The organism is Gemmatimonas sp., assembly GCF_027531815.1.
Taxonomy (GTDB): Bacteria; Gemmatimonadota; Gemmatimonadetes; order Gemmatimonadales; family Gemmatimonadaceae; genus Gemmatimonas.
In genome coordinates this window covers 56,776-172,118 of the sequence record NZ_JAPZSK010000005.1, presented here as the reverse complement: position 1 = coordinate 172,118, position 115,343 = coordinate 56,776, and the positions used below count along the sequence as shown (strand labels likewise).

Below are 115,343 nucleotides of genomic sequence, written 5' to 3'. Positions count from 1 at the left end.
CTGCCTTCGCTTCGCGCTCGAGTTCGCGCGCGTTCTGCGAGTAGCGCGCCGAGATATGGGTGAGCGCGAGCCGCCGCGCTCCCGCGGCCTTGGCCACTTCGGCCGCTTCGCGCGCCGTGCAGTGCCCCGTTTCCACCGCGCGCGCCGCTTCGTCGTCGGCGAAGGTGGCCTCGTGCACGAGCAGGTCGGCGTCGCGCGCCGCCTCGATGGTGGCGGCGCAGGGGCGCGTATCTCCGGTAATGACCACGCGCCGACCACGTCGCCGCTCGCCCACGAGCATCGCCGAATCAATCACGCGCCCGTCGTCGAGGGTGATCTGTTCGCCCCGGTGAATGCGCCCCCACAGCGGCCCCTCGGGGATGCCCAGCGCCCGGGCCAGGTCGGGGTTGAAGCGGCCCTTCCGTTCCTCCTCCACCAGCGCGTAGCCGAGGGAGGTGGAGGGGCCGTGATCCACGGCGAAGGTGTCGATGCGATACTCACCGCGGGCGAGCGAGGCGCCGGCGTCCAGTTCCGTAATGTCCACCGGAAACGTGGTACGCTCGCCACCAAGACTGATGCATTGACGCAACGTTTTCCCCGCGCCACGGGGGGCCCAAAGTCGTAGCCGTTCGGTGCGCCCCTGCAGCGCCATCGTACGGATGAGTCCGGTAATCCCCAGAATGTGGTCGGAGTGCGTGTGCGTGAAGAACAGGTCTTCGAGCGAGAAGGACACGCCGTAGCGCATCATCTGGCGCTGCGTGCCTTCGCCGCAGTCGAACAGCAGGGTTTGCCCATCGCGAATGAGCGCGAGCGATGGCACCCCCCGTTCCGCGGTGGGGCGGGAAGCGGCGGTTCCGAGAAAACGGACGAGCAGCGGCATGGGTCGAATATAGACCGGTGCCCCGCGAATTCCGGCAGGATGCCGGTGGCGTGACAGTGTCCCTGCGGCCCCGGGTTTGCGTAACCTGACCGTGCCGGCCTCTGGGTGTGACTACGGCCCGGGGTTTGCAGTACAGGCTGGCTGTGTTCACGGGGGAGTGCTGGCCGTGTGACGGCGCCCGATTCGGGGTGGCCGGTGCGGCCCCCTTCCACCACTGACATTCACTTCCGGAGGCCGGGGGGCATATGACCGGGAAGAGCCGACGCGGGTTTGCGTCAATGGATCCCGCGCGTCAGCGCGAGATCGCCAGCAAGGGTGGGCGAGCGGCCCACGAAAAGGGGACGGCGCACGAGTGGTCGTCCGACGAAGCGCGGAAGGCCGGGCGCAAGGGCGGCGTGACCGTCAGTCGCGACCGGGTCCACATGGCAACCATCGGCCGTGAGGGTGGCGAATCCCGCAGTGCGGCGGCGCGTCAGGCGCGCGTCGCGCGGGCAGGAGATCGCGAAATGCCGTTGCAGGTGGCGCGAGAAGGCGGGGCGCCGCGTCCGGCGTCCGACCGTCCGCGCACCAGCATCACCCACGTCGACGAGTCGACGGCGCGCTGACGCCTCGTCGCGGGGCATGACCCTCGCGCTCCCTCCACTCGCGAGACAGGGCCGGGTCACCGCACGGTGGGCCCGGCCCGTCGTACATCCGGGGGCAGCTCCGCCGAGTGGCTACCCCGGGTAGCGCGTGGTGAGTGCTTCGAGGCGGGACGGGTCGATGTTGCGACCGCTCACCACCGCCACCAGCGGGCCGGCGGGCGCGGTCAGGTACCCGTGACGGAGGGCGGCCACGGTGACGGCACCGGCCCCTTCGACGGCCATGCCGGTGGTGTGGTGCAGCCACGCGATCGTTTCTCCCAACTGCTCCTCGGTCACGAGCAGGAGATCGTCGGCGCACGCCTGACCAATGTGCAAGGCCTCGTCATCGATCTGCCCCGCGAGCCCATCGGCCAGCGTGGGGGTGACAGGGGTGTCCACCACCCGTCCGGCGCGCACACTGCGTGTCATGGCGGCGGTCTCCTCACTCTGCACGCCAATCACGCGCACGTGCGGCGCGAGCTGTCGCAGCACGCCACCCATGCCGCCCAGCAGGCCACCACCCCCGGTGCAAATCAGCACCGTCTGCATGGCGGGCAGCTGCTCCAGCAGCTCGAGTGCCACCGTGCCCTGCCCGGCGAGCAGGTCGAGCCCCAGGCACGGGTTGATGAAGCGGATGCCTTCGCGCGCGGCGTACGCCTTGGCCATCACCATGGCCACGTCGTAATCGGCGGCCTCGTCGTTCACCGTGGTGCCGAGCGCCCTGATGCCGTCCTTCTTGACCTGCGGCGCGTTGACCGGCACGTACAGCATGGCCGGCGTGCCGAAAGCGTGCGCGGCATACGCCACGCCCAGTCCGTGGTTGCCGGCGCTCGAGGCCACCACACCCTTGGCGCGCTCCTCCGCCGACAGGCCGGCCAGCACGTTGTACGCGCCACGCACCTTGAACGAGCCGGTGGGATTCTCCAGCTCGAGCTTGAACCAGACGTCGACGCCGAGCGTCTGTGACAGCCCGTCGTGCCGCACGAGCCGGCTGGGTGGCAGAAACGAGCGCAGCCGTTCGGCGGCGGAGCGCACCGCCGAGACTGCGGGAACGATGGTCGGATCGAGTGGGAGCATGCAGGAATTGTAACGGTGCCCGCCACGCGATGCGTCCACTTACAGCAACCGTGTCCCCTGCACGCGGGCGATGTACCCCTCCACATCGAACTTCATCTTCGCACGGTGCGTGACCATGGGACGCAGCCCGCCCCACACCGGCTTGTTCCCCCAGGGGCGATCCCAGAGTCCGAGGCACCACATGATGCCGCCCACACTGTTGGGATCTCGCCCGTCCAGCGCGTACTTGTCGTTGAGGTGAAACATCCAGGCGCGCGCCTGCTCGTAGCTCTCGGTCCAGAGCAGGATGGTCTTGCCCCACAGCATGCGCGGGTAGTTGTGGATGATCCCCTGCGTCACGAGTTCGTGCTGCGCGGCGTTCCACAGGCGATCGCCGCTGTGTGCCCCCTCGAGCGTCTCGAGGTCGTACTGCTGCGGCCGCGGGTCGTTGGCATGTTCCGCCATGGTGCGTTGCACCCAGTCGGGGAGCGCGGTGAGCTGGTCGAAGTGGCGCGTGCGTACGCACCAGTTGTAGCTCAACTCGCGCCAGGTGGTGACCTGCTGCACGAATGCCTCCAGGTCAGCAGCGGTCGCGCCCACCTCGGCGCGGGCGGCGCGCGCCTCACGAATCACGCGCGCCGACGCGATGTGGCCGTAGTGCAGGTAGGGCGAGAGCCGCGAGGTGCCCTCGCTGTTGCCGGCCTCGTTGCGCTGGGTGTCGTAGTGCGTGAGGCCGCGCTGCAGGAACTGCGCAAAACGCGCCTGCGCCGCTACGCTGCCCCCCGGCTGCGTGACTGCGGCCACCGTGTGGTCGATCTCGCACGCGGCCACGGCGCGCGCGATGTCGTCGTCGGTCATGGTGGCCAGCGGGAGCACCGTGAGCCCGCCTCCCGCGGCCACCGTGTCGCGCAACGAGGCCCGCAACGACTCGCTCACGGGCACCTGCGGCATCCCCTCCGCCACCGGTTCGAGCATCTGGTCGAGCAGCTTCGCAATCTTGGGCCGAATGGTGCGTGCGGCAAACTCCGGTTTGGTGAAGGTGCCGCTGGGTACCGTGCACACGCTGTCGATGGCCAGCACCCGGCAGTTCACCCGCTCGCCGAAGCGCTCGGTGCGTTCGCGCACGCCAGCCGTGGGGTAGAGGTCGGTGATCACGGCATACGCACGCGCCGCGAGCCGATCCAGCACGCGGCGGTCGTCGTCGCGCCGCGCCCGCAGCACGAACTGGTAGTACAGCCCCAGCTGCTCCGCGTGACGCGCCGTGTCGCGCGCGCCCTGCAGGATGAAGGTGTGGTGGCGGTCGCTGGCGTGCGGATAGGTGGGGTCGAGTCCCTGATGAATGACCAGCGGCCGCTGGACGCGATTGGCGGTGCGGATGGCCGCCCGCAGCGCCCAGTTTTCATCGAGGCGGTGCGTGGACTGCATCCAGTACAGCACGTACTCCCCGTCGGGGTGATACGTCTTGCCGTTCACATCGAGGGTGCGCGGTACCAGCTGGTCGCGCACGTACTCCGACTCGAGGGCGTGCGCGCCCGCAGCGTTCGCCCCGTAGGGCAAGGAAGGATGGGCGCGGTTCATGGTGCCGGTGAACGCCCCCAGCGCTCCGGGAGTTGCCACCAGCGGCCTCGGCTTGTGCCGTTCCGCTTGACTTCCCCCTGCCACGCGCTACCTTCCCCTCCGTTACCCGATGGGCCCCGCGCCACAGGAGCGGGGCCTTTGTTGTCCGGGTCACTTGGGGCTGTAGCTCAGCTGGGAGAGCGCTGCATTCGCATTGCAGAGGTCAGGGGTTCGAGCCCCCTCAGCTCCACTTGCCGGAACCTTTCCAGCATTCTGATTTACGGAAAGGAGACCGGGTCGTGACGGATCCGGCACTTGTGTGACGCTGGATCACCCTGCATCGTCCAGTGTATACAAGACAAGCCCGCCGCCGTTCGGTAGGACGGAGAGTTCCAATGACGGCGCGCGTGGCAGTTTTTGAACCCCGACAGCTCAGCTGTGCGGGGTTCTTTGCTTTCCGACGTGGGGGAGTCGGAGTGGTCCGAGGTCGGATTGGTCGGATGGTCGGATGGTCGGACGAATGCCGGAATTCGGAGGCGCGAAACGGCGGTCGGAAATCGGAGGTCGGATTTACCTGCCCGGACGCCGGAGGTCGGGGGGATGCCGGACGCATCCACTCCGACCTCGGACATCCGACCGCCGTATCCGGCCTCCGACATCCGGCATGCATCCGATGTCCGACATCCGATCATCCGACCGTCCGGACCGTCCGGCCATCCGAACCATCCCGAAAATTCGGACCATCCAGACGGTCACCGAGTGAGGGCGGCCATATCTCCCCGCATCGCCCGGAACAGTTCCACCAGGAACCGGTTCTCCTCCTCCTCCACGCTGCCGGCGAAGTCGCTCATGGCGGTAAAGCCCAGGTTCCCCAGCCAGCGCATGATGGCGCTCTCCTTGACCGCCACATCCACAATGCGTTCGCTGATCGTCTGGCCGGCGGGGCCGGTGCGCAGCCCCAGCTTGAAGTAGACGCCGTTCCCCTCGAACGGGTGGCGGACGGCGCTGCTCAACAGGCGTTCGGCAATGAGCGGCAAGTGCCACTTGGGCTCGCGGGTGAAGCGCAGTTGCCACGCACGCTCGCGCGGTGTGTCCACGTGCACGAACTCGCCCACGAGATTCGACACCCCCACCGAGAAGAGCCCCAGCTTGGCCATGGCGTCCACGGTGAGCACGAGGGTGTCGGGCATGGGGCGCGCCGCCCCCGCAATGGGTTGCAGCGCGCCGTTGCGCGTGCGGAAGCGCATGGTAAGCACGCGGTTCACCGTCTGCGCATCGAAGTAGTCGCCCCCAAGCCGATCGCTGAGCCGGTACCGGTAGCGTGCGGGCTCCACGTACTTCTGCAGGTAACGCGCGAAGCTGGGAAAGCTGGGGGCGATGTCGCGCGCGTCGATGCGGATCTGCATGGCCACCAGCGTGGAGCCGTCGAGCTGCGAGGTGGCAAAGATGCTGTCGATGGTGAGCAGTCGGCCGAGCGCCCCCACGGTGCGCGGAAACGCGTCGCGATAGTCGACGCGCATGGCGCTGCCGGGGCGTTCGGCGCTCGCGAAAAACGCGCGCGCCACCTCGTTCAGGCGGCGCGGCGGCATGGTACCCACGTGGTGCTCCACCACGGTGTGCCAGATCCAGTCGTTCTCCCGACGTTGCGTCACCGCAATGTGGTGACGCTGCTCTCCCAGCCGCGTGGGTAGCGGTGTTTCGTGGCGCGCCACGAACCGGAACTGGTTGTTCACCAGACTCCCCTGCCACTCGGCGGCGCGGTCGGCTCCCGTACGCGTCGTGCGCATGGCCGTCCAGATCGCGGTGTCCTCGGCCAGCTTCGACGGCGCGAAGGCATAGCGCGCGATGCGCATGCGCCCGTGCTGCACCTTGGGCTGCCGTGTCACATTGGTGAAGCGCGACTCGAATGCCCCCACCAGGCCGTCGAAATGCCGTTGCGCGCCGCGTGCGTCACCGTCGTGCGCCAGCGCGGGCGCCCGGCACCCGGCAAACAGCGGCAGGGTGAAGGCGGTGACGAGCAGGACGGATGCGGCGCGGCGGGGCATGGGGGGCGGACGGGGTGGTGGGCAGGAGGCGGGGGGCGGGGAGCAGGAGGCAGGGTGCAGGGTGCAGGGTGCAGGGAGCAGGGAGCAGGAGAACAGATAGTAGGGAGACCGCCGATGTATACCGGCGAGGATTAGATTGACGGGTCCTCCTTACCCGTACATACGTGTCCGATTCTCCGATCTCCGACAACTCCTCGGCTCCGCGCCGTGACTTCATCCGCGAAATGGTGGCGGACGATGTTGCGACCGGCCGTTTTGGTCGTGCCCCCGCCACCCGCTTCCCGCCGGAGCCCAACGGCTTCCTGCACATGGGGCACGCCAAGAGCATCTGCCTCAACTTCGGCATTGCCCAGGAGTTCGGCGGCACCTGCAACCTGCGCTTCGACGACACCAATCCGGCCACGGAAGACATCAAGTACGTGGAGGCCATTCAGCGCGACGTGCAGTGGCTGGGGTTCCAGTGGGACGGGCTCTACTACGCGTCCGACTACTTCGAGCAGCTGTACGACATCGCCGAGATGCTCGTGCAGAACGGCAAGGCGTATGTGGACGACCAGAACGAGGAGCAGATCCGCACCAACCGCGGCACGGTGACGAGTGCGGGCACCCCCAGCCCGTGGCGTGATCGCAGTGTGCAAGAGAATCTCGACCTGCTGCGTCGCATGAAGGCCGGTGAGTTTCCCGACGGGGCAAAGGTGCTGCGCGCGAAGATCGACATGGCGCACCCCAACATGATCATGCGCGACCCGCTGCTGCTGCGCATTCGTCATGCGCACCACTATCGGCGCGGCAACGACTGGTGCATCTACCCGCTCTACGACTTCGCGCACGGGTTGAGCGACGCCATCGAGGGGATCACGCGCTCGCTGTGTACGCTCGAGTTCAAGGATGCGCGCGAGATCTACGACTGGCTCGTGCGGGAGGCGGGATTCGAGCAGCCGCCCACGCAGATCGAATTCGCGCGGCTCGAGCTGGACTACACGGTGCTCAGTAAGCGCAAGCTGCTGCGTCTCGTGAACGAAGGGCACGTGAACGGGTGGGACGATCCCCGCATGCCCACGATCGCGGGGCTGCGCCGTCGTGGTGTGCGCCCCGAGGCCATTCGCGCCTTTGCCGACGTGATTGGCGTGGCGCGCAAGGATGCGCGGGTGGAGATCGCCACCTTCGAGCACGCGGTGCGCAACGATCTCAACATGGAAGTGCCGCGCCGATTGTGCGTGCTGAACCCGCTCAAGGTGGTGCTCACCAACTACCCCGAGGGGCAAGTCGAGCAGCTCGAGGCGCAGGATTATCCGCACGACGTACCCAAGACGGGCAGTCGCACCGTTCCGTTCTCGCGCGAGCTGTACGTGGACCGCGACGACTTCATGGAAGACCCGCCGAAGAAGTTCTATCGGCTGGCGCCGGGTCGTGAGGTGCGCCTGCGCTTCGGCTATCTCATCACCTGCCAGGAGGTCGTGAAGAACGACGCCGGCGAAATCGTGGAGCTGCGCTGCACCTACGATCCCGCCACCCGCAGCGGCAGCGCGCCCGACGGGCGCAAGGTGCAGGGTACCATTCACTGGGTGAGTGCGCCGCACGCGGCCGACGTGGAGGTGCGCCTCTACGACCGTCTCTTCGCGCAGCCCGACCCGGACGACGTACCCGAGGGGCAGGATTTCCTGAGTGCGCTCAACCCGCAGTCGCTGGTGATCATCGAGCACGCCAAGGCCGAGCCGGGTGTGCTCGATGACCCGCTGGGGTCGCGGTATCAGTTCGAGCGGGTGGGCTATTTCTACGCCGAGCCCGAGGGGAGCACGCCGGAGAAGCGGGTGTTCAACCGCATCGTGGGGCTGCGCGACAGCTGGGCGAAGGAAGTGAAGAAGGCATAGCGCACGTTTGGCGTTCGCGTGATACGACTCGCGTAATCGGGGTGACGGCGTGCCGTCACCCCGGTTGCATGTTGGTGCATGGGTGCGCCGAGTTGCGAAGAACGCCGAGGAAAGAGCAGACTATGGGTATGCCGATCGCGAACGAGCGTCGCTGGTCTGTGGATGACGTGTGGGCGTTGCCGGACGACGGCAATCGCTACGAGACCGTGGACGGGGAACTGCTGGTGAGCCCCACGCCGCGGTTCGTGCATCAGCGAGCGGTCGCCCGCAGTGGCGTTCTGCTGAGCGGGTACGTCACGGCTGAGCGTCTGGGCGAAGTCTTGTGGTCGCCGTATGACGTCGTGCTCGATCCGTTCACCCTCGTGCAGCCCGATATCCTGGTGATCGCCCCGGTCGGCCCCGACGTGGTTCGTGGCGATGTCCGTCCTCCGGTGCCGTTTCTGGCCATCGAGGTCTTGTCGCCCTCCACGGCACGTGCCGATCGGTTGCGCAAGCGGCCGCGCTACCAGCAGGCGGGGATTGAGTGCTGGCTGGTGGACCTCGATTCCGAGCTGATCGAACGGTGGACAGTCGATGCGGAGCGACCGGAGGTGTGTGGCGAGCAGCTCGTGTGGTCTCCTCCTGGCGCCCGGTCGCCGTTCGTACTCGAGGTGGCGGCATTCATGCGGCAGGTACTCGGGCCCGTGCGCGACGCGGGGGCGTAGCCATCATCCGACTCGCGTGAAACGGGTAACGGGAGTTCGTCACCCGTGTGCCATCGTGGGGCACGATCCCGCCGAGTTGCGAAACCCGCCGAACGGAGAGCACACTACGGGCATGTCCGCAACGTCGCCGCGCCTGTGGTCGGTCGAGGAAGCGCACGCGCTTCAGGAGCAGGACCCTTCTCGCCGATATGAGGTGGTCGACGGCGAACTGCTCGTGAGCCCGTCCCCTCGGCGTTCGCACCAGCGTGCGGTGGTTCACCTGCTTCGACTTCTCGGTGACTTCGTAGTCTCGTGTGGCGTTGGCGAAGTGTTGGCATCGCCGGCCGACCTGTTCGTCGAAGGGCGTACTTCGGTTCAGCCGGATGTCTTCGTCATTCCGTTTGTGAACGGCAGGCCGGCCGCTGACGCGGTAGACATCGATCCGATACTCGTGGTCGAGGTGTTGTCACCAGCGACCGCTCGGCACGACCGTCTGGTCAAGCGGGCGCTGTACCAGCGGAAAGCGGTGGAGTATTGGATCGTAGACCTGGATGCCCAGCTTCTGGAGCGCTGGCTTCCGGGTGCCGACCGCCCGGAGGTCTGGGCCGAGGAGTTCCTGTGGGTCCCGGAGGGGCTGACGACGCCCCTGTCCATCGACCTTCCCGGCTTCTTCGGGCGGGTACTCGGCCCGGACTGACGGGGGCACTACCATCCGGTGCCGGGCGGCGTATATTTGACGCCTTACCGGTCCACCGGGCCGGGAAAGCCAGCTGCCCCTTAGCTCAACTGGCAGAGCGTCTGACTCTGGATCAGAAGGTTCCTGGTTCGATCCCAGGAGGGGCAATCGCAAACGCCGCAGTCACTTACGTGACGGCGGCGTTTGTGTTTTTCCGCCAGTCGGACGGGATTCCTCGTTCACGACCGACCTGAATGCAAATCTCCTCCTGGGTGCCCGTTGACACCGTGCGCTGGCGTGTCCAGCGTTCATGAACACTGGACACGGAGCCAATGGTGCCGCTCAAGCCCGCTGATGTGGCCGTCGCCCTCCAGCTGTCGCTCACACCCGACGTACCCTACCGGGAGTTGGCGGCGGCCGTGGGCATCTCACACGGGGAGGCGCACAACGCCGTGCGGCGCCTGCAGGCCGCACGGCTGCTTCGCGCGGGCTCACGTGTCGTGAAGACGGAGGCGCTCCTCGAGTTCCTGATCGGCGGTGTCCCGTACGCGTATGCGGCGACTCCCGGGGCCGAGGTGCGTGGTGTGCCCACCGCGCACGCCGCGCCACCGCTGGCCGCCGACTTTACCGCCGCTAACGCCTATGTCTGGCCGTCAGCAGAGGGGCTCGTTCGCGGTGAATCGATCGAGCCCTTGTATGCGGGAGCCGTGCACACCGCGACGACCAATCCGGCGCTGTACGAGCTGCTCGCCTTGGTAGACGCACTGCGCGCCGGGCGCGCGCGCGAAAGACAGCGGGCCCGTGAACATCTTCGGCAACGGCTCGCTGAGGCGGCATGATCGTTCACCTCGATCATCCCAACACGCAGCAGGTCCGGCGCGCCGCCATCGCACTCGGGGACCTTCTCGACGAGGTCGTATTCGTTGGTGGCCTGATGATCCCGTTCTTCATCTCCGACCGTGGCCTGCATCGCATGCGTCCAACGGACGATGTCGATGTCGTCGTCGGGTGCCGTACGCGCAGCGCCTATAACGCGTTCGGCGTGCGGCTGCATGAACGCGGGTTCCGGTTGGACCAATCACCGCGCGCACCGGTCTGCCGCTATCGTACGGACGATGGTCTGGTGCTCGACGCCATGCCGCTCGACGGGGATATCCTTGGGTTCAGCAACCGGTGGTATCATGATCCGCGCCGCGCATCCTGTGGCGCTGCTCGCAACGAAGTGGGAGGCGTACCTCGGCCGTGGCGCTGACGATCCCTTCGGCAGTCACGACCTCGAAGATCTGCTCATGCTGATCGCCGGTCGCCCCGAACTCGCCGATGAGTTGGATAGGCAGTCGCCAGACGTACGCACGTTTGTCGCCGACTCCGTGAGAATGCTGCAGGCGGCACCGTGGTTCGACGACGTACTCGAAGGGACATTCCCGGATGCGCAGCGGCTGCCGAACGTGCTCGTGGGAATTCGTGAGAGGATCTCGAGGCTTGTCCCGTAAACCTCGTTGGCAACGGCGAACAGTCGATGCGTGGCGCGCTCCTTCGCGCGCGCTGCAGTCAGAAATCCGTTCGCGCTGAGCGCCGATCAGCCCGAATCGACAAGCGACTTGGTAGAAATCGCAGCTCGGTATTCTCGTCCGCCTTCCCGGAGCGACTCGAGAACAGAAGGATCCTGGTTCGATCCCAGGAGGGGCAATCGCAAGCGCCGCCGTAACTTACGAGTGAGGGCGGCGTTTGTGTTCTGGGGAAGACTGGAGGGGATTCCCAGTTCCATAATGTCAGAGACTCCCGAGTTACGTACCCGCCGCGGGGCCGGCCGTTGCCCTCGATACCAGAGGGAAATCCGCTGGCCGTCGGACTGAGCGGACGGAGAGGTCCACGTCGAGAAGCGGCCAGTACAGGTGATCCGGACTCGGCCATTCGACGCGCGTAAGCGCATCAATGGTCGCATGTCGGAACCACGGGAAGTCCTCGAAGCGCACGAGCAGCTCTTCGTCACCCAGCAGCAGCCAGAAGCCGTGCCGGGAGATGTTTGTGACCTCAGGCGCCGAACTGGCGAATCCAGGCATCACGGATCTCCCCTGTGTGACGTTCGACAATGTCCTGTGCCTCAGCGAGTTGCCGAGCGGTGAGACCGACCGCGTCAGCGAGTGCCACATCCGGCGTCAGCCAGAATTTTGCTTCGCCATCCGGATGGGACACACGAACGTACACTCGGGGTTCCTCACGCGAAAAGAAGAACAGGCGGAAGGGGCCCTCGCGCAGGACGGTCGGCGATATACTGAGAGTATACCCGCAGCTCTGAGGCGGAGGGACGGTCGCCGAGGGACTACTCAACTGGGGGCCGCAGACCACTCATGTCGCGCCTCGCCGACGTCCCTCGGATCGACTGTGGATCAGCAGGTTCCTGGTTCGACCACAGGACGGGCAATCGCAAGCGCCGCCGTCACTTCCGTGATGGCGGCGTTGGTGGTTCTCCGGGGGCCCACGGGCGCAAGGTTTTTCCCACCGTGTCTGGGCGTTCATCGCCGGGCTTTGGTGGTACATTCCCCGCGTGCCCCGAACTTTCTGGTCCCGTTGGACCGTCCTCATCCTCGCGCTGGTCGCCAGCCTCACGTCGCCCGTACTTGCCGTCGCGCATGGAGTCGCGCACGCACATGGCGCCGAGGAGCATGCAGGGGATGACCATGGCAGAAGGGCCACGCACGACCACGACCACCACCACGAGCACGAGCACGAGCACGAGCCCGTCCACGGACACGAGCACGCGTCGGCCCCCTCGCACGATGAGCACGGTGCGACCCTGCGTGACCAGCACCACGGGCATCGGCACGACCATGAGCGGGTGGAGCTGGGGGCGACGGGCAAGCCAGACGTGCGCAGCGTATTCGAGGTACCGGTCACCGCCACGGTGGCCCCGCCAATGCTTGCCCAGGCGACGCACGAGCGCTCTCCCGTGTCCCGCTGGGATATCGTGACCCTCGCGCGCCCCGCGCCCGACACGGGGCCTCCCCCCGCTCTCCGAGCTCCTCCGGTTCGCTGACTCCACCGTCCCGCGACGCGCGCCATGCGCTCAGTCGTGTGACGCGTAGTCGGTCACGCCCCGCGTGACCGTCCCCGTGGGAGACGACGCGAGCACAAGGCCAGCGTCGGGATCCCCTCGGGAACGTCAGCCCATCGCTCCCGTGGTCTCGTCGTTCTTTCAACGCCGACAGCTTCTTGTCGGTGCGCTGCTCCTTGTGGGCGTGAGCGCGCCTCCCGTCTCAGCGCAGGACGGCCTCCCCAGTGGGGCACGTCCGGAGCTCCTGTTGCTGAGGGAGGCCTACGCGGCTGCCCTCAGGATCGATCCCGCGGTTCGCGCCGCCAAAGAGGCTGCGGCTGCGGCGTCTGCTCGTGAACGGCAGGCGGCCGCCTTGCCGAATCCCAGCCTCGCGTACGGCCGTGAGCAAACGTCGCGGCCCGGGCAGTCCAACGCACAGGACATCGCGCAGGTCGAGTGGCCGCTCGACGTGGCGGGGCAGCGCTCTGCGCGCATTGCGGCGGCGCGGTTCCGACGCGAAGCCGCAGAGGCGCGCGTGGCCACGGCAGTGCAGGCGCTGGAGGGAGACGTCGTGCAGGCGTACGTCGAGGCGATGACCGCCACGCAGCGGGCCTCCCTCGCCGACGCGGCGTTTCGTACCACCAGCGAAGCCCAGCGCGTGAGCGACGAACGGGTGCGGGCAGGGGACGCGGCCATGTATGTGGGTCGTCGGCTGCGACTGGAGGCCGGGCGCTACGCGGCGCGTCGTGCCGAGGCCGCTGCCCTGGCGCGTGCGGCGCGCGAACGGCTCGCCCTGCTCACGGGACTCCCCGCCGAACGCATCACGGTGCCAGCAGTGTCGGCCGGCGATTCGTCCGGCACCGCCTTCTCGGCACTGCTTTCAACCGTTGTTAGTGAGTCCATGGTCGCGGTCATGGCATCCGACGTGTCGGGCGACTCGCTCGTCGCGCGGGCGCATGCGGAGCGCGCGGATGTGCGCACGGCGCAGCGTGAAGCGCAGGCGGCGCTCGCGGACGCACGGCTCGCCTCACGCGAGCGCGTGCCCATGCCCGCACTATCGGCCGGCTACAAGGGGGAGCAGATCCAATCGGGCATCAATGCACGTGGCGTGTCGCTCGCCGGCTTCGTGGCCGGCTTCTCACTGCCGCTGCCACTACTCGACCGACGCGCGGCATCGACAGCGGCGGCACGTGCGACCGCACGCCAGAGTGACGCCGAAGTCGAGGGGGCGAAACGCCGAGTGGCGCGCGAAGTGCTCGAGGCGCTGAACGCCGTGCGCGGTGCCGAAGCGGAGCGCGCACTGCTGCAGCCGTTCGTCGGCGATGAGTCGCGCCTCGCGTTGCGCGCGGTGCAGGCAGCGTTCGCCGAAGGCGAGATCACGCTCACGGAGTGGCTCGAGGCGGTGCGTGCCTGGCAGGAGACCGAAGTAACGCTGCTCACTCTTACCACCAGCATCGCGCTGCGCCGCGTCGAACTCGCGCGCGCGGTCGGACTTTCGCTCTTTCCCCTCACCGAATCGTCCCGATGACCGGCCGTTCTCTTCTCCTGACATTCGCCGTGATCGGTGCGGCCGCGTGCAGTGGATCGACTCCTGACAACGCCTCCACGGAGCCAGCGACCGATGAGCCAGCGGGTGGCGCGATCACGCAGTGGACCGACAGCACGGAATTGTTCATGGAGCATCCCGCGCTGATCGTGGGCGCGCCGGACAAGTTCGCCGTGCACCTTACCGATCTCACGGACTTCGCACCGCTGCGTTCAGGTCGCATCACCCTCACGTTCATCCCGCGCGGTGGCGGTACGCCGCTGGTCGTGGTGCAGGACGCGCCGCGCTCACCCGGCATCTACGGGCCGAGCCCAACATTTACGAAGGCTGGCGTCTACGACCTCGTCATCCGCGTGGAAAGTCCGCAGGCCCTCGATAGTCTCTTTGTGCCGGGACTTACGGTGTTTGCCAACGCGGCGACCGCACCGCGTGACTCCGGCGGCGGCGAGAGTGGCATTTCGTTCCTCAAGGAGCAGGCGTGGAAGACGCCCGGCTATCGCAGTGCGTTCGCCACGGACGGTGCCCTCGCCGGCACGTTCGACGCACCTGGACGCATCGAGCCGGCGGCGGGGCACTTTGCGCACGTGAGCGCCCCGATCGCCGGGTTCATCGACGCGTCGAGTGTCGCGAATGGTCTCGCGCCTGGCGTGCGCGTGGCACGCGGGCAGACGCTGGCGCTGCTTGCGCCCTCCATTGGGGAGGCCGGGAGTGCGGCCTACGCCGAGGCCCGTGCACGGCTGCGCGAGGCCGAAGACGAGCACGCACGCGCCGTGCGGCTGTATGCCGTAGAGGCGGTGCCCCAACGCCGGGTACACGAGGCTGAGATCCGTCTTGCCGCAGCGCGTGAAGCGTTGGCCGGCTACGGTGGCGGCGAACTGGCCGCCGGTGGGCGCGTGGCAGTGCGCGCGCCCGTGTCCGGCGTCATCGCCGACCGACGTGTCACTCCCGGCAGTCGCGTGGATGCCGGCGCCCTGCTGTTCACCATCGTCGATCCCTCCGTGGTGTGGCTGCGGGTCAACGTGCCGGCCGCCCAGGCGGCAAGCGTATCCCGTACGTCGGGCGTGGAGTTCCGGGTGGAAGGATCGGAGCAGGTTTACGCGGCGCGTCGCGTGATCGCCCTGGGCAGCATGATCGACAGTGTGACGCGTTCCGTACCGCTGCTGCTCGAGGTGAGCAATGCCGATGGCACGCTCAAGGTCGGTGCGGCCGCGCGCGTATCGGTGCGCACCGGACAGCGGGAGGCCGGCGTGCTCGTGCCCAGCACGGCAGTCCTCGACGAAGACGGGCGCCCCATCGCGTACGTGCAGGTCGAAGGCGAGCGGTTCGAGAAGCGCGCGCTCACGCTGGGGCCGAGCGAAGGCGGACGTGTCCTGGTGCGGAGCGGCATCCGCGCCGGCGAGCGCGTGGTGACCGGAGCCGCATACCAGGTACGCCTCGCGTCGCTGTCCACGGCCGTGCCCGCGCACGGTCACGAGCATTGAGGCGCGCATGCTGAATCGCTTGATCGGATGGGCGCTGGCCAACCGTGTCATCGTGCTGGCGACATCGGTGGTGCTGCTGTTGGGGGGGGCGTGGACCGCCTGGCGCATGCCGGTGGACGTGTTCCCCGACCTCACGGCCCCGACGGTGACGGTACTCACCGAAGCCCACGGCATGGCCCCCGAGGAGGTGGAGGCGCTCGTGTCCTTCCCCATCGAGACCTCGGTGAATGGCGCCACCGGTGTGCGTCGCGTGCGGTCTTCCACGGCCCAAGGCATCTCCGTCGTGTGGGTGGAGTTCGACTGGGGCACCGACATCTTCCGCGCCCGTCAGATTGTCGCCGAGAAGTTGCAGACCGTCGCGGCGGCACTGCCCGTAGGCATCTCGGCGCCGGTGCTCGCCCCCGTGTCGAGCGTGATGGGGGAGATCCTGATGATCGGCCTCACGGGGACCCAGTCGCCCACGGAACTGCGCACGCTGGCCGATTGGACCATTCGCCGTCGCCTGCTCGCGGTGCCGGGAGTCGCGCAGGTGATTCCCATTGGCGGCGCCGTGAAGCAGTACCAGGTGCTCGCCGATCCGGCGCGCATGATGCAGGCAGGTGTGTCGCTCGAGCAGGTGGTACGGGCGGCGCGCGGCTCGAACGCCAACGCGTCCGGCGGCGTGTACATGGACCGTGGTCAGGAGTACGTGATCCGCGGTATTGGGCGGGTACAGTCGGTAGCCGACATTGCCAGTACGGTGGTGGCGGTGCGCGGCGGGACGCCGATTACGCTGGGACAGGTGGCCGACGTCACGGTGGGCACGGCCCCCAGATTCGGTGACGGTAGTGTGAACGCAGAGCCGGGGGTGGTACTGGCCGTGCAGAAACAGCCGGGCGCCAATACGCTCGAGCTCACCGCGCGCATCGAGCGCGAACTCGCCGCACTTCAGCCAACGCTGCCCGTCGGCATGAAGGTGCACACGGAGCTCTTTCGGCAGGCGAGCTTCATTCGCGTGGCCGTGGACAATGTGCTCAAGGCGCTCCGTGACGGAGCGGTGCTCGTGGTGATCGTGCTCTTCCTGTTCCTCTGGAATCTCCGCGCGACGGCCATCTCCGTCATCGCCATCCCGCTGTCGCTCGTGGTGGCCATCTTCGCCATGAAGCTGCTGGGTATCAGCATCAATACCATGACCCTGGGTGGCATGGCCATCGCCATTGGCGCGCTGGTGGACGACGCGATCATCGATGTGGAGAACGTCTTCCGCCGCCTCAGGGAGAACCACCACCGGCCGCCGGCCGAGCAGCGTTCGGCGCTGCGTGTGGTGTACGACGCGTCGAAAGAGATTCGGGCGAGCATCGTGAATGCCACACTCATCATCATCGTGGTGTTCCTCCCGCTCTTCTTCCTCGGCGGGGTCGAAGGGCGTCTGCTGCGTCCCCTGGGCTTCGCCTACGTGGTGTCCATTCTTGCCTCGCTTCTGGTGGCGGTGACGGTCACACCGGTGCTGTGTGCGTATCTGCTCCCCAACTCGAAGGCAGTGCAGCGTGAGGAGGAGAGCGGCGTGGTGACGTGGCTCAAGGGGCGTTACGCCAACGTGCTGTCAGCCGTGCTGTCGCACCCGAAGCGCGTGCTCGCCGGGGCCGTTCTCGCATTCGCGTTGAGCATCGGGGCGATACCCATGCTGGGATCGGCGTTTCTGCCGGAGTTCAACGAAGGCGCGCTCACCGTGTCGGTCGTGACGGTGCCCGGGACCTCGCTCGATGAGTCAAACGCCATCGGACTGCGGGTGGAGCAGATCCTCAGGACGAAACCGGCGGTCATCAACACGGACCGTCGGCAGGGGCGCGCCGAACTCGATGAGCATGCGCAGGGCGTCAATGCCGCCGAGATCGACGTGACGCTCCGCGATGACGCCGACAAGGAGCGGCTGTTCGAGGAGCTGCGCAATGAGTTCACGGCCATCCCTGGCACGAACGTCACCATCGGTCAACCCATCGGCCACCGTATCGACCATATGTTGTCCGGCACGCGCGCCAATATCGCGGTGAAGCTGTTCGGAACCGATCTCCATCAGCTGCGGCAGACTGGTACCCAGATTCGCGACGTGATGGCGGGCGTGCCCGGGGTGGCCGATCTGCAGCTCGAACAGCAGTCGGACGTACCGCAGCTCCGCATCAGGGCCGACCGTGCGGCACTCGGGCGCTACGGCATGAGTGTGGGGCAGCTTGCCGAGGCCATCGATGTGGCGCTCAACGGGGAGACGGTGTCGCAGGTGCTCGAGGAAGGACGCAGTGTGGACCTCGTGGTACGTTATCCGGAAGCGTACCGCCTCAATGCCGAGGCCATTGCTGCCGTATCGTTCGATACGCCCACCGGCCAGCACGTTCCGCTGTCGCAGCTCGCGGCGGTGACCGTGGATCGCGGTCCCAACACCATTTCGCGCGAGAATGTGCAGCGGAAGATCGTTGTACAGGCGAACGTGGCGGGACGTGACCTGGGGAGCACCGTTGCCGACATCGAGCGTGCCGTGCGTGAGAAGGTCACGCTGCCACCCGGATACTTCGTGGAGTACGGTGGCCAGTTCGAGGCACAGGCCGAAGCGACGCGTACGCTGGCGGTGCTGTCGCTGCTCTCCGTTGCCGCCATCTTCCTGCTGCTCTTCGGTGAGTTCGGCTCGGCGCGCACCGCCAGCCTGGTCATGGCCAACCTGCCGCTCGCCCTCATCGGGGGGGTGGTCGCGGTGATGCTCACAGGACGTGTGGTAAGCATTGCCTCACTCGTCGGCTTCGTCACGCTCTTCGGGATCGCCACGCGCAACGGCATCCTGCTCGTGGCCCACTACCAGCAGTTGCTCGCGGAGGGGGTGCCGTTCGCGGAAGCGATCACGCGCGGGTCACTCGAGCGGCTTTCGCCGATTCTCATGACGGCGCTCACGGCGGGGCTCGCGCTCATTCCGCTGGCGTTCGGCGGGGGGGAGCCGGGCAACGAACTGCAGACCCCCATGGCCATCGTGATTCTGGGCGGGCTGCTGTCTGCAACGGTGCTCAACATGATCGTGCTCCCCGCGCTGTACTGGCTCTACGGTTCGCGTGAGGTACGGGCGGCGGAGGTGGTCGCGTGATCTCACGATGGCCGAGGCCATGGGCGCCATTCCTGGCGCTCGCACTGATGGGGGCGTTGCCGAGTGTGCTGCTGGCGCACGGCGTCTCGGTGGGCGACAAGGGCTACATCCAGGAAACCTTTGGCGTGCGTCTGGTGCCCTTCCTCTATCTGGGCGCCAAGCACATGGTCACCGGATACGATCACATCCTGTTCTTGTGCGGGGTGATCTTCTACCTGTATCGCGTGCGCGACATCGCCACGTACGTCACGCTCTTCGCGGTGGGCCATTCGAGTACGCTCATCCTTGGGGTGCTCACAAAGATCAGCGCCAGTCCCTTTCTGATCGACGCGATCATCGGCTTTTCCGTGGCGTACAAGGCGCTCGACAACGTCGGCGCGTTTCAGAGGTGGTTCGGCGTGCAGCCGAATCCTCGCGCCGCAACGCTGGTGTTCGGCCTGTTCCACGGGTTTGGCCTGGCCACCAAGCTGCTTGACTTCGAGATGGATCCCGAGGGGCTCGTGCAGAACCTGCTCGCGTTCAACGTGGGTGTCGAAGTCGGGCAGTTGCTTGCGCTCTCGCTCGTGCTCATTGCGATGAGTTATTGGCGTCGCTCGCCGTCATTCCTTCGCGGCGGTTTCGCGGCCAACATGCTGTTGCTGGTGGCCGGTCTTCTGCTTGTGGGCTATCAGCTCACGGGCTACTTCACCACCCAAACCTAGGGACTCGCCGTGTTCGCATTTCTCTCCCAGTTGCTCGTCGTTTCCGCGTCACTCGCCACTACCACGGCCACCTGCGCGCCGCCGTCGACGCCCCCGATGATCGAGGTGAGCAGGACCGCGGCGGTGCAGGTGAGGCGCGACTCCATGACGGTGACCATCGAGCCGGCCAAGCGCGTGGAGGTGAAGCTCGTCATGAAGAAGGGGCAGAAGGCCGCCTTCGAGTGGGCCACGAACGGTGCCGAGGTGGGCTTCAATCTGCACGGTGAAGTGCCAGCCGATCCGAGTGTGAAGGCGCACATCTACAAGCGGGGCTCGTCGCGCGCCGAGAAGGGCGCCATCGAGGCCGTATTCGACGGGGTGCACGGATGGGCGTTTCGCAATACCGCGGAGAAGCCGGTCACCGTGACAGTGAAGGCGTCCGGTCAGTTCTCCGCACTGAAGAAGATGTGATGACCACTCCGTCCTCAGTGCCCGAAGGTCCGTCGCCGGCGGTGCTTCGTCGTGCGTCCGTCGTGGCCGCGATCCTCGCTGTTGCGATCGCGGTGATGGTGGTGTTGCCGGCGGAGTACGGGATCGATCCCACCGGCATCGGCCGTCGCATCGGGCTCACGCAGATGGGCCGTCTGAAGCAGGAACTCGCCAAGGAGGCCATCGAGGACGCGCGAGCAGACTCGATGGCCGCTGCGGCGACACGGTCGAAGTAGTTAGTCCTCGAGCACGAGATCGCCGCACGCCACGCGACGCGAGTCGCGTGGTGATGCGGCCACGGCTACATGAAATCCACCAGTGTCGGGGAGGGCGAGCCGCAGCGTTACCGTGCCGACCCCCTTACCGTCCCCGCCGATTCGAATGACGGGGTAGGCGGCGGCGTCGCCGAACGCCGTCCCGGGCTTCGCGCACGTGCCGTGTCGCACCCGCCAGGTGCGCACGGCGCCCGGGGCGTCGTTGCGCTGCGCCAGCTCCACGAACGTCGTGTTGGCCGCCTTGCCGGCGAACATCTCGAGGTCGCCGCGCATGGCACTGCCGTTTACGGCGATGGCGGTGCCGATCCACACATCATGCGGTACGGGGCGGGCGGCGGTGAGTGGCGCTGTAATGAGCGCCAGGAGCACTATGCGGAATGAACGTAACCGGGGCATGCCCCGAAGGTGCACTCTGAAGGGGTGACCTCGCAAACGCGCTCACCAAAGTCCCCCGACGGATCGACTCTGGAACAGCAGGTTCCTGGTTCAGCACCAAGAGGGGTAGTCGCTGAAGTCGTGAGGGAGCACGCACTCAGCCCGGAGGAGCACCATAGGGCGGTCCGGCTTAGCGATGTCAGCGCGGGGCGCGCGGCGATGCGCGTGCGCGCGCCACCCGGGGGCATGCGCCAGATCTCGGTCTGTTCGGGCACACGCGCGAACCAGGTGGTGCCGTCGTTGGACACATCCACCAGCGAGTGCGACATCGCGTCGAGCGGCACCGCTCTGGACCAGGTGAACGTCTCGGTGTTGAACATCGCGGTCGTGCTTGAGATCGTGCGCGAGATACACGGTGGCCATGCCCCCCGCGTCGAGCTCGCGTTCCACGCGATACCGGTCGGCCAGCGCTGACGCCAGGCGGTTCATGGTGCTGCTCGGGATGGGCATGTCAGTCGGGGGCGAGTGTCCGTCGCGCGATGCAGCTGTAGATGTACAGCGTGCACCACCGGGCACCACCAAGGGTCCGACTCACGCCGCTACACCGACGCGCCGAACACCCGACCCACCAACGCGGTCATGCCGAGCGCGAGGGCGCTCCAGAAGGTCACGCGGGCGGCGCCGCGCCACCGTCCCGCACCACCGGCGCTGGCGGCCACCGCGCCCAGCGCGGCCAGAGACAGGAGCGAACTCGCGGTTACCGCGCCGATCACCAACCCCGACGGCGACAGCAGCGCGACCACCAGCGGCAGCGCGGCGCCCACGGCGAACGTTGCCGCCGAGGCGAGCGCCGCCTGTACCGGGCGGGCCGACAGCACCGCACTGATCCCCAGTTCATCGCGTGCATGCGCCGACAGGGCATCGTGCGCGGTGAGCTGCTCGGCGACGCGACGTGCCAGCTCGGCGTCGAGACCACGCGCTTCGTAGATCCCCGTGAGCTCCCGCAGCTCGCCCTCGGGATCCTGCGCCAGCTCGCCCCGTTCACGCGCCATGTCGGCGCGCTCGGTGTCGGCCTGGGAGCTCACCGAGATGTACTCGCCGGCAGCCATGGACATCGCGCCGGCCACCAACCCCGCCAGCCCCGCGACCAGCAGCGCATCGCGCGCCGTACCCGCCGCGGCCACCCCGACCAGGAGCGCCGCCGTCGACACGATGCCGTCGTTGGCGCCCAGCACGGCCGCGCGCAGCCACCCGATGCGTTCGGTGAAGTGACGTTCCGGATGCACGGTGCGCGGCATGTGGTGGTCCCTGGGCGTGGGTGATGGCAACGCGGTCCTCGTGAGATCATGCGCCCCACCGAGCCCACGCGCCACCGACGGCCACGGCCGTATGCGCATGTGCACGAGAGCGGCGCGTTCCGCCAACGACCTGCGACCCGCCCCCTGCGTCCTGCCCCCTGCGTCCTGCCCCCTGCGTCCTGCCCCCTGCGTCCTGCCCCCTGCGTCCTGCGACCTGCGTCCTGCGATAGGCACCCGGCACGTTGCTACATTCGGGGCATGCCTCAACGCCACGCCAACGCCCGCCAATGCGCCGCGCTCGCCGCCGCGCTTACACTGGTGGGCGGTGCCATGTACGCACCGCGCCCGCTCGCGGCGCAAAACGCGGTGCCCATGGCCTCGCGGACCGTCGATGCACGCGATTCCCTGGCCACGCTGCGCCTCACGGTGCGTCACGACGACGACCCGGTGCCCGGCGCCGCGATCCGTTCGCTCGACGCAACCGATGCCGCCGGGCGCGCGGTGGGTGCGCAGACCGATGCGGGAGGTGGCGCCGTGGTGCGTCTGCCGGCGGGGGACCGGCGGCTGGTGATCTCGCGGGTGGGGTACCGCGCCGACACGCTCGCGGTGACGCTGCGCGCGGCGCAGGACACGAGTGTGGTGGTGCGGCTCGAATCGCTCGCCGAGGTGGTGGAGACGTTTGTGGTGAGTGCCACGCGCGCGGAGCGGCGAGTGGAAGACACGCCGCTGCGGGTGGAAGTGGTAGACGAGGAGGAGGTGGGGGAAAAGCTCGCCATGCGCCCCGCGTCCATTCAGATGCTGCTCGCCGAAACGGGTGGGCTGCGCGTGCAGACCACCAGTCCCTCCATTGGGAACGCCAACGTGCGCGTGCAGGGGCTCCGCGGGCGCTACGCGCTGCTGCTGACCGATGGCTTGCCGCTGGCCGGTGACGGCGGCGGCTTCTCACTGCTGCAGACCCCCATCGACCTCGGGCGCGTGGAGGTGCTCAAGGGCGCGACCGGGCTCTACTCGGGGGGCGCGGGCGGCGTGATCAACCTGGTGAGCCGCCGCCCAGGCAAGGAGAGCGAACACACGGCGCTGCTCAACCAGACGTCGCGTGGGGGCAGCGATGCGCTCGCATTCTTCACGGGGCCGCTGGGCGACCGCTGGGGGTATACGCTGCTCACCGGCGTGCACCGGCAGCAGCGCAACGATCTCGATGCCGACGGCTGGACCGACATGCCCGGATACGACCGGGTGGCGGTGCGTCCTCGGCTCTTCTACGACGACGGGGCAGGGCGCACGGCCTTCGTGACGGCCGGATTCACCACCGAGGATCGCACGGGCGGCACCATGCGCGCCGGCGTGCTCCCCGGCGGCGCCAGCTTTGCGGAGGAGCTGCAGCTGCAGCGCGGTGATGTGGGGGCACTGGCGCGGTGGGCGTTCACCGACGCCACGACGCCGGCCGCGCTGCGAGCGCTGCGCGGCGCCATCGTGACCGTGCGCGGGTCGGCGATGGAGCAGCGGCATCGGCACCGCTTTGGCGAGGTGCGCGAGCACGACCGGCATCGCACGGCGTTCGGCGAGGCGTCCATCGCGGTGCCGCGTGGCCGCGCCACGTACGTGGCTGGCGCCGCCTTCCAGCAGGATGCCTACCGCCATCGCACGGTGGACGGGTGGAACTACACCTTCAACACGCCGGCGGCCTTCGCGCAGGTGGACGTCGATCCCGCCGCGTGGCTGTCGCTGTCGTCGAGTGCGCGGGTGGATGCGCACAATGTGTACGGCACGTTCGTGAACCCGCGCCTGTCGGTACTGCTGCGGTCGCTGCGTGAGGGGGCGCTGGCGCGGTGGACGGCGCGCCTCTCCGGCGGCACCGGCCTGTACGCGCCCACCCCGCTGGTGGAGGAGGTGGAGGCGGTGGGACTGACCCCGGTGGTGCCTGTGGCCGGTGGCGTGGCGACATTCATCGCCGAACGGGCGCGCAGTGCGTCGTTCGACGTGGGCGGGCCGCTTGCGCTGGAAACAGGCACCCTAGAGGTGAACGCCACGGCGTTCGCGTCGCAGCTGGCGAACCCGCTGCAGGCGCGCGCGGCCAACGGGGTGACGGCGAGCGGGGCGAGTCGCCTCGCGCTGGCCAACGCGCCCGCTCCCACCCGCACCTGGGGCACCGAGTTGCTCGCGCGGCTGGTGCGGCCGCTCGGTGACGACCGGGACGGTGACGAGGAGGCGCCCGCGCTGCGGGTGACCGCCACGTATGCGTATCTGCGCGCCACGGAGTGCGACCCGGACGGCATCACGGGCACCGCCTGTGCGCGCCGCGAGGTACCGCTTACGCCGCGTCATGCGGCCACGTTCGTGGCGAGTCTCGAGCAGGAGGGCAAGAGTCGCGTCGGCCTCGAGCTGTACTACACCGGCCGGCAATCGCTCGAGCGCGACGTGAACCCGTATCGCGCGCAGAGTCACCCCTACGTGCTGGTGGGGCTGCTGGGGGAGCGCGCGTTCACGACGCGGGCCGGCGTGGCGCGGCTCTTCGTGAACCTCGAGAATCTCACCAACGTGCGGCAGACGCGCATCGATCCGCTGCTGCTGCCGTCGCGGGGGCGCGGTGGTCGCTGGTCGACCGACGCCTGGACGGAGCTGGTGGGGTTCACCGTGAACGGTGGCGTGCGCTTCGGGTTCTGACGCACCAGCAAAAGTTGATATATATTTCAGTCGTGACAGACCCCGACATTATCGATGTGACACGGGCGGCCACGCTCTTCCACGCGCTCTCCGACGAAACGCGGCTCGAGATTCTCGACATGCTGCGCGACGGCGAGCGCTGTGTGTGTGACCTGCAGGACGCACTCGAGGCGGCGCAGTCCCGGCTGTCGTTTCACCTCAAGGTGCTGCGCGAGGCCGGTCTCGTAACCGACCGCAAGGACGGGCGCTGGTCGTACTACCGTCTCAATCAGCGCGTGCTCGAGGAGGTGCACGATCTGGTGCGCGCCCTCGGCACCGACGGCTCGCGACGTTCGCTCACGATCTTCGGGCGCTGCTGCGGCTGAGCGCCTACCCCTGCCGGTGCGGGCAATCGCTCGCGCCCACCGGCAGCAGCGGACCCTTCACCTGCCAGCGGCAGAACAGATGCGCCGCCGCGAACACGCCGTCGTGCTCGCAATGCTGATGTGACGCGGGGTGCCCCGCCGCCGCCGGCAGGTCGTGCACATCCACGATCCCCGACAGCGTGCTCACCGTGAGCATGAGCACGGCCACCACCACCGCGCGTGTCCGCAGCCGACCTTGCGGCTGATACGCTTCGCCCAGCAGTCGGCGCACGCGACGGTCCAGTAGATCGTGCCGCAGAAACCCCACCACGGCCACCGGCGCCGCAGGCGACGGCCACGCGCCCAGCTTCACCAGCGCGCTCGCCACCGCGATGGGGCCCGCCACCGCACTCGCCGCGTCGTCGGCGATCACCTCGGCTTCGTCGGCAATGTCCTCCGAGACCGCGCGCACGGCGGGCACCCAGAAGAGCGCACGCGCGAGGGAGCGCAGCAGCAGGAAGCGTAGCGGATCACGGCGGCGCACGTGGGCCGCCTCGTGCGCCAGCACCGCCGTCAGCTCCTCCGCCGACAGCGCCTCCGCCCCGTGCAGCAGCGCGTCGGCCACGTACACGCGCGGACGCAGGCCGTGGCCGGCGGTAAAGGCCGGCATGGGGAGCCCGTGCACCACGCGCACCGCTGCCGCATGCAGCCCAGCCTCAGCCGCCACGGTTGCTTCGGCCGCCGAAAGGCGGCGCACCGGCAGCCCTTGCAGCACGTGCCGCGTCTGCCACGCACGCTGCGCGAGATCCCACAGCGCCCAGCCCCCCCCCACGATCACCAGCACGTGCAACAGCTGGTGCACCGGGGCCAGCAGCTCATGCAGCGCGATAAGGCACACGACCCCGAAGTGATCGCTCCCCGACAGCGGGCGGTCGGCGAGCCCCAGCACGTGCGTGCCCACGACCGGCACCAGCGACAGCAGCAGGATAGCAGCGAGGCCGATGACGAGCAGCCGCTGATAGCGGCGCTCGCCGTGCACGGTGCCCTCGCGCAGCCAGGGGCGTGTCGAATCGCTCACGAACCGGTGGGCTCAGTCACGGCGCCGCCGCGCCTCTTCCACGAGCCGCGCCAGCTGCTCCAGCTGCGCTGGATCGCGTTGCGCCAGCACATCCACGAAGCAGGCCGCGAGCCGCTGCGGCGCGAAGTCGATCACCCCCTCCACCAACCGGCGCGACGCGTACTCCTCGAACTCCGCCGGCGACAGCGCCGCCGCATAGTGCAGCAGCCCGTCGACCTTGCGCCGCGTGAGCAGGTGCTTGTCCACGAGCTTGTTGAGCACCGTCACCACCGTCAGCAGCGCCACGTCGTGCTCCCCGATGACCTGCTCGTGCACGGTGCGCGCCGTAGCCGGCGCCTCGAGGCGCCACATGGTGTTGAGCAGGCGTGCCTCGAGATCCCCCAGCACCTTCGCCAGACCATCGGCCGACAGCCGAACGGCGTCGCCCATGCGCGGGGGCAGTGGTTTGGGGGCGTTCACTCCGAACCTCCGGGCGGGTGGTGATGCATGTGGCTGGCGGGCTTGGCCGTGATCTCCGGCACCTTGATGCGATCACGCGTGAGCTCCTCGGCCGTGGCCGCGCGCGCCTGGGTTCCTCCCGGCGCCTGCCACCACGACCTGTCGTCACCCGGACGCAGACGATCGCGCACCTTCATGATCGTAAACATACCACCCATGTCGATGTAGCCGTGCGGCCCCGGTGCGCCCATCATGGGGGTGCTATTGCCGGGCACGGGCATGCCCATGACCGCCATGTCGCCCATGCCATTCTGCCCCATCGTCATGTAGGTGGGGATGATCGGCTGCACCGCCTTGTCGATGACGGCCGCGTCGACGCCGAACATGCTGGTGCCGCTGTGCCCCATCTGCGTCATGGTGTGATGCGACATGTGGCAGTGCAACGCCCAGTCGCCCGGATTGTCGGCGATGAACTCCATGGTGCGCGTGCTCCCCACCGGGACCAGCTGCGTCACCTCCGGCCACCGCGCCGACCGCGGGATGTCGCCACCATCGGTGGCCACCAGCGTCCAGGTGTGCCCATGGATGTGGATCGCGTGGTGACTCATGGCGCTCAGATTGCCCAGACGAATGCGCACGTACTCGTTGCGCTCCATCATGAGCGGCGCCGTGCCCGGATACGCCTTGCCGTTGAAGGTGAGCACGTTGAACTCGAGCATCTCGTTCGGATCGGGACGGCGCGCACCGGGGAGCACCTTCCATTCGCTCGACAGCAGCGCGAAGTCCCGATCGGGACGGCGTTGGGGGGGCACGCGCGGATGGATGATGAACATGCCCATCATGCCGAGGGCCTGCTGCGTCATCTCGTCGCGATGCGAGTGGTACATGTACGTGCCATGCTGCCGCAGCGTGAACTCGTAGCGGAACGTCTCGCCGGTGGCGATGGGCGCCTGACTGAGACCGGCGATGCCATCCATCCCCGAGGGGAGCAGAATGCCGTGCCAGTGCACGCTGGTGGGAGCGGGGAGCGCATTGGTGACGTAGATGCGCACGCGATCGCCCTCCACCGCCTCGATGGTGGGCCCCGGCGTGCTGCCGTTGAACCCCCAGCACTGTGCCGTGAGGCCGGGTGCGAACTCGTGCTCGACCGGCTCGGCGATGAGGTGGAACACCTTCACGCCGTCCACGATGGTGAACGGCAGCGTGGAGCCGTTGGGGGTGGTGACCGGCGTGTAGTCGCGTCCGGGGCGTCCGGGGGCGTACACCGTGCCGGCATCGTGCGGCACCGTGGTGCGCGCGAGCGCGGAGGCCGTGGCCGGAAGGCCGAGCAGCGCGCCACCCGCCACGGCACCCACGCCGGTGGTCAGCAGGGTGCGTCGGTTCATGGTCGATGGGTCGTTCACGTGATCGGTCACGGCAGTGACGTCCCCACGGCGCGCTCCAGCTGGATGCGCGCCTTCCAGTAATCGCTGAGCGCCTCGATGTACCCCTGGGCGGCGGAGAGTTCGCCCTGCCGCGCCTGCAGCAGGCCGAAGACGCTGATGGCCATGGCGTTGTACTGCAGCTGGGTTTCCTCGGTGACGCGGCGGCGGAGCGGCACGACGCGCGCGCGATACTCCTCGAAGCGGGCGCGGGCGGCGGCCAGCAGGGCATACGCCGACCGCACGTCGGCACGCATGACCAGCAGCAGCGCCTCCTGCCGCGCCACCGCCGCGCGCAGGGTGCTCTGTGCACGAAGCAGGCGCGCCTGTCCACGATCGAAGAGGGGGAGCGGAATCACCATGCCGAGGCCGCTTTCGAACGGGCCGCCATCCTTCCCTTCACCGGCATAGGTGAGCGACCCATCGGGGAGCAGGCGGAACCGTTGGGTGAGCCCCACCGCACGGCCGGCGGCATTGATGTCCTGCAGCGCCGCCGCGAGGTCGAGCCGGTGGCGCGCCGCGAGGGTGAGCAGCGAATCGAGCGTCGGGTCCTCGGCCGGCAGGTCGGGGAGGCGCTCCGGCAGCGACAGCGCGGCGCCATGGGTCGCGACGCCGAGGGTGCGCACGAGCTGTTCGCGCGTGGCTTGACTGTGACCGCGGGCATCGAGGGCGCCACCCAGGAACTCCGCCGCCGCCGCGCGCTCGCTTACGAGGTTGAGCTCCTGCAGATTGCCGGCGTCACGCAGCGCCGTGGCCGCGACCGCGGAGGCGGCGGCGGCGGCGTGCGCCCGCTCGCTCACGTCGCGCGCCTGGTCTGCCGCCACCGCGTCCACCAGCGCATCGCGCACCTCGGTGACATGGCGGAACACGTCATTGGCCACGCGGAGTCGCGCACTCGCCAGCTGCGATTCCGCCAGACGGCGGCGCATGGGTTGCGACAGCAGGTCGATGAACGACTGCGCAATGCCGAACTCCTGGAAGCGTCCACTCGAGAACCGTTCGAGCGACAGCACCGGGTTGGCCAGCAGTGCCGCCTGGACGACGTCGGCGCGTGCGAGGCCAAGGTCGGCGTAGGTGGCGCGCAGGGCGGGGTGGGCGATGAGGGCAATCCGCACCGCCGACTCGGGGGAGAGCGGCCGCTCGAGCAGGCGCTTCACCGTGTCGGCGTCGGCGGTCTCGCCAAAGGCGGTGCGGCTGGGAATGACGACGCCGGCGCGCGGGCGGAGAAGCGCGTCGACATCGGTGACATCCTGCTGCAGGGAGCCGTGGGCGCAGGCGCCAAGACCGAGGACCAGGCTGGCGGCGGCAGCGCTGACGGCGCTGGCGGCCCGAGCCCAGGGGCGCCGTGGGCGAGGCGGGGAAACGCGAAGGAAGGGCACGACAGGGGTGTGGGAGCGGGCGAACCGGAGCGCGTACGCGGTGGAATTTATGCGGCGTAAAGTCTCGCGGTACCCGTGCGTCACGCGAGCGTTCCCCGAGGGGAGGCTAGATATATCAACAAAAATTGATTAGATACGATCCACACCCGCTGCGGCAACGACCGCGTCTTGATGGCAACTGGAGGGTTCATGGCATCCGATCAGGCAGACGTCACCACCATCGTGCGTGAGAAGTACGGGGAAGCGGCGCGCCGCGTACTCGAGGTGGCGGCCCCGGCGGCAGAGAGCTGCTGCGGCCCGCTCAACTCCTGCTGTGGTGGCGCGGCCTTCAACGGCAGCGTCGATCCGATCACCTCCAACCTCTACGTGAACGGCGAGCGCGAGCTGCTCCCCGACGCGGCGGTGCTGGCCTCGCTGGGGTGCGGCAATCCCACGGCACTGGCCGAGCTGCGCGAGGGGGAGGTGGTGCTCGATCTGGGGTCGGGGGGCGGGATCGACGTGCTGCTCTCCGCGCGTCGCGTGGGCCCCACTGGCATGGCGTACGGGCTCGACATGACCGACGACATGCTGGAACTCGCGCGGCGCAACGCCGCGGAGGCGGGGGTGCGCAATGTGGAGTTCCTGCAGGGGCGCATCGAGGAGATTCCGCTCCCCGACGCGTCGGTCGACGTGATCATCTCCAACTGCGTCATCAACCTGTCGGGTGATAAGCGCCGCGTGCTCGCCGAGGCGTTCCGCGTGCTCAAGCCGGGCGGTCGGTTTGCGGTGAGCGATGTGGTGGTGCGCGGCGCGGTGCCCCCCGCCGTGCGTCGTAGCATGGAGCTGTGGGTGGGGTGCGTGGCCGGCGCGTTGGAGGAGCAGGAGTTCCGCACGCTGCTGGCCGAGTCGGGGTTCATCGACATCGACATCGAGCCCACGCGGGTGTACCGGAGTGAGGACGCGCGTCAGTTCCTGGAGGAGTCGGGGATCGACGTGACCGCCAACCTGGCGGAGATCGACGGCAAGTTCATGGCGGCGTTCGTGCGGGCCACGCGCCCTGCGGCTGCCCCTGCGGCTGCCCCAGCGGCGGCCCCCGCGGCCCCGACCACCCCCTGAGCCGCCACGCGCATGCGCTACGCACTCCTCTCCGACATCCACGCCAACCTCGAAGCGCTCGACGCCGTGCTGGCCGACATCGACGCGCGGGGCGATGTGGATGCCGTGTATCACCTGGGTGATCTGGTGGGATACTCGAGCAATCCCAACGCCGTGGTGGACCGGCTGCGCGCTCGCGGGGTGGCGGGGATCGCGGGCAACTACGACTCCACCGTCGCCACGGCGTACAAGCATTGCGGTTGCAAGTCGGAGAGTGTGCGGCAGGAGGAGCTGGCGCACATCAGCTTCCAGTACACCTGCGCGGCGGTCACGGCCGACACGCGCGCCTACCTGGCCGCGCTCCCCTTCTCGCTCGATCTGCGTCCGCTGGGCGGGCACGCGGCGGGCCCCCGCCTGGTGCTCGTGCACGGTACGCCCACGCTCAACACGGTGTACTTCACCGCCGATCGCTCCGACGACTTCTGCCGCAAGATGGCGGCAACGGTGGGGCTTACCGCCGGCGACATGCTGGCCTTTGGCCACACGCACCGGCCGTGGCACCGCACTGTGGACGGGATCCATTTCCTGAATACGGGGAGCGTGGGACGCCCCAAGGACGGCGACTGGCGTGCGGGCTACGTGGTGGTCACCCTCGGCGATGCCCCGGCCCAGGTGGAGTTCGTGCGGGTGCCGTACGATCTCGAGGCCACGGTCGAGGGCGTACGCGCCGCCGGGCTGCCCGAGGAGTTCGGGGCGTTCCTGCGGAGCGGTGGGACGTCAACGAGCTAGCCCCACAAAGCCGATTGACACTGTCGGGATTGGGTGACATACTTTCGGCTCGATCATGAGAACGCTTCTCATGTAACGCGGCTCCCTTTCGGCCGCCAGTCTCACCCTGACCCTGCCGTGGATTCGCCGATGCCGTCCCGATCGCTTCGCTCCACCACCCTTCGCTGCTCCCTGACCGTGTTGGCCACCGTGGCCACCGCCGCCACGCTGGCCCTCTCGGCCCCCCGCGCCGCCATGGCGCAGACGGTGGGCACCATCGTCGTCGCGCACGGCGGCGACTCGCTCTGGAACGCCACCGTGCAGCAGAGCGTGGCCAGCGCCAACACCGGCGGCCCCGTGGCAGTGAGCTTCCTCATGGGCCCCGGCGCCGCCCGCGCGCGCTTCCAGGACGTCGTGGCCACGCTGGAGAAGCAGGGGGTCTCGCAAATCGTCGTGGTGCCGCTGCTCGTCTCCAGCTTCAGCGGGCACTACGACCAGATCCGCTACCTCACCGGCGAACCGGTGACCCTCGACAACGACATGACGCACCACCTGCACATGTCCGGCATCGCACGCCCCACCACCACCGTGCCCATCCGCCTTGCCAAGGCGCTCGACGCGTCACCGGAAATGGCGCGCATTCTCACCGACCGGGCGCTCGCCCTCACCGCCACGCCGCGCGAGCAGGCGCTCTTCATCGTCGGCCATGGCCCCAACTCGGCCGAAGACTACGCCGCATGGATGGAGAACTTGCGCCCCGTGGCCGACTCGGTGAAGACGTGGACGCAGTTCAAGGACGTGCGCGTGGACGTGGTGCGCGACGACGCCCCCGCCGCCGTGCGCGCCGAAGCGGTGCGCCGTGTACGTGAGCTCATCGACCTGCAGGCTGCCGCCACGGGCCGCGAGGTCATCGTGGTGCCCGTGCTCGTGTCCAAGGGCAACGTGAGCCGCGACAAGGTGCCGCACGACATTCGCGGCACCCGCTCGAAGTACGGCGCCGAACCGCTGGCCCCGCATCCGCAGCTTGCCCGCTGGGTGGAGCGGCGCGTGCGGGAAACGGCAGTTGGCACTGCGGTCGTGCAACCCGCACCGTAGCTCGCCGTTGTAGGATCCGGAGACCAGCCAGCCGCGACCACCCATCTAGATCGGGTCGCAACCAGCTGTTGCGCTCAAGCGACAATGTCGTAGTGAGCGCGCAACGGTTGCCGAGATTGCTCGAAGTCCGGTTACGCAGCGAATCGCCGTCGCGGGCTTTCCCTGTGTCAGGAATGAACGTGCAACGTGTTCGTTTCAAAGCGGTTGTTGGGAATCGCGAGCCGCGCAGCTAACCTGCACCGCGGCGCCGGCTGCGGAATCCGGCGAGCACCCCCCACTCCACATGGGTGGATGCGGCACGATCCCCGTTCGGCATAGTCATTGCTCCGGGTGTCGTGCTCATCCGGTCGCCCTGTGCGATGGCTCACCGTCTGTCCAACGGCGAGGTCTCCCGATTCTCGGTGCTGCCCGCGCGGGTGGCGGCCCCCCGTTCCCGACGTCCTGATCCCAGTGCCCTCTCGCCCACTGCGTCATCGCACCCTCCTCATCGCGACTCTGCACCTCGGGGCCGCGGCGTTGGCGCTGGTGCTGGCGTACGTGGTGCGCTTCGATTTCGCGGTCCCCGCCGAGGAGCTGGCGCGTCTGTGGGTCGTGGGCCCCGCGCTGCTGGGCGGTCGCCTGCTGGTGCTCATGTGGATGGGTGTCTTCCGCGGCTCCTGGCGGCATGCGGGCGTGCGCGATGCCATGATGCTGGCCCGCGCCACCGCCCTCGGCAGCGGCTTCACCATCATGGCCGTGCTGCTGCTGGGCGCCGCCATCGGCATGCCGCGCTCCATCTTCGTGCTCGAGGCGGTGTTCTTCTTCGGCCTCGCCGGCTCGGCGCGGGTGGGCGCGCGCCTGCTGCACGAGCGGCGTCGCGCCGAGCATCACGGAGCGGCCCGGCGTAAGGTGCTCGTGATTGGCGACGACGACGCCGCCGAGCGGTTCGTGCGCCAGTGCCAGCGGGACGGCGAGGGAAACCTGCAGGCGGCAGGGCTCGTGACGCTGCAGCCGGTGTTCGGCGCGCTGGCCATTCACGGGGTACCGGTGGTGGGTGCGCTGCGTGACCTGCCCGCGCTGGTGCAGCGCGTGGGAGCGGAGCTGGTGGTGATCGCCCTCTCCGAGGTGTCGGGCCCCCTCATGCGCGAAATCATCGACCAGTGCGAGCGCAGCGGCTGCGAGTTCAAGGCCATCCCCACGCTGCGCGAAATCCTCGCTGGACGCGCCAAGGTGGGCGAGGTGCGCGAGGTGTGCATCGAGGACGTGCTCGGTCGCCGCCCGGTGCAACTGGCCCCGACGGACGTGGAGCGCGATCTCACCGGCGCCGTGGTACTGGTCACAGGGGCCGCCGGTTCCATCGGCGCGGAGCTCGCGCGTCAGGTGGCGGGCTTTGCGCCGCGACGCCTCGTGCTGCTCGACCAGGCCGAGTCGCCGCTGTACTTCCTTGAACACGAGCTCGCGCGCGCCTTCCCGTCGCTCGAGGTGCACGCCCTGCTTGGCGACATCGCCGACGTGACCCGCGTCCAGCAGCTGTTCGAGGCCTATCGGCCGACGGTCGTGTTCCACACCGCCGCCTACAAGCATGTCCCGCTCATGGAGGAGCACCCCGGCGAAGCGGTACGCAACAACGTGCTGGGCACGCTGCATGTGGCCATGGCCGCGGTGCGCACCGGGGCGCGCAAGTTCGTGCTCATCTCCACGGACAAGGCGGTGAATCCCACCAGCGTCATGGGCGCCTCCAAGCGGCTCGCCGAACTGGTGGTGCTGGGGCATCCGGAGGTGCGCGGGCATGGCACCGACTTCCGGGCCGTGCGCTTCGGCAACGTGCTGGGCTCGGCGGGGAGCGTGGTGCCGCTTTTTCAGCGGCAGCTGGCCGCCGGCGGGCCGCTCACCGTGACGCACCCGGATGTGCGCCGCTACTTCATGACCATCCCCGAGGCGGTGGAGCTCGTGCTGCAGGCCGCGGCGCTTCCCGAGGCGAGCGATCGCATCACCATGCTCGACATGGGCGAGCCGGTGCGCATTCTCGATCTGGCCGAGCAGCTCATTCGGCTGGCCGGGCGCGTGCCGTACACCGACGTAGGCATCACCTTCACCGGTCTGCGCCCTGGCGAGAAGCTCAACGAAGATCTCATGGCGCTGTTCGAGGAGGGCACGCCCACGTCGGTGCAGCAGATTCGCATGCTGCGCACCGAAGGACTGGCCGGGCCCCGGCTGCATCTGGGACTCGACGAGCTGGCGGTGATGGCCGAGCGCGATGATGCGGCAGGAATCCGGCAGGTCATGCAGCGTCTCGTGCCGGAGGCGTCGCTGGGCATGCCCATCCCCCTCATGCCGGTCGTCGCGACGGCCGTCAGTGCGCCGCCGTTGGTGCTCGTGCCATCGCGCATCGAACTGGCCGATCGGGCGCCGCGCGCATCGCGTACGCCACTGGTGATCCCGCTGGCGGATCTTGGCGGCGCCGACATGGTGAGCGGTGTATCGCCGTGAGTGGTCGCGAAACGGAACTGGCCGTGCGGGTACTGCCCACGCCGGCACCCGGAGTGATCGTGCAGCGCATGGACGAGGGCGCGGTGCTCTTCGACGGGCGCAGCGAGACGTACTTCGGCCTCAACACGGTGGGTGCCGAGGTGTGGGCGCTGTTGCCGCCGGTGCAGCGCACCGTGGGCGCGGTGTGTGCGCAGCTGTCGGCCACGTATCCCGACGCGCCCATGGCCACGCTGCTCGCCGACGTGCACGCGCTGCTGGACGATCTCGTGGCCGCCGGCTTGGCGACCACCGAGCCTGCGGCCTGAGCATGCCGCTCCCCGGCGTTGGCACGGTGCTGCGTACCCTCGCGGCGCCGCGCGCGGTGATCGATATGCTGCAGGCCATGCAGGCGCTGCGGGTGGCGCGGCGCGATCTGGCCACGGCGCCAACGGGTGCGCTGCTGCCGCTGTCGGCCACGGCGGAGTCAACGGGTGAAGCGGCTGACGCCGGGCTACCGGTCGCGGTGCCGCAGGCACAGCGGTGGGCGCAGGCACTCAAGCGCGCCGAGCGCTATGGCCCGTGGCGTGGCGCCTGCCTGGTGCGTTCCATGGCGCTGCATCGGCTGCTGGTGGCCAATGGGGTGCCGGGGAGCGTCGTGCGCGTGGGGGTGCGCGCGCAGGCCACCTTCGAGGCGCACGCATGGGTGGAAGTGGGCGGCGTGGTGGTGGGTGACCGCCCCTCGGTGCAGCAGCAGTGGACGCCGCTGGGGAGCAGCGCGCTGCAGGGCGGTGACGGCGGTGACGGCGGGACGGCGGCGCTGCAGGCGCTGCGGCGGGAGGTGGCGTGAGCGCGATTCTGGCCATCGTGGCCAACGACGCCGCGGCGGTTTCGCCGCCGGTCGTGCGCGACATGCTGCGTGCCATGGCGCCCTGTGGCAGTGACCGCGTGGAGCAGTGGCAGGAGGACGGCGTGGTGCTGGCGGTGCAGCGCGCCACGTGGGAGATGGACGACGACTTCTCCGGCCCCGCGCTGCTGGTGCACGGACACGAGGTGGTGGTGGCGGCCGACGCGCGGCTCTACTACCTGAATGAGCTGCGTCGGCGGCTAGCCATTCGGGGCGTCACGCCGGGTGGCCCCACCGCCAGCCACTGCATCGTGGCGGCGTACGAGGCGTTCGGCGACGACTGCGCCGAACTGCTCGAGGGCGACTTCGCGTTCGTGCTGTGGGATCGCCGGCAGCGCAAGCTGGTGGCCTCGCGGGATTTCAGTGGCACGCGGTCGCTCTATCGCGCCACGCTGGGGAGCGGGGTGGCGTATGCCTCGGTGGTGTCGGCGCTGCGTGGCCATCCGCACTGTGCGGCCGATCTCGACCTCGCCACCATTGCCAGCGACGCCGCCGGCCTGCTCTACTCGGCGGGCAACGGCACGGTGTACCGCGCCATTCGTCAGGTAGAGGCGGGCAGTACCGAGCTGTGGCAACGGCAGGCGCTCACCTGCCACCGCTGGTTCACGCTGCCCGAGCGGGAAGGCGCACCGCGACCGGCCGCCGAGGCCGAGGCACAGTTGGGCACGCTGCTCGAGGCAGCGGTGCGCGAGCGCATGGCGCAGCGCACGCCGACCGCGGTGTGGATGAGCGGTGGGTACGACAGCACGGCGGTGGCGGCGATGCTGCATCAGGCGGCGCAGAAGGCGTCGCTGCAACCAGCGCGCACGTATCGCGTGGTCTCGGTGTCGTACCCCGAGGGAAACAGCGGCCGCGAAGACGAGCTCATTGTTCTGGTGGCGCAGCATCTCGGCGTGCCGGTGCACTGGCTGGACGGGAGCGCCCTCGGTCCCATTCCTCCCGCGCCGCGATTCGATGCCGCCGGCCGCGAGGAGTCGCACGTGCATCTGCACGCGGCGGCGCTCGAGCTGCTGGCGCACGGGACGCGTGCGGTCGAAAGCCGCGTGGCGCTGCATGGCCACGCCGGCGACTTTCTCTTCCAGTGCGCGCCGTGGTTTCTCTCCGACTTGCTGCGCCGCGGGCGGCTGTCGGCCGTATGGCGTGAGTGGCGGGCCTTCGGCATTCACACACAGCCCGCCACCTGGTTCTGGAAGTACGCCGTGGAACCGGCGCTGCCGCCGGCAGTGCTACGTGGGCTGGGGCGCCTGCGCGGACGCCGGTTCATGGGGCTGTTCGAACGGCTGGTGCCACCGTGGCTGCGTACGCCAACCACCGCCACACTGGCGCTGGACACACGGGCGCCCGAATGGGTGCCCGACGTGCAGCGGCATGGTGCGGCCCACGCCGAGTTTCGCTGGTACTTCGAGAATCAGGGGTTCCCGCGTCTGGCCGCGGTCATGCATGGTGCCGTGCATGCACTCGGTGTGGAGGCGCGTTCGCCCTTCCACGACCTGCGCGTGGTGCGCTTCATGGCCCAGGGGCATCACAGCGAGCGGTATGCCGACGGCGACACCAAGCTGCTGTTGCGCGGGGCGATGCGCCCGTTCCTGCCGCCGGCGCTGCTGGCGCGGCGCGCGGAGCGCACCGGCACCCTGGGAACGCGGCTGGAGCAGTCGGCGGCGGGGGCGGCAGCGTGGTTGCGGCAGTGCGGCACCGACCTGCGCCTCGCGGATCTTGGTCTCCTTGATCGTTCTTCCCTGACTCTGCACATTGCGCAGGCGGAAGCAGGCAGGGCTACTCCCGGGCTGTGCGAGGCGCTGCTGCGTACGGCACAGGTTGAGTGGTTCCTGCGGAGGGACTCGCGCTCCGCCCGCGGGGTGATGACGGAGCCTGTATCGGCGGGTAGCCAGGTCGCTGGCGTGCTGATCGGCCACTCCCACGCGCACTGCGAAGGTGCGCTTTCCTGACGGGTATCACAGGCATTTGCAGTCACGCGGACTGCGGTCGTGTCGGGCGACACCCGACTTCCACTCGAGCAAAGGACTCGTGATGTACAACGCACCACGGCTGGAACGGTTCGGTACGCTGCGCGAGCTCACGCTTGCCGGCGGTACGTCTGGCACTGACACCTTCGGAACCAACCCGGCAGCACCGGGTTGCACACCGACTGGCGGCAGCTTCAGCTGCAAGACGAGCTGAGTGACGACCGGGAAGGCACTTCGGTGCCTTCCCGGATTCGTCGGTTCCCCATGTATCACTACTTTGCCTTCGGACGCCGGGTGCGCTCCGATTTTCCGGTGGCTACACTCCCCGTGCAGGCGGCGCCGGATGACGTCGACGTGCAGGTCGTGCGACAGGCGCTCGCACCGCGCGATGCCGCATTCACGCTGGTCGGCGCCGACCCCTACCAGCCCTGCAACCTGCAGCTGTGGCGCCACGGGGCCACGTGGCGCTTCGAACATGCCTGCAGTGGCCAGTACGAACTGGACCGGGCGCGCCGCATCATTGCCTGCGATGTGCCAGACACGCTGGACGACGAGTCTGTGCGTCTCGACCTGGTGGGGCGCCTGTTGCCCCTGCTGGTGCACGACGCGGGCGACCTGTGTCTGCACGCGAGCGCCGTGCGTGTGGGCAACCGGGCCGTGCTCTTTGCCGCGGTAAAGGGCACCGGCAAGTCGAGTCTCGCCGCGGCGCTGGTGGCACATGGGGCCACCCTCATTGGCGATGATGCGGTGGCGGTGCAGGTGGACCCGGTGCCCGTGGCCTTTGCCGGCAGCATGGCGCTGCGCGTGCGTGCCGATGCGTTCGCGGCCGCCGGGGCCGCGTGGGCCACGGCCACGCCCACCATCGACGGCAAGTTGTCCGTCGACGTGATGCCGTCGCACCTGCCGCTGCATGCGGGGACCCCCGTGGATGCGGTGTATCTCATCGCGCCCGCCCCGGCGCACGCCGAACAGGCGGTCACACGCGATTGCCTCGCGCCCATGGCGGCCGCGGTGCAGCTGCAGCAGCACGGCAAGCTGGGAGACCTGCTGGGTGGCGCCGAGGCCAACCGCCAGTTTCTTGGCACGTTGGCGCTGGTCTCCAAGGTCCCGTCGTACACCCTGTCGGTGGCGCGGGACCTCTCGCGTTTGCCGGAGGTCATCAACACCGTGCGCGCGTGGCACCCATGGTAAGCCTGCACGACGTGGCCAAGCGGTTCGAGCTGCGCCGCGGGTGGCGCGACACACTGCGGGCCCCCCTGGGGCGCGGCGAGTGGGTGACCGGTCTCGACGGGGTGTCGCTCGAGGTGCGTCGCGGCGAACTGTTCGGCGTGCTCGGCCCCAACGGGGCCGGCAAGTCCACCCTCTTTCGCATTCTCGGCACCTATCTCACCCCCGATCGGGGCACCATCACCGTTGACGGTCACGATGTGGTGCGCACACCGCGCGCCGTGCAGCGCCTGGTGGGGTGTGTTCTGGCCAACGAACGGGTGATGAACTGGCGCCTGTCGGCGCGGGAAAATCTGCGACTGTATGCGGCGCTGCAGAACGTGGCGACCGCCGAACGGCGCGCGGCCGTGGACGAGGTGCTGGCCGACGTGCAGTTGCAGGAGTACGCCGATCGGCCAGTGGGGCAGCTCTCCACCGGCTTGCGGCAGCGGGCGCTCATTGCGCGCGCCCTGCTGGGGCGCCCGGCGGTCCTGCTGCTCGACGAGCCCACGCGCGGGCTCGACCCCATGGCCGCGCAGTCGCTGCGCGCGCTCGTACGCGAGGTGCTCGTGGCGCAGCGCGGGTGCACCGTGCTCCTGGCCACGCACGACGGCGACGAAGCGTTCAACTGGTGTGATCGCGTCGCCATCCTGCACCGCGGTTGCGTCGTGGCCAGCGATCGCGCGTCCGTGCTGGCCGAACGCTTTGGCGATGCCACCATGGGGGTGTGGACCACGCAGCCGCAGCACGCGGCCTTTGCCCTCCTCGAGACGCAGGGGCTCGCGCACGGCGTGCGCGAGGGAGAGAGGATCGACGGGTGGTGCTGTGTGCGCGTGTCGCTGCCCAATGGTCCCACGGCGGCGGCGGCCGTGCTCGCCCTGCTGGGAACGCACGGAGTGCCCATCGCGCGCTTCGAACGACTCGACGGGTCGCTGGCCGGGCTCATCGAGCGGGTGATCGCGGGAGCTGAGGCGCCGATGCGTGAGACCGTACCCGCATGAGCGTCATTGCCGCCCTGTTCCGGGCTTCGTGGATTCTGGCCAGCAGCTATCGCCTCCAGTTTCTCTTCTCCCTGGGCGCGCTGCTGGTAACGGTGGTGCCGCTCTTTTTCGTGGCCAATGCGCTGCAGCCCACCATGGCGGGGGCCATTGCCGGCGAAGGGGGCAACTTCTTCGCCTTCACGCTGCTGGGGGTGCTCTCCACCACGCTCATCATCGCGGCCATGCGCGCCCCCGCCACCGCGGTGAGCGGCGGAATCGGCAGCGGCACGCTCGAGCTCATGCTCTCGCTGCCGACCCCGTCGTGGGTGGTCTTTGCCGGGCTCATGAGCTTCGACATTGCGCAGGCATGGGTGCGTGCGCTGCTGCTGGTGGTGAGCGGCCTGCTGCTGGGCGTGAGCGTCGTCTGGAGCCACTTCGTGCCGGGGCTGGTGGTCATGGCGCTCACAACGCTGGCGTACTTCGGCATCGGGCTCGTCTCGGCGGCCATGGTGGTGGCGTTTCGCACGTCGGGGCCGTTGCTGGGCGGCATCATGACCGTGTCATCGCTCCTCGGGGGCGTGTACTTCCCCACGCACGTGATTCCCTCGTGGGTGGCACGCGTGAGCGATGTCATTCCGCTCACCTATGGCCTGCGCGCCACCCGGCGGCTGTGGCTGGACGGCGCCCCCCTTGCCACCGTGGCCGCCGACGTGGCGGTGCTGTCGGCCATGGCCTTCGCCACCTGTGCTGCCGGCGGGTGGGCGCTGCATTACACGTTGCGCGATGCACGGCGACGGGGGAGCCTTGGGCAGTACTGACGCGCCGGCGTGGGCCGCCGCGTCTCCCATGCCGGCGCCCCGCCCCGTGGCCCGGCTGCAGGCGCGGCTCGCCCCCGAGCATCGCCTGCTCTTTGGCAGTGCCGTGCCGGGCTTCACGGCGCCGGCCGCGCTGCTGGCCGCCATTACCCCGGCAGGATGGGGCACGCTACGCTACACCGCCGAGCGCGAAAAGGCGGTCATCGCGCTGTCGCGCGTGCTGGCGGGCGCCGAACGCGGCACCGTGCCGGCAGACGCGGCGCCGCTGCGGCAGCTGGCCATGGTCATGGAGTTCCGCATGCACCACCTGCGGCAGCGGCTCGGGCAGAGCGTGCGCGCGCTGCACGAGGCCGGCATTCCGGTGCTGCTGCTCAAGGGCGCCGCGGTGGCGGCCTGGTACCATCGCAGCTTTGCCGCGCGCCCCATGCTGGACCTCGACCTGCTGGTGCCCGCCGCGCAGGCGCCGCAGGCGTACGACGTGCTGTGCGGCACTGGGTGGATGGTGCCCGCCGCCGAGGACACCGTGCAGCTCCCCGCCGGCGGTATTCACCACCTGCCGGCGCTGCACGATGCCACCGGGGTGGCAGTGAACCTGGAGGTGCACACCGACGTGATTCCCCCGGGGCACCCCTTTGCCTTTGGTGCCAGCGACCTGTGGCGCGATGCACGCCCCGTGGACGATGTGCTCGGCGAGACGCTCGGGGCCGACCTGGTCGGGGCGCGCATCCCCTCGGCGCTGCACATGGCGCTGCACGCCTGCATTCACCTGGCGTGGCAGCACATGCTGCGCACCGGCACGTGGCGCACGGCCGGGGATCTGCGGGTCATCACCGCCGACCCCGCCTTCAGCTGGTCGGCCTTCGTGGCACTGGCGCACGAGGCGCGGGCGGCCAGCTGCTGTTACTGGGCGTTGCGCCTGGTCGAGGGGCTGGCTGCAGTGCCGGTGCCGGCCACGGTGCTGGCGGCGCTCGAGCCCCCGCCGCCGGCGGGTGTGCCGCGGGCCGCCATGCGCAGTGTAAACGCCCTGGTGGAGCGGCACCTGCTGGCCATTCTCATTCCGGGGGGCACCGACTGTCCCTCGGTGCGGCTGCGGCGGCTGGCGTGGGAATGGGCCTTGCGCCCGAATACCAGCGGGCACAAGGGGTCACGCCCGTGGCTCGTGGAACACGATGTGGACGTACCGGATCTCGCGGCCCTGTCGCAAGGCGCTACTTTGCAGGGAGCGGACGCGACCACCGCAACCTACGGTATGCCGGCACGTGCACGCTGGCGTGAGTTCGCTCGGTATGCGCGCGCCGTGTTCGGCGCCTCGCGTCCATCGGCATCCTGACCGCAATCTGACCGTATCGTGACGGCAATCTCCTTCCTGGCTGCCTTTCGCATTGCGTCCCTGCTGCCTGCGGCGGCGATGTCGTCGCGCCCCGCAAGGCGGGCGATGGCTCGGCTATTGACGCTGCCAGTGACGTTGCTGGCGACGTTGCTGCTGCAGGCAACGGCGGTGACACCCGCGGCCGCGCAGCCGGCGGCGTCGCCGCCGCTCGTGCTGCACCCCGGTGACGCCATCAAGCTCACCGTGTGGGAGTCGCCCTCCTTCAGCGGCGAGTTCGAGGTGGCGCCCGACGGCACGCTGCATCATCCGCTGCTCAACCGCGTAGCAGTGGCGGGCATTCCCCTGGACAGTGTGCGTGCGCGCATCGTCGCGTTTCTCAGCGACTACCAGCGCGAGCCGGCGGTGGACATCAAGCCGCTCGTGCGCATCGTGGTGTCGGGGGAGGTGCGCACCCCCGGGGTGTATCTGCTCCCCCCCGAAACCACCGTGGCCGACGCCGTGGTGAAGGCCGGCTCGCCCACCATGACCGGCCACGAACGCAAGGTGGCGCTGGAGCGCGGCGGGCGCGAACGGCAGTTCGACCCGGGGGATGCCTCGCTCGAGCGGTCGTTGCGCACCATTCAGTCGGGCGACCGCATTCTGGTGCCGCGGCGCAGCACACGGTCGTTGTGGTCCGTTATCGGCCCGATTCTCCAGATCACGGCGGGGTTCGCCACCGCGTACGTCACGACGTACCTGATCATTCTCTCGCGCCGTGAACTCCCGTAACTGCTCATGAATCCCCGCACGTCGCTCGTTCGCACCCCTGCTCCGCACTCGACCGCCGAACCGGTACCGCCGCTGCGCGCACCCCGTGCGCGCCCGGAGGCTGGTGGCTACGACACACTCCCCTCCGATCCCAAGGGGGTGCTGCGGCTGCTGCTGCGCAACTGGTGGATGCCGGTGCTGGGGGTGCTGCTGGCCGGTGCCGCGGCGTATGGATGGGTAAGTCGCCAGCCCACACGCTACATGACGACTGCGACCATCCAGCTGCTGGATGGTCGCCTGTCACTCGGCACGCGCCTCGACGGCGGTGGCTCGTCGGCGCCGCCGCAGTCGGTGCGCACCCAGGTGGCCATTCTCCGCAGCCGCCCGCTGGCCGGCAAGGTGGTGGACTCGCTCCCCCTCGGCCTGCGCGTGCTGCCGCAGGGCATGCCGGCGGGGATGGTGCACGATGTGGGCGTGGCCGGCAATCCCGCCGACGGCGGTATCCTCAAGCTGGCCTTCGACGGCGGGTCGTGGTTCGTGACCGACGACTCCGTTCGCTACCCGTACGGCAAGTCGATCACCGTGCGCGGCCTCACCCTGCGCCTGGAGCGGCCGCCGGTCGGCGTCACCAGCGGCAGCCTGCTCATTCTGCCGCGTGATATGGCCATCGATCGTGTGCTGTCGCAGCTGGTCGTGAACGATCGCGAGATGACCACGCTCATCGACGTGCGCTTCACCGCCGACGAACCGCAGGTGGCGCTGCAGGCTTTAGGGGCGCTGGTGCAGGCCTACCAGAGTGCCGATGCCGCCACGGCGCAGCTGCAGGCGCGGCGACGGCGTGAATTCGCGCAGCAGCAGTTGGCCGCGGTCAACGCGCAGCTTTCCGGCGCCGAGCGACAGCAGGGGGCCTTCCGCAGCACGCAGCAGGGTTTCAGCAGCGATGAGCGTATCGCCACGCGGCGCTCCGAAGTCAGCCTGGTGGAGCAGAAGCAGCAGGAGCTGCAGGCGGAACGGCAAATCCTGGGTGACCTCCGCGTACGGTTCGACTCCCCAGACCCGGCGGTACGGGCGCGGGCGCTCCTGGCGCTCCCCGGGACGCCCGTGGGGAGCGCCCCCGCCGTCGCGGCACTCTACACCGAGCTGTCGCAGCGGGAAGCGGCGCGCTCGGAGATTACCTCGGGGCCGCGCGGCCTGCCGGCGCGCCACCCCGATGTGCAGCGCGCCGACCAGCTGGTGGAGGGCACCAAGCGCCGCCTGATCGGCGCGGTGCAGGCGTACGAGGAAGGGCTGCTGCTGCGCCTGGCGGCGCTCGACAGGCAGCGAACCGAATTGTCGCGTGACCTGCAGGGAGCACCGGTCACGAAGGCCCAGGAGGTGCTGCTGGCGCAGTCGGCCGATGCGCTGCGTGAGCAGGCAGCGGGGCTGCGCGCCGAATATCAGCGCGCGCAGGTGGCCGAGGCGGCCGCGGTGGGGCAGGTGGACATCGTGGAGCCGCCCACGCGCGTGCTGCCGTTGCGCCCTCCGGTGGGACGACTGGTGGTGTTTGCGCTGGCCCTGGGGGCGCTGTTCGGGATCATGGCCGGCGTGCTGCGCGAAGCGCTCGACCGCACGGTGAAGGGGCGCAACAGTGTGGAGCGCGGGCTGCGTGTGCCGCTGCTGGGCACCATTCCGCGCATCACCGGCCCCCACGCTGCCACGCGACGCTGGCTGCGCCGCGACACCCCCAAGGTGTCGGAGGTGGGACGCCGCCGCTCGGTGGCGCTGGCCGCTGCGCGCGATTTGCGCAGCGGCGAGTCGGAAGCGTTCCGCCAGTTGCGCACGCAGCTGCTGTACGGGTTGGGTGGACGCGGCAAGAGCCTGCTGGTGACCAGCACCCGCCCCGCTGAAGGCAAGACCTCGGTGAGTGTGAACCTCGCCATTTCCTTTGCGCAGCAACGACTGCGCGTGCTGCTCATCGACTGTGACTTCGTGGCCGGGCGGCTGCACGTGCTGCTGGGGGCCAACGCCACCCCGGGCTTGCAGCAGGTGCTGGGGGACCTCAGCTCTCCCTTTGGCGCCGTGCAGAGCACGCTGGTGTCGGGGCTGTGGCTCATTTCGGCTGGGGCCGTTGGCGCCGACCTCATCGATCAGGCGGGGAGCCAGCGTTTTCGCACGTTGTTGCGCGAGCTCGCGGCAGTCTACGACGTGGTCATTCTCGACTCGGCACCGCTGCTGGCCGTGGCCGATTCGGTGGCCATGAGCGTGGCTGCCGACGGCGTGCTGGTGGTCACGCGCGCCGGGGAAACGCGCCTCGACGAGGCCGACGAGGCACTGCGGCAGCTGGACGCGGTGAATGCCAACATACTGGGCGCCGTGATCAACGACGTGGACAACCGGCTGGAGCGCTACGGCGAGGGGACCTACGCCTATCGCGGCTACTACGCGGCGGTGTCGGCGGGCGAGGAGGGCGGCTGATGCCGCGGCACCGGTGACGACGTCGGCGGCGTCTCGCCGGTGCTCAGCGTCGCCCCACCCCGGCGGCGGCCAGCAGCGTGCGCACAATGACGGCCACATCGCTCGCCAGCGTGGCCTGCTGCGCGTACGCCAGGTTGCGGGCAATCTTGTCGGGCATGAGCGTGTTCACGTACAGCGCCTCGGGGTCGCTGGCCTCGGCCAGCAGCGCCGACTCGTCCACGTAGTGCAGCGAGGCCGGGTCGGTAATGCCCGGGGTGAGCGCCAGCACGGCGCGCTGCGCCGGCGTGTACAGCGCCACATAGCGGGGCACTTCCGGGCGGGGGCCCACCAGCGACATGTCGCCGGCCAGCACGTTCAGCAGCTGAGGCAGCTCATCCAGCTTGGCCTTGCGCAGCCAGTGCCCCACGCGCGTGATGCGCGGGTCGCCGTGGGCGGTGAGTTGCGGCCCTGTCTGCTCGGCGCGCACCACCATGCTGCGAAACTTCCACATGAGGAACTCGCGGCCGTGGCGCCCCACGCGACGCTGCCTGAAGAACACCGGGCCACCGTCGCGGCGTATGGCCAGCGCAATGACGGCGCACAGCGGGAGCAGCAGCAGTGACCCGGTCAGCGACGCCACGACATCGAAGGCGCGCTTGGCCGGGGTCACAGCCGGTTGGCGCGCACGATGCGGTGCACGGCCGCCACGACATCGGCCACGTCGCCATCGCTCAGGCGCGGGTGCAGCGGCAGGCTCAGCATGCGCGAGTAGGCATCGTTGGCCACGGGGAAATCGGTGGGGGCGAAGCCGTACCGGTCGCGGTAGTAGGGGTGCAGGTGCACGGGAATGAAGTGCACACTGGTGGCGATGTTCTGCTCGGTCATGGCGGTGATGAACGCGTCGCGGCCAATGCGCAGCCGGTCGGGGCGCAGCCGCAGCACGAACAGGTGCCAGGCGTGGTCCACATGCGGGCGGTGTACCGGCAGCTCCAGCAGCCCTTCGGCCGCCAGCTCGGCGAAACCGGCCATGTACATGTTCACGACCTCCTGCCGGCGGCGTTGCATGTCGTCCATGCGCCGCAGCTGCACGAGTCCCAGGGCGGCGGCCAGGTCGGTCATGTTGTACTTGAAGCCCGGCAGCACCACGTCGTAGTGCCAGCTGCCCCCCTTGGTGTAGCGCTTCCAGGCGTCGCGCGACATGCCGTGCAGGCTCACGATGCGGGCTCGGTCGAGGAATTCCGCGTCGCCGGTGAGCATGCCCCCTTCGCCGGTGGTGAGGTTCTTGGTGGCGTAGAAGCTGAAGGCCACCGGGTTGCTGCCACCGCCAATGGGGGTGCCGCGGTAGGCGGCGGGGTAGGCGTGCGCGGCGTCTTCGATGAGCGTGAGGCCGTGCTGGTTGGCCAGCGCGCGCAGGGCGGTGAGTTCGGCGGGGTGGCCGGCGTAGTGCACGGCAATGATGGCGCGAGTGCGCGGGGTGATGCGCCGGGCGACTTCGTTGGGGCAGATGTTGAGCGTGTCGGGCTCCACATCGACCAGTACGGGTGTGGCGCCCACATGCACGATGACGTTGGCGCTGGAGCAGAACGTCATGGGGGTGGTGATGACCTCGTCACCCGCGCCAATGCCCAGCGTGGCGAGCGCCACGTGCAGGCCGGCGGTGCAGGAGTTGAGGGCGAGTGCCGCGGGGGCGCCCACGCTGTCGGCGAAGGCGCGTGCGAACTCCTGCGTGCGGGGCCCGGTGGTGATCCAGTCGGACTGCAGGGCGGCGACCACTTCGGCAATCTCCTCGGGGCCAACGGACGGCGGCGAGAAGGGGAGGAAGGTGTCGCGCACGGGAATATCCAACGGGGTCATGAGAGCACTCACGAATGTGAACGACGCAAGGACGAGCAGTAGCGTGACCTCAGCAAATCTGTCCGCACACACGCAGGGCGACCAGAGGGTGGGGGTGCGCGCCGAACTGGCGCGACTGTCCAAGGTGCTCCCCCCCGGCCGCAAGCGACTGTGGGGCATGCTGGCGCTGCTCGTGATCCGCAGCGCCTTCGAGCTGGTGGGCGTCGGCGCGGTGGCTCCGTTCCTGAAGGTGGCTACTGACCCGACGGTCATTCAGGAGGTGGATGCGCTGGCGTGGCTCTATCGCGTCGGCGGCTTCACGTCGCCCATGGCGTTCACCACGGCGCTCGGGGTGTGTGTGGTCGTTTCGCTGGCGCTGGGGAACGTGCTGGCCGTTGTTGCGGCGCGACAGTCGACCGCCTACAGCTGGGACGTGGTGCTGTACCTCTCGCGGCGGCTGCTGCGCGGCTATCTCGCCAGGCCGTACGCCTATCACACCACCGTGCACTCGGCGCAGGTGCACCGCACCGTCATGCAGGAGAGCCAGCAGGTGGGCGCCGGTGTGGTAGGGCCGCTGCTCACGCTCGCCGGTCAGTCGCTGGTGGTGGTGGCGGTGGTGGCGCTGCTGCTGGCCAGCGATCTGGTGGTGTCCAGCATCCTGCTCACCGTCATCGGCGGCGTCTTTGCCATCACGCACGCGGCCGCCAAGAAACGGACCGCCGCGTCGGGTGAAGAGCGCCTCCGGGCCAATCGCGTGCGCAACAAGGTGGCCAGCGAGGCGCTGTCGGGTATTCGCGAACTCAAGGTGTTGCAGCAGGAGGAGCTCCCGCTGGCGCGCTTCCGCGAGTCGGACAGCACCATCCGTCGTGGTGCCGTACTGGCGAACACCCTGCCCCTGGTACCGCGTTATCTGGTGGAGGTACTGCTGGTTGGCAGCATGATCGTGGCGCTTCTGGTAGTACGCTCGGGTGGCCAGGCACCCGCGTCACTGCTCCCCACGCTCAGCCTGTACCTGTTTGCCGGCATTCGCCTGCTGCCGGCCATGCAGAATGTGTTCGGCGCCATCACCGCGTACCGCACCAATCGTTCAACGATTGACGAAGTGCTTGCCGCGCTTGAGGATGGCGCCGAGGCGCAGCAACACGAACAGGAACCACTCGAGGCACTACCTTTTGGACGCGAAGTGGTGGTGCGCGATCTGTGCTTCCGGTACGAGGGGCAGCAGCGCCCCGCGCTGGATGGCGTGTCGTTCCGCATCCCCAGGGGGAGCTCGCTGGGGGTGATCGGCTCGTCGGGGTCGGGGAAGAGCACGCTCGCTGATATCCTGCTTGGCCTGCAATGGCCCGAGCGCGGCGCGGTGTGCGTGGACGGTCAACCATTGGGGCTGCACAACATCAGAGCATGGCGCCCGCAGGTGGGCTACGTATCGCAGGCAGTGTTCATCACCGACGAATCGCTACTGGCCAACATTGCTTTTGGCGAGCCACCCGAGACTGTCGACCGTGCCCGCGCTCTGGAGGTGGCCAGGCTGGCGCAGTTGCAGGAGTTGCTGAACACGCTGCCGCAGGGACTCGATACGGTGGTAGGGGAGCGTGGGGTGCGCCTGAGCGGTGGCCAGCGGCAGCGCATTGGCATTGCGCGCGCGTTGTACAGGCACCCGCCACTGCTCATTCTGGATGAAGCCACCAGCGCCCTCGACGGGGTGACCGAGCAGTTGGTAATGGCCGACATTCAGCGCCAACGGCAAGACCAGACGCTGATGGTCATTGCCCACAGGCTGGCCACCATTCGTCACTGCGACCAGATCCTGCTGCTCAACGAGGGGCGCGTGGCGGAGATTGGTAGCTGGGAGGAGCTGGAGCAGCGCAGTGCCCTGTTTCGGCAACTCGCCACCGCCGCCGCCATGTCTGGAGCGCCGCAGAGCAGCAACGAACCGATTGGCAGTGAGGTTACTTCGTGAAGGTGGCCGTGATTGACGTTCGCTACCCTCCGGAAACCTTTCTCGACCGCAAGTTCACCTGGTTGGCTCGGGAAGGCGTGCAGCTTACGGTCTACTCGCGCACCGTGAGTCGCACCTTTCGCCGCGATGGCGTGGAGTGGCGGCCTCTCCTGTCGGCGACACTGGGCGACGTACGTCGGCGCGCGTTGGCGTATCTGCGCGCCCTCGTGGGCGGTGCGGCAGTGGTGCGGGCCGACCACCTGTCGGGTATTCCTCGGGCCATAGCGCGAATGTTGACTCTCCGTGCGCTGGCCAACGTTCAGGTCATCCACTTCGAGTGGGTGTTGAGCGCCGATTCATTCCGAGCGCTGCGGAACGGAACCACGGCTGCAGTCACGGTGAGCCTGCGGGGGTCGCAGCTCAAGACTGCGCCTAAGGATCCACGAAGGCAGTCGCTGGCGCAGTCGATCGCGCAAACTCTTGCAGCCGCGCGGTTGGTACACTGTGTGTCGGCGGATATCTGCCGCGCTGCTGGTGCATTCGGTCTCGATGCAGCCAAGTCGCGCATCATTCGACCGGCCGTGGCCCCCGAGAGCTATGCGCACGCACGGCCACAGCGGACGGGAACTCCGTTGCGCCTGGTGTCCGTCGGATCGCTGATCTGGCACAAGGGGTACGAGTTCGCAATCGTGGCCGTTGCACAGGCGGTTCGTGCTGGGGTGAAGGTGCACTACCGCATTGTGGGTGACGGAGACGAACGGGAGCGGCTGCAGTTCGCCATCCGCGAGCTTGGGCTTGAGGGGGTCGTCACGCTGGAGGGGGCGATACCCTCCCGCGATGTAGCGGGCATTCTTGTCGAGAGCGATGCCATCCTCCTGGCCAGTATCGACGAAGGCATTGCGAACGCCGTGCTGGAAGGCATGGCCAGCGGCCTGCCGGCCATCGTGACCGACGCCGGCGGCATGCGCGAAGCGGTAGCCGATGGGATAGAAGGGTTCGTGGTGGCGGTACGTGACCCGGCGGCCATGGCAAACGCCATTGTATGCATTGCGCGCGACCGCTCACTTGCCGGTCGCATGGGCAAGGCCGCGCGTGAGCGTGTCGAGCGGGAGTTCTCGCTGTCGCAGCAGGCTAAAAGCTGGAAGCGCTTCTACGAGGAAGCGGCGGTGGCAGGTTGAGCAGGCTCGTGCTGGTGGTGCCCGCGTTTCCGCAGCTCTCCGAGACCTTCATTGCCTCGAAGGTGGCGGGGCTGCTGGAGCGTGGGTGGGATGTGCATGTGGTCTGCCGTGATTTGCTCCCGGAAAATGCCCACCGCTTCGGTGCGTCCGTTCAGCGCATGTTCGCGGAGGGACGCGTGCACGCCGAGCCGCGTCTCGAACGCACGCCTGTGGGAGCGTTGCGCGCTGCCACGGCCGTAGCCGGTGCGGCGGCGGCAGCGCCGTGGCGTACGGCCAGTCACTGGCGGCGGGCACTGCGGGCACCGAGGCCCGGTACTCCCACCAGCTGCATTCTCGACAGCCCGCTGGTGCGACTCGCACCCTCGCTCGTGCACTTCGAGTTCGGCACGCTGGCGCTTGGGCGGGCGCACACGCTCGTGGCCAACGACATGCCGTACTCGCTCAGCTTTCGCGGCTACGACGTGAACTTCCATCGCTTGCGTGACGGCGCCATTTATGGCGACGTGTGCCGTGGCGCACGGGGGGTGCATGTGCTTGGTGAAGACATAAAGAGGCGCGCCATCGCCCGCGGGTGCCCCCCCGATGCGCGCTTTGCTGTTATCCCGCCCGCCATCGACGTGGACTTCTTCTGCCCAGGTGATGAGGTACGCCCGGTGCATACGGGCACGCGTCGCTTGCGCATCCTCGCTGTGGGGCGCCTCGAGTGGAAAAAGGGCTACGAGCATGCCATTGAAGCGATTCGCCAGTTGGTTGCTCGCGGCTGGGATGTGGAGTATCGCATCGTTGGCGATGGCGGCCACGTTGTCGCCATCAGCGTGGCGGTAGATCAGGCGGGGTTGGGCGACCGGGTCACGTTGCTCGGCAAGCTCGGCCGCGAGGCGGTACGCGACGAACTGCGTGCGGCCGACCTGTTTCTGCACGCGGCGGTGTCGGAGGGGTTCTGCAACGCGGTCCTCGAGGCGCAGGCTGTGGGGTGCCCGGTGGTGGTGACCAATGCCGACGGGTTGGCCGAAAACGTGGCGCACGGGGAAACGGGGCTGGTGGTGCCGACGTACGACGCGCCTGCCCTGGCTAACGCCATGGAGGAACTGCTGCGTGATGCCCCGCGTCGTGGCCGCATGGGCCAGGAGGGGAGGGCGCGCGTCGCCAGCAACTTCCGCATCGAGCGACAGATCGATCGATGGGAACAGTTCTACGGGGAGCTTGGGCTCTCCCCGTTGGCTCGCTGAGGGCGGCGAGCGCATGCAGCAGATGGAGCCCCCCAACGCCACCATGGCCGTGCGGCTCATGCAGGAGGCCGATCTGGAGGCCGTTGCCCAGCTGCACATCAGCGCCTTCCCCGAGCAGCTGATGAGCCGCCTGGGCGTTGATGTGGTGCGTGCCTACTACGCGTGGCAGCTGCGCTGCGGGGCCACGGCACGTGCCTTTCGGGCGGCGGTGGTGGGCGACCGGAATGGGCTGGCCGGATTCGTGATTGGCGGGCGCTATCACGGCGCCACCTCCGGCTTTGTGAAGGCGTACGCCGGTACCCTGTTGCTGGCGCTCGCCAGAAACCCGCAACTGCTGGGCGATCGTCGGGTGCTGGCGAAGCTGCGGGCCGTCACGTGCGCCGTCGTTGGCGTCTGGTTTCGGCGCGTGGCCCCCTCCCGGCCCGGACCAGCGCACGAACCCAGTTTCGGCGTGCTGGCCCTCGCCGTTGCACCAAATAGACACGGGAGCGGGGTGGCCGCGCAGCTTATGCAGGAATTGGAGGGCGCCGCCATGGCCGCTGGTTTCCGCGCCATGAACCTGCACGTGAACACCGACAACCCGCGCGCCATCGCCTTCTACGAAAAGCGCGGCTGGCAACGCGATGGCGCACATCCGTGGACCGGCAACATGCGCCTCCCGTTGGAGCACCGGCCGTGATACGACACGCACTGCCTCGGCTGCTTTTCGTGGGCGCCCACCCTCGCTCCGCCGGCAGCAACATCGCCGCGTCACGAGAGCTCGCCCAGCAATTGGCGCAGCAGGAGTGGACGGTGGATGTGGTGTCGAGCCGGGCAACGGGTGTGGGCCGCCTCGTGGAACAGCTGGCAGCCGCCGTGCGTGCGCGCCGGGGCGCCACCATCGTGGTGCTCGATGTCTTTGGCGGGCGTGCGTTTCACTGGGCACACCTTGTGGGCAAGGTGTGCGCGGCGCGAGGGATCCCGTATGTCGCCTATCTGCACGGCGGGGGGCTGCCCCAGATCGCCGAGCGTGTGCCCGGTGCCCTCGGGGCCCTGTTGCAGCAGGCGCGCGCCACCGTTTCTCCCTCGACATGGCTGGCCCGTACGGTGGCCAGCCGGTGGGTTGCGCCACAGGTGATCCCCAACGGCATCGAACTCAGCAGGTACCGCTGGCGGCAGCGTGCACAGACCGGTGCCCACATGCTCTGGGTGCGTGCGCTGCATCCCATCTACCGGCCGGAGCTGGCGGTGCAGGTGGTACAGCTACTCCATGCGCAGGGCATTCCCGCCACGCTCACCATGGTCGGACCGGACAAGCACGGCATGCACGGTACACTGACGGCCCTCATCGCCAAGTTGGGACTGGCCCGGCACATTCACCTGGTCGGTGCGGTGGGCAAGGCAGAGATCCCCGGTTGGATGGACAAGGCCGACCTACTCCTCAACACCACCGACGTGGACAACGCGCCGGTGTCCCTCGTGGAGGCGATGGCCTGCGGGCTCCCGGTGGTGACCACGAACGCCGGCGGCATTCCCGACCTGCTTGCCACGTATCATGGTCCGGCGCCGGTGCCCTGTGGATCGGCGGAGGCCCTGGCTGGCGCGGTCGCGTTACTGCTGCAGCAGCCCGATGCTGTCGCCGCCGCGTCCGTGTCGGGTCGGGAAATTGCCCAGGCGTACGACTGGCCCATGGTGCATGCACGCTGGTCCACCCTGCTGCGCGAGATTGCCGCGCCCTCCGCATGACGCACCTTCCCGGCATGAACCCGTTGGCCACTTGTGTGGTGCTCTGCCGTAACGAGGCATCGTACATCGAGCGCTGTGTCATGTCCCTCGTGAACAACCGGCTGCACTACCCCCAGCTGGAGATTCTGGTGGTGGACGGCCTGAGCGACGATGGGACGCGCGAGATCGTGCAGCGGCTGGCGGACACCGTACCCGACCTGCGACTGGTGGACAACGTGCGACGAACGACGCCGGCGGCCTTCAACACGGGCATATTGGCGGCGCGGGGCAGCATCATCCTGCCCATTGGTGCCCACGCCACATATCCACCGCACTACTGCGCCACGCTCATCGCTGCCCTGCAGGAGCACGGGGCCGACAACGTTGGGGGGCACTGCCGCACCATCCCCGCCAATGGCAGCGGGACCGCGCGCGGCATCGCGCTCGCGCTGGGTCATCCGCTGGGGGTGGGGAACGCGCTCTTCCGTCTCAGGCCGACCACACCACGCTGGGCGGACACCGTCCCCTTCGGCTGCTACCGGCGGGAGCTCTTCGATCGCATTGGCCTGTTCGACGAGGAACTGCTGCGGAATCAGGACGACGAGTTCAATCATCGCCTGCGTCGCGCGGGCGGGCGTATCCTGCTCGTTCCCGACGTTGAAGTGGACTACGTGGCGCGCGGGAGCTTTGGCCAGCTTCGCCGCATGTTCTGGCAGTACGGTGTGTACAAGCCGCTCGCTGCGGCGAAGGTGGGGAGCCTGCCGACCGTGCGTCAGCTGGTGCCACCGGCGTTCGTGCTGTCGCTGCTCGGGCTCGCGGTGCTGGCCCTGCTCCCACGGTGGCCGGCGTGGCCGCTGATGACGCTCGTGGTGGTCTATGCGCTGGCCATCGGGTCGCAGGCGCTGCGCCTGGTGGCGCGTAACGGCGCGGGCGCTGCAGCGGGCTTTGCCCTGGCCGTGCCGGTGATGCACGTCATGTATGGGGCGGGGTGGCTGTACGGTGCCTTGCGCCTGCTGCTGCGCGGCGGCGTGCATCAGCCACGCGTCGATCTCGGGCTCAGTCGATGACGGGGGCGTTGGTCGGTACGATGGCCTTTCAGGCCTATGCGGCCACAGTGAACGGTTGGCAGCCCGTTGGTGCACCCATGCACCGCGGCGCGGAGCTGGCGGCGCAATGGCCGGCGTTCGTGACGGCAAACCGGTCCGCGCTGCTGCTCTTCCGGCGCGTGGGTGAGCCGCTCCCCGAGGTGGCGCAGGTACAGGCGCATTTGCACCGCGCACGTGCCGAGGTGCTGCATCACGGGAGCGGTGTGTACGCGGCCGGGATGCCGTGTCTGCGATTCACCCAGCCCGCCTACCTGCCGCTGGTGCTCCCGGACGGTGTGGCACCACATTCTTCGGCGGAGCTGCTGCTGGATGGCTGTTTGGTGGCCATGGGCGTTCTCGAGAGCGCGCCGGCTCCCTGCGCGGCCTTCGAGGGGGTGCAGGCCGCGGCCTCGGCGCTTGGCTGGGAGTGGTTTCACGGCGGCGTGATCGTTCGTGCCCTCAGTGAACACGACGGGGATCGTCCCATTCCGGCCCCGATCTCCGCCGTGGACCAGTTGCACTTCACGCGGCGGTACGTCGGTGACCTCTGGATGTGGTACGTGGCCGGCCGCCTTGTTTCGTCCGGCATGTTTCCCCTCGGGGAAGTGGCCAGGGCAGTGATGGCGGCTCGGCGTCACCGTTGCCGTCCCATTACGCCGGTACTGCGCCGCACGATGGTCCCTCAGGCACGGTCAGAGGCCACGGTGGCCGTACTCATTCCCACCGTCGACCGTGTGCCGTACCTGCGAGCGGCCCTCGAGCAGTTGCGTGCGCAGACGCATCGACCGACGCAGATTATCGTGGTGGATCAGACACCGGCGGCGTCGCGCGATCATCAGCTCGAAGCGGACTTTCCGGAGCTGCCGCTGCACGTGGTGCGACTGGACGCGGCGGGGCAGAGCTCGGCGCGCAATGCGGGCATTCACCAGGTGCGAGCCGACTGGACGCTGCTGCTCGACGACGACATCGACTTTCCGCCCACGCTCATCGCGCAGCATGTGGCGTTGTGCGAGGCGACGGGCGCCGACGTGAGCGTGGGCGTGGCCACCGAGGATGGGGTGACGCCATTGCCGGAGGCGCAACGCGGGTGGCGTTTGAGTCCGGTGCTCATGGGGGGCAATTCGCTCGTCCGCACCGCGCTGTTGCGTAATGTGCGGGGCTTCGATCTGGCGTTCGACGGCGGGAGTCGTGCCGATGGTGACCTTGGGCTGCGCCTGCAGCGTGCCGGGGCGCTGATGCTGCTGGACGGCGCCAACAGCCTGCACCACCACCACGCGCCGCGGGGCGGGCTGCGGGTGCACAAGGCCCGCGCGGTGACGCGCGCCAGCGCCCGGCAGCGCATCCTGGGCCGACATCCGGTGGTGGCAACCGAGCTGTATATCTGTTTGCGTTACTTCGGCGAGTGGTCGATGCGGGAAGTACGGCTCGTACGGCTGTTCAGCGGGCTGCGCATGGAGGGTGGCCGACTCGCGCGGGTTGCCAGGCTGACGGTCGGGGTACTGACCCTTTGGCCGGAGTGGCGTTGGCAGGAGCAGGCAGTCGCGCGGGCGCGTGTGATGGCGGTCACACACCCTTCGCTCGAGGACTTCGAGATACCCCAGATTCACGGTCGAACCTGACGCCGGAACCCGTCCCCCAACCGTGGTGGGCTTCACCGGCAGCGTCGCCAATCGTCACGTGATTGGCACGCGTCGCAAAGCACTACTTCAGCCGGACGCCTCGCAAGCCGACAGTTAAGAGGCGAGAGTTACCTGGCCGGGCCCTTGATTGTCGACAGATGGAAAGCAACGAGGCCTCACGTGCGCTGCACTTGCTCCAAACTCACCGGACATGACTAGCACCGACCGCCGAAACATGATCGCGACTCGCTCGAGGGTGCGTGCCTCCCACTCAATGCACGCGGCGCCCGCCAATCCCCGCTGGGCGGGGGCAGCTCTCATGTGGCTGCTGCTGGCCGGTGCTTGCGGATCGGCAACCGTACCGGAGAGTACCTCATCGGCGTCGGCCGTCCAGGGCAGTGTCGCGGATGGCACCGCCTGTATTCGCGGCGACCGTCTCTTCGCCGCGACGGTAGGTGACACGCTGCGACTCGGTGTCGCCGAACCGATGACGGGACGCGGGGTCACCGATCGGCTTTCAGTTCGTCTCACCCCACGCTCTGACATGCTTCGTGCACTCCCGGGCGGTACGTCGCTTCTGGCGAGTGCACCGGGCACCACGTGGGTCGTGCGGACCGTTCGTTCGTGTATTGATAGTGTTCAAGTGGTTGTCTCCGCAGGCAGCGCGGCCGGTGTCGGTGCACCAGTGACCAGCAGGGCTGCGAAGTATTTCGTGAGCCCGAGCGGGCGCGCCGACAACGATGGTAGTGCGGCCCGACCCTGGAGCCTGCCGCACGCCTTCTCCGCCCCGCTGCGCATTCAGCCGGGGGATACGGTGCAGCTGCTCACGGGTCGCTATAGCGGCGTGTTCCGCAGCCGATTGACGGGTACGCGCACTCGGCCGATTGTGGTCATCGGCGCAGATTCCGCGCGGCCGATTCTGGATGGCGGTCTGATCATCGAAGGTAGCGACACGAAGTACGTCGATTTCGAGCTCATGTCCAGCGACCCGACTCGGCGAACTTCAGTACCTGGATCTACGCCTGCCGGTCTGCCGCGCATCAATCATTCCATCGAGGTCAATGCCCCGCGCATTAACCTGCTTGGGCTGGTGATCCACGATCTTGGCAACGCCCTGTTCGCGGGTGTCCTTGCCGAGGATCTGGTCATCGAGGGGTGCATTGTCTATAACAACGGATGGATCGGGCCTGATCGCGCCCACGGCCACGGCTTCTACCTGCAGAACCGGCGGCCCTCGAAGAAGCGCATCGCAGGCAACGTGGTGTTCCATCAGTTCTCCACCGGCATCAAGATCAGCGGCACCTCGCGCGCCTGGCTCGAGAACGTCGATGTCACGGACAACGTGACGTTCGATAACGGGGCACCTGCCCTGCCGCTTCACGGCTACTCGTGGAATATCTTCCATCAGGGGGGGACGCAGCAGAGCGCTGCGCTCTCATTCCTCCGCAATGTCATGGTGCACAGTGCCGATGACACCCAGGGATTCAAGATCAACGCCGATGGCGGCGAGCCGGGTACCGGTCGACTGGTAATCGAAGACAACCTCTTGCAGGGGCGGGCAGCAATCGGTCGATGGGTGGGCACAGTTGTGCGCAACAACATCTTTGCCATGCCGTTCAGTGCGCCAATACGCGGCACACCGATCCTCGAAGTGTGGGCACCATCCATCACAGCGCCGATGGTCGAAGCCTGGAGCCAAAACCGGTACATTGTGCAGGCCAGCCGCGCCTGGCCGTTTGGTTTCCAGGTGGGTGGTCGGTGGACGGTGCTGACCTTTGACGAGTGGCGTCAGCAGACCGGGGCCGATCGCACCGGAAGCATCGCCGTGGCGCCGACGCCGGTAAGCGTCACCCGGACGATCGCCTTGGACAGCCTTCCCGGGCGCGCAGTGATCGTGCACTGGAGCATTTCGCAGGCGGGCAGCTTCACCCCCGATCTATCGAGGGTACTGCGTGCCGGGCAGCGCTTCGCCATTCGGCATGTCTTTGCCCTCAACGGCCCCCCCATCGTTCAGGGAGTGTATACGGGGCAGGCGATCTCCCTGTCGGCAGTCTCTCCTCCAGCTCCGGATCCTATCGGTCGGCAGCTCGATCGATCGGTACGCCGGCAGCCACCCGCCGTGTATCTCGTTACGGCCCGGTAGCTGACTGCCGGTGATTCCCGTGCTCGTCCGCAGAGCCGCTGGGCTATGTTTCCCCCGCGGAGTTCGAGGAGCACTTCTACCGCACCCACGCGGCTCCTGCGGAGCGCTTGGTACTCAACTAGCCGAGTCTCCACGAAACTCGGGGCGGTTCAAGCGATTGCGTGACCGTCATCTGGGTCCCTCCGGGGAGTGTTGGGTGAAGATGAGCAAAGGAACGGTACGCTGCCAACACCGGCAAGTCGGCGAGGATGCTGGAGGCGAGGATTGTCCGTGGTACGAGGGAAGTCGCTCCGGCGTCGGTTGTCATTCGCGTCCGGGAGCTTCCCGGGTAAAGGGGTCGCTCCCTATACTCTGAGATCTCTGCCGCCATCGAGATCGGCATTCCACCAACCGTGTCTCCATGCGCCACCACTGGCCCAACGGAAAGCAGTTCGCCTTTACGCTGTTCGACGACACGGATCTGTCGACTGTGGTGAACACCGGACCGATCTATGAGCTGCTTACGCGGCTCGGGCTGCGGGTCACCAAGAGCATCTGGACGCACGATGCCGTAGGGAGACCGCACGTTGGCGGCGATACGTGCGAGGACCCCGCATATCGGCAGTGGGTGCACGACCTGCAGCAACAGGGGCACGAGATTGCCCTGCACAACGCGGCGGATCAGTCATCCGAACGGGGCCGTACGATCGAGGCGTTCGACCGATTCGAGTCGTGGTTCGGAGCGATGCCGCGAACCACGGCCTCTCACTCGGGGAATCGTGACGCGCTGTATCAGGGGCCGGAGCGTCTTACGGGCGTCCGGCGCTCCGTCTACAATCTCCTGACACGGCGGCGACACGTTGGCCGGTTTCAGGGGCAGGAGGAACGCTCCCCCTACTTCTGGGGAGACCTCTGCGTCAAGAACGTCGATTACGTGCGAAACTTCGTCTTTCAGGACCTCAACACCCTGAAGTCGTGTCCGCAAATGCCGTACACTGACCCGACCAAGCCGTGGGCCAACGCGTGGTTCGCGTCCTCCGAGGCGGCAACGCCTACGGCGTTCCGCAAGCACGTGACGATCGACGCGGTCAGGCAGCTCGAGGCCGAGGGGGGCGCCTGCATCCTGTACACGCACCTCGGCGCCGGTTTCTATCGGGAAGCCGCCGGGGGCTTCACCCCCGGGTTCCGCGAGGTCATGGAGTATGTGGCGAGCCGGCCAGGATGGTTTGTCCCCGTTGCCTCGCTCCTCGACTACCTGAAGCAGTCTGCGCCGGAGGGGCGTGCGCACGCGCTTTCGGATCGCGAGCGACGCCGACTGGAGTGGAAGTGGCTCATGGAAAAGGTGTCGAGCGGCAAGACCAGTTGACGCTCCGTCGTGACGAGTTAATGGCCAATGCCCCGCATTGGCCGTGTTGGGCGCCGCGCGATCAGCTCACGGGGACAGCCAGTACGGCTTCTCGACGCAGCAGGGCGTCGATGTCGGCCACGGATTGGTCCATGGCGAACAGTCGTCCGAAGATCTCGACAGATGCGAGCCGACCGACCATGGTGGGGGATTCAACGGCCAGCATGTGGCGCACGGCGGCAGGGTGAAGGCCGGCCACCTCGGCGAGATAGCCGTTGCGGAAGAAGCCTTCGCCGAACCGGGCGTCGGCAAGCGTGTGCATGTGAAAGCCGACTTTTTTCTTGTCGATGAGTTGCTGCGGAACGAAGGGGGCGAGCACGGCGCGCACCGGTGCCTTGGACATGACAAACGGGTGGCGCACCTCCGTGATGCGCGGCACCAGGCGCGTCTTGAAGCGTCTCGGCAGGTTGAGCCCGAAGCGTACCACCTCCTCGTCGAGAAAGGGGAATCGCGCCTCGATACTGGCCATCATGCCCATGCGATCGTTCCGGTGCAGCAGCGAGATCAGGTGCTCGAACATCGAGATCGGCGCTTCCAGTTCTTCCGATAACTCCCGCCGGGACAGTCCCTGATAGGCGTGGGCATACTCCGCTCGGGCAATGCTTCGCGAGAACTCGTGCGAAAGCTGGACCAAAAAATCACCGGCGGACTCCCGCTTGCTCCACGCCAAAGCACTCCGCAGAAGCGGAATCCGCGCATAGAGCCGCTCGAGCAGGGTGAACGGCAGCATCGCCCGCCGCACAAAGCGCCGAGCATGCTGAAAGGTGTAACCGAGGAAGAGCTCATCGGCACCTTCTCCGCTGAGCAGTACCTTCATCCCGTTGTCGTGTGCGAGCGCACAGACCCTTGAGAACGGCACCCCGCTCTGGTTTTCGATGAGTGGAGACTCGTGGTGCCAGGTGCACGCCACGATGTGGTCCACAAGTGCCTCAGGCCGAAATTCGGACACGTGCAGAGGGAGCCCGAGGTGAGTCGCCAGCAGGCGCGCATCGGACAACTCAGAGTGGCGCCCCACCACTTCCGACGTGAACAGTGGAAGCGGGTGCCCGGCCTGTTTGGCAAGGGCGGCAATGAGGCTTGAGTCGAGACCGCCACTGGCGAGCACCCCAACCGGTGCGTCTGACATGAGCATCGAGTCCACGCTGACCGCCATGAGCCGACCAAGCTCCTTCGTGACCTCGGCGTACGGCATACCCTCGAGTTCACGGCGGTACACGGGGTCGAGCATCGACGATAGCGAGAAGTACTGCCCCACCTGTGGCGCGTGCCCGGCGCGCGCGGTGACATACCCGCCCGGCGGTACGTGCACGACGCCAGCGAATACCGAGTAGCGGTGGGAGTTGTTACCCCCACCCGCGATACTCATGAGCGTCTTGAAGGGGTCGGGGCGAATGGGATGCGCAACGCGCATGGCCTTGACTTCCGAGCCCCAGTACAGCGCCCCGGACATCCACGCGTAGTAGAGCGGCTTGATCCCGAATCGGTCGCGGCAGAGATGCACCGTCCGCTGATGATGATCGTACCACGCGAAGGCGAACATGCCACGCACCGCCCGCAGTGTCTTGGCTACGCCCAGCAGTCGAAGGGCGTGGAAGAGCGTTTCCGTATCGGAATGGCCAGAGAACCGCGCGCCGCGCTCCTGCAGCGCCGGACGAAGCGAGGCGTGGTTGTAGATCTCGCCATTGAAGGCGAGCGTATACTGGCCGTCCGACATTGGCTGGTGGCCCGCTGCCGACCCATCCACGATGCTCAGCCTCGTGTGCGCAACACCGAATGGGCCGTCGGCGAGAACATCGACGTCGTCTGGGCCACGGTGCCGAAGCGCTGCAGCCATCTCCTTCAGCAGGAGCGGCGAGGCGGCGGAAGATGTCGCGGCAAGGAGGCCAGCAAAACCACACATGGGAGATTCCCCTGCACATTTCAAGTGGTGAGACCCGCCAATTGGTAACGCGTCCACGAAGAGTTACCTATCCATGGCTGTGCTGCACGTCAGCGCCTGTTAAGATCAAGTTAAGGTCAGGCCATTGGGGGGCGCTGGAGTGCGCGCCGGCAGCGCGATGGCTGTCCGAACGGCGATCAACCTGAGGCAGTACCGGCTTTCGGCAGAGGGGTTCCGCCCAGCCGACTCACCACGGCCCGGAACTTCCCGTTGCGGGTACGCTCATGCTCCGTGACTTCGCGTACCTCCACCTGCACACCGCCGCACCGTTCCTGCAATCGACTGATCAGGGCGTGCGTGCTCGCCTCACTCAGCGTGCCATCGGGCACCACGTTCAGCACGAAGGCATCAAGCGACTCCTGTACTACCTGCACACTGCGCACATCGGTCAGCCCCAGCGGCAGTGAATGGAAGCGCCGCACGCGTGTACCGTCGCGCAGGATCACGTCGTCCTCCACGCGCCCCACCAGCTCCGCGAGCACCGGCATGCTGCGCCCGCAGCCGCAGCGTACGGCCGCGGGCATCGCCATATCGCCCGTGCGGTAACGAATGAGCGGCTGGTCAAAGTTGAGCAGCCCGGTGGCCACCATCTCCCGCGGCTCAGTGCCCAGCGTGGGTTCCCCATCGCCGTCCATGAACTCCACCACGCCCACGTCGGGGTTGAGGTGCAGCCGGCCATGTGCGCATTCCCCCGCCAGACAGCAGCTCTCCACGCCGCTGTAGCCGTCGTACACCGCGCACCCCCACACCCGCGACAGGGTGTCACGCATGTCGGGGCGCAACGGCTCGCTGCTGGTGAGTACGGCCGCCAGCGGCTGCGGCGCGCGCCATCCCTGGCGGTCCAGCTCATCGGCCAACGCCCACAGCGCCGAGGCGTAGCCCACCAGGTAGCGCGGCGCAAAACGCACGATCGCCTGCGCGTAGCGCAGCGCCGTGTCGGGACCAATGTGGAACGCCGACATGTACAGCTGATGCTCGGCCCAGTTGGTGCGCCAGAAGGGGCCGCGCCGATCCTGCGCCGGCACGATGAGCCGCCCGCCAATCATGACCCGCCGATCGCGGTGGCTCACACCAGCCCAGCGGCGCACGCGCGCCTCGTAGGCCGCCATGAAGCGACGGTGCGCATCGGCCGAGGCCATGATGCGCAGCGGCGTGCCCGTGGTGCCGCTCGTGAGCGCCGCGCCCAGCCGCACCCCCGGATGCTCGGCCGCATAGTCGTGCGGCGTGCGACGCAGCGCTTCCTTGTCGAGCAGCGGGAAGCGACGCAGCGCCTCGAAGGGGCGACCGGCTTCCAGCAGGTGCAGCGCCTCGGCGCGAATGGGAAGCCGGCGATAGGCGGGAACCGCGTGCAAGGCATGGCGGAGCAGCGCGGCCAGCCGATCACCCTGATAACGCTCCCATTCGGCTGCCGACAGAAACTCGCGTGCCTCGTACTCCGCCACATAGCGGGGAAAGGCGCCGCCCAGCCGGCGCTGTCGCCAGAGCAGCCCGTACGCCGAGAGCAGCGCCGACTGCAGCACCGGGGGCGTGTGCGCGTAGACGCGCTCCTTCAGCCCCATGCGTGGTCTCTCGACATTCGCGCGGTCACGTGAGCCCCCATGCCTGCACCAGCTGGCTGGCGAGATGGTCGCGCCAGGCCTCCAGCGTGAAACGCCGGGCGTGCGCAATGCAGGCCAGCGGCAGCGAAGGGTCGGCGGCCAGCCGCGCGGCGCAGTGGTGAAACGCCTGGGTGAGCGCCTCGCGGTTGCCGAACGGCACCAGGGCGCCGTACGCCTCGCTGTCGGTGATCACCCGGTTGGCCGCGCTGGCGGTGACCACGGGCATGGCGCCGCAGCCCAGCGCTTCCACGACGGCCTTGCTGAACCCTTCGGTGCGTGAGGGGAGCGCAAAGAGATTGGCGCCTGCCAGCAGCGCGAGTACCTGCGGGTGGGGCAGGTTGCCGTGAAAGTGCACGCACGGCGCCACGCCCAGCCGTGCCGTGCGCGCCTGCAGCGCGGCCGCTTCGGGGCCGCTGCCCACGATGTGCAGCGCCACGGACACCCCATCGCGCATCAGGTCGGCCACGGCGTCGATGACCAGGGCGTGGTTCTTGTTGGCGTTGAGCGCGCCCACCGAGGCAATGGTGAGCGGCTGGCCAGGCCGCGCCGAGGCGAGGGCGGCGGTGCGCAGGGCGGTGCTGTGCTGCAGGTCGTGCGCACTCATGGAGGGGGAGAAGGTTTCCACTTCGTGCGGCGCGAGCGGTTCGTCCACGGGATACACGAACACCGGCCCCGCGAACATGCGGCGCAGCAGCCAGCGCTGTGCACGATAGGTGCGCGGTTCGCCGACGTAGCCGGCCCAGTTGCCGGTGTACACCGCCTGGGCATGGTGCCGCCGAAAGATGCCGGCCAGCAGCGCCGCGCCGCCAATGTTGCTGGGGCAGCGCAGGTGCACCGCATCGACCTGTGGCGCCACCTGTCTCATGATGCACAGCCACGCGGGCACGGAGCGGGCCAACTGCAGCTTGTCGCCCAGCGTGTTGCCACCGGCCAGCGGAATGGGGTGGAAGGTGACGTTGTCAAACGGGTACGGCGCGTGATCGTGCCGTACGTCGTGCTCGCCGATGAAGGGCGCGACGATGTGCAATTCGCGAAAGAGGGAGGCCCACACGGCGAACTGCTTGAGCAGCGGGGCCAGAGTGAATACGGTGCCCTGCGCATCACGCCGGTGTAGCGCGTCGCTGATGATGGCACAGCGGAACGAGGCTAGCGGCGTGGGCGCACGTGTGGACATGATCACGCCGCGGCGCCGTGCCGCAGCGCGGTGTATAGCGACGCCACCGTGCTCGCCTGCTGCTCGACCGAGAACCGCTCGGCCACGAGCACCCGGGCGCGTGCCCCCATGCCGGTACGTTCGGTATCGCTCAGCGCGCACATGCGCTCGAGGGCCGCCGACAGATCCTCGGCGCGGCGTCCCTCGGACACGATACAGCACTCGTGGGCCCGGGCGGTTGCAAAGATATTGCCCACCGGGGTGGAGACATAGGGAAGGCCGGCCGCCATGTACTCGATGGCGACCACCGGTCCCGCTTCCGAGCGCGAGGCCACGATGCCGAAGTCCGCCGCGGCGAGCAGCTCGTCCACGCGGTCGCTGGCGCCGTGCAGCGCGATGTTGTCGCGAACGCCCAGACGTTGAATGAGCGCAGCGACTTCCTCGCCGTGTACGCCCGCGGCGCCCGATCCCACCAGCTGTACGTGCAGTGTCCGCCGTAGCACCGGGGACATGGCAATGGCACGCACCAGTGCCAAGTGATTCTTTTCGGGGCGCAGGTTAGCCACAAAGAGCGCCCGGAGTTTGGTGCCATGGCGGTTCCCCCGGTGGGTGTGCAGCCGCTGAAAGCGGGCCATGGGCACTCCGTTGTTGATCATGGTGCAGCGGCTTGGCGGTAGGCCAAGCCGGGTCATGGCCCACTGGTGCAGTTCTTCGGAGACGGTGATGTAGTGATCAACGTAGCGCCCAACAATCCAGCGGTAGGCGCGGCTTGCGTGTGGCTCGAGTGCCAACCGACCGAAGTGGTCGTGCATGACGATGCGCGGGCGCCCAGGGCGGCCGGCGAGCGCGGCGGCCACAAACGCCAGCGTGGAGCGACTGTGCACGTGCACCAGTGTCACCTGCTCCGCGCGCACCAGCCGACGAAAGTGGCGCAGTGCACGAAAGTCCCAGCGTTCCTGCCGAGTGATGGAGAAGTGGCGTACCGCCGCCGGCAACTCGCCACTAAGCTCACCGGGAGCGCGGGTGGTGCAGGCGCCCATGGCCTCGTTTGCCAGCGGCAATAGCGCCGTGACCAGGTCCACCAGCACGCGCTCCGCGCCGCCCCGATTGAGCGCATCGATGACGTGCAGGATCATTGCGGCGCAGTGCCGTCCGAGCGATGCGTGAGCTGCGTGGCAAGCAGGGCCAACATGAGCACCGGGGCCAGCGTGCGCAGCGCGGCGTGCAGCTGCGAGGCCAGGGCCCACACGGTCATGACCACGATAACAAAGCGGTGGTCGGCGTCGCGCGCCTTGCGCACTTGCCCCAGTACATAGGCAAAGAGGCAGAGCATGGCGATGAGCCCGAGACTACCGTGCTCTGACAGCATGCGCGTGAACTCGGTATGGCTAGCCGTCGCTTCGAAAGTCACCCGCGCGTGTTTCGACTGGCCCGGGCCTACTCCGAGAATAGGATGCTGGAGAAAGAGCTGCAGGTCATCGAGCAGTAGCTCCCATCGGTTCGTGGTGCCGGTCTCCTGGAAGCGCTTGAGCAGGAAGCCCCCGGTGAAGCCGTTGACGATCGGCAGCACCACGGCCAGCCCGCCCACCAGTGCGGCGGCGGCGGGCACCAACGCCCGGCGCACCACGGGAGACCCGGGGGCCATGATCATGCCGCCCACAATGGCCAACACCGCGGCGTATAGCCCGCCGCGTGAAAAGGTCATGGCGCTCTGCACCGCCAGCCCCGTGGCCACCAGCAGCGCCAGCAGCGACACCAGCAGCCGCCGGTGCAGTGCCGCCACCAGCATGCAGGCCAGCGCCCCCACGCCAAGCACGGTGGACACCTGATTGGGGCCGAAGCCTCCCGATGTGGTAAAGTTGCTCTCGCCGGTAAAGACGATCTCGGTGGCGGTGAGCGTACGGTGCCCCGTGAGCGCCGCGATAGACACGATGGGCAGCGCCAGCGCGAGCAGCAGCTTGATGGTGTTGGGGCGGTTGGCCCGCTCGCTGGTGAGCGCCCAGCTCATCATGAGCAGCGCGAACGCCGGCGCCAGCGTGGTGAGTGTGCCCTGCCGCAGCGACTTGTCGGAGATGTCGGGTTGCCCCGCCGGCACCAGCACCGATGGCAGCAGCAGCAGGGCAAAGGCCACAAGCAGCAGGGGGGGGCCCGACGTGCTGCGGAAGCGCACGATGGCCAGCGCCCCGGCCAGGACGCACAGGTACTTGGCCGTTTCCCACGGCAGCCCGTCGCGCATGAAGCGCCAGAGCACCTCGCTCCCCGCCACGTAGGCAAAGGCATACGGCAGCCGCGCCGCACCGTCGGTGACGGCCGCCAGCAGCGTGGCGCCAACCACGATGGCCCCGTGCACGCGTACGAGGCGGTCGTCCATGGAAATGCCCACACCCAGCGCCAGGTGACACAGCACCAGCGTGAGCAGCACCGGGAGCAGCAGCACCGCACCGGGCGCGGCGGGCACACCGCCGCGCCCATCGAGGCTATCGGCGACGGCGCCGTCGGGGAAGTACAGAGGTCGGGGAACTGGGCCCGTCATTCATGGAAATCTATTCACTCGGGAAGGCTCCAGAGCTGGGAAAGGAGCGCCTGCAGCGATTTCCCGAGGGCGTTCAGGTCGTACGTCGCCGTGGGCCCATTGCCAGGCGCACCCGCGTGGTGCGGCGGTGGGCACGCGATGGCGCGCGCCACGTCAGCCGCCGTAAACAGCGCCGGCGCCGGCCGCGCGTTTCCAGCTGCGCTGTCGTGGCGCGTGACTACCCGCATCCCAAACGCCTGCGCCTCATGTACGACCTTGGGCCAGCCCTCGGTTTCGCTCACCAGCACCAGCACATCATGCTGCTCGTACTGCGCCAGTACGTCGGCAAAGGGCAGGGCACCGGCAAAGCGCACCCGCGGGTCTCCCGCCCCCTGCGCCTCGAGACGCGCCCGTTCGGGGCCATCGCCCACAATGGTGCAGGCGCTCACGACCGTGGCGGGCAGCTGCGCCACCGCCTCGAGCACCACGTGGGCCCGCTTGGCCGCACTCAGTCGCCCCACGAACAGCACGCGATACGGCGGCGTCGGCGCCGGGGGGCGTGCCGCCGCGGACCGCCGGGCCCGCGCCAACTGCTCACCGGTGAACGAGGCCGTGAAGAAGCTCACGATGTGCGGCGGGTCGCTCGGGTGCCGGCCGTACACCGTGACCGGGCCGCGCCACCAGCGGGAGCGCAGCAGCCAGCGCTGCCAGCGCACCGTGGCCGCCTCCCCCGCATAGCCGCCCCATTGCCCGGCGTACTTGGCCACCAGCCGGCGCGACCGCAGCGGCGCCACCAGCGCCCCCAGCAGCCCCACGTTGCCGGGGCAGCGCACGTGAATGGCGTTGGCATCGCCCAACAGCCGCCAGAGCCGCCACGCCAGCCACGGCGCCCGCACCGCCTGCCAGAGCTTGGCCGCTGCACTCACCCCCCCCGACTCGGGAAAGGCCCGCACCACCACGTTGCGCGCCGCCAGCGGGGCGGCATCGGCGGGCGGTGGCGCGTGGCGCAGCGGCGACACGATCACCACCTCGGGAAAGAGCGACGCCCACACGTCGATCTCCCGCGCGTACGGGCCGTAGGCGTGTAGCTGCCCGTCGTGCTGGTAGTGCACCACGTGCGACACGATGGCCAGCCGCGGCACCAGCGCGCCGAGCGGGCTATCCACCCCGCACCTCGCCGCGCACCTCGCCGCGCACGTCGGCCACGCAGCGCGCATAGAACGCCTCGTTGCGCGGAGCCAGCTGCGCCAGAGCGAAGTGCTCGAGGCAGCGCGCGCGGGCGGCCGCACCCAGGCGCGCGCGCAGCGGCGCATCGGTGAGCAGGCGCGTGATGGCGGCGGCCAGCGCCGGCACGTTGGTGGGGTCCACCAGCAGCGCACTCTCCTCGTGCACCGCCGTTTCGGGGCCTGGCCCCAGCGCGCTGATGATGCAGGCGGTGCCGGTGGCCATGCCTTCGAGCGCCGCCAACCCCTGCGCTTCAGCCTTGGAGGGAAAAACGAACACCGTGGCGCGCGCGAGCGCCTCGGCCACCTCGGCGTGCGGCCGCACCCCGGCAAAGCGTACGCGCGAGGACAGCGCCGAGGGAACGAGCGCGGCCATGGCCTGGCCATACGAACCGCCGGTGGCCGGGTCCCGGCTGTCGCGGCCAATGAGCTCGAGCGTGGCCTGCGGCAGCTGCGGCGCCACGGCAGTAAAGGCCTGCAGCAGCTCGCGCACCCCCTTCTTGTTGCACAGCGTGCCCACGAAGAGCAGCTGCCCGGGGAGCGGCGTCACGTCGGGGCGGGGGGCGAACTGAAGCGTGTCCACGGGGTTGGGGAGTACCGTGACCGGCCGCGCCGCCACGGCCGGCACCAGCGCGGTGGTGGTGCGCGCCACGAAGTCGCTCACGGCGCACAGGTGCGTGGCGCGGCGCAGTGACCGGTGTTCGGCCCAGGCGCGCCCGTGGCGCAGCGGGCGCCCCTCGAGGTGCGCAAAGAAGTGGTGCCCGCCGTGCAGGCGCACCACACGCGCCACGCCGCGCGGCAGCGGCAGCAGCGCAAAGGCGCCCTCCGGCCCCTCCACCAGCTGCACCGGCTGCTGCGTGTGCACCGCGGCCAGCGCCCGCCCCAGCGCGCGCGCGTCGGCCAGCACCCCCACGCCGCCCCCGCGCGAGGGGAGGCGCAGCACACGCACGAGGCCGTCGCGCGCGTCGTGCACGGCCGTCAGGCCGCGCTGCACCCCCAGCACCGTGACCGTGTGCCCGCGTGCCGTCATGGCGTGGGCCATGGCGCGGGTGAACGTGCCAATCCCGCCGTGCGACGCCGGGGGATACTCCCCGCAGAGGTAGACGAGATGCATGCTCGGGTTCACGCGCGAATACGGGAACAGCGCCGCCCAATTGTCAATGGCCGAGGTGGCGGGTGCCAATGTGCGCCGTCGGTGCGTTAATTGTCACTCCCGATGTCTGTGACGCCGTCCACGTCACGCGGTCCTACTCGTTTGCCGTTGCCGATGCCCCCCCGCACCAAGTCCGCACCTGCTCCCACGCCGCGCCGCGAGCGCGTCATGCCGCGGGAAGTCACCGACGAAATGAAGGCCTCGTTCATCAACTACTCGATGAGCGTGATCACGTCGCGTGCGCTGCCCGATGTGCGTGACGGCCTCAAGCCGGTGAACCGCCGCATCCTGTACGCCATGAACGAACTGGGGCTCGCGCCGGGGCGCCCGTTCAAGAAGGCGGCGACGGTGGTGGGCGATGTGCTGGGCAAGTACCACCCGCACGGCGACAGCAGCGTGTACGACGCGCTCGTGCGCATGGTGCAGGACTTCTCGCTGCGCTATCCGCTCATCGAAGGGCAGGGCAACTTCGGCTCCATCGACGGTGACCCGGCGGCGGCGTACCGCTACACCGAGGCGCGCATGGCGGCGCCGGGGGTGGCGCTGCTGGAGGGGATCGATCAGGACACGGTGGGCTTCGTGCCCAACTTCGACGATCGCCTCAAGGAACCCGCCGTGTTGCCGGCGGCCATCCCCAATCTCCTCGTGAACGGGGTGAGCGGCATTGCCGTGGGCATGGCCACCAACATGCCGCCACACAACCTGCGCGAAATCGGCAAGGCCATCATTCGCGTCATCGAGGAGCCCACGGTGGCGCTCGATGAGCTGCGCAAGATCGTGAAGGGCCCCGACTTCCCCACGGCGGCGCTCATCGTGGGCAAGGACGGGATCAGGCAGTACATGGAGACGGGGCGCGGCCGCCTCATCAACCGCGCGCGGGTGGTGCTCGAGGCACGGCCGGGGAGCACGCGCGCGCAGCTGGTGGTGACCGAACTGCCGTACCAGGCCAACAAGGCGCGCATCATCGAACAGATTGCCGACCTGGTGAAGGACGAGAAGCTGGTGGGGATCAGCGCGCTGCGCGACGAGTCCGACCGCGAGGGGTTGCGCGTGGTCATCGAGCTCAAGCGCGACGCCGAGCCCAAGAAGCTGCTGGCGCGCCTGTACAAGCTCACGGGGCTCGAGGTCACCTTCGGCGTCATCAACCTGTGCCTCGTGCCGGAGCACGGGCGCCTGGTGCCGCGTGAGCTCGGGTTGCGTGGTCTCATCGACCATTACATCACGCACCGGCACGAGGTGCTGGTCAAGCGCACCGAGTTTCAGAAGGCCAAGGCGGAAGCGCGGCTGCACATCGTGGAGGGGCTGCTCGTTGCGGTGAACGACATCGACCGCGTGGTGCAGCTCATCAAGACCGCCAGGGACACCGAGCAGGCGCACGCGCGGCTGCGCAAGGAGTACACGCTCAGCGAGATCCAGGCCGACGCCATCCTCGCGCTGCGGTTGGCCAAGCTCACCGGGCTCGAGGTCACGGCGCTCAAGACCGAAGCGAAGGAGCTCAAGGCGCGCATCAAGGAGCTGGCGGCGTTGCTGGCGTCACCGGAGAAGCGCATGGCGGCGCTCGCGGTGGAGGTGCAGGAGATCGTGGACCGCTTCGGCGATGCGCGGCGCACTGAAATCGTGTCGCTGGAGACGGCCGACGAGGTGGCGGAAACGGTGGCCGACGCCGAGGTGGTGGGCGTGGTGACGTACGGCGGGCGCGTGCTGCAGCAGCCGCTGCCCAGCGGGCGGGCGCGCAAGGACAGTGGCGACGCCGAGCGCGAGGTGCCCACCGACGAACTGCCCATGGTGAAGGGGCGGCTGCGGCAGACGGAGAGCGTGTTCGTGCTCTCCACCGACGGACAGGCGTTCACGCTCTTCGGCAGCGAGCTGCCCACCGCGGCACGCAGCGGGCGCGGGACGCCGCTCAAGGATGTCATCGAGTGGCCGAAGCAGGGGGCCCCGGTGCTTGGTGCCATCGTGCGCGACTTCGCGCATCCGCTCTTCGTGACCATGGTGACGGCCACGGGGCAGGTGAAGCGCACCGGCATCCGGGAGTTCCGCAACGCGCGCCTGGCCGGCATCAAGGCCATTCGCCTGGACGCGGGAGACAAGCTGGTGGGGGCGGCGTTCACCACGGGGCAGGACGAGCTGCTGCTGGCCACACGCCACGGACAGGTCATTCGCTTCCACGAGTCGGAGGTGCGCGACATGGGGCGTGACGCCGGTGGCGTGCGCGGCATCGTGCTCAAGGACGATGATGCCGTGGTGTCGATGGCCGTGGTGCACGGGGGCCAGTCGGTGTGCGCCGGCACGACGCTGGGGCATGTGAAGCAGGTGGCGGTGGAATCCATTCCGCTGCAGGGGCGCGGGGGGCAGGGGGTGCAGCTGCTCACGTCGGCCGAACGCGTGGGCGCGGTGGTGGGCGTGGTGACCACGGGCGCCGAGGTGGGTGTGCGCTTCCTGTCGGGGGCGGGGAGTACCTTCGAGGTGGACCTGGCCGAGGCCCCGGTGGTGACGCGCGCAACCAAGGCGTCGCCGCAGTCGGCGTGGCCGGGGCTGCTTACGGCGGTGGCGCTGGTGGCGACGCCGGCGGATTGACGGGACGCGGCGCGGCGGGGCGCAGGTGGGGTGCAGGTGGGGTGCGGCGCCGGCGCGTGGTGCCGGTCCGCATCCCGCGAGTGTTCCCGTGTGTGCAGGGCGGTGGCCGGATCGTGCAGCGGTGCGGTCGTGTGGTGGTCCGCAGCGACCTGATCTGCTTGCCGGCGTGGTGCGCGCCACATAGCGTGTGCCCATGACCAACAACCCCGTCGCTCTTGTGACTGGTGGCTCCCGCGGGATCGGGCGCGCCATCGCGCTTCGTCTGGCGGCCACGCACCACGTGATCGTGGCCGCGCGCGATGCGGCGGCGCTGCGCGGCGTCGTGGACGAGATCACGGCGGCCGGTGGTCAGGCGGAGGCGCTGGTGCTGGATGTGGCCGATGGCGCGGCGGTTTCGCAGGCGTTGCAGGGCCGCGCGGTGGAGGTGCTGGTGAACAACGCGGGTGTTGGGGTGATGAAGCCGCTGCTTGAACTCGCACCTGCCGAGTGGCAGCGCATGATGGACGTGAACGTGAATGCGCTGTTTCACGTGACGCGCGCGCTGCTGCCGGGGATGGTGGCGCGCGGGCGCGGGCACGTGGTGATCATCGGTTCCATTGCCGGTCGCAGCGCCTTCGTGGGCGGGGCGGGGTATGCCACCACGAAGCATGCGGTGATGGGGTTCGCCGAGAATCTCATGCTGGAGGTACGCGACGCCGGGGTGAAGGTGAGCGTCGTGAGCCCGGGGTCGGTGGAGACGGCGTTTTCGGGGCGTAGTGCCCCCAAGGGAAGCGCGCAGTTGCGCCCTGACGATGTGGCGGCGGCCGTGATGAGTGTGGTGAACACGGCGCCGGAGGTGCTGGTGCACCGGGTGGAAGTGCGGGTGCTGTCGCCGAAGCGAGAGCGGTAGGGGCGGCGCGGGGGCGGGGGAACTGCGCGGGGGGACTGCGCGCGATCGAATACGCGTTGGTAGGGACGCGTTGGTAGGGACGCGTTGGTAGGGACGCGTTGGCAGGGACGCGTTGGCAGGGACGCGTTGGCAGGGACGCGTTGGCAGGGACGCGTTGGCAGGGACGCGTTGGCACTGACGCATGCGGGCGCGGGTAACCACGCGGGCGACCACGCGCTGGAGGGGAGGACACTGCACGCATTGGGATTGCACAGCGTCGGAACGCGCTACGGCAGGGCTCGGCAATACCTGCGCTTGCGCCCGGGGTCTATCGGGGTTCAGGTAGAGTTCACCTTCTGCCCGTGAGTTTCTTATGCACCGTACTCCTCGGCATCCTCAAGGGCCGCTCGTTGCGGTCGTCCTGCTGGGCACCGCACTCATGCAGGCGTCGCCACTTGCCACTCCCCTGGCGGCGCAGTCGGCGCGTGTCGGCATGGCGCACGCCCCTGTGGCGTCGCGTGCCATCGGCTCGGCCACGGTCATGGCGGCCCACGTCGTGAACATCACGACCACCGACTACGCCTTCGACATGCCGGCCACGCTGCCGTCTGGGCTCACCACCATGCGTCTCGCCAACAAGGGCAAGGAGCTGCACCACGTGTACTTGGTAAAGGTGCCAGCGGGGAAGTCGTCGAAAGACATTCTCGCGTGGTTCAAGGCGGGCGGTCCGCCGCCGGCATGGATGAAGCCGGTGGGCGGCCCCAACGCCTCGGCGGGCATCACCGAGTTCACCAGCACCCTCGAGGCGGGCGACTACGTGGCCTTCTGCGTAATCCCCAGCCCCGATGGTGCGCCGCACGTGATGAAGGGGATGATCAAGGACCTCAAGGTCACGCCGTCGGCCAACAGGAGCGCGGCGCCCACGCCCACGCGCACGCTGACGCTCAAGGACTACGACTTCATCTTCGACAAGCCGCTCACGGCGGGCAAGCACGTGATTGCGGTGAAGAACAGCGGCCCGCAGCCGCATGAGTTCTTCCTGGCCAAGCTGATGCCCGGCAAGACGCCCATGGAGATGGCGCAGTTCGCCGAGAAGCCCGTGGGCGCGCCGCCGGGGATCCCCTTTGGCGGCATTACCGACATTCTGCCGGGGCAGACGGTGTATCTCACCGTGGATCTGCCCGCGGGCGAGTACGGCATCATTTGCTTTGATCCGGATGTGAAGGACGGCAAGCCTCACCTGGCGCACGGCATGATCAAGCAGCTGTCGGTTCGATAGACCGGTCGGGGTCGGGGTCGAACCACGCGGGGCAACAGCGCGTGAGCAACGACGCGTTGGCGCCCACGCGTTGGCAGCAACGTGTGGGCACGAACGCTCTTGCACCAACGATGAGCCGCGCTGGCGCCAACGTGGAACACCAACGCAGGGCAACCACGTCACCTGCGCCCGAGACCACGCCCACGACGCCGGCACCGCCGCCCCCCGACCCCACCCCACGTTGTTGCCTCGCGTTGGTGCGGTTCGTGGTCGCCAGCGCGGCTCATCGTTGGTGCCAACGCGTTCGTGCCAACACGTTGCTGCCAACGCGTTCGTGCCAACACGTTGCTGCCAACGCGTGGGCGCCAACGCGTCGTCGCTCACGCGTAGTTCCCCCGCGGAGGAAGCCCCGTCGCTAGCGGGACAAGAAGAGCCACACCGCGCTGCCGATGCCAATGAGCGAGACCGCCCCTCGTACCCATGCCTGCGGCACCTTCTGCGCGAGTCCCGACATGGCGTAGCCGCCGGCGCTCGAGCCGATGGCCATGACCAGCGCAATGGGCCAGTTCACCAGCCCTTTCACCGCGAAGGTGATGGCGGCAATGCCGTTGAAGCAGATGCCGTTGAAGTTCTTGAGGCCGTTCATGCGATGGATGTTGGTCATCCCCATGAGGCCGAACGCGGCCAGCATCACGATGCCGGCGCCGGCGCCGAAATAGCCACCGTAAATGGCCACCACGTACTGCCCCAGCATCATGGCGCGCGTGGGCTCGATGGGCGTAGGGCCGTGCGGCACCTCGGTGATGTAATGCCGCAGCCACTGCATGACCTTGCCCTGAAAGGCAAAGAGCAGCGTGGCGCCGAACACCAGCCACGGCACGATTGCGCGGAACTGTTCATCGGAGGTGGCCATGAGCAGCGCCGCGCCCGTGAGACCGCCCAGCAGACTGGGGATGGCGAGCTTCACGGCCCACCGCTCGGCACCCTGCAGTTCGCGGCGATAGCCCATCATGCTCGCAAAGGAGCCGGGCCAGAGCGCCACGGTGCTGGTGGCGTTGGCGGCGACCGGCGTGACCCCGAGCCCCAGCAGCGCCGGGAAAGTGAGCAGGGTGCCGCCGCCGGCAATGGAGTTCACCGCGCCGCTGATCGCGGACACCGCGGCGATGGCGGCCAGTTGGGACGGAGTGGGCTGCGTGAGGAGCATGTCAGGAAGGATCACCCCGCGCGCGCGGCTCCGTCACCCCCGCACAGCGACGAGCGGTTCAGTGGAGCCGCCCCATCACCTCACCCCCATGTGCCGCGAGCGCTCAGCCCTGTCGCGACGCGAGCGCGAGGCAGACCCACCCCGCGATGAAGCAGACCCCACCCAGCGGGGTGATGGCGCCGAGGGCGCGGATGCCGGTGAAGGTCATCGCGTAGAGCGAGCCCGAAAAGAGCAGGGTCCCCGCCAGGAAGAGCCAGCCGGCCGCGGTGCCCACTGTGGACGGCGCGCGCGAAACCACCCAGGCCACCGCGAAGAGCGCCAGCGCATGGTACATCTGGTACCGGGCGCCCGTTTCGAACACCTCGAGCAGGCGTGGTTCGACCCGCTCGCGCAGGGCGTGCGCCCCGAAGGCGCCGGCGGCCACGGAGATGCCCGCGGAGAGTGCGCCGATGAGGAGGAAGAGGCGGTCCATTGGCCGAAATCTAGTGAGCGGCACTGTTGCACTGTAGAGTACGCGTAGCCTCTTTCCCCAAGGACGACCCATGCACCCCTTCCTCTCCCGGCCGCGCGCACTGGCGGCGGGTATCCTGTCCCGGCCGCGCGCACTGGCGGCGGGAATGCTGGCCGCCACCGCGCTCGCGAGCGCGTCGCTCTCGGCGCAGCCAGCGCCGCCCTCGGCCGGTCTCCCCCTCAAGGCCGCACGCACCCACACCTTCACCACGAGCAAGGGCACGTGGATGAGCGTCGATGTGTCGCCCGACGGGCAGACGCTCGTCTTCGACCTGCTGGGTGACCTGTACACCATGCCGATCACCGGCGGCACCGCCACGCGGCTCACCAGCGGCATGGCGTACGATGCCCAGCCGCGCTACGCACCCGACGGCAAGTCGGTGGTGTTCGTCTCCGACCGGTCGGGGGGCGACAACGTGTGGACGCTGGCGCTCGACACGCGCGACAGCACGCAGGTGACCAAGGGGAACAACAACCTCTACGTCTCCCCCGAGTACTCCCCCGACGGCAAGTACATCGTGGCCTCGCGCAGCGGTGGCCTGGGCGGCATTGCCAAGCTGTGGATGTATCACGTGGATGGGGGCAACGGCGTCCCGCTCAGTACCCAGCCGGCCGCCCCGCCGACGCAGAAGCAGATGGGCGCCGCCTTCGGCAGCAATCCGCGCTTCATTTGGTTCGCCACGCGCACCGGTGACTGGCAGTACAACAGCATCGGCCCCCAGTACCAGCTGGCCGTGTGGGACCGCGAGAACGGCCGCGTGTCGCAGATGAGCACGCGCTACGGCTCGGGCGCGCGCCCGGCGCTCTCCCCCGATGGCAAGTGGCTCGTGTACGCCACGCGCTTCGAGACCAAGACGGGGCTCATGCGTCGCAACCTCGAGACGCAGCAGGAGGAGTGGCTGGCGTTCCCCGTGCAGCGCGACGACATGGAGTCGCGCGCGCCCATGGATGCCTACCCGGGCTATGCCTTCACCCCCGACTCGAAGGCCATCGTCGTGAGCTACGGCGGGGAATTCTGGCGCGTGCCCATCGACAAGACGGCGCCCGTGAAGATCCCCTTCACCGCCGAAGTGAAGTTGGAGCTGGCCCCCGAGGTGAAGTTCGCGTACAAGGTGGACACCACGCCCACGTTCACGGCGCGGCAGATTCGCGACCTGCAGCCGTCGCCCGACGGCAAGTCGCTGGCGTTCACGGCGCTCGATCGCCTGTACGTGATGGCGTTCGCCGACATGAAGCCCGCGCGCGTGTCGAACGCGGCGAGCGGCGAGTTCAGCCCCGTGTGGGCCCCCGATGGCAAGTCGCTCGCGTACGTGACGTGGGAAGACGCGCGCGGTGGCCAGATCATGCGCGCCGATCGTGACGCCAAGGGCGTGTGGCGCACACGCGCCCTCACCACCGTGGCCGGGCTGTACACCGACCTGGCGTGGGCCCCCACCGGCACGCGTCTGGTGGCGTCGCGTGCCGCCGCGCGCGAAATGCAGGAAGCGGGCGGTGCTTTCTTTGGTCCTGCGGCCGCCGAGTTGGTGTGGTTGCCGGCCACCGGCGGCGCGGTGAATCTCATCATGCCCGCCGGCGGTATGAGTGCGCCGCACTTCACGAAGGACACCACGCGCATCTTCGCCTACAGCTTCAGTGGCGGGTTGCAGTCGTTCCGTTGGGACGGGACCGATCTCAAGACCCACCTGCGCGTCACCGGGCCCATGCCGCCGAACGCGGGGAACCTGGACGGCGCGCTGGTGGCCAAGGAAGCCAAGCTCACCTTTGGTGGTCGCGGCGCGCGTCCTGTGAGCCAGGGCATGCACCTCGACGATGGGCACGACATGGAGCCCACGCCGTCGGCGCCGCCCGCCTCGCTCATCGTGATGTCACCCAATGGCGATCAGGCGCTGGCCACGGTGGGCATGGACTTGTACACCGTCACCGTCCCCCTCGTCGGTGCGACGGCGCCCACGGTGAGTGTCGCCGCGCCGGAGGCGGCGCCGGTGCCGGTGAAGAAGCTCAACACCATTGGCGGCGAATTCGCCACCTGGTCGGCCGACGGGCGCAAGGTGCACTGGGCGCTGGCCAACTCGCTCTTCACCTACGATCTCGACCGCGCGAAGGTGGTGGACGATTCGCTCAAGGTCGAAGACAAGCGCAAGGCGCGACTGCGTGCCGACACCACGAAGGCGGTGAAGGACAGCATCGCGCGTGCCGACTCGATCGCCAAGGCTGACACCACCAAGAAGACCCCGCCCGGCTACAAGGCGAGCGAGCTGCGCGTCGAGGTGGCCGGCCAGCGTGACCTGCCCAAGGGCACGGTGGTGTTCCGTGGCGCCAAGGCGATCACGATGAAGGGGAAGGAGATCATCGAGAACGCCGACATCGTGGTGAAGGACCAGCGCATCGTGGCGGTGGGCGCGCGCGGCAGCGTGACCATCCCCGAGGGCGCCACCATCATCGATGCCACGGGCAAGGTGATCATGCCCGGCATGGTGGACACGCACTATCACCCGCAGTGGCTCACGCCCAACATCCACAACACGCAGACGTGGCAGTACCTGGCCACGCTGGCCTACGGCACCACTACCACGCGCGATCCGCAGACCGCCACGACGGACTTCCTGTCGTACAGCGATCGGGTGGAGAACGGGGAGATGATCGGGCCGCGCATCTACACCACGGGCCCCGGCGTCTTCAGCAGCGAGCCGGTGCGGGACCTCGCGCACGCGAAGGACATCCTCACGCGCTACGCGAAGTACTACGACACCAAGACGCTCAAGATGTACATGAGCGGCAACCGGCAGCAGCGGCAGTGGATCATCATGGCGGCGAAGGAGCTGGGGATCATGCCCACCACCGAGGGCGGGCTCGATCAGAAGCTCAACATCACGCACGGCATCGATGGCTACCCCGGCATCGAGCATACGCTGCCGATCACGCCCAAGTACGACGACGTCTTCGAGTGGTACAAGGCCACGCAGGTGGTGAACTCCCCCACGCTCGTGGTGGAGTACGGCGGCCCCTTTGGGGAGGGGTGGTTCTACCAGACGGAGAACCTGCTCGACGACGCCAAGCTGCGTCGCTTCACGCATCCCGTGGACTTCGACAGCAAGGTGCGTCGTCGTGGCGCCGGCAACGCCCCCGGCCCCGCGGGCTTCGCGGTGAAGGAGGAGTACGCCATGTGGCAGCACGCCGAGGATCTCGCGAAGACCGTCGAGCGTGGCGGGCGCGTGGGCATTGGCAGCCACGGGCAGCTGCAGGGGCTGGGGATGCACTGGGAGCTGTGGCTCGTGCAGTCGGGGGGCATGAGCACCCACGACGCGCTGCGGGCGGCAACGATCGTGGGCGCCGAGGCCATTGGGTTGGGCAGCGAGATCGGTTCGCTCGAGCCCGGCAAGTTTGCCGACCTGCTGGTGCTGGACCAGGACCCGCTGGTGAACATCCGCAACACCAACACGCTGCGCATGGTGATGGTGAACGGGCGCCTGTTCGACGCCAACACGCTCGACGAGGTGCACCCGCGCCAGAAGCCCATGGTGAAGCAGCCGTGGGCGTACACGGTGCCGGTGGCGGGGGCGGGCATTCGGCCGTAGTTGGAGGTCGACGGTCGTCGTGCACTCATGACTCAAAACCCGAACTCACCTCTCGAAACTGATCTGTTTTGAGTCGTGAGTTTGGGTTTTCAGTTATGGGTGGCGACTCTCGCGTTCAGGCGCCCAGCCAATGCGTCACCGGCCTGGTCAGGAACTCGTCGAGGGCGATCCCATCGCCTCCCACCAGCAGGGTCCGTGTTGGCCGAAACGCCCGCGAGAAGGCGGCGGTCCCCGCATGCGCCTGCGGCGCCCGCCCACTTTTCACTTCGATGGCGGTGAGGGTGCGACCGGCCTGCACCACGAAATCCACTTCGTGATTGCGTTCACGCCAGTAGTGCACGGTGCATTCGCCGCGCATGGCGGCATTCGCGAGGTGGGCGCCGACAGCGGACTCCACCAGCCGCCCCCAGAACTCGCGGTCGGCGCGCGCCTCGGTCATGGTGATGCCGCTGGTCACGGTCATCAGTGCCGTGTTCAGCACCTGCAACTTGGGGCTCGAGCCGCGACTTCTGGCAACGTCGCCGGCGTACTTGGGGAGTCCGCACACCATGCCGGCACTCGCGAGGAGGTCGAGGTAGTGCGCGAGCGTGGTGGTGTTGCCGGCGTCCTGCAACTGCCCCAGCATTTTCGTATAGCTCAGGATCTGCCCCGAGTAGCGACAGGCAAGTTCGAAGAGGCGGCGCAGGAGGGCGGGCTTGTCGACGCGCGTGAGGAGCAGCACGTCGCGCGAGATCGAGGTTTCGATGAGACTGTCGGCCACGTAGCGCGCCCAGCGGGTGGGATCGCCAATCAACGGGGCCGCGCCAGGATAGCCGCCGTAGAACAGGTACTCGTCGAGTGACCAGCCAAAGGCGCTCTGCATTTCGGCGAACGACCAGTGGGCCAGCGGGATGGTTTCGAAGCGGCCAGCGAGGCTGTCAGCCAGCCCCTGGGCTATCAGCAGCGGAGCCGAACCGAGGAGGACCACGCGCAGCGGGCGCCGCGACCGGGTATCCTCGTCCCAGAGGCGCTTCACGGTATCGGACCAGCCGGGAATCTTCTGGATTTCGTCGAGCACCAGCACCGCGCCGTCCGCGTGGGCGATGGCAAGCCGAGCGGCGTCCCACTGCTGGGCGATCCAGTCGGCGCCCTTGAGCGTCGGCTCGTCGGCACTGGCGCTCCGAACGGGTACCCCGAGGGTATCGGTGACCTGCTGGACGAGCGTCGTTTTTCCCACCTGACGGGGCCCGGCCACGACCTGGATGAATCGGCGAGGTTCGGCCAAACGCGCCGCGAGGGTCGCCGCCGCCAGGCGCTGGAACGGACGCTTTTTGCTCGTCATATTGAGTAAAATTACTCAATATTCTGCGTAAAACAACACTCGCTTGGTCGGGGCGTTCGGGGTGCGGGTTGTGGGTACGTGTTTCGCGTTGTGGGCGGCAGCCGGGTGCGTTCGGCGATTTGGTGGCGGGCAACACGCCCCGGCTGGCACCCGCTCACCCCGTTCGCTGCTCTCTTCGGGGGTGGCCGGGCGCACTGCCGTGCGCCGGCGTCACCCCCTCAGGGATCCGCTCACGGGGCGGCGGGGCCGCCGGGGCTGCATTGGTGCAGGGCGGCGCGGGGGGGCGCTGACCCTGGCGGTGACGCGGCCCCCCGCTCGCCGAGTTACACGGTGAAGGCGGCTGATCGTCGCATCACCTGAGGCGGGAGCACACTGTGAACCAGCAATCGACCGCACACGACTCGCGTCCGCTGCGTTACGGCATGGCTGCGGCGCTCGCACTCGGACTCGTACTGCTGGTGGGCAAGCTGGCGGTGGCACCCGTGCGCGGGGTGCACAATGCCGCCGAGTGCCACGATGCCTATGCCAGCGCGAAGACGCGAACCGACTCGATGTCGGTGGACTTCCTGTCATTCCCGGACCCCGCGCGGAGGCGGATCATGCGTCGCTGCCATGAAGTCCGTCCCGCACCGACAGGCGCTCCGGGGCGCTGAGGCACGCGGGCTGTCGGGAACCCGAAACCGATCAGTTCCGAGTTATGAGTTCGGGTTGTGAGTTCAAAGTTGTCCCCGACGCCGGTGCTCTGACCCCAGTTCCGCAGAGGCGCAGCCCCGGCGGCCCCGCCGCCCCGTGAGCGGATCCCTGAGGGGGTGACGCCGGCGCCTGGAGGAGCGGAGCGACGGAGGGCGCACGGCCACCCCCGAAGAGAGCAGCGAGCGGGGTGAGCGGGCGCCAGCCGGGGCGTGTCGTGCACGGGTGCTCTGACCCCAGCTCTGACCCCAGCTCTGACCCCAGCTCTGACCCCAGCTCTGACCCCAACTCTGACCCCAACTCTGACCCCAACTCTGACCCCAAACTCGAAACCCGAACTCACGACTCAAAACCGATCGGTTCCGAGTCATGAGTTCGGGTTGTGAGTTCGGAGTTGCCCCCGACTACTTCGGCCCGATCACGTACTCCTTGGGCGGCGTGGCGCCCAGCAAATGCTGCACGAAGTAATCCCAGCGGCGGCGCATCATGTAATTGGTGGCGGCGCCAAACCCATGCGCCGCGTTGGGAATCATGAGCAGGTCGAAATCCTTGCCCGCCTTGATGAGCGCGTCCACCACCAGGTACGTGTTGTCGGGTGGCACATTGTCGTCGAGCGTGCCGTGCGCGAGCAGCAGCTTGCCCTTGAGGTTCTTCGCCAGCGTCTGGTTGGCCTCGGCCTCGTAGTTGTCGCTCGCGCCGTTGCGCACGAGCAGGCCGTGATAGCGCTCGCCCCAGTCGTCTTCGTAGTTACGGTTGTCGTGATTGCCCGACTCGGAGATCCCCACCTTGAAGAAGTCCGGGTAACGGAACAAGGCGCCGGCCGTGGCGAAGCCGCCGCCGCTGTGCCCCCAGATGCCCACACGATCGAGATCGATGAACGCGTGCCGGCGCGCCAGTTCACGCATGGCCGCGATCTGGTCGGGGAGCGTGTTGTCGCCCATGCGGCCGTAGTAGGCGTCGTGGAACGACTTGGAGCGCGTCGGGTTGCCGGTGCCGTCGATGGCCACCACGATGAAGCCCAACTCGGCCAGCGCCTGGTTGTCGCGCGTGGCGGGCGAGAACTGCCGGCTCCCCACCGAGCCCCCCTGCGGCCCCGGGTAGATGTAGTTGATGATCGGGTACCTCTTCGTGCTGTCGAGCGTGGTGGGCGTCCACATGAGCCCGTGCAGATCCCACTTGCCGTCGCGATCCTTGGTGGTGATGCGCGTGGGCGGCTTCCAGCCGGCGGCGAGCAGCTTGCTGATGTTCCCCTGCTCCAGCGTGGCAATGAGCTTGCCGCTGTTCGCATCGCGCAGTACCGCGGTGGGGGGCAGGTCGGGGCGCGACCAGCTGTCCACGAAGTGCGTCCCGGTGGGCGAGAGCGACACGTTGTGGTCGCCGTCTTCCGGGGTGAGCAGCGTGAGCCCCTTGCCGTCCATGCGCACGCGGTAGAGATGACGGAAGTACGGGTCGCGTCCCGCCTCCTTGCCGGCCGCCGTGAACCAGATGGTGCGCGACTTGGGGTCGATGCGCTGGAGATCGAGTACCGTGCCGTCGCCGGTGGTGATCTTGTTCTTCAGCGTGCCGGTGGTGAGATCGTAGAGGTACAGCTGCCCCCAGTCGTCACGCTCGGAGAACCAGATCACCTCGTTGCTGGCGGGGAGCACGCGCCAGTTCTGGTCGCCGTCGCCGCTTTCGAACTGCGTGGCCACTTCCTCGCGCAGCACGTCGCGCACGTCACCCGTGACGGCGTCGGCCACGCGCAGCGTGGCGATCTTGTGATCGCGCGAATTGCTGAGGAATGCCACCTTGCTGCCGTCGGGGAACCACTCCGTGTCGGACAGCTTGCCGCCGCAGGCAATGTGGTCGCACACCGAGCTGCGGTGCTCGTCGGGGGGCATCCTGAAGCGTACCACCTTGGGCGCGGTGCCCGAGAGATCGACGACCACACGCTCGATCATGGTGACGGCGCTGTCGCCGGGGAGTGGGTACTTCCACTGCAGCAGCTCGGGGTGCCCCACCTTGTAGCGCACGAGGTACATCTCCCCCGTCTTGCGCTGGTCCTGCTGGAAGGTGGCGATCTTCTTCGAGTCGGGGGACCAGAGCAGGATGGCGCGGTTGCTGTGCACCCAGCCGGCGTTGTCGGTGGCGTAGCCGTAGTCGGGCGCGCCGTCGGTGGTGACCGGCGTTTCCGCGTTCGTGGCCACGTCACGCACCCACAGGTTCCAGTCCCGAATGAACGCCGCCTTGCTGCCGTCGGGGGAGAGCACTTCGGGGGCATTGCCACGATTGCGCGGGGTCGCGCGCGGTGTCTCCGGCGGGCAGGCGGCCCCGGCGGCGGCACAGTTGGTCTTCACCCCCTTGGCGTTCACGAGCAGGAGCGGCTGGGTGCCGTCGCTCTGCCGCACACGGTAGGTGAATCGGCCGTCGGGGAGCCACGTGGGCTGGACGCCGGTGTTGGAGACGAGGGGCTGCGTGTTGAAGCCGAGGAACTTCTCGGCCCGGGCGTAGTCGGCCGCGGTGAGCGCGCGGGGTTGGGCGTGGGCCACCACGGGCGCGAGCAGGGCCCAGGGGGCGGCCGCCGCCACGGCGGTCAGGAGTACGGAGCGACGCATCGAATGGTCTGGGGTAGGGGAAACCAACTCCGGAAATTCGCCCCGCGGGGCGGGACGGGAAAGTCCGGCGCCCACCCCTGAATCCTTTGGGCCATCTTTGGGCTCTCCATGATGAGGACAACGGGCACCCGTCCGGGACCCGTTCACTCCCTACCCTCACCGGAGTCGTTGCCATGTCTGCCCTGCTCAAGAAGAACGTCGGACCGATCGATCGGGCGCTGCGCTTCGCCCTTGGCATTGCCCTGCTGTCCATGGCCTTCACCGGCCCCAAGGCAGCGTGGGGATTCCTGGGCATCATCCCGCTGCTCACCGCCACGTTGAGCACCTGCCCGCTCTACACGATCCTGGGCTTCTCCACCTGCAAGGTGCGCCAGCCCTCGTGATCAGCGATGCGGCGCTGCTGGCCGCATCCGCGGCGGGAGACACCGGTGCCTTCGAGACGTTCATGCGAAGGCACCAGGCGCCCGTGGCGCGCTACCTGCGCACCTTCACCGGGGCGGCCGACGTGGACGATGCGGTGCAGGAGACCTTCATCGCGGTGTGGCGCAGCGCCGTGCGCTTTCGCGGCACCGGTCACGACGGCGGCGCGCGCGGGTGGCTCTACACGATTGCCCGCCACGCCGTGCATCACCAGCAGCGGCGTCGCGTCGATGAGCCGGCGCAGCTGGAAAGCCTCGAGCAGCTCGCCGAACAGGCGGGCTGGGGGAGTCTGCCGGAGGTGACGGCCACCGGCGACGATCGCCCGCTGCAGGAACTGCTGCAGGTGGCCTTGGCGCGCCTGCCGCAGGAGGAGCGCGAAGTGCTTACGCTGCGTGAGCTCGACGGGTTCACCGGCGACGAAACGGCGGCGATTCTCCACGTCAGTGTGGCGGCCATGAAGAGCCGTCTCCATCGCGCCCGCATTCACCTTGTTGCCGTCGTGCGCTCACTCGAGCAGGACGCGCCGCCGCGCCCTTCGTCTCCCGCCGCCACTCACACCGGTGCCGCACCATGAACGATCAGGGACTCGACACCATGGTGGCGGGGGTGCGCTGCCGTGACGTCCTGGCCGACCTGTCGGAGTATCTCGACGGAGCGCTAAACGCGCCGCGGGTGGCCCAACTGCAGGGACACGTGGCCGAGTGCAGCCACTGCGCGCGGTTCGGGGGGCACATTGCGCGCACGCTTACCGCGCTGCGACGCGCGATGCCCGCGGAAACGCGAGATCAGGGACCGGCAATTCTCGCCCGCATCGCCGCCTTGCCGAGGTAAGCGCGGTGAGCGCCGAGTTGTTTGCATGAGAGTCGAGCTGACAGCCTGAGACGTGAGCTTGGATAGCGGTGAGCGTTCAGCCTTCTCGAGGTGAGAATTCCGGGTCGCTCGCTGCTCACCGCTGGCCAACTGACGTTTCACCGCTATCCGGGCTCACGTCTCCCTCTCACCCATTCCGCGCTGATGCTCACCGCGCGGATCTCACGTCTCACTTCTCGCGCGCCAGCGCGGCAGCGGTGCGGAGCCCCACGGCCGCGAACGTGAGCGTGCCGTTGCAGCACCCCGCGGTTGGCTGCGTGGGTGCGCCCGCCACCCACAAATTCTCGTGGTCGTGCGCGCGTCCCTCGGCGTTCACCACGCTGCGCGTGGGGTCGGTCCCCATGCGGCAACCGCCGGTGGGATGCTCCTGCCCCAGGTCGTTGGCACTGTTCTCCATGCGCAGGATCTCACCGTTCCCCGCCCGGGCCATGCGGCGGAACAGTTCGCGCAGCTGTTCCTCCTGCCACGCGCGCAGCGCCGCACTTTCCGGGGCATCGCGGAAGGCGACGTTGGGCATGGGGTCGCCGAAGCGGTTGCGCTGCGTGTCGTGCAGCGTGAGCCGGCTGTCGCGATCGGGGAGTACGTCGTAGTAGCCGCGCACCCGCGCCGTGGCCCCCTTGGCGCGTCGCTGCCAGTCCTGCAGCATGGCGTCGCCTAGCAGCAGGGCGCTGTCGTCGCCACGCAGCCGCGGTTCGCGTCCCACGCTCGACTCCCAGATGCGCAGGTCGTGCCGCAGATAGCGCGACTGCTTGCCGGGGCGCATGAACTGTTTACTCACCAGCGAGTGCTGCGCGTTGATCCCCGGCAGCAGCTCGAGTGGCAGCCGCAGGTACGCGTTCACGTTGCGATGCCCGGCGAGATAGCGCCCCACGAGGCCGCTGCGGTTGGCGAGCCCCTCGGGGAAGGCGCTGCTGCGGGAGAGCAGCAGCAGATGCGGCGACCACACGAAGCCGGCCGCCAGCACGAACGTGGTGGCGCGAATCTCCACGGGCGCGCCGCTCCGGTCGGTTCGGTTGCCGGTGGCGTGCGTGATGCGGCCGGTGCGCGCATCGGCCTCGAGGCGGCGCACGAGTGTTTCGGTGAGCAGCGTGACCTTGCGCTCACGCACCAGCGTGTCCCACGTGAAATCGGGAGAGTACTTGGCCCCGGTGGGGCACACCGGGTAGCAGCTGTCGCACCGCTGGCACTGCGCGCGCCCCGCAAAGGGCGTGCTGTTCTTCGCGCTCGGCGTGCTCCACGCGGCAATGCCTGCGTTCCCGGCCCACTGCTGCAGCTGCGCCAGGTTGTGGTTCACCGGGAGTGGTGGCAACGGATACGGCTTGCCACGCGGATCGAGGGCGGGCGGCCCCTGTTCCCCCGCCACGCCCATGCGCTCCTCGGCTTCCTGATAGAACGGATCGAGATCGTCGTAGCTGAAGGGCCAGTCGTCGCCCAGGCCGTACAGCGACTTCACCCGGAAGTCCTCGGGGGAGTAGCGCGGTGACACGCCGCCCCAGTGCATCGCCAGCCCGCCCACATGCATGCTGGGGGAATAGCCCCATGTGGTGCCGAAGGCGTTCTGGTCATCGAGGTGGTCCGACTTCCACGGGCTTTCGCCATACGCCAGGTAGCGTTCGCGCGCGGCGGTGCGCTGCGCAAAGGGTGTGGTGTGCGCCCCGGCCTCCACCACCAGGATGCGGCGCGACGCATGCTCGGCCAGGTGCGCGGCCATCATGGCCGCAGTGATGCCGCTGCCGATGATGCAGATGTCCGTCTCGTGTACCGCCGTGTTGCCGTCCTGGATGATCACGTGGTGCCCCCGGCCGGGGTTGCGGATGTGACGGGCGTGGCCGCGGCCGGCGCCAGCGGCAGCGGCGCGCGCATGGCATCCTCGAGCTTGCGGCAGGTGAGCGGCGACACCTGGGCACCCAGCGCGAGATTCCACGCCTCCGGTGACGTGCTCCAGTGTGCCAGGAGCGCGAGCGCCACATGGCGCGCCACCAGCGGCGCCGGCAGCCGCTCCCCGACTTCGGTGCGCAATACGGCCTCCACCACCGCCGTGCGCTGCGCCGGCGTCGCGCGTGTGAACGGCACGCGCTGGGATTTGCGCGACAGCATGTCGAGCGCATCGAGCTGCGCGCGCCAGGCGGGCACCGGGTCGGCGGGCAGGTAGCGCACGTCGGCGTAGCCGTAGCCGTGCATCTCTTCCGCCACCGGGTCGTACCCATCGGCCCAGGCCACGAAACGGTCGGTGGCCGCGCGCACTCCCGCCTCGCCCAGCACGGCCGGCAACACGGTACTGGCCAGCGCATCGAGCAGCGCGCGGTCGAAGCCCACCCGGCGCGCGGCGGGCTGCTCGTCGACCGTGGCGGGTTCCTTCACATCGCAGGCGCTGCTGCCCACGGCGGCGGTGCCCACCGCCAGCACGCCGGCCGTCTTGAGGAACTGCCGGCGCGCTGGCACGGGCGGGGGGGCGTCGTCTGGTTGCATGCGGCTCAAATGACCGCGCGGGGGGTGATGTCGCAAGCGGTAGCGCTTGATCCTTGCGCGTCAACGGGCGAGCGTTCCTCAGCGTCGCCGGCAGGCGTTGGCTGGCCGGTTCGCGCCCATCACACCACTCGCACTGACACCTTCTCGGGGCATCTCCATGATCCGCACTGGCTCGGCCGTCTGGCACGGCACCATCAAGGACGGTAACGGCACCATCACCACGCCGAGCGGCGTGCTCAGCGCCACCCCGTATTCGTTCAAGCTGCGCTTCGAGGACGAAAGCGGCCGCAACGGTACCAACCCCGAGGAGCTCATCGGGGCGGCGCACGCCGGGTGCTACTCCATGGCCCTGTCGGGGCAGCTCACGCGGGCCGGCTTCACGCCGGAATCGCTCGCGACGACGGCGGCGGTGACGCTGGAGCAGAAGGATGGCGGCTTCGCGATCACGAAGGTGCACCTCACGCTCGACGCGAAGGTGCCGGGCATTTCGGCCGAGCAGTTCCAGGAGCTGGCCAACGCCGCGAAGGTGGGGTGCCCCGTGTCGAAGGTGCTGAACGCCGAGATCACGCTCACGGCCACGCTGGGCTGAGTCTGCAGGCGCGGGGGCTTGCCCTCGCGCCCCTCCACGGGAACTCACAACTCAGAACTCCAACTCACAACTCGGAACTGATCCGTTTCGGGGTGTGAGTTCGGGGTGTGAGTTCGGGTTGTGAGTCGTGCGTGGCGATGTTGCCTCTGTCCTGGAAACGTTATATATTCATTGTTGCGTATGTCTGCATTGATGAACCACCGCCGGAGAGCGTGACATGGCCGTCAAGCGCATGGGGCCGGAGTTGCTGGAGATGGTGGCGGAGCGCTTCAAGGCGCTCAGCGACCGCGCTCGCCTGAGCTTGCTGCAGGAGCTGCGCGGCGGTCCACGCACGGTGAACGAGCTGGTGGAGGCCACCGGCATGGGGCAGGCGAACGTGTCGCGGCATCTGTCGCAGCTCTTCGCCAACGGCCTCGTGGCCCGCGAGCGCGATGGCGTGTACGTGCGCTACGAACTGGCCGACAAGGACGTGCTCAAGCTGTGCGAACTCGTCTGCGGCCGGCTCGAGACCGAACTCACCGAGCGCCGCAAGGTCATCGGCGGGCGGTGATCGGGGGCGCAACGTTGCGCCAGAGAAGAACTCAGGACTTGCGACTCGAACTCAAAACCGAGAACTCGAACTCAAGACTCGGAACTCGAACTCAAGACTCGGAACTGACCGGTTCTGAGTTCTGAGTTCGGGTTTTGAGTCATTAGTCTCTAGTCTTTAGTCTCTAGTCTCTAGTCTTTAGTCTTTAGTCGCAGGTCAACCGACCCCATCGACCATGCGCTCGAGCGCGGCCATTGGCACCGCTCCCACCTGGCGACTCACTTCTCGGCCGCCGTGCATGAGCGTGAGCGTGGGGATGCTCCGAATGCCGAAGCGCATGGAGACGCCCGGGTTCTCGTCGGTGTTCACCTTGGCCACCAGCACGCGCCCCTTCTGCCGCCGCGCAAAGTCGGCGAACACCGGCGCCATCGCCTTGCAGGGGCCGCACCAGTCGGCGTAGAAGTCCACCAGCACCGGCACCGTGCTCTTGGCCATCACCGTATCGAAGGTGGCGTCGGTGAGCGTAATGGGGGCGTCGACCGTCAGGGCACGGCGGCAGGTGCCGCACACGGGCGCCCCACTGGCGGCCTGCATCTGCACCCGATTCAACTTGCCGCAGGAACCACACGGCACGATGGCGTGCCGTGTGGGCGTGTTGGTGCTGCTCATGGAAACTCCGAACGTCTGGGAATTAGGGTCAGCGTGAAGATTGCGCCGGTGCGCGGCATCCGAACAAGCCCAGCCGCGCGAGGATCTTCTCGAGCGGGCAGAAGCTGGTGAAGCTCGACTGCAGCAGGTTGAAGCCCACGAATGCCGTGAAGAAGAACCAGTGCTGCGACACGGTGAAGCCCAGCAGCACCGAAAGCAGGATGAACACGCCGGCAAAGCGGCGAATGACGTTGTCGTTGCACATCAGTCCACGGTCTCCGTGTGAAGCGGGGAATCGGCCAGGGGCGGCGCGTGCTTGCGCAGTTCCCAGTACAGCAGGGGTACCACCACCATGGTGAGCAGCGTGGCCACCACGGCGCCGCTCATGAGCGCCACGGCGAGCCCCTGGAAGATCGGGTCGAGCACCATCACCAGCCCGCCCACCACCACCGCCGCGGCGGTGAGGGCAATGGGGCGGAAGCGCACCGCCCCCGCCTCGAGCACCGCGTCCACCAGCGACCGGCCGCGCGCTTCCTCCAGCTGGATGAAGTCCACCAACAGAATGGAGTTGCGTACGATGATGCCGGCCAGCGCGATCATGCCGATCATGCTCGTGGCGGTGAAGAACGCGCCGCCAATGGCATGCCCGGGCAGGATGCCGATGAGCGTGAGCGGAATGGGGGCCATGATCACCAGCGGAATGGTGAAGCTCTGGAACCACCCCACCACGAGCACGTAGATCAGCACCAGCACGATGGCGAAGGCGAGGCCGAGGTCACGGAACACCTCGATGGTCACCTGCCACTCGCCGTCCCACTTGATGGCGGTCTCGCTGAGCGATTCCGGCTGCACGGCGTTGTAGATGCCCACGCGCGCGCCGTTCACCTCGATGGCCTCGATCTGGCGGTTCATGTCGAGGATGGCGTAGACCGGACTTTCAACTTCGCGCGCCACATCGCCGGTCACGTAGATGGCCGGGCGCAGGTCCTTGCGGATGCGCGACCCTTCCCGCGTGCCCTCCACCACCGTCACGAAGCGGCCCAGCGGTTGCGGCCCCTGCATGGTGGCCATGGGCAGCGCCAGCAGCGCGTCCACGCTCGAGCGCTGTGCCAACGGCAGCCGTGGCACGATGGCCACCGCTTCCTTCGCCGTGGGCGTGCTCGCCAGCCCCGCCGGCGCTCCGCTGAGCGCGAGATACAGCGTCTGCGTGATCTGCTCCACAGTGGCCCCCACCTCGGCGGCCCGCATGCGATCCACCCGGAAGGTGCGCTTCTGCTGCGGCGCCTCCACCGTCCAGTCCACATCCACTACGCCGGGCGTGCTTTCGAACACCTGCTTCACGGCCTTCGCTGCCTCCAGGCGCGACGCGTCGTCAGCCGCATACACCTCGGCCACCAGTGTGGAGAGCACCGGCGGCCCCGGCGGAATCTCCGCCACCTTGGCCGACGCGCCGTACTGCTTCGCGATGGAATCGACTGCCGGACGCACCGCCACGGCGATGTCGTGGCTCTGGCGGTCGCGCTCGCTCTTGCCCTTGAGGTTCACCTGTACGTCGGCCACGTTGGCGCCGCTGCGCATGAAGTAGTGGCGCACGAGCCCGTTGAAGTTGAAGGGCGCCGCCGTGCCGGCGTACACCTGCGTGCTCACCACTTCGGGCACCGTGCCGAGGTACGCGGCAATCTCCGAGGCGGCCCGGTTGGACGTTTCCAACGACGTGCCCTCGGGGAAGTCGAGCACCACCTGGAACTCGCTCTTGTTGTCGAAGGGGAGCATCTTCACCTGCACCGCCTTGATCCCCACGAGCCCCATGCTGCCCACCAGCAGCGCCACCACCACGCCGTAGAAGGCGAATCGCGTACCCGTGTTCTCGATGAGCGGCGTCATGAGGCGGTGGTACAGCTTGTCAGTCTTGCCCCCTTCTTCGGGCGGGTGCTGGATGGAGCCATGCCCCGCCACCACATGCCCCTTGAGCAGGCGGTAGGCCAGATATGGCGTCACGATGAACGCCACCGCCAGCGACGCCAGCATGGCCACGCTCGCGCCCACCGGAATGGGACGCATGTAGGGGCCCATGAGCCCGCTCACGAACGCCATGGGCACGATGGCCGCGATCACCGTGAAGGTGGCCAGGATGGTGGGGTTGCCCACCTCGTCCACGGCGTCGATGCTGGCGATGTCCGCCGGCCGGTTCCCCATCTGCAGGTGGCGGTAGATGTTCTCCACCACCACGATGGCATCGTCCACGAGAATGCCAATGGAGAAGATGAGCGCGAAGAGCGTGATGCGGTTGAGCGTGTAGCCCAGCGCGTAGTACACGAACAGCGTGAGCGCCAACGTGACCGGCACCGCCACCAGCACCACCAGCGCCTCGCGCCAGCCGAGGAACAGCCAGATGAGCAGCGTGACCGAGACGGTGGCAATGATGAGGTGGAGAATGAGCTCCTCCGCCTTCTCGCCGGCCGTTTCGCCATAGTCGCGCGTGACATCCAGCTGCACACTGGCCGGCACCAGGCGGCCCTTGGCCTGCTCCACGCGCGCCAGTACGGCGTGCGTGACGTCGGTGGCGTTGGCGCCCTTGCGCTTGGCCACGGCAATGGTCACCGCCGACTCGGCGGCACCGCTACCGGTGCGGTGCGATACGTAGCTCGTGAGGTCGCCGAAATCATCACGCACGTCGGCCACGGTGCGCAGATACACCGGAGCGCCGCGGCGATTGCTCACCACGATGCTCCCCACCTCCCGCGCGTTGGTGAGCGGCGCGCCCACGGCGATCTGCACCACGCTGTCGCGCGCGGTGAGTTCGCCGGCGTCGAGACGGGCGTTGGCCTGCGTGAGCGCCATCGCCACCTCTCCCGGCGTCACGCCACTCGCGGCCAGCCGCGCGGCGTCGAGCACCACCTTCACCTGCTTCGGCGCGCCCCCGGTCACGAACGTTTCCGCCACCTCGGGTACCGTCCGGATTTCGTCTTCGAGGTGCACGGCAATCTGGCGCAGCTCGTTCGCGTTGCTGTTCGCGGCGTGCAGCGTGAGCGTCAGCACCGGCACGTCGTCGATGCTGTGCGCCTTCACGATGGGCGGCAGGGCGCCCGGCGGGGCCTTGTCCATGGCTCCGGCCAGCTTGGCCTGCACCCGGGTCACGCTGCGCTCCTGGTCTTCGCCCACCTTGAAGCGCACCGTGACCATGCTGTAGCCGTCGCCCGACATGGTGTACACATGGTCCACCCCCGGGAGCTCCATCATGCGCTGTTCGATGGGACGCGCCAGCAGATTCTCCGCTTCCGCTGGCGAGGCGCCGGGCATGGCGGCGATCACATCGATCATGGGCACCGAGATCTGCGGCTCTTCCTCGCGGGGCGTGGCCATGAGCCCCAGCACTCCCACGGCCAGCGACGCGAACGTCACCAGCGGCGTGAGCTTGCTGTTGAGGAACGCCTTCGCGACGCGTCCCGAAATGCCCCAGGACTTGAGGCTGCTCATGTGCCCGCCTTGGGCGACGCGGAGCTTGACCCATTCGTCGCCCCATTCGTCGTCCCGTTGCTCGCCGCCGGAATCACGATGACTTCACCCGCCTTGAGCCCGCCGGTGATCTCGGCGTGCGTGGTGGTGATGGTGCCCACGCGCACCCAACGGCGGTCGTCCACCCCGTTGGCGCGCACGATCACCCCCACCAGATCGCCGTCACGCACGAGCGCCGCCACCGGCACGACCAGCCCGCTCGTGGTGCCGGTGGGCAGCGCCACCGTGGCCGCGCTGCCGGCGCGCAGGGCGCCGCTACGGTTGGCCACCACGGCATTCACCGTGAACAGATTGCCCGCGTTGGCGGGCACGACGCCCTCCACCGTGGCCGTGACCGCCTGGCCATCGATGGTCGCGTTCAGCCGGGCGCCGCGCGTGAGGCCACGCACCGCTTCCGTGGGGGCCGACACGCTGAGCCGCAGGCTCGAGGCATCCTGCACCGTGATCAGCGGCATGCCCGGTGCGGCGAAGGTGCCCGGATCGGCGTGGCGCATGGTCACGATACCACTGAACGGCGCGCGCACGGTGGCGTAGCTGCGTACAGCATCGAGTTCACCGGCGCCGGCCCGTGCGGCGCGCAGCCCCGCCTCGGCGCGGGCGAGCCCGGTCATGGCGGCATCGTACTGCGCCCTGGTGGCGGCACTGTCGTTGTAGAGCGCCGTGAAGCGCGCCGCGTGCGCCGACGCCTCCCTGTGCATGGCCTCCGCGTCGGCAATGGACGCCGATACCTGCGCCGCCTTGGCGGTGAGATCACGGGCGTCGACCTCCACCAGCACCTGACCGGCGCGCACCGCATCACCCTCGTGCACCCGTACCGCGGTCACCGTGCCCATGAGCTTCGTGCTCACCATGGCCTGCTGCATGGGCTCGGCCACCCCGCTGGCCTCGAAGGTCGTCGTAATGGTGGTGTCGGAGAGCGTGAGCGTGGTGCCCTCGAGGCGCGGCGTGGCGGCCGGTGTCCGTGTGCCGTTGGCCGAATCGTCGGCCTTCTCCGATCCGCCGCACGCCCCCAGCACGAGGGCGCCCAGGGAAAGTCCGGTCAGCAGCAGCGCCGACGGGCGGCGCGAAATGATCGTGGTCATCGTCGTCGTCATGGAGTCGGGTCCTCGTTGCGGACATCATTCGTGGAAGCGGCGTTCCGGCCATCGAGCTGCGCGAGGGCGCCGGGGTCGGCGCCAATGGCGCGGCGATGCTGGGCCAGTGCGTCTATGAGCGTGTAGCGCGCGGCGGCCTCGGCCAGCGCGGCCCCGGTGGCGGCCGTCTCCGCGCCCAGCAGTTCAGCCACGGTGGCCAGGCCACCGGCGTAGCGCTTCTCCACCAGGCGGTGCGCTTCGCGGCTCTGTGCGGCGGCCATGGTGGCCAGGTCGAGTCGCTGCAGGGCGAGGGTCACACCACGCGCAGCCGCCTCGGTTTCTACCCGGGCGTTCACCTGCGCCGCTTCCTCTCCCGCGCGGGCGCTGCGGGCGCGCGCCGACGCACCGGCCACATCGGCCAGTTCACTGGCCCCGCCGAAGAGCGACCACGAGCCCATCACCCCCACCGTCCAGTTGGGCCGGCCGCCATAGAGCGTAGTTGGCGAGTTGTAGTCGTAGCGCGCGAAGCCGTTGACCCGCGGCAGCAGCGTGGCCGTGGCGCGCTGGCGATCGGCGGCGGCGGCGCGGGCGCCGAGTTGGGCGGCGCGCACGTCGTCGCGGGTGAGCGCGGCAGGACGTTCACCGCTGCCCATGGGCGTGCTGCGGGCGAAGGCCCGAACCACGGAGTCACCGGGCAGCGACGTCGGCAATGCCACCTGGGCCGTGTCGGTACGCCCCAGTAGCATGGCCAGCTGCTGACGGGCCGTGATGGCGTCGTTGCGGGCGGCCAGGAGCTGTGATTCGATATCACCGGCGCGCACGCTGGCCTGCAGCTGGTCGGCCTTGGTCACGAGCCCTTGGCGCACCATGCTTTCCACCTGCCTCACGGCCGACTCGGCGGCGCGCCTGGCCTGGGTGAGCATGGCCACCTTCTCTTCGGCCAGCACGGCGCCGTAGTAGGCCTTCACGACCATCGCCCGGGTGTTCACCGCGGTCCAGTCCGCCATGGCGTCGTGGGCATCGGCCGCCGACCGGGCGGCGCGCCAGCCGGTAAGGGCGTCGGCGTTGAAGACCGGCACCTCGAGCACGAGACCGCCGGTCATGTTGTTCACCGGCGCCGGGTCGTTGAGCCGGGCCGGGTCGAAGGCGGCCGGCGTGACGGCACGCTGACGCAGCGTGGTGCCGAAGGCGCCGATGGGGTCGGTGGTGCGGACGAATCCGCCCTCGACCCGCGCCGAGGGGAGGATGCCCTTGAGAGGGAGCGCCGCCTGGGCGCGGCTGCTGGCGGCATGGGCCGTGGCCTGTCGGTTGGCAAAGGCCCGGCGGTCGGCCTCCGCCAGCGCGTCAGCGAGGCGGAGGGGCGACTGCGCCGCGAGCAGCCCGGGGAGGGCGAGCGACGCGGCGGCGATCCAGGAGATTGGGTGGGTACGCATATGCACATATTACTAAATGCGTATATCCAGGGCAAGGGTTGGAGGGGATGGGTGAGGGGGCAGGGAGCAGTGAGCAGGGTCCCCTGCCTCCTGCTTCCCGCCCCCTGCTTCCTGCTTCCTGCGTCCTGCTCCCGGCCACCTGCCCCGCAGGCGACTGACGGCGATTCCCGTTCAGGGTTCGGAGTCGAGGGTTGAGAGTCGTGGGTGTGGGCGGTACCACCCCGCACGCTTTACCCACGACCCCCGACGCTGAACGGGGTTGCGGTCAGTCGCCCACACCGGGCGCTGTGCATGGCGAGTTGCACGGCATGAGTCTCGTCAGGTAAACGACAATCCCTTCCCCTGCTTCCTGCCTCCCGCCCCCTGCTCCCTGCCCCCTAATCCTCCAGCCCTCACGAGCGCCCGCCGCAGCGCCCGCCGCACCGCCCTACTTGAGCGTCCGCTCGAAGAACGCCCACACCCGGTTCCACGAGTCGATCTGCTCCGGCGAGTCCTCCCGCTCCAGCGTCTGCCGATTTACGCGGCGGCTGAACGTATGCCCCACGCTCGTCGGGCCGGGGGTCGGGTTCACATACACCTTCGTCTCGGCCAGCGTGGGCTGCCGCGCCTGGAGCGCGTCCACGAGCGGGCGCGCCTCCTCGAAATTCACGTCCTCGTCGTTCGTGGCCACGTGCACCAGCAGCGGGTACTTGAGGCTGTCCACCCAATAGTACGGCGACCGGCGGATGTACTCGGCCCGATTCTCGAACGGGAGCCCCTTGAGACCGGCCTGCGTGGCGAACGAGCGCTGGTACGACGGGCCCTTGAAGGACAGACGGAAGAGCAGGTTGGTGACGGGCACGATGGCCGCGCCGGCCTTGAAGGGGGAGCCCTCGGCCTCACGCGTGAGCAGCAGCGACGTGATGTAGCCGCCGTGGCTCCACCCCATCACGCCGAGGCGGTCGGGGTTCACATACGGGAGCGCCTTGAGCATATCGGCCGCCGATTCCACATCGTCCACTTCCATGCCGCCGTAGTCGATGGCGTTGTGGTGCTCCTTCCCAAAGCCGGTGCTGCCGCGGTAGTCGGGGGTGATGATGGCGTAGCCGCGCTGCACCGCCTCCCGGATGAAAGGCCAGTAGTTCTGGTCCATGTTGCCGTGCACGCCGCCGTGGACCCACACCAACGCCGCGTGTTGCCGGGGCCCCTTGGGGGTGAGCGGCTCGAACAGATAGGCGGGGATGGTCATGCCGCCCGCCTGACTCTTGTAGGTGACCTTGGAGAACTTGAGCACCCCCTTGGCGCGGGCCGCGAAGATGCTGTCGGTGGCGGCCTTGCTCCTCATGGCCCGTTCGTAATCGGCCACGGGGTGATCGTCGGGGCGATTGCTCACATAAAGCAGCCGTGCGCGGGCCGAATCCATGGGGACGACCTGACGCCGGGACGATGGCGCGTCGTCCTGCGCACGAAGCGGCAGGGCGGTGGCGGCGCAGAGCAGCGAGGCGGAGAGCCAGGGGCGGAGACTGGGCATCGGCAGCTTTGGATCGGGGTGGGGCGAAACGTGCCGCGGCGCCCGGGGGGCCGTGCACAGGCTATGCGGGTTACGCTCGCCGACCGGCATTCGCTGGTCGCGAGCGGCGAGCGCCTCCCCCACTCGTGGCCGGGGGCCTCTGGGGGCAGATTCCACGGTCTGCACGAGCCACCGTTGCCTCGCTTCCCAGTCTGCCATGCGCCCCACCTCTGCTCGTATCACCGCCGTCACGGCGGGTGTGCTGTCGCTTACCGCGTTGCTGGCGGCGTCCACTCCACTCGCGGCCCAGGCGCTCGCGCATACGCAGGGCGCCGCCGATCGCGCCCTTCCCACCGAAGGGGGTCAGGCGGCGTTTGCCGCCATCGCCGAAATCGTGCGACTGCTGGAGGCCGACCCGACCACCGACTGGTCGAAAGTGAATCTCGAGCGACTGCGGCTGCATCTGCGCGACATGGATCTCGTCACGCTGCAGAGCCGCGTAACGTCGGCCCCGGTGGCCGGGGGGGCGGTGTTCACCGTGCGTGGTACGGGCGAAACGATTGCCGCCATCAAGCGCATGACGGCAGCGCACGCGGGCATGGTGGAGATGATGGGCGGCCCACGCATGGCGCGCACCGAGCTTCCCGATGGTGTGCGGCTGGTGGTCACCGCGCGCAGCGGTGACGCCGAGTCGGGCGCGGTGCGCATCCGCGGCCTGGGCTTCATTGGTCTGCTGGCGAGCGGCGATCATCACACGATGCATCACCTCATGTTGGCGCGCGGCGAGGCCATGGCCGACCACGGGCATCGCTGACGGGGCGCGTACGGGCATGACAGCGGCGGTCCGGTCCGCCGCGTAAACTTGGGGTGGCCCGGTCCGCGGTGGATCGGGCATCTCCTGTGCCCTCCCGCCATGCCTCACTCCCTCTCGCGCGCCGGCCGCGGCCGTGCGTTCGCGCTGGCCACCGCCGGTCTGTTGCTGGCCCCGTCATTGCTGGTCGCGCAGACCGCCGCCGGCACCAACGCCGGCGACGCGTCACTCGTGCGCGCGCTGCGCTTCCGCAACATCGGTCCCGCTTCCATGAGTGGGCGCATCACCGATATCGCCGTGGTCGAGGCGCCGCGCGCCGTGCGCGGTGGACGGCTGGGCACCACGCTGTATGTGGCGGTGGCGACGGGCGGCATCTGGAAGAGCAGCAACGCCGGACTCACCTGGGCACCTGTTTCCGACTCCATCGGGGTGGGGAGCATCGGGGCGGTGGCGGTGGCACCCTCCAACGGTGACGTGGTGTGGGTGGGGAGCGGCGAGGCGAACAACATGCGCAGCTCGTCGTGGGGCATCGGCGTGTTCAAGAGCACCGACGGCGGCAAGACGTGGTCGAAGCCCATGCTGCCCAAGTCGCAGCACATTGGCCGCATCGTGATCGATCCGCGCGACCCCGATGTGGTGTACGTGGCAGCCATGGGGCCGCTGTGGGGACCAGGGGGCGAACGCGGCCTCTTCAAGACGGTCGATGGCGGCACGACGTGGACGAACACCAAGGCGCTCTCCGAACACACGGGGTTCACCGAGGTGATCATGGATCCCGCCAATCCCGACGTGCTGTACGCGGCGTCGTACCAGCGTGAGCGTCGCGCCTACGGCTTCCTGCCCAGCGGGCCCGAAAGCGGCATCTGGAAGACCACCGACGCCGGCAAGACGTGGACGCGTCTCACCAAGGGACTCCCCGAGGGCGACGCGGGGCGCATTGGCCTCGCGGTGTGCCGCTCGCGTCCCAACACGGTGTACGCGAGTGTGCACGCGAAGGGGACGGCCAACGGGCTCTACCGCAGCGACGACGCCGGCGCCACCTGGCGTCAGACCGACCGCAGCAACGGCACCGCCTGGTACTACTCGCAGGTGCGCTGTGACCCCACCGACGCCGAACATGTGGTGCGCCTCAACGTGGGCAGCACCGAATCGTACGACGGCGGCAAGACCTGGCGTCCGTACGCGGCGGGGGGCGGCGTGCACAGCGATCATCATGCGCTCTGGATCAACCCCGAGGACCCCGATCATCACGTGATGGGGAACGACGGCGGCGTGGACATTACCTACGATCGCGGCAAGAGCTGGTACAACGTCGAGAACATCGTGGGCGCGCAGTTCTACGCGCTCAGCGTGGACGACCAATGGCCCTTCTATCACGTGTATGGCGGGCTGCAGGACAACCAGACGTGGGGCGGCCCCAATCGCACGCGCAACGGCTTCGGTCCCACCAACGCCGACTGGTCGCGCATGGCGGGCGGCGACGGCTTCTTCAATGTAACCGATGTCTTCGACCCCACGGTCGTGTATGCGGAGTCGCAGAACGGCGGCATCGTGCGCTACCACGCCAAGACGGGGCAGACCAAGGGAATCAAGCCACCGCAGCCCGAAGGGGAGCGTCACCGCTACAACTGGAGCGCGCCCATCGTGCCGTCACGGCACACGGGGGGCACGGTGTACTTCGCCGCCAATCATGTGTTCAAGAGCACCGATCGCGGCGATGCGTGGAAGACGATCAGCCCCGATCTCACGCGCAACATCAACCGCAATCAGCTGCCCATGCGCGGCGCGGTCCCCTCGCGCGATGCGCTGGGATTGCACGAGGGCACGGCGGCGTTCGGCAACATCAGCGCGATGAGCGAATCGCCGCGCCGTTCCGGTGTGCTCGCGGTGGGCACCGATGATGGCGTCGTGGCGGTCACGCAGAACGACGGGCGCACGTGGACGCGCGTGACGAGCTTTCCCGGAGTGCCCGATACCACGTACGTGAGCGGCGTGCAGCTGTCGCGTCATGCCGAGGGCACGGTGTACGCCACCTTCGACGGGCACCGCAGCAACGACATGAAGCCGTACGTGTACCGGAGCACCGACTACGGGCGCACCTGGACGAGCATTACCGGCAACTTGCCGGCGCTGGGACCGGTGCAGGTGCTGCGCGAGCATCACCGTGCCGCCAGCCTGCTGTTCGTGGGCACCGAGTTCGGCGTCTTCTTCACGGTCGACGGTGGCGCCACGTGGACGCCACTGCAGAGCGGCATGCCCGCCGGGGTGCCGGTGTGGGATCTGGCCATCCAGGAGCGGTGGAACGATCTCGTGGTGGGCACGCACGGGCGCGGGGTGTACATCCTCGACGATCTCGCGCCGCTCGAGCATCTCGCGGCGGCCAAGCGCGCCGAGTCGACCTATCTTTTTCCCACCCGCGCCGAGATTGCCTACCAGCCCAACGGCAGCCGCATCTCCGGGATGGGCTCCACCGGCTTCGAGGGGCAGAACCCGGAGCATGGGGTGCGGCTCGCCTATCTGGTGAATGGCGTGGCCGACGGCACGCGGGCGAAGCTCGAGATCGTGGACGCCTCGGGGCGCGTGATTCGTGAACTGCCGGCCGAGAGCAAGCCTGGGCTGTATCGCCCGGTGTGGGACATGCGCGTGGGCGCACCGCTCACGGGTAGTGTGTCCGGCGCGTCGGCCCCGGCGCGCGGGCAGGGCGGCGGCTTCGGTGGGTTTGGTGGTGGTTTCGGTGGCGGCGCACGCACGTACGCGGCACCACCGGGCAGCTACACAGCGCGCCTCGTGCTTACCCCTGCCAGCGGCGCCCCCACGGTGCTGACGAGTCGCATCACGCTGCTCCCCGATCCTGAGCAGACCATGTCGGTGGCACAGCTGCAGCAGCTCGACGCCTTCCGGCTGGAGGTGGTGAAGTTCCAGCGGCAGGTCACCGACGCGCAGAGCAGCGCCGACAGCGTGGTGCGTCAGTTCAACGGCGTGAAGACCGCCGCGAGCGCCGACAGCGGCAAGCTCACGTCGGCGCTGCGCGCACAGCTGGCCGCCGTGGAGAAGACGCTCGCCACGTTCACGCGAGAGATCGGCTCGGGGATGGCCGGCCGCGCCGCGCAGCTGGCGGCGCGCGCCGCCGCACCGCCAGCCGACGACATGGAAGACGAAAATCGCGGCTCGAGTGGTGCCCCCGACATGTCCTTCTCGGGGCGCCTGGGCACACTCAACGGCGTGATCGGGTCGAGCTTTGCCGTGTCGGCCACGCAGCGCACGCTGCTGGCCACGTTGCGCAAGGAGCTGGCCGCGCAGCAGGCCGCGGTGGCGCGGGTGAAGTCGAGCGGCCTGCCGACGCTCGAAACGTCACTCCAGTCGGCGGGTGTGAAGCTGCCGTAGGTAACGAGGAACAGCTCGTCCGAGCTTCCATCAGCGGAACACTGGCAAGGCCGGCGCCGCCCGCGGCTCGGCCTTGCGCCAGTCACGACCCAGCAGCGCGGCCATGGTGGCGGCCATCTGCGCCTGCTGGGTGGGGGTGTCGCGACGCACACCGAGTGCCGGGGTGTCGGGGCCGATCACGGCGCTCCAGATGTACTGCGCGCCTTCGACCTTCTCGCCGTGATCGCTCCACTCGGCGCCCCAGCCGCGGCCGTGATCGGTGGTCACGAGCAGCGTCACCTTGTCGCGGGTGCGCGGATCCCGTTGCACGGTGGCCCACAGCTCGGCGAGGAAGCGGTCTACCTGCTGCGCACTGCGCAGGTACATGTCGTAGCGCCCGCTGTGCGCGTACTCGTCGGTTTCGCCGTAGCCCACGAAGAGCACCTTGGGCAGGCCCCGCGCCATGGTGACGAGCGTGGCCTGATGCATGGGCGCGTCGAGGGCCACGTCGGGCCAGAGCTGCGTGTGCGTACGGTAGAGCGCCTGCAGCAAGGTGGACACCGAGTCGCCTCGTGGCGGTGCGCCGCGATCCCATCCGTCATGAACCGGCACACCGCTGCGCTCGGTGTTGATGATGCGCCGGAACGCGTTCCATGTGGCGTGCGCCACCACCTGCCCCTTGAGCGCCGGGTCGCGGTTGAGCCACTCGAAGACGGTGGTATTGGGATTGGGCGGATAGCCGTTGCTGTCGATGCGCGGGTCCACGAAGCCGGTGAAGGTTTCGCTGTATCCGGGATACGAGAACCGGAACCGATTCACGATCTGTGCGACGCTCCCACTGGCGCTGTCACCGAAGAGCTGTCCCTGCTTCGCCACGGTGCCCCACAGAAACGGCAGCAGCGTTTCGCGTCGCGCCCGCGGCGTGTCACGCCAGAAGTCGCGCTTGAGCGCCGTGGTGTCGTTCACGTACTTGCGTCGCATGAGGGTCGAGTCGGCGCCGCGGTACACTTCCTGCCAGCGCAGGCCGTCGGTGATGACCAGCATCACGTACTCGGTCTTCGTTGCGGCGGGCAGTGGCTGTGTGGTTTGTGCCGACGCCACGCCGGAGAAGAGCCCGAAGATGCAGGCGGCTGCGAGCAGGGCGAGGGACTTCAGGTGCGTCGTGATCATCGCCGCGGTCTCCGCATGGTCGCGGCCTTCTCCACCAGACGCCGCAGTTCCTTGATGGGCTCCGCGCTGTCGTCCACCTGCAGGCGCAGCACCACATCGTTGTTGAGCCACACGCCGCCATTCTTCTTCACGATGAGCATGGCGGCGCTCTGCATGCCACGCTTGTCGCCGCCGGCGGCCTGACCGGCCTCGAGCGCAGCGAGCAGGCGCAGCGACAGATGCCCCTCGGTGGTTTCGAAGGCCTTCACCATGGCGTTCACCACATCGGGGCCGGCAAGGATGTTCCCCTGCGCCGTGCAGTACGCGCCCTGCTTGTCGCCAGCCCATTCGCTGGCCTTGGGGCCGGTGTAGGCGGCCACGTTGCCGCGCGCGTCGATCACGGCGAACTGGCGCCCCTGCCTGGTCCAGTTCTCCGGGCGTGGATCGGGATCACGCTCCCACACCTGCTTCACCACGTCAGCCGGCTTCGCCCCGCCACGCAGCAGCGAGAGCGCCTGCGGGCCGTAGCTCACGTCCACGATGGCCTGCGTCGCCACCACGCCCACGTCGGCTTCGCCCCAGAGCACGCCGTTGCCCACCGAGAAGACGCGGCTCTGTACGGCACCTCCCACTTCGCCCGTGGTCGGGTCGTAGCCGAGGATGGAGAAGGTGGCCACCGGCGGCCAAGGGGCCGGGGGCATGGTGGAGAAGTGCTTGTCAGCGGATTGCGCTGAGAGCGCCGGGGAGACCGCGAGGCCGGCGAGCAGGGCGAGGATGGAGAGGCGCATAACCGAAATCTGGTGCGCGACGTCACGACTCACGACCCTCAACGTTGAACGGGGCAGCGGTCAGTCGCGCACCCCGGCCTTGCGGCTCAACTGGAACGATCTGGACGCGTGGTAGCAAGTGGCGCGCACCGCGTTAGGAGTAAAGCGTTGCCATCTGACCGCCCCACGCGGTGTGGTTGGGCGGCAACCCTTTACGCATTACGCCGTCAGCGGCCTTCAGGCCGCACCTGCCCCGTCGTGTCCGGTGCCACCACCGCCGGCGCCGCCGTGTCCGCGCGCGGAGCCGCCTCTGAATCGGCGGCGGGGGCGGCGCCTGTGGTGCTGTCGGCGGCAGCCTTCTTCTTCGGACGCCGCGGTGCGGACGCCGCGGGTGCCGTCGTTGCCGCCGCGGCACTGTCGGCCTTGCCGCCGGTGACGTTTCCGGCGATTGCCCTGGCGGAGGTGGCCATGGCCCCAATCTGGTCGGCCAATTCACGCGCCAGCCCCGACGGCTGCTGCGACCCGTAGAACCACACGCCGTAGACGAGCACTCCCGCCATGACGAGATACGGAAAGATCGACTGCCGGCGCCGCACGGCCACCGGATCCTTGCGGCGCTTGGCCTCCGCCTTCTGGGCCTTGGTCTTCTGCGTGGAGACCGCCTTGGCCGGTGTGCGCAGACCGGAGTTCTCCGCCGGCGTGCGCGACGCCACGTTCAGCATGCGCTGTCCCAGCGCATGCCGGTACATCTCGGCCGTCTGCGTGGGCGTCATCTCCTCCACGGCGTTCGCCAGCGCCACCCCGAACTCCGCCACCGAGGGATAGCGGTCACTGGGGTCCGGAGCCAGTGCCTGATCGAACACCGCCTGAATGCTGTTCGGCCAGTCGAGATCGTCACGCACCTCATCGAGGCGGCGCGGCCGGCTCGTGAGCCGGGCAATGAGCGACTCCTTCGACGAGGCGTTGGCGAACGCTTCGTGCCCCGTAAGCGCAATGAACGCCACCAGCGCCAGCGAGTACTGGTCGGAGCGCGAGTCCAGCACATCGCCCGACAGCTGCTCCGGCGACATGTACTCGGGGGTCCCCACGGCGAAGCCCGTACGCGTGACCTGCTGCGTGCCGCGCTCCATCGTGCGCGCAATCCCGAAATCCACCAGCTTCACGACGAACGTGCCGTCGGGGCGCTTGGAGATCATGATGTTGTCGGGCTTGATGTCGCGGTGCAGGATCCCCAGCTCGTGCGCGGCGTGCAGCGCGTCGGCGGCTTGCGCCACGATGTCGGCCCCCACCACGGGGTGCATGGCGATCTCGCGCTTGAGCAGCGCCGAGAGCGCCTCCCCATCGATGTACTCCATGGCGAGGTACACCAGCCCCTCGTCGGTTTCCCCGAAATCGAAGATGCTCGCGACGTTGGGGTGCGAAATCTTCGAGGCATTCTCGGCTTCGCGCGTAAAGCGCTGCAGCGACTCCGGTTCGTGCACCAGCGCCGGTCGCATGATCTTGATGGCGCTCTTGCGCTTCATGCGTACATGCTCGGCCAGGTACACCTGTCCCATACCGCCCTCACCCAGCTGCTGGATGATGCGGTACCGGCCGCCCACCATCTTGCCGATGAGGCTGGCTTCGGATTGCGGGACCAGCGGGGTACCATCGAGCGAACAGACCCCGATGGTCTCGTCGTATTCGGCCCCGCACTGGGGGCAGACCTTGGTGGCACTCACAGCGAGCGAAGCTACAGAGGAGGGACCGGAAGGCAAGCACCGCAGACATTGCGCCACCGTTACAATCTGTATCCGGGGTAGCGCGTTGGTACTGCAACGCCCGCGCGTTTCGGTATCTTCCGGATTATGCCACGCACCCAATCCCCGATTTCGCGGCGCGAGCTCGTCCTCACGGCGCTCGCCGTTTCCGCGCTCGCCGTTTCCGCCTCCCTCGCTGCGCGGCCGCTTGGTGCGCAGCCGGCCTCCGTCTGGTCCCAGGCTGGCACCCAGGGGGACTACAAGGTGCGGAACTTCGTGTTTCAGACGGGGGACACCCTCCCCGAACTCACGCTGCATTACACGACCCTGGGACGTCCGCAACGCGACGGCGGCGGGGTGGTGCGCAACGCCGTGCTCATTCTGCACGGCACCGGTGGCAGCGGGCGCGGCTTCCTTTCTGCCAGCTACGCGGGAGAGCTGTTCGGGCCCGGGCAGCTGCTCGACAGCAGCCGCTACTACATCATTCTCCCCGACGGCATTGGTCACGGCGGGTCAAGCAAGCCCAGCAGCGGGCTTAAGGCGGCGTTCCCCCGGTACGGCTACGCCGACATGGTGGCGGCGCAGCACAAGCTGGTCACCGAACATCTGGGGGTGAACCACCTGCGCCTCATCATGGGCACGTCCATGGGGTGCATGCACGGGTGGATGTGGGGGTACAGCTATCCCACCTTCATGGACGGGCTGGCGCCGTTTGCCTGCGTGCCCACGCAGATTGCCGGCCGCAACCGCATGATCCGCACGATGGCCATGGACGCGATTCGCGCCGATCCGGCCTGGAACGGCGGCAACTACACCAGCCAGCCGCCGGGACTGCGGGCGGCGCAGATGATGCTGTACATCATGTCGAGTGCGCCGCTCGTGCAGCAGGCGCAGGCGCCCACGCGCGACCGCGCCGATTCGGTCATTCGCGCCTACCTCGACGCCCGCATGCGCAGCACCGACGCCAACGATTTCCTGTACCAGTTCGATGCCTCGCGCGACTACGACCCGTCGCCGCATCTGGCCCGCATCAGCGCGCCGGCGCTCTTCATCAACTCCGCCGATGATCAGGTGAATCCCCCCGAGCTGGGGCTCGCCGAGGCGCTGGCGGCGCGCATGCCGAAGACCCGCTACATCATGCTGCCCATAGGGCCGGAGACGCGCGGCCATGGCACGCATTCGCTCCCGCGCGTCTGGGGGGCGTACTTGCGCGAGTTTCTCGCTACGCTGCCGCCGCGATGACAGCCACGCTGGCGCTCGACCTGCCGCGCGCCTCGGTCATGCAGCTCATGACACGGGCGCTGCGGCTGCGTTGCCCGCACTGCGGTGGTGGTCGCATCTTCGCCTCCTTCTTTCAGCTCAAGACCAACTGCCCCGGTTGCGGGTTGCGCATGGAGCGCGGAGAAGCCGACTACTTCGTTGGCGCCTACCTGTTCAACCTCATCGCGGTCGAACTCATTCTTTTCGTGTGTGTGTGCGCCTTCGTGGCGTTCACGTGGCCCGATCCCCCCTGGGATCTGCTCACGTACGTAACCGGCGCCCTCATGCTGGCGGGGTGCCTGCTCTGTTATCCATTCGCCAAGACCACGTGGCTGGCGGTGGACCTGGCCATTCGTCCGCTCACGCGTGAGGAGCTCGAGTGGCACCAGCGTGGTGGCGACGTGGGTGACCGGGAGCTTCCGCATCTCTGAGGCGGCGCCCATGAAGCGCACCCGTACGTGGGGGCTGCGGCGATGGGCGCACTTTCGCGCCGTACTCTCGTTCGAGGTGCAGGCGCAGCAGCGCGAGCCGCTCACCACGCTCTACGCGCTCGTCTTTTTTCTGCTCGCGCTGGGGTATGCGTCGTCCAGCGCCGTGGAGCTGGTTGGCAACCGCGGCGCCGTTCCGCGCACCGCCCCCTGGGCGCTGCTGCTCGCATTTGGTGGTCTCACCGCGTTCGGCCAGGTGATCACCACCATGATTGCCACCACCGCCATGCTGCGCGACGAAGCGCAGCGCACGCGGGCGCTCGTGGCCACGAGCGGTCTCGATGCGCGCACCTGGTTTCTGGCACGGCTGGCAGCGGCGCTGGTGGTGATGCTGGCGGTCTATGCCGCCATGCCGCTGGGGGTGGTGGTGGGAACCCTGTTCGCCGGCGGCGCCGTGGGGGCCGCGGTGCAGGGGAGCGCGCGTGCCTATCTGCTCATCACGCTCCCCACCATGCTCACGGTCACCACCCTGCTGGCGAGTGCCGCGCTGGTTACGCGGCGCGTGCTGGGGGTGCTGGCGGCGGCACTGGCGCTGGTGGGGCTCTGGCAACTGGCGCTGGCGCTGGCGGCGCAGCCGGCGGTCGCCACGGTGGGCGCACTGCTGGACCCCTTTGGCAATGCACCGGTGCTGGTGGCCACACGCGGTTGGAGCGACGCGGCGCGCACGGCGGACGTGGTGCCGTGGAGCGGCGTGATCGCTGCCAACCGCCTGCTGTGGAGCGCCCTCTCGCTGGCGCTGCTGCTGCTGGTGCTGCGGCGCCACGCCGCGCTGGCGTTCACCGAACCGGTACGTGCGGAGTCGACAACGCGCGATGCCCATGCCACACGCGCCCTCTCACGTGCCACGTCGGCCCTCGCCTCGCTGCGCCACTTCACGGCCTCGTGGATGGTGCACGACGGCGGCTGGCGCATTGTCAGTGTGCTGGCGGTACTCAACGCCACGGCCAACGCGGCGGCGCGGCCCATCACGAGCACCGCGGGCGAACCGCCCTTCGTGGCCGTGCTACTTCTGGTGAGCGAGCACGCACGCCTCTTTCTCATCCTGCTGGCCACCGTGTATGCCGGCGAACTCGTGTGGCGCGATCGCGATGTGGGCGTGCACGAGGTGGTGGCCGCCCTGCCGGTATCGCGTACGGCACTGCTGCTGGGGCGCGTGCAGGGGCTGTTGCTGGCGCAGCGGCGCATCGTGCTGCCGCTGGCCGTGGCGGCGCTGCTGGTGGCGGCATTCCGCGGCGGTGCCGCCACGCCGCACGGTGACTCGTGGTTTGCCCACTGGATGGCCTGGAGCCTGTTCGTGCTCTGGCTCCCCTTTGCGCAGCTCACGCTGCTGTCGCTCGCGGTGCACCTGCTGCTCGACCACAAGGTGGCGGCGCACCTGCTGCTCATCACCGGCTGGGTCGTGGCCGTAGTGCTGGACCGTCACGGCGTGAGCGCCTGGTGGGTGCGCTTCGCGGAAACGCCCCCCCTGCTCATCGATGGTGTGGTGGCGTGGGCCCCGCTCCTCCAGCGCGGAGCGTACTGGACCGCGGTCAGTGCCGTGTTGCTGCTGGTGGGTAGACGGTTTTCACGGCAGGGGGCCGGCGGAAGGTGATGAGGGGGAAGGGCACGGGGGCATGCGGAAGGGGGCGAAGCCGAAGGAGTCCCCCCTTCCACCTCGCCCCCTGCTCCCTGCTCCCTCTCTTGTCACCGACAGGCCGTGCCCAAGGCGCGGCCCCACCTTGAGCTTACTTCTCGGTAATGATGAGGTAACGCGAGGCGCCCCAGAACTTGGCCGGATCGGTGATGCGGATGTTCTCCCCGCGGAACGAACCGTCCTTCTCCTTCTTTGCCGCTTCAATGAGTCCGGCGTCATGGCGGGACACGATGCGATAGGGGCGGTCGTTGCGCGGCAGTGGAATGGTGAGCACCTCACGGCGATCGGCGCGAGTAAACCGCGCTTCGTTGAGGGAGCGGGCCGGCACCAGCGTCTTCCCAAGCTTGACGATGAGCAGTCCGCGCGAGCCACCCTCTTCGGTCACCACGCCGTCGGCGAGCAGCTGGCGGCGTGTGCCCACGACGTAGAACACACGGTTCTCCCGCACGTCCATCGCCTTGACGGTGTCCGTGAGTACGGCCTTTTCGACGGTCAGCTGTTCATTGGCGGTGCGCAGCGACCGGATTTCCTCCTGAAACACCCCGATCTCCTTGTCGCGCTGCTCGAGGCGCGCGTTGAGATCGGCCAGCAGCGTGGCGGCGGCGGTCGAGTCGGCACGCATGGTGCGCAGCGTGTCGAGGAGCGCCCGCACCTGGGCCTGGCGGGCATTCAGCCGCTGGCGCATCTGCGTGAGACGATCGAGGATGTCCTTCTGGGCGGCGACCGCCTCGGTCTTCCCCGATTCGTCGCTGGTGGTGACCCCCACCTTGGAGCTGATGCCGCGCACGAGGCGCAGCTCGGCGTCCACCTGGTCGGCGAACTTGGACGCTTCGACCACCTGTGCGAGCGCCCGGTCCTTTTCGGCCACGGAGCCGGCCACGAGCCCCTGCAGGGAGTCACGCTCCGCGGCAGCTGACGCCAGCTCGGCGGCCAGGGAGTCGGCGCGCGCACGGGACGCGGTGTCGGCGCAGGCGCCGAGGATCAGCGCGGAGAGAAACACCGCAGCGGCGGAGGCGCGCTGGCGAAGACGGAAGCGGTGCATGATTGACGGGTTGGAGAGTAAAGCCGTTGTTCGGAAGAACGTACCGGGCGCGGCTCCCACCTGAAAGTGCCTTCTGTCACAAAACGCGCCTCGGCCTGTGAGGTGAATCACCTCTCATGAGCCGGGCCGGCGCTGACACGCCAAGGCTACATCCAACCCCGCGCGCGGTAGAGCAGGGAGGCCGCCGTTTCATGGAGGACCTCGCGGAAGGCGGCGCGGCGGTCGCTGGCGCTCTCCAGCCGCGAGGGAGCATAGCTGCGGGAAACGGCCGGCAGGCACTCCACGGCCATCCCCTCATGCTCGAGGGCGGCACAGGCGCGGCGGGTGTGCGAGGCCGACGTGACGGCGACCACGCGACGCCAGCGATGCGTGCGCGCCAATGCCGTGAAGGCCAGTGCCTCGTCGCGCGAGCTCTGCACGTTGTACACGAACTTTAGCTGCAGCTCCGGGGCAAAGGCGCCCACCAGCTCCCGCTGGTCGCGCTCCGAATTGGGAATGCTGGCGTCGCGCTCGTTGCCCACCACGGAGAGCGCGAGGGTGGGAATGGCGCGGCGTTTGGCCTCGCTCACGCCGGACAGCAGCCGCTCCAGGGCCTGCCCCATGACGCGCCCTTCCGGCGTCACGGTGCCGGAGAAGACGACCACGGCATCGGGCGGGGCGCCGGCCAGCGGTGTGTCACGCCGCACGAACTGCTGAAAAAGGGTGCTCGCCAGCGGGGTGTACGCCACGACGCCATGCACCAGCACCACGCCCACCGTGGCCGTCCAGAGCCACGCCCCCCAGGCCGAGGTGGCAAGCAATGCCCCGCCAAGCAGGAACACGGCGCGGGTCGTGAGACCACCCACGCCCAGCAGCGACAGCACCCCGAGCGACCAGAGCAGCTCCATGAGGAACAGCCCCAGCAGCGCCCCCGCAAGTCGGACTCGCCACGCGGGGGCGCGCACGCCAACATCGGCGCCGCGCCCCCGGAAAAGCAGATCACTCACCCCGGCTCCTGCTGTTCACCACGACGTCACTCCTGCGTGACCTTCGCCGCCGGCGGCTGGGTGTACTTCTCGAACCAGCTGCGCAGATAGAGCTGCGTGCGCAGGAAGTTGGACGGGGTCGAGCTCGTGCCGTGCCATTCATTGTTGAAGCGGATCATCGCGGTGGGCACTTTGCGGATCTTGAGCGCCTCGTAGTATTCCTCGGTCTGTCCCATGGGGGTGCGCAGGTCGTTCACCCCCGTCATGAGCATCGTGGGTGTCTTCACGTTGCCCACGTACATGAGCGGCGAGCGCTTGAGGTGCTCGCTCGGGTCATCCCACGGATACTTGGCGAAGTTGTAGTACCAGCTGGAGCCGTCGGTGGTGCCGACGAAGCTCAGCCAGTTCGTGACCGGGCAGTTGGCGCTCGCCGCGGCGAAGCGGTTCGTGTGCCCCACGATCCAGCTGGTGAGTACGCCGCCGCCCGAGCAGCCGAAGACGTACAGGCGGTTGCTGTCCACGTAGCCGCGGTTGATGACCGTATCCACGCCGGCCATGAGATCGTTGTAGTCCTTGCCGGGATACGCGTTCTTGATGGCGTTGCCGAAGGCGCTGCCGTAGCCGGTGCTGCCGCGCGGATTGGTGTACAGGATGAGATATCCGTTGGCCGCGTGATCCTGGCGCGCGAAGCTGAAGCCCACGTTGTACATGCTGTGCGGGCCGCCATGAATCTCGAGCATGAGCGGGTACTTCTTCTTCGGATCGAAGTCGGCAGGCTTCACGATCCACCCCTGGATCTTGTAGCCGTCGACCGAGGTGTACCACACCTCCTCGGTGGTCGCGAGCTGCTTGCCGGCCAGCACGTCGCCGTTCACGTCGGTGAGCCAGCGCGGCGCCGGGGTGCGCACGTCGAACGCCACGATATCGGTGGGGCGCGAGGCGGTGCTCATGGTGCCCACGGCGAGGAACGACTTGCCGAGGTCGCTCACGGTGAGGACCTGCGCCCCCTTGGTCACCTGACGCACGTCGCCCTTGAGCGACGCGAAGTACAGGTTGCGGGCGCCTTCGTTTTCGGCGTTGAAGTACACGCCCGAGGCATCAGGCGCCCACATCATGCCGGCCGGCGAGCGATCGAGCTTTTCGGTGAGCGCGCGCGGGTTGCTGCCGTCGGCATCCATCACGTACAGCGCCGCATCCTTCCAGGTGGCGTCGGTGCTGTCGTACCCGGTGTAGGCGATGAAGCGGCCATCGGGGCTGGGCAGGGGGCTGCCGTCGGGGCCGTTGCGCTTCGTCAGCTGCGTCACGGCACCGCTGGCCACGTCCACCTTGTAGATGTCGCTCTGGCGCCAGGTGTACTCGGCGTCGGCCACGCGGTTGGAGGTGAAGAGCAGCGCCTTGCCGTCGGGCGTCCAGCTGTTGCCGTTGGCGGGCCATTCGCCGCTGGTGATCTGGCGTGGCGTGCCGCCATCGGCGGGCACGGTGAACAGCTGACGCAGCCCGTTCTCCAGAAAGCCCTGCCGGTCGGCGCGGTAGCGCACCTTGGTCACCACGCGCGGCGGTTCCACCCACTTCGCGCCACGTGGCGCGGCGGGCATGGCAATACGCCACTCGTCGCTCTGCCGTACGAGCATGCCGAAGGCGATGGACTTGCCGTCGGGGCTCCACTCGACTTCGCTCGGCGATTCAGTCAGTCGCGTGATCTGCGTGGTGGCGCCTTCGGCGTCCATGTAGCGCACCCACAGCTGCGCGCCCCCCGGTTCACCCGGGGCCACGTAGGCGATGCGTGTGCCGTCGGGGCTCCAGCGGGCGTCCGACCCCTTCACGAGGAAGCGGTTCTTCGTGCCGTCGGCGTTCATGATCCACACCGACGACTCGCGCCGGTCGTTCAGCTGGTCAATCCATGTGCGCGTGTACAGCACCTGCCGGCCATCAGGAGAGAGCGCGGGATTGGCGACATCTTCCCAGTTGAAGTAGTCGGCAATGGTGAGGCGATCCTTGGGCGGCGCGCCCTGCGCCAGCAGGGGCGATGACGGGGCGAGCGTAGCGGGGAGGGCGAGCGCGGCCACGAGCCACACGCGCCGCCACGGACGGGTCAGTTGCTGCATCGGGAGGGATCTCCGGTAGAGGCGGGATGCCCGTGTGTACGGGCACTGCCGCAACGGTGTGCACTGTGGCGGCGTGGCGCAACGGGGGAAAGGTACGGCCGCGCCTGCGGCGCGGCCTTCGATGACAAGGGAGGGGGCAGGGGGAAGACGTTCAGGGGGAAGATCGCGACGGCCTCCTTCCCCCTGATCCCCTTCCCCCTGCTTCCTCCCTTGTCAACAAAAAAGCGGCACGCCGAAGGCGCGCCGCGTACCACCCCCAATGGGCCGCGAACGACCTCAGCGCAGCGAGTCCGCCATCGCCAGCATACTGTCGCGCAACTGTGCCGTGTTGGTGTCGACGAACCGGCGCACGCCCTTCCACTGACGTATGAGCGGGTTGCGCTTGTTGATGGCGGTCTCGATGACGCGGCGCTTGGAGGTGCTGGCGTGAATCATCTTGCCGTCGCCCACGTAGATCCCCACATGCGAGATGCGGGAGCCACGACCAAAGGTGAGCACGTCACCGGGCTTGAGCGCCGCCACATCCTTGGGAACCTCGGCGCCCACGCCGGCTTGCCCCTGCGCGGTGCGCGGCAGCACCACGTCGAGCACGCTCATGGCGTAGCGAACAAGGCCGCTGCAGTCGAGACCGACACCAGGCTTGGTGCCACCCAGCTTGTAGCGTGTGCCCACACTCCCACGTGCCTTGGACACGATGCTGTCGCGCATCCGCTCGGCGGAGGCGCTGAAGGCGGCAAACGGCTTCTTCGATTCGAGCGGCACCCCGCCGGCATTCTGTGCCTGCGCCGACGACGTCGCGACGAGCGCGGCGGCGAGCACGGGGAGCAGATGTCGAAGACGTGGCGTCATGGCGCTGCGGACGAAGTGAGCGGGGGGCAATGGTGCGCCCCGCCAGAGAGGAACCGAGGCAAACTATGCACGAGGGCGGGAATGCACCAGACTGTCGCGTTACGTGGCGGGCACGGGAGCGCACACCAGAGGTGCCTCAGTTGTGAACTATCTGAAAACCAGAAACTAGAACTCCGTACTGGAAACTCCCCCTGACTCACGCGATCTGCCGGGGAGTTCGCAGTTCATAGTTGGAGTTCCCAGTGGTCAGCCATCCCTACCGAATCCCCACCACCTTGTGCGTCTGCACGCTCAGCCTCCACTGCGGGTGCGCCAGGCAGTATGCCAGCGCGGCGCGAGTATTGGCCGCCTGGTCCGGCCCGTCCATGGGCTGCAGCAGAAAGTGGCGAAACGCCAACCCCTCGAACCGCTCGGGCATGGCCAGCGGCTGCGGGTACACCAGCTTGAGCTCGTCCCCGGTGGTGAGCACCACCGGGGCGTTGGCCTTGGGACTCACGCACACCCAGTCGAGCCCATCGGGCGCCGGCTGCGTGCCGTTGGTCTCGACCGCCACCTCGAACCCCACGGCGTGCAGCGCTGCCACCGCCTCGGCATCCAGCTGCAGCAGCGGCTCGCCCCCGGTGCACACCACGAACGGCCTCACGTCGGCGGGCGCATCGGCCGGCCACCGGCTCCTCACGAAGGCCGCCAACTCCTTGGCCGTGCTGAACTTGCCCCCATCGGGGCCCACCCCCACGAAATCGGTATCGCAGAAGGTGCACACCGCCTGCTCGCGATCGGCCTCGCGCCCCGTCCAGAGATTGCACCCCGAAAAGCGGCAAAACACCGCCGCCCGCCCGGCGTTCACCCCTTCGCCCTGCAGGGTGTAGAAACACTCCTTGACCGTGTACGCCACCGTCAGCTCGCGTAGGCGATGGGGTCGCGCGCGCCGGCGTCGGCAAAGCCGCGCAGCCGCAGCTGGCAGGCGTCGCAATGCCCACAGGCGGTACCGTCCGCTGCGGGGTCGTAGCAACTCGTGGTGAGGCTGTAGTCCACCCCCAGGCTGTGGCCGAGGGCCACGATCTGGGCCTTGGTGAGATGCTGGAGCGGCGCGTGGATGCGCAGCCGTGACGTGCCCTGCACGCCCGCTGCCGTGGCGAGGTTGGCCATGTGCTCGAAGGCGGCCACGTACTCGGGGCGGCAATCGGGGTAGCCCGAGTAGTCGAGCGCGTTGACGCCAATGAAGATGGCATCCGCCCCCAGCACCTCCGCCCACGCCAACGCGAACGACAGGAAAATCGTGTTGCGTGCTGGCACGTACGTGACCGGAATCTCGTTGGCCGTCTGGTCCACATCGCGGTCCTTGGGCACGGCCACGTCGGCGGTGAGCGCCGAGCCGCCCCACTGCCGCAGGTCAATGTCCACCACGACGTGATGCACCACCCCCATGGCGGAAGCCACCCGCCGAGCCGCTTCAATCTCCACCGAATGCCGCTGGCCGTACCGGAAGGTCATGGCGTGCGGCGTGTATCCTTCCCGCTTCGCCACGGCCAGCACCGTGGTGGAGTCGAGCCCGCCGGAGAGCAGCACGACGGCGGGGCGCCCCGTCGGAGCTGAGTTCGATTCACCAGTCATATCGCGCGAAAACTAACGGGGGCCATCTGGCGGGCGTGAGCTCGCCGTCCGATTGCCCTGACCACCTGACCTGACGACTGTTCGCACATGTTCGATTGGATTTCCGATACGCAGGCGTGGATTTCCCTGCTCACGCTGTCGGTGCTCGAGATCGTACTCGGCATCGACAACATCATTTTCATCTCCATTCTCTCCGGCAAGTTGCCGCCGGAGGAGCAGCCCAAGGCCCGTTCGCTGGGGCTGGCGGGGGCGTTCGTTACGCGCATCCTGCTGCTGCTCAGCATCACCTGGGTCATGCAACTCACGCGGCCGCTCTTCGCGGTGCTGGGGCACGACATCTCGGGGCGCGATCTCATCCTGCTGCTCGGTGGCCTCTTCCTGATCGGCAAGGCCACCATGGAGATCCATCACAAGCTGGAAGGACCCGACGAGGAGCAGGAGCAGGCCGCCCGCGCCGTCCGCTCGCTCTGGACCACCATCGCCCAGATCATGGTGCTCGACATCGTCTTCTCGCTCGACTCCGTGATCACCGCGGTGGGCATGGCCGACGAGGTGAGCATCATGATTCTCGCCAATGTGGTGGCGCTGGCGGTAATGCTCGTCGCGGCGCGCCCCATCAGCGACTTCGTGGATCGCCATCCCACGGTGAAGATGCTGGCGCTGGCGTTCCTCGTGCTGATCGGCACCAACCTGGTGGCCGAGGGGATGGGGCAGCACATCCCCAAGGGCTACACGTACGCCGCGATGGCCTTCTCGGTCCTGGTGGAGATGCTGAACATCCGGGTGCGGAAGCGGGAAAAGGCAGCCTGAGCGCCCTCGGCATGATCGCCGGAGTGTCCTCTTCAGAGGACGTTCGATTCGTTCCAGTGTTCGCAAGGCGCTGCTGCTCAACAGTTTGTGTGGGTGCCGCCGATGGTGCCGCCCGTGCAAGTCGTTGGGGGGGTCACTCAATTCGGAGTCCCCATGACGTTCTCGTTCGTTCGCTTCGCGGCCGGCACCGCGGCCGCCACCATTTTCCTCACCGGCTCGGCCCTTGACGCGCAGACCGGCGTGGGCGCGCACCTTACCCCGTACGCCGGCGTGCTGCTCACCGGCAACTGGTATGACGGGCCGGTGGGTACCAACATTGCCGCCACCAATGCCCCCATGCTGGGGGTGCAGGGGGGCATTCCGCTCACCCGTGGCGTGTCGCTGGTGGGTAATCTGGCCTACGCCTCCGGGGACCTGCGCATCGGGTTGCCGCTGTTCGGCGGTGTCAATGTGGGGTCGGCCACTATCTGGATGTACGATGCGGCGCTCGAACTTGGCGGCCTTGCCGGTCGTTCCAGGGGTATCGCCCCGTTCGTGCAGGGCGGCATTGGCGGCATGACCAACGACATCAGGGCGAGCGTCTTCGAGACCCGCGCCACGAACGTCGCGTACACCGCCGGTGTAGGGGTGGATGTAGGGGTGTCCGACGGGTTGCTGGTCCGCGTCCAGGCGAAGGATTGGATT

Annotated in this window: 99 protein-coding genes and 2 tRNA genes (2 of these 101 only partly in view); 57 read left to right on the top strand and 44 right to left on the bottom strand. The window is 68.5% G+C overall.

What is annotated here, in order from left to right; translation table 11 throughout:
* Positions 1–859, bottom strand: partial view of a ribonuclease Z gene (rnz, locus tag O9271_RS06985; RefSeq protein ID WP_298267598.1) — the 5' portion only. It extends 80 nt beyond the left edge of the window; only the first 859 of its 939 coding nucleotides appear in the window; it begins with the start codon at positions 857–859; its stop codon lies beyond the left edge, outside the window.
* Positions 860–1,104: 245 nt separating this feature from the next.
* Here rnz and O9271_RS06980 point away from each other — a divergent pair, with 245 nt between their 5' ends.
* Entirely contained in the window at positions 1,105–1,464 is a 360-nt protein-coding gene (locus O9271_RS06980; protein ID WP_298267596.1) for a KGG domain-containing protein, read from the top strand.
* Between the two features lie 111 nt (positions 1,465–1,575).
* On the opposite strand, the gene O9271_RS06975 is transcribed toward O9271_RS06980, so the two are convergent.
* Positions 1,576–2,559 carry a threonine/serine dehydratase gene (locus tag O9271_RS06975; protein ID WP_298267593.1) on the bottom strand — a complete coding sequence of 328 codons (984 nt, stop codon included), beginning with the start codon at positions 2,557–2,559 and terminating at the stop codon, positions 1,576–1,578.
* A gap of 39 nt (positions 2,560–2,598) precedes the next feature.
* Positions 2,599–4,155, bottom strand: a complete 1,557-nt coding sequence (locus O9271_RS06970) for a deoxyribodipyrimidine photo-lyase (protein ID WP_298267591.1) — start codon at positions 4,153–4,155, stop codon at positions 2,599–2,601.
* 117 nt (positions 4,156–4,272) lie between these two features.
* Between O9271_RS06970 and O9271_RS06965 the strand changes: the two genes are divergently transcribed.
* Positions 4,273–4,345 (top strand) — tRNA-Ala (locus O9271_RS06965).
* A 502-nt stretch (positions 4,346–4,847) separates the two neighbouring features.
* Here O9271_RS06965 and O9271_RS06960 read toward each other — a convergent pair.
* Positions 4,848–6,140: a hypothetical protein gene (locus tag O9271_RS06960; RefSeq protein WP_298267589.1), complete on the bottom strand. Its 1,293-nt coding sequence runs from the start codon at positions 6,138–6,140 to the stop codon at positions 4,848–4,850.
* A gap of 164 nt (positions 6,141–6,304) precedes the next feature.
* Between O9271_RS06960 and O9271_RS06955 the strand changes: the two genes are divergently transcribed.
* From O9271_RS06955 to O9271_RS06925, 7 genes are all read left to right on the top strand, one after another.
* The gene (locus O9271_RS06955; protein ID WP_298267587.1) at positions 6,305–8,011 is read left to right on the top strand and encodes a glutamine--tRNA ligase/YqeY domain fusion protein; all 1,707 of its coding nucleotides are present in this window, start codon (positions 6,305–6,307) and stop codon (positions 8,009–8,011) included.
* 128 nt (positions 8,012–8,139) lie between these two features.
* Positions 8,140–8,715 carry a Uma2 family endonuclease gene (locus tag O9271_RS06950; RefSeq protein ID WP_298267585.1) on the top strand — a complete coding sequence of 192 codons (576 nt, stop codon included), beginning with the start codon at positions 8,140–8,142 and terminating at the stop codon, positions 8,713–8,715.
* Positions 8,716–8,827: 112 nt separating this feature from the next.
* Positions 8,828–9,391 (top strand): Uma2 family endonuclease, encoded by a 564-nt coding sequence (locus tag O9271_RS06945; protein WP_298267582.1) that lies wholly within the window; start codon positions 8,828–8,830, stop codon positions 9,389–9,391.
* 74 nt (positions 9,392–9,465) lie between these two features.
* A tRNA-Gln gene (locus tag O9271_RS06940) sits at positions 9,466–9,538 on the top strand.
* A gap of 164 nt (positions 9,539–9,702) precedes the next feature.
* Positions 9,703–10,209, top strand: a complete 507-nt coding sequence (locus O9271_RS06935) for a hypothetical protein (RefSeq protein WP_298267579.1) — start codon at positions 9,703–9,705, stop codon at positions 10,207–10,209.
* Positions 10,206–10,622: a hypothetical protein gene (locus O9271_RS06930; protein WP_298267578.1), complete on the top strand. Its 417-nt coding sequence runs from the start codon at positions 10,206–10,208 to the stop codon at positions 10,620–10,622. Before O9271_RS06935 ends, O9271_RS06930 begins: the two co-directional genes overlap by 4 nt.
* Positions 10,552–10,863 (top strand): hypothetical protein, encoded by a 312-nt coding sequence (locus O9271_RS06925; RefSeq protein ID WP_298267576.1) that lies wholly within the window; start codon positions 10,552–10,554, stop codon positions 10,861–10,863. Before O9271_RS06930 ends, O9271_RS06925 begins: the two co-directional genes overlap by 71 nt.
* 294 nt (positions 10,864–11,157) lie before the next feature.
* Here O9271_RS06925 and O9271_RS06920 read toward each other — a convergent pair whose 3' ends face one another.
* From O9271_RS06920 to O9271_RS06915, 3 genes are all read right to left on the bottom strand, one after another.
* Positions 11,158–11,433 (bottom strand): DUF2442 domain-containing protein, encoded by a 276-nt coding sequence (locus O9271_RS06920; protein ID WP_298267574.1) that lies wholly within the window; start codon positions 11,431–11,433, stop codon positions 11,158–11,160.
* Positions 11,405–11,566, bottom strand: a complete 162-nt coding sequence (locus O9271_RS18445; RefSeq protein WP_343213875.1) for a DUF4160 domain-containing protein — start codon at positions 11,564–11,566, stop codon at positions 11,405–11,407. The genes O9271_RS06920 and O9271_RS18445 overlap by 29 nt, the downstream gene beginning before the upstream one ends.
* 244 nt (positions 11,567–11,810) lie before the next feature.
* The gene (locus O9271_RS06915; protein ID WP_298267572.1) at positions 11,811–12,203 is read right to left on the bottom strand and encodes a hypothetical protein; all 393 of its coding nucleotides are present in this window, start codon (positions 12,201–12,203) and stop codon (positions 11,811–11,813) included.
* A gap of 406 nt (positions 12,204–12,609) precedes the next feature.
* Between O9271_RS06915 and O9271_RS06910 the strand changes: the two genes are divergently transcribed.
* Genes O9271_RS06910 through O9271_RS06895 form a run of 4 tightly spaced genes read left to right on the top strand, consistent with a single transcriptional unit; the run spans position 12,610 to position 19,235 of the window.
* Positions 12,610–13,932, top strand: a complete 1,323-nt coding sequence (locus O9271_RS06910) for a TolC family protein (RefSeq protein WP_298267570.1) — start codon at positions 12,610–12,612, stop codon at positions 13,930–13,932.
* Entirely contained in the window at positions 13,929–15,431 is a 1,503-nt protein-coding gene (locus tag O9271_RS06905; protein ID WP_298267568.1) for an efflux RND transporter periplasmic adaptor subunit, read from the top strand. The genes O9271_RS06910 and O9271_RS06905 overlap by 4 nt, the downstream gene beginning before the upstream one ends.
* A gap of 7 nt (positions 15,432–15,438) precedes the next feature.
* On the top strand, positions 15,439–18,534 hold the full coding sequence (locus tag O9271_RS06900; protein WP_298267566.1) for an efflux RND transporter permease subunit: 3,096 nt from the start codon (positions 15,439–15,441) through the stop codon (positions 18,532–18,534).
* A gap of 47 nt (positions 18,535–18,581) precedes the next feature.
* On the top strand, positions 18,582–19,235 hold the full coding sequence (locus O9271_RS06895; protein WP_343213878.1) for a HupE/UreJ family protein: 654 nt from the start codon (positions 18,582–18,584) through the stop codon (positions 19,233–19,235).
* Here the strand turns inward: O9271_RS06895 and O9271_RS06890 are convergent.
* Positions 19,232–19,393: a hypothetical protein gene (locus tag O9271_RS06890; protein WP_298267561.1), complete on the bottom strand. Its 162-nt coding sequence runs from the start codon at positions 19,391–19,393 to the stop codon at positions 19,232–19,234. The genes O9271_RS06895 and O9271_RS06890 overlap by 4 nt on opposite strands.
* On the opposite strand from O9271_RS06890, the gene O9271_RS06885 reads away from it, so the two are divergent.
* Entirely contained in the window at positions 19,380–19,685 is a 306-nt protein-coding gene (locus O9271_RS06885; protein ID WP_298267559.1) for a hypothetical protein, read from the top strand. The two genes, O9271_RS06890 and O9271_RS06885, sit on opposite strands and share 14 nt — an antisense overlap.
* Positions 19,685–19,939, top strand: a complete 255-nt coding sequence (locus tag O9271_RS06880; protein WP_298267557.1) for a hypothetical protein — start codon at positions 19,685–19,687, stop codon at positions 19,937–19,939. Before O9271_RS06885 ends, O9271_RS06880 begins: the two co-directional genes overlap by 1 nt.
* Here O9271_RS06880 and O9271_RS06875 read toward each other — a convergent pair whose 3' ends face one another.
* Complete coding sequence (locus O9271_RS06875; RefSeq protein ID WP_298267555.1) at positions 19,940–20,374, bottom strand: hypothetical protein; 435 nt, start codon at positions 20,372–20,374, stop codon at positions 19,940–19,942.
* 225 nt (positions 20,375–20,599) lie between these two features.
* Here O9271_RS06875 and O9271_RS06870 point away from each other — a divergent pair, with 225 nt between their 5' ends.
* Complete coding sequence (locus O9271_RS06870; protein ID WP_298267553.1) at positions 20,600–20,827, top strand: hypothetical protein; 228 nt, start codon at positions 20,600–20,602, stop codon at positions 20,825–20,827.
* A gap of 125 nt (positions 20,828–20,952) precedes the next feature.
* On the opposite strand, the gene O9271_RS06865 is transcribed toward O9271_RS06870, so the two are convergent.
* The gene (locus O9271_RS06865; RefSeq protein WP_298267551.1) at positions 20,953–21,651 is read right to left on the bottom strand and encodes a VIT family protein; all 699 of its coding nucleotides are present in this window, start codon (positions 21,649–21,651) and stop codon (positions 20,953–20,955) included.
* A 258-nt stretch (positions 21,652–21,909) separates the two neighbouring features.
* On the opposite strand from O9271_RS06865, the gene O9271_RS06860 reads away from it, so the two are divergent.
* Both O9271_RS06860 and O9271_RS06855 read left to right on the top strand, forming a co-directional pair.
* A complete protein-coding gene (locus tag O9271_RS06860; protein WP_298267549.1) occupies positions 21,910–24,315 on the top strand; it encodes a TonB-dependent receptor plug domain-containing protein in 2,406 nt (801 codons plus the stop codon).
* 32 nt (positions 24,316–24,347) lie between these two features.
* On the top strand, positions 24,348–24,680 hold the full coding sequence (locus O9271_RS06855) for a metalloregulator ArsR/SmtB family transcription factor (RefSeq protein WP_298267547.1): 333 nt from the start codon (positions 24,348–24,350) through the stop codon (positions 24,678–24,680).
* A 4-nt stretch (positions 24,681–24,684) separates the two neighbouring features.
* On the opposite strand, the gene O9271_RS06850 is transcribed toward O9271_RS06855, so the two are convergent.
* Genes O9271_RS06850 through O9271_RS06835 form a run of 4 tightly spaced genes read right to left on the bottom strand, consistent with a single transcriptional unit; the run spans position 24,685 to position 28,975 of the window.
* On the bottom strand, positions 24,685–25,737 hold the full coding sequence (locus O9271_RS06850) for a M56 family metallopeptidase (protein WP_298267545.1): 1,053 nt from the start codon (positions 25,735–25,737) through the stop codon (positions 24,685–24,687).
* A 12-nt stretch (positions 25,738–25,749) separates the two neighbouring features.
* Complete coding sequence (locus O9271_RS06845; RefSeq protein ID WP_298267543.1) at positions 25,750–26,196, bottom strand: BlaI/MecI/CopY family transcriptional regulator; 447 nt, start codon at positions 26,194–26,196, stop codon at positions 25,750–25,752.
* The gene (locus O9271_RS06840; RefSeq protein WP_298267541.1) at positions 26,193–27,560 is read right to left on the bottom strand and encodes a copper oxidase; all 1,368 of its coding nucleotides are present in this window, start codon (positions 27,558–27,560) and stop codon (positions 26,193–26,195) included. Before O9271_RS06840 ends, O9271_RS06845 begins: the two co-directional genes overlap by 4 nt.
* 26 nt (positions 27,561–27,586) lie before the next feature.
* Positions 27,587–28,975: a TolC family protein gene (locus O9271_RS06835; RefSeq protein ID WP_298267539.1), complete on the bottom strand. Its 1,389-nt coding sequence runs from the start codon at positions 28,973–28,975 to the stop codon at positions 27,587–27,589.
* Between the two features lie 189 nt (positions 28,976–29,164).
* Between O9271_RS06835 and O9271_RS06830 the strand changes: the two genes are divergently transcribed.
* The 13 genes from O9271_RS06830 to O9271_RS06770 all read left to right on the top strand — a co-directional run bounded on the left by O9271_RS06830 (position 29,165) and on the right by O9271_RS06770 (position 44,760).
* Positions 29,165–30,070, top strand: a complete 906-nt coding sequence (locus O9271_RS06830) for an arsenite methyltransferase (protein WP_298267537.1) — start codon at positions 29,165–29,167, stop codon at positions 30,068–30,070.
* A gap of 12 nt (positions 30,071–30,082) precedes the next feature.
* Positions 30,083–30,838: a metallophosphoesterase family protein gene (locus O9271_RS06825; protein ID WP_298267535.1), complete on the top strand. Its 756-nt coding sequence runs from the start codon at positions 30,083–30,085 to the stop codon at positions 30,836–30,838.
* Positions 30,839–30,967: 129 nt separating this feature from the next.
* The gene (locus O9271_RS06820; RefSeq protein ID WP_298267533.1) at positions 30,968–31,912 is read left to right on the top strand and encodes a CbiX/SirB N-terminal domain-containing protein; all 945 of its coding nucleotides are present in this window, start codon (positions 30,968–30,970) and stop codon (positions 31,910–31,912) included.
* Positions 31,913–32,362: 450 nt separating this feature from the next.
* Positions 32,363–34,381 (top strand): nucleoside-diphosphate sugar epimerase/dehydratase, encoded by a 2,019-nt coding sequence (locus O9271_RS06815; protein WP_298267530.1) that lies wholly within the window; start codon positions 32,363–32,365, stop codon positions 34,379–34,381.
* Positions 34,378–34,686, top strand: coding sequence for a PqqD family protein (locus tag O9271_RS06810; protein WP_298267527.1), 309 nt, complete (start codon positions 34,378–34,380; stop codon positions 34,684–34,686). The genes O9271_RS06815 and O9271_RS06810 overlap by 4 nt, the downstream gene beginning before the upstream one ends.
* Positions 34,687–34,688: 2 nt before the next feature.
* Positions 34,689–35,207 carry a lasso peptide biosynthesis B2 protein gene (locus O9271_RS06805; protein WP_298267525.1) on the top strand — a complete coding sequence of 173 codons (519 nt, stop codon included), beginning with the start codon at positions 34,689–34,691 and terminating at the stop codon, positions 35,205–35,207.
* Positions 35,204–37,210: an asparagine synthetase B family protein gene (locus O9271_RS06800; protein WP_298267522.1), complete on the top strand. Its 2,007-nt coding sequence runs from the start codon at positions 35,204–35,206 to the stop codon at positions 37,208–37,210. The genes O9271_RS06805 and O9271_RS06800 overlap by 4 nt, the downstream gene beginning before the upstream one ends.
* Positions 37,211–37,492: 282 nt before the next feature.
* Positions 37,493–38,419 (top strand): hypothetical protein, encoded by a 927-nt coding sequence (locus tag O9271_RS06795; RefSeq protein ID WP_298267520.1) that lies wholly within the window; start codon positions 37,493–37,495, stop codon positions 38,417–38,419.
* On the top strand, positions 38,413–39,435 hold the full coding sequence (locus tag O9271_RS06790) for an ABC transporter ATP-binding protein (RefSeq protein WP_298267848.1): 1,023 nt from the start codon (positions 38,413–38,415) through the stop codon (positions 39,433–39,435). The genes O9271_RS06795 and O9271_RS06790 overlap by 7 nt, the downstream gene beginning before the upstream one ends.
* Positions 39,432–40,232 carry an ABC transporter permease gene (locus tag O9271_RS06785; protein WP_298267517.1) on the top strand — a complete coding sequence of 267 codons (801 nt, stop codon included), beginning with the start codon at positions 39,432–39,434 and terminating at the stop codon, positions 40,230–40,232. Before O9271_RS06790 ends, O9271_RS06785 begins: the two co-directional genes overlap by 4 nt.
* Positions 40,233–40,260: 28 nt before the next feature.
* The gene (locus tag O9271_RS06780) at positions 40,261–41,559 is read left to right on the top strand and encodes a nucleotidyltransferase family protein (protein ID WP_298267515.1); all 1,299 of its coding nucleotides are present in this window, start codon (positions 40,261–40,263) and stop codon (positions 41,557–41,559) included.
* An 18-nt stretch (positions 41,560–41,577) separates the two neighbouring features.
* Positions 41,578–42,327 carry a polysaccharide biosynthesis/export family protein gene (locus O9271_RS06775; RefSeq protein WP_298267513.1) on the top strand — a complete coding sequence of 250 codons (750 nt, stop codon included), beginning with the start codon at positions 41,578–41,580 and terminating at the stop codon, positions 42,325–42,327.
* A gap of 6 nt (positions 42,328–42,333) precedes the next feature.
* A complete protein-coding gene (locus O9271_RS06770; protein WP_298267511.1) occupies positions 42,334–44,760 on the top strand; it encodes a polysaccharide biosynthesis tyrosine autokinase in 2,427 nt (808 codons plus the stop codon).
* Positions 44,761–44,803: 43 nt separating this feature from the next.
* Here the strand turns inward: O9271_RS06770 and O9271_RS06765 are convergent, their stop codons facing one another.
* Both O9271_RS06765 and O9271_RS06760 read right to left on the bottom strand, forming a co-directional pair.
* The gene (locus tag O9271_RS06765) at positions 44,804–45,409 is read right to left on the bottom strand and encodes a sugar transferase (RefSeq protein WP_298267509.1); all 606 of its coding nucleotides are present in this window, start codon (positions 45,407–45,409) and stop codon (positions 44,804–44,806) included.
* Complete coding sequence (locus tag O9271_RS06760; protein WP_298267507.1) at positions 45,406–46,593, bottom strand: DegT/DnrJ/EryC1/StrS family aminotransferase; 1,188 nt, start codon at positions 46,591–46,593, stop codon at positions 45,406–45,408. The genes O9271_RS06765 and O9271_RS06760 overlap by 4 nt, the downstream gene beginning before the upstream one ends.
* Positions 46,594–46,636: 43 nt before the next feature.
* Here O9271_RS06760 and O9271_RS06755 point away from each other — a divergent pair, with 43 nt between their 5' ends.
* The 9 genes from O9271_RS06755 to O9271_RS06715 all read left to right on the top strand — a co-directional run bounded on the left by O9271_RS06755 (position 46,637) and on the right by O9271_RS06715 (position 58,814).
* Positions 46,637–48,532: an ABC transporter ATP-binding protein gene (locus tag O9271_RS06755; protein ID WP_298267505.1), complete on the top strand. Its 1,896-nt coding sequence runs from the start codon at positions 46,637–46,639 to the stop codon at positions 48,530–48,532.
* Positions 48,533–48,540: 8 nt separating this feature from the next.
* Positions 48,541–49,689 (top strand): glycosyltransferase family 4 protein, encoded by a 1,149-nt coding sequence (locus O9271_RS06750; protein WP_298267502.1) that lies wholly within the window; start codon positions 48,541–48,543, stop codon positions 49,687–49,689.
* Entirely contained in the window at positions 49,686–50,918 is a 1,233-nt protein-coding gene (locus O9271_RS06745) for a glycosyltransferase family 4 protein (protein WP_298267499.1), read from the top strand. Before O9271_RS06750 ends, O9271_RS06745 begins: the two co-directional genes overlap by 4 nt.
* A gap of 13 nt (positions 50,919–50,931) precedes the next feature.
* The gene (locus tag O9271_RS06740; RefSeq protein WP_298267497.1) at positions 50,932–51,597 is read left to right on the top strand and encodes a GNAT family N-acetyltransferase; all 666 of its coding nucleotides are present in this window, start codon (positions 50,932–50,934) and stop codon (positions 51,595–51,597) included.
* Positions 51,594–52,643, top strand: coding sequence for a glycosyltransferase family 4 protein (locus O9271_RS06735; RefSeq protein WP_298267494.1), 1,050 nt, complete (start codon positions 51,594–51,596; stop codon positions 52,641–52,643). The genes O9271_RS06740 and O9271_RS06735 overlap by 4 nt, the downstream gene beginning before the upstream one ends.
* Complete coding sequence (locus O9271_RS06730) at positions 52,640–53,689, top strand: glycosyltransferase family 2 protein (RefSeq protein WP_298267492.1); 1,050 nt, start codon at positions 52,640–52,642, stop codon at positions 53,687–53,689. Before O9271_RS06735 ends, O9271_RS06730 begins: the two co-directional genes overlap by 4 nt.
* A gap of 77 nt (positions 53,690–53,766) precedes the next feature.
* Entirely contained in the window at positions 53,767–55,326 is a 1,560-nt protein-coding gene (locus tag O9271_RS06725; RefSeq protein WP_298267489.1) for a glycosyltransferase family A protein, read from the top strand.
* Positions 55,327–56,140: 814 nt separating this feature from the next.
* Entirely contained in the window at positions 56,141–57,469 is a 1,329-nt protein-coding gene (locus O9271_RS06720) for a right-handed parallel beta-helix repeat-containing protein (RefSeq protein WP_298267486.1), read from the top strand.
* 400 nt (positions 57,470–57,869) lie between these two features.
* Complete coding sequence (locus tag O9271_RS06715; protein WP_298267483.1) at positions 57,870–58,814, top strand: hypothetical protein; 945 nt, start codon at positions 57,870–57,872, stop codon at positions 58,812–58,814.
* Between the two features lie 61 nt (positions 58,815–58,875).
* Here O9271_RS06715 and asnB read toward each other — a convergent pair whose 3' ends face one another.
* The 7 genes from asnB to O9271_RS06680 form a co-directional block, all read right to left on the bottom strand.
* A complete protein-coding gene (gene asnB, locus O9271_RS06710; protein WP_298267481.1) occupies positions 58,876–60,753 on the bottom strand; it encodes an asparagine synthase (glutamine-hydrolyzing) in 1,878 nt (625 codons plus the stop codon).
* 176 nt (positions 60,754–60,929) lie between these two features.
* Positions 60,930–62,351, bottom strand: a complete 1,422-nt coding sequence (locus O9271_RS06705) for a hypothetical protein (RefSeq protein ID WP_298267478.1) — start codon at positions 62,349–62,351, stop codon at positions 60,930–60,932.
* Between the two features lie 25 nt (positions 62,352–62,376).
* A complete protein-coding gene (locus O9271_RS06700; protein ID WP_298267476.1) occupies positions 62,377–63,564 on the bottom strand; it encodes a glycosyltransferase in 1,188 nt (395 codons plus the stop codon).
* A gap of 2 nt (positions 63,565–63,566) precedes the next feature.
* A complete protein-coding gene (locus O9271_RS06695) occupies positions 63,567–64,679 on the bottom strand; it encodes a glycosyltransferase family 4 protein (protein ID WP_298267474.1) in 1,113 nt (370 codons plus the stop codon).
* On the bottom strand, positions 64,676–66,076 hold the full coding sequence (locus O9271_RS06690) for an O-antigen ligase family protein (protein ID WP_298267471.1): 1,401 nt from the start codon (positions 66,074–66,076) through the stop codon (positions 64,676–64,678). Before O9271_RS06690 ends, O9271_RS06695 begins: the two co-directional genes overlap by 4 nt.
* A gap of 14 nt (positions 66,077–66,090) precedes the next feature.
* On the bottom strand, positions 66,091–67,221 hold the full coding sequence (locus O9271_RS06685; RefSeq protein WP_298267469.1) for a glycosyltransferase: 1,131 nt from the start codon (positions 67,219–67,221) through the stop codon (positions 66,091–66,093).
* Positions 67,214–68,404 (bottom strand): glycosyltransferase family 4 protein, encoded by a 1,191-nt coding sequence (locus O9271_RS06680; protein WP_298267466.1) that lies wholly within the window; start codon positions 68,402–68,404, stop codon positions 67,214–67,216. The genes O9271_RS06685 and O9271_RS06680 overlap by 8 nt, the downstream gene beginning before the upstream one ends.
* A gap of 141 nt (positions 68,405–68,545) precedes the next feature.
* On the opposite strand from O9271_RS06680, the gene O9271_RS06675 reads away from it, so the two are divergent.
* From O9271_RS06675 to O9271_RS06665, 3 genes are all read left to right on the top strand, one after another.
* A complete protein-coding gene (locus O9271_RS06675; RefSeq protein WP_298267464.1) occupies positions 68,546–71,008 on the top strand; it encodes a DNA topoisomerase (ATP-hydrolyzing) in 2,463 nt (820 codons plus the stop codon).
* Positions 71,009–71,201: 193 nt separating this feature from the next.
* A complete protein-coding gene (locus tag O9271_RS06670) occupies positions 71,202–71,897 on the top strand; it encodes an SDR family NAD(P)-dependent oxidoreductase (protein ID WP_298267462.1) in 696 nt (231 codons plus the stop codon).
* A 352-nt stretch (positions 71,898–72,249) separates the two neighbouring features.
* Entirely contained in the window at positions 72,250–73,155 is a 906-nt protein-coding gene (locus tag O9271_RS06665; RefSeq protein WP_298267459.1) for a hypothetical protein, read from the top strand.
* 394 nt (positions 73,156–73,549) lie between these two features.
* Here the strand turns inward: O9271_RS06665 and O9271_RS06660 are convergent, their stop codons facing one another.
* Entirely contained in the window at positions 73,550–74,338 is a 789-nt protein-coding gene (locus tag O9271_RS06660) for a sulfite exporter TauE/SafE family protein (protein ID WP_298267457.1), read from the bottom strand.
* 103 nt (positions 74,339–74,441) lie between these two features.
* On the bottom strand, positions 74,442–74,810 hold the full coding sequence (locus O9271_RS06655) for a DUF423 domain-containing protein (protein WP_298267454.1): 369 nt from the start codon (positions 74,808–74,810) through the stop codon (positions 74,442–74,444).
* A gap of 70 nt (positions 74,811–74,880) precedes the next feature.
* On the opposite strand from O9271_RS06655, the gene O9271_RS06650 reads away from it, so the two are divergent.
* Positions 74,881–78,423 (top strand): amidohydrolase family protein, encoded by a 3,543-nt coding sequence (locus tag O9271_RS06650; RefSeq protein ID WP_298267452.1) that lies wholly within the window; start codon positions 74,881–74,883, stop codon positions 78,421–78,423.
* Positions 78,424–78,538: 115 nt separating this feature from the next.
* Here O9271_RS06650 and O9271_RS06645 read toward each other — a convergent pair whose 3' ends face one another.
* A complete protein-coding gene (locus tag O9271_RS06645; protein ID WP_298267450.1) occupies positions 78,539–79,744 on the bottom strand; it encodes an ATP-binding protein in 1,206 nt (401 codons plus the stop codon).
* Positions 79,745–80,118: 374 nt separating this feature from the next.
* Here O9271_RS06645 and O9271_RS06640 point away from each other — a divergent pair, with 374 nt between their 5' ends.
* A complete protein-coding gene (locus tag O9271_RS06640) occupies positions 80,119–80,397 on the top strand; it encodes a hypothetical protein (RefSeq protein ID WP_298267447.1) in 279 nt (92 codons plus the stop codon).
* Between the two features lie 441 nt (positions 80,398–80,838).
* Here the strand turns inward: O9271_RS06640 and O9271_RS06635 are convergent, their stop codons facing one another.
* Entirely contained in the window at positions 80,839–83,028 is a 2,190-nt protein-coding gene (locus O9271_RS06635; protein WP_298267445.1) for a S9 family peptidase, read from the bottom strand.
* A gap of 173 nt (positions 83,029–83,201) precedes the next feature.
* On the opposite strand from O9271_RS06635, the gene O9271_RS06630 reads away from it, so the two are divergent.
* The 3 genes from O9271_RS06630 to O9271_RS06620 are packed head-to-tail and all read left to right on the top strand — an operon-like array spanning position 83,202 to position 84,279.
* Positions 83,202–83,411, top strand: coding sequence for a DUF2892 domain-containing protein (locus O9271_RS06630; RefSeq protein ID WP_298267443.1), 210 nt, complete (start codon positions 83,202–83,204; stop codon positions 83,409–83,411).
* Positions 83,408–84,022: an RNA polymerase sigma factor gene (locus O9271_RS06625; protein ID WP_298267441.1), complete on the top strand. Its 615-nt coding sequence runs from the start codon at positions 83,408–83,410 to the stop codon at positions 84,020–84,022. Before O9271_RS06630 ends, O9271_RS06625 begins: the two co-directional genes overlap by 4 nt.
* The gene (locus tag O9271_RS06620) at positions 84,019–84,279 is read left to right on the top strand and encodes a zf-HC2 domain-containing protein (RefSeq protein ID WP_298267439.1); all 261 of its coding nucleotides are present in this window, start codon (positions 84,019–84,021) and stop codon (positions 84,277–84,279) included. The genes O9271_RS06625 and O9271_RS06620 overlap by 4 nt, the downstream gene beginning before the upstream one ends.
* Before the next feature lie 208 nt (positions 84,280–84,487).
* Here the strand turns inward: O9271_RS06620 and O9271_RS06615 are convergent, their stop codons facing one another.
* Positions 84,488–86,107 (bottom strand): GMC family oxidoreductase, encoded by a 1,620-nt coding sequence (locus O9271_RS06615; RefSeq protein ID WP_298267437.1) that lies wholly within the window; start codon positions 86,105–86,107, stop codon positions 84,488–84,490.
* Complete coding sequence (locus tag O9271_RS06610) at positions 86,104–86,787, bottom strand: gluconate 2-dehydrogenase subunit 3 family protein (RefSeq protein ID WP_298267435.1); 684 nt, start codon at positions 86,785–86,787, stop codon at positions 86,104–86,106. Before O9271_RS06610 ends, O9271_RS06615 begins: the two co-directional genes overlap by 4 nt.
* A 157-nt stretch (positions 86,788–86,944) precedes the next feature.
* On the opposite strand from O9271_RS06610, the gene O9271_RS06605 reads away from it, so the two are divergent.
* Together O9271_RS06605 and O9271_RS06600 are read left to right on the top strand one after the other, a co-directional pair.
* Entirely contained in the window at positions 86,945–87,376 is a 432-nt protein-coding gene (locus tag O9271_RS06605) for an OsmC family protein (protein ID WP_291263619.1), read from the top strand.
* A 217-nt stretch (positions 87,377–87,593) separates the two neighbouring features.
* Positions 87,594–87,926 carry a metalloregulator ArsR/SmtB family transcription factor gene (locus tag O9271_RS06600; protein ID WP_298267432.1) on the top strand — a complete coding sequence of 111 codons (333 nt, stop codon included), beginning with the start codon at positions 87,594–87,596 and terminating at the stop codon, positions 87,924–87,926.
* A 195-nt stretch (positions 87,927–88,121) separates the two neighbouring features.
* Here the strand turns inward: O9271_RS06600 and trxA are convergent, their stop codons facing one another.
* From trxA to O9271_RS06570, 6 genes are all read right to left on the bottom strand, one after another.
* Positions 88,122–88,574, bottom strand: a complete 453-nt coding sequence (gene trxA, locus O9271_RS06595; protein WP_298267428.1) for a thioredoxin — start codon at positions 88,572–88,574, stop codon at positions 88,122–88,124.
* Positions 88,575–88,602: 28 nt separating this feature from the next.
* Complete coding sequence (locus O9271_RS06590; RefSeq protein ID WP_298267426.1) at positions 88,603–88,818, bottom strand: DUF2892 domain-containing protein; 216 nt, start codon at positions 88,816–88,818, stop codon at positions 88,603–88,605.
* Entirely contained in the window at positions 88,818–92,030 is a 3,213-nt protein-coding gene (locus O9271_RS06585) for an efflux RND transporter permease subunit (protein ID WP_298267424.1), read from the bottom strand. Before O9271_RS06585 ends, O9271_RS06590 begins: the two co-directional genes overlap by 1 nt.
* The gene (locus O9271_RS06580; protein WP_298267422.1) at positions 92,027–93,163 is read right to left on the bottom strand and encodes an efflux RND transporter periplasmic adaptor subunit; all 1,137 of its coding nucleotides are present in this window, start codon (positions 93,161–93,163) and stop codon (positions 92,027–92,029) included. Before O9271_RS06580 ends, O9271_RS06585 begins: the two co-directional genes overlap by 4 nt.
* Positions 93,160–94,575: a TolC family protein gene (locus O9271_RS06575; protein WP_298267419.1), complete on the bottom strand. Its 1,416-nt coding sequence runs from the start codon at positions 94,573–94,575 to the stop codon at positions 93,160–93,162. Before O9271_RS06575 ends, O9271_RS06580 begins: the two co-directional genes overlap by 4 nt.
* A 427-nt stretch (positions 94,576–95,002) precedes the next feature.
* Positions 95,003–96,085 carry an alpha/beta fold hydrolase gene (locus tag O9271_RS06570; RefSeq protein WP_298267416.1) on the bottom strand — a complete coding sequence of 361 codons (1,083 nt, stop codon included), beginning with the start codon at positions 96,083–96,085 and terminating at the stop codon, positions 95,003–95,005.
* Positions 96,086–96,281: 196 nt separating this feature from the next.
* Here O9271_RS06570 and O9271_RS06565 point away from each other — a divergent pair, with 196 nt between their 5' ends.
* Positions 96,282–96,878 (top strand): hypothetical protein, encoded by a 597-nt coding sequence (locus O9271_RS06565; RefSeq protein WP_298267414.1) that lies wholly within the window; start codon positions 96,282–96,284, stop codon positions 96,876–96,878.
* A gap of 99 nt (positions 96,879–96,977) precedes the next feature.
* Entirely contained in the window at positions 96,978–100,259 is a 3,282-nt protein-coding gene (locus O9271_RS06560) for a hypothetical protein (RefSeq protein WP_298267411.1), read from the top strand.
* Positions 100,260–100,289: 30 nt separating this feature from the next.
* Here the strand turns inward: O9271_RS06560 and O9271_RS06555 are convergent, their stop codons facing one another.
* The 3 genes from O9271_RS06555 to O9271_RS06545 form a co-directional block, all read right to left on the bottom strand.
* Complete coding sequence (locus O9271_RS06555; protein WP_298267408.1) at positions 100,290–101,408, bottom strand: hypothetical protein; 1,119 nt, start codon at positions 101,406–101,408, stop codon at positions 100,290–100,292.
* The gene (locus O9271_RS06550) at positions 101,405–102,175 is read right to left on the bottom strand and encodes a DUF1028 domain-containing protein (protein WP_298267404.1); all 771 of its coding nucleotides are present in this window, start codon (positions 102,173–102,175) and stop codon (positions 101,405–101,407) included. The genes O9271_RS06555 and O9271_RS06550 overlap by 4 nt, the downstream gene beginning before the upstream one ends.
* Positions 102,176–102,381: 206 nt before the next feature.
* The gene (locus tag O9271_RS06545) at positions 102,382–103,875 is read right to left on the bottom strand and encodes a serine/threonine-protein kinase (RefSeq protein ID WP_298267402.1); all 1,494 of its coding nucleotides are present in this window, start codon (positions 103,873–103,875) and stop codon (positions 102,382–102,384) included.
* A gap of 126 nt (positions 103,876–104,001) precedes the next feature.
* On the opposite strand from O9271_RS06545, the gene O9271_RS06540 reads away from it, so the two are divergent.
* Genes O9271_RS06540 through O9271_RS06530 form a run of 3 tightly spaced genes read left to right on the top strand, consistent with a single transcriptional unit; the run spans position 104,002 to position 107,232 of the window.
* Entirely contained in the window at positions 104,002–105,135 is a 1,134-nt protein-coding gene (locus O9271_RS06540) for an alpha/beta fold hydrolase (RefSeq protein WP_298267400.1), read from the top strand.
* Positions 105,132–105,584 carry a DUF983 domain-containing protein gene (locus O9271_RS06535; protein WP_298267398.1) on the top strand — a complete coding sequence of 151 codons (453 nt, stop codon included), beginning with the start codon at positions 105,132–105,134 and terminating at the stop codon, positions 105,582–105,584. Before O9271_RS06540 ends, O9271_RS06535 begins: the two co-directional genes overlap by 4 nt.
* Before the next feature lie 10 nt (positions 105,585–105,594).
* The gene (locus O9271_RS06530; protein ID WP_298267397.1) at positions 105,595–107,232 is read left to right on the top strand and encodes a hypothetical protein; all 1,638 of its coding nucleotides are present in this window, start codon (positions 105,595–105,597) and stop codon (positions 107,230–107,232) included.
* Between the two features lie 133 nt (positions 107,233–107,365).
* Here O9271_RS06530 and O9271_RS06525 read toward each other — a convergent pair whose 3' ends face one another.
* From O9271_RS06525 to queC, 6 genes are all read right to left on the bottom strand, one after another.
* Entirely contained in the window at positions 107,366–108,316 is a 951-nt protein-coding gene (locus tag O9271_RS06525) for a hypothetical protein (protein ID WP_298267395.1), read from the bottom strand.
* Between the two features lie 146 nt (positions 108,317–108,462).
* A complete protein-coding gene (locus O9271_RS06520) occupies positions 108,463–109,302 on the bottom strand; it encodes a YdcF family protein (protein WP_298267393.1) in 840 nt (279 codons plus the stop codon).
* Positions 109,303–109,328: 26 nt separating this feature from the next.
* Positions 109,329–111,386 carry a S9 family peptidase gene (locus O9271_RS06515; protein ID WP_298267390.1) on the bottom strand — a complete coding sequence of 686 codons (2,058 nt, stop codon included), beginning with the start codon at positions 111,384–111,386 and terminating at the stop codon, positions 109,329–109,331.
* A gap of 276 nt (positions 111,387–111,662) precedes the next feature.
* On the bottom strand, positions 111,663–112,235 hold the full coding sequence (locus O9271_RS06510) for a C40 family peptidase (protein ID WP_298267387.1): 573 nt from the start codon (positions 112,233–112,235) through the stop codon (positions 111,663–111,665).
* Between the two features lie 256 nt (positions 112,236–112,491).
* Positions 112,492–113,130, bottom strand: a complete 639-nt coding sequence (queE, locus tag O9271_RS06505; RefSeq protein WP_298267384.1) for a 7-carboxy-7-deazaguanine synthase — start codon at positions 113,128–113,130, stop codon at positions 112,492–112,494.
* Positions 113,131–113,132: 2 nt separating this feature from the next.
* Positions 113,133–113,849, bottom strand: a complete 717-nt coding sequence (gene queC / locus O9271_RS06500; RefSeq protein ID WP_298267382.1) for a 7-cyano-7-deazaguanine synthase QueC — start codon at positions 113,847–113,849, stop codon at positions 113,133–113,135.
* An 87-nt stretch (positions 113,850–113,936) separates the two neighbouring features.
* Between queC and O9271_RS06495 the strand changes: the two genes are divergently transcribed.
* Both O9271_RS06495 and O9271_RS06490 read left to right on the top strand, forming a co-directional pair.
* On the top strand, positions 113,937–114,659 hold the full coding sequence (locus O9271_RS06495; protein WP_298267380.1) for a TerC family protein: 723 nt from the start codon (positions 113,937–113,939) through the stop codon (positions 114,657–114,659).
* Between the two features lie 153 nt (positions 114,660–114,812).
* On the top strand, positions 114,813–115,343 hold the 5' portion of the coding sequence (locus tag O9271_RS06490) for an outer membrane beta-barrel protein (RefSeq protein WP_298267378.1). It continues 96 nt past the right edge of the window; only the first 531 of its 627 coding nucleotides appear in the window; the start codon lies at positions 114,813–114,815; the stop codon falls past the right edge of the window.

What these genes read in the sequence shown, in the direction of transcription:
- O9271_RS06790 (WP_298267848.1), top strand. Translation starts at nt 38,413, where the DNA reads ATGGTAAGCCTGCACGACGTGGCCAAGCGGTTCGAGCTGCGCCGCGGG.
- O9271_RS06730 (WP_298267492.1), top strand. Translation starts at nt 52,640, where the DNA reads ATGACGCACCTTCCCGGCATGAACCCGTTGGCCACTTGTGTGGTGCTC.
- O9271_RS06950 (WP_298267585.1), top strand. Translation starts at nt 8,140, where the DNA reads ATGCCGATCGCGAACGAGCGTCGCTGGTCTGTGGATGACGTGTGGGCG.
- O9271_RS06570 (WP_298267416.1), bottom strand. Translation starts at nt 96,085, where the DNA reads ATGCCCAGTCTCCGCCCCTGGCTCTCCGCCTCGCTGCTCTGCGCCGCC.
- O9271_RS06705 (WP_298267478.1), bottom strand. Translation starts at nt 62,351, where the DNA reads ATGGGGCTGAAGGAGCGCGTCTACGCGCACACGCCCCCGGTGCTGCAG.
- O9271_RS06900 (WP_298267566.1), top strand. Translation starts at nt 15,439, where the DNA reads ATGCTGAATCGCTTGATCGGATGGGCGCTGGCCAACCGTGTCATCGTG.
- O9271_RS06975 (WP_298267593.1), bottom strand. Translation starts at nt 2,559, where the DNA reads ATGCTCCCACTCGATCCGACCATCGTTCCCGCAGTCTCGGCGGTGCGC.
- O9271_RS06740 (WP_298267497.1), top strand. Translation starts at nt 50,932, where the DNA reads ATGCAGCAGATGGAGCCCCCCAACGCCACCATGGCCGTGCGGCTCATG.
- O9271_RS06665 (WP_298267459.1), top strand. Translation starts at nt 72,250, where the DNA reads ATGCACCGTACTCCTCGGCATCCTCAAGGGCCGCTCGTTGCGGTCGTC.
- O9271_RS06930 (WP_298267578.1), top strand. Translation starts at nt 10,206, where the DNA reads ATGATCGTTCACCTCGATCATCCCAACACGCAGCAGGTCCGGCGCGCC.
- O9271_RS06605 (WP_291263619.1), top strand. Translation starts at nt 86,945, where the DNA reads ATGATCCGCACTGGCTCGGCCGTCTGGCACGGCACCATCAAGGACGGT.
- O9271_RS06560 (WP_298267411.1), top strand. Translation starts at nt 96,978, where the DNA reads ATGCCTCACTCCCTCTCGCGCGCCGGCCGCGGCCGTGCGTTCGCGCTG.
- O9271_RS06915 (WP_298267572.1), bottom strand. Translation starts at nt 12,203, where the DNA reads ATGGTCGTGCCGATGCCCGTGGTGCTGGTCACGCAGGGTCGCACCGTG.
- trxA (WP_298267428.1), bottom strand. Translation starts at nt 88,574, where the DNA reads ATGAGCAGCACCAACACGCCCACACGGCACGCCATCGTGCCGTGTGGT.
- O9271_RS06840 (WP_298267541.1), bottom strand. Translation starts at nt 27,560, where the DNA reads ATGAACCGACGCACCCTGCTGACCACCGGCGTGGGTGCCGTGGCGGGT.
- O9271_RS06945 (WP_298267582.1), top strand. Translation starts at nt 8,828, where the DNA reads ATGTCCGCAACGTCGCCGCGCCTGTGGTCGGTCGAGGAAGCGCACGCG.
- O9271_RS06660 (WP_298267457.1), bottom strand. Translation starts at nt 74,338, where the DNA reads ATGCTCCTCACGCAGCCCACTCCGTCCCAACTGGCCGCCATCGCCGCG.
- O9271_RS06820 (WP_298267533.1), top strand. Translation starts at nt 30,968, where the DNA reads ATGCCGTCCCGATCGCTTCGCTCCACCACCCTTCGCTGCTCCCTGACC.
- O9271_RS06645 (WP_298267450.1), bottom strand. Translation starts at nt 79,744, where the DNA reads ATGACGAGCAAAAAGCGTCCGTTCCAGCGCCTGGCGGCGGCGACCCTC.
- O9271_RS06550 (WP_298267404.1), bottom strand. Translation starts at nt 102,175, where the DNA reads ATGCGCCTCTCCATCCTCGCCCTGCTCGCCGGCCTCGCGGTCTCCCCG.
- O9271_RS06585 (WP_298267424.1), bottom strand. Translation starts at nt 92,030, where the DNA reads ATGAGCAGCCTCAAGTCCTGGGGCATTTCGGGACGCGTCGCGAAGGCG.
- O9271_RS06960 (WP_298267589.1), bottom strand. Translation starts at nt 6,140, where the DNA reads ATGCCCCGCCGCGCCGCATCCGTCCTGCTCGTCACCGCCTTCACCCTG.
- O9271_RS06830 (WP_298267537.1), top strand. Translation starts at nt 29,165, where the DNA reads ATGGCATCCGATCAGGCAGACGTCACCACCATCGTGCGTGAGAAGTAC.
- O9271_RS06635 (WP_298267445.1), bottom strand. Translation starts at nt 83,028, where the DNA reads ATGCGTCGCTCCGTACTCCTGACCGCCGTGGCGGCGGCCGCCCCCTGG.
- O9271_RS06555 (WP_298267408.1), bottom strand. Translation starts at nt 101,408, where the DNA reads ATGATCACGACGCACCTGAAGTCCCTCGCCCTGCTCGCAGCCGCCTGC.
- O9271_RS06620 (WP_298267439.1), top strand. Translation starts at nt 84,019, where the DNA reads ATGAACGATCAGGGACTCGACACCATGGTGGCGGGGGTGCGCTGCCGT.
- O9271_RS06580 (WP_298267422.1), bottom strand. Translation starts at nt 93,163, where the DNA reads ATGACGACGACGATGACCACGATCATTTCGCGCCGCCCGTCGGCGCTG.
- O9271_RS06670 (WP_298267462.1), top strand. Translation starts at nt 71,202, where the DNA reads ATGACCAACAACCCCGTCGCTCTTGTGACTGGTGGCTCCCGCGGGATC.
- O9271_RS06565 (WP_298267414.1), top strand. Translation starts at nt 96,282, where the DNA reads ATGCGCCCCACCTCTGCTCGTATCACCGCCGTCACGGCGGGTGTGCTG.
- O9271_RS06875 (WP_298267555.1), bottom strand. Translation starts at nt 20,374, where the DNA reads ATGCCCCGGTTACGTTCATTCCGCATAGTGCTCCTGGCGCTCATTACA.
- O9271_RS06870 (WP_298267553.1), top strand. Translation starts at nt 20,600, where the DNA reads ATGCGCCAGATCTCGGTCTGTTCGGGCACACGCGCGAACCAGGTGGTG.
- O9271_RS06600 (WP_298267432.1), top strand. Translation starts at nt 87,594, where the DNA reads ATGGCCGTCAAGCGCATGGGGCCGGAGTTGCTGGAGATGGTGGCGGAG.
- O9271_RS06865 (WP_298267551.1), bottom strand. Translation starts at nt 21,651, where the DNA reads ATGCCGCGCACCGTGCATCCGGAACGTCACTTCACCGAACGCATCGGG.
- O9271_RS06925 (WP_298267576.1), top strand. Translation starts at nt 10,552, where the DNA reads ATGATCCGCGCCGCGCATCCTGTGGCGCTGCTCGCAACGAAGTGGGAG.
- O9271_RS06725 (WP_298267489.1), top strand. Translation starts at nt 53,767, where the DNA reads ATGCACCGCGGCGCGGAGCTGGCGGCGCAATGGCCGGCGTTCGTGACG.
- O9271_RS06895 (WP_343213878.1), top strand. Translation starts at nt 18,582, where the DNA reads ATGGGGGCGTTGCCGAGTGTGCTGCTGGCGCACGGCGTCTCGGTGGGC.
- O9271_RS06590 (WP_298267426.1), bottom strand. Translation starts at nt 88,818, where the DNA reads ATGTGCAACGACAACGTCATTCGCCGCTTTGCCGGCGTGTTCATCCTG.
- O9271_RS06880 (WP_298267557.1), top strand. Translation starts at nt 19,685, where the DNA reads ATGACCACTCCGTCCTCAGTGCCCGAAGGTCCGTCGCCGGCGGTGCTT.
- O9271_RS06535 (WP_298267398.1), top strand. Translation starts at nt 105,132, where the DNA reads ATGACAGCCACGCTGGCGCTCGACCTGCCGCGCGCCTCGGTCATGCAG.
- O9271_RS06525 (WP_298267395.1), bottom strand. Translation starts at nt 108,316, where the DNA reads ATGCACCGCTTCCGTCTTCGCCAGCGCGCCTCCGCCGCTGCGGTGTTT.
- O9271_RS06715 (WP_298267483.1), top strand. Translation starts at nt 57,870, where the DNA reads ATGCGCCACCACTGGCCCAACGGAAAGCAGTTCGCCTTTACGCTGTTC.
- O9271_RS06695 (WP_298267474.1), bottom strand. Translation starts at nt 64,679, where the DNA reads ATGATCCTGCACGTCATCGATGCGCTCAATCGGGGCGGCGCGGAGCGC.
- asnB (WP_298267481.1), bottom strand. Translation starts at nt 60,753, where the DNA reads ATGTGTGGTTTTGCTGGCCTCCTTGCCGCGACATCTTCCGCCGCCTCG.
- O9271_RS06935 (WP_298267579.1), top strand. Translation starts at nt 9,703, where the DNA reads ATGGTGCCGCTCAAGCCCGCTGATGTGGCCGTCGCCCTCCAGCTGTCG.
- O9271_RS06700 (WP_298267476.1), bottom strand. Translation starts at nt 63,564, where the DNA reads ATGTCCACACGTGCGCCCACGCCGCTAGCCTCGTTCCGCTGTGCCATC.
- O9271_RS06770 (WP_298267511.1), top strand. Translation starts at nt 42,334, where the DNA reads ATGAATCCCCGCACGTCGCTCGTTCGCACCCCTGCTCCGCACTCGACC.
- queC (WP_298267382.1), bottom strand. Translation starts at nt 113,849, where the DNA reads ATGACTGGTGAATCGAACTCAGCTCCGACGGGGCGCCCCGCCGTCGTG.
- O9271_RS06610 (WP_298267435.1), bottom strand. Translation starts at nt 86,787, where the DNA reads ATGCAACCAGACGACGCCCCCCCGCCCGTGCCAGCGCGCCGGCAGTTC.
- O9271_RS06920 (WP_298267574.1), bottom strand. Translation starts at nt 11,433, where the DNA reads ATGCCTGGATTCGCCAGTTCGGCGCCTGAGGTCACAAACATCTCCCGG.
- O9271_RS06655 (WP_298267454.1), bottom strand. Translation starts at nt 74,810, where the DNA reads ATGGACCGCCTCTTCCTCCTCATCGGCGCACTCTCCGCGGGCATCTCC.
- O9271_RS06785 (WP_298267517.1), top strand. Translation starts at nt 39,432, where the DNA reads ATGAGCGTCATTGCCGCCCTGTTCCGGGCTTCGTGGATTCTGGCCAGC.
- O9271_RS06885 (WP_298267559.1), top strand. Translation starts at nt 19,380, where the DNA reads ATGACGGTGACCATCGAGCCGGCCAAGCGCGTGGAGGTGAAGCTCGTC.
- O9271_RS06780 (WP_298267515.1), top strand. Translation starts at nt 40,261, where the DNA reads ATGCCGGCGCCCCGCCCCGTGGCCCGGCTGCAGGCGCGGCTCGCCCCC.
- O9271_RS06795 (WP_298267520.1), top strand. Translation starts at nt 37,493, where the DNA reads ATGTATCACTACTTTGCCTTCGGACGCCGGGTGCGCTCCGATTTTCCG.
- O9271_RS06890 (WP_298267561.1), bottom strand. Translation starts at nt 19,393, where the DNA reads ATGGTCACCGTCATGGAGTCGCGCCTCACCTGCACCGCCGCGGTCCTG.
- O9271_RS06495 (WP_298267380.1), top strand. Translation starts at nt 113,937, where the DNA reads ATGTTCGATTGGATTTCCGATACGCAGGCGTGGATTTCCCTGCTCACG.
- O9271_RS06980 (WP_298267596.1), top strand. Translation starts at nt 1,105, where the DNA reads ATGACCGGGAAGAGCCGACGCGGGTTTGCGTCAATGGATCCCGCGCGT.
- O9271_RS06650 (WP_298267452.1), top strand. Translation starts at nt 74,881, where the DNA reads ATGCACCCCTTCCTCTCCCGGCCGCGCGCACTGGCGGCGGGTATCCTG.
- O9271_RS06575 (WP_298267419.1), bottom strand. Translation starts at nt 94,575, where the DNA reads ATGCGTACCCACCCAATCTCCTGGATCGCCGCCGCGTCGCTCGCCCTC.
- O9271_RS06630 (WP_298267443.1), top strand. Translation starts at nt 83,202, where the DNA reads ATGTCTGCCCTGCTCAAGAAGAACGTCGGACCGATCGATCGGGCGCTG.
- O9271_RS06805 (WP_298267525.1), top strand. Translation starts at nt 34,689, where the DNA reads ATGCCGCTCCCCGGCGTTGGCACGGTGCTGCGTACCCTCGCGGCGCCG.
- O9271_RS06760 (WP_298267507.1), bottom strand. Translation starts at nt 46,593, where the DNA reads ATGACCCCGTTGGATATTCCCGTGCGCGACACCTTCCTCCCCTTCTCG.
- O9271_RS06825 (WP_298267535.1), top strand. Translation starts at nt 30,083, where the DNA reads ATGCGCTACGCACTCCTCTCCGACATCCACGCCAACCTCGAAGCGCTC.
- O9271_RS06510 (WP_298267387.1), bottom strand. Translation starts at nt 112,235, where the DNA reads ATGACGCCACGTCTTCGACATCTGCTCCCCGTGCTCGCCGCCGCGCTC.
- O9271_RS06905 (WP_298267568.1), top strand. Translation starts at nt 13,929, where the DNA reads ATGACCGGCCGTTCTCTTCTCCTGACATTCGCCGTGATCGGTGCGGCC.
- O9271_RS06515 (WP_298267390.1), bottom strand. Translation starts at nt 111,386, where the DNA reads ATGCAGCAACTGACCCGTCCGTGGCGGCGCGTGTGGCTCGTGGCCGCG.
- O9271_RS06675 (WP_298267464.1), top strand. Translation starts at nt 68,546, where the DNA reads ATGCCCCCCCGCACCAAGTCCGCACCTGCTCCCACGCCGCGCCGCGAG.
- O9271_RS06690 (WP_298267471.1), bottom strand. Translation starts at nt 66,076, where the DNA reads ATGACGGGCCCAGTTCCCCGACCTCTGTACTTCCCCGACGGCGCCGTC.
- O9271_RS06530 (WP_298267397.1), top strand. Translation starts at nt 105,595, where the DNA reads ATGAAGCGCACCCGTACGTGGGGGCTGCGGCGATGGGCGCACTTTCGC.
- O9271_RS06540 (WP_298267400.1), top strand. Translation starts at nt 104,002, where the DNA reads ATGCCACGCACCCAATCCCCGATTTCGCGGCGCGAGCTCGTCCTCACG.
- O9271_RS06860 (WP_298267549.1), top strand. Translation starts at nt 21,910, where the DNA reads ATGCCTCAACGCCACGCCAACGCCCGCCAATGCGCCGCGCTCGCCGCC.